Source organism: Leifsonia sp. NPDC102414, from assembly GCF_044765685.1.
Lineage (GTDB): Bacteria > Actinomycetota > Actinomycetes > Actinomycetales > Microbacteriaceae > Leifsonia.
Map to the genome: position 1 here is coordinate 708427 of NZ_JBIWKN010000001.1, position 114123 is coordinate 822549.

General features: G+C 68.9%; 108 protein-coding genes, 3 tRNA genes and 1 pseudogene. 81 read left to right on the forward strand and 31 right to left on the reverse strand.

Annotated elements, in window-relative coordinates; translation table 11 throughout:
* Positions 1–17 precede the first annotated feature (17 nt).
* The gene (locus tag ACIRCZ_RS03315; RefSeq protein ID WP_055893470.1) at positions 18–623 is read right to left on the reverse strand and encodes a vitamin K epoxide reductase family protein; all 606 of its coding nucleotides are present in this window, start codon (positions 621–623) and stop codon (positions 18–20) included.
* A 325-nt stretch (positions 624–948) separates the two neighbouring features.
* Here ACIRCZ_RS03315 and ACIRCZ_RS03320 point away from each other — a divergent pair, with 325 nt between their 5' ends.
* A complete protein-coding gene (locus tag ACIRCZ_RS03320) occupies positions 949–3672 on the forward strand; it encodes an Rne/Rng family ribonuclease (RefSeq protein WP_055893472.1) in 2724 nt (907 codons plus the stop codon).
* Between the two features lie 33 nt (positions 3673–3705).
* Here the strand turns inward: ACIRCZ_RS03320 and ACIRCZ_RS03325 are convergent, their stop codons facing one another.
* Positions 3706–3981 (reverse strand): DUF4031 domain-containing protein, encoded by a 276-nt coding sequence (locus tag ACIRCZ_RS03325; protein WP_055893475.1) that lies wholly within the window; start codon positions 3979–3981, stop codon positions 3706–3708.
* Positions 3982–4254: 273 nt separating this feature from the next.
* Here ACIRCZ_RS03325 and rplU point away from each other — a divergent pair, with 273 nt between their 5' ends.
* The 11 genes from rplU to ACIRCZ_RS03380 all read left to right on the forward strand — a co-directional run bounded on the left by rplU (position 4255) and on the right by ACIRCZ_RS03380 (position 11864).
* Entirely contained in the window at positions 4255–4563 is a 309-nt protein-coding gene (gene rplU / locus ACIRCZ_RS03330; RefSeq protein ID WP_055893478.1) for a 50S ribosomal protein L21, read from the forward strand.
* Between the two features lie 32 nt (positions 4564–4595).
* Complete coding sequence (rpmA, locus tag ACIRCZ_RS03335) at positions 4596–4853, forward strand: 50S ribosomal protein L27 (protein ID WP_055893481.1); 258 nt, start codon at positions 4596–4598, stop codon at positions 4851–4853.
* A 95-nt stretch (positions 4854–4948) separates the two neighbouring features.
* Positions 4949–6544 carry a GTPase ObgE gene (gene obgE / locus ACIRCZ_RS03340; protein WP_402849623.1) on the forward strand — a complete coding sequence of 532 codons (1596 nt, stop codon included), beginning with the start codon at positions 4949–4951 and terminating at the stop codon, positions 6542–6544.
* Positions 6541–7341 (forward strand): glutamate 5-kinase, encoded by an 801-nt coding sequence (gene proB, locus ACIRCZ_RS03345; protein WP_055893489.1) that lies wholly within the window; start codon positions 6541–6543, stop codon positions 7339–7341. Before obgE ends, proB begins: the two co-directional genes overlap by 4 nt.
* Before the next feature lie 9 nt (positions 7342–7350).
* A complete protein-coding gene (locus tag ACIRCZ_RS03350) occupies positions 7351–8619 on the forward strand; it encodes a glutamate-5-semialdehyde dehydrogenase (protein ID WP_402849627.1) in 1269 nt (422 codons plus the stop codon).
* 56 nt (positions 8620–8675) lie between these two features.
* Positions 8676–8912 carry a hypothetical protein gene (locus ACIRCZ_RS03355; protein WP_055893494.1) on the forward strand — a complete coding sequence of 79 codons (237 nt, stop codon included), beginning with the start codon at positions 8676–8678 and terminating at the stop codon, positions 8910–8912.
* A gap of 14 nt (positions 8913–8926) precedes the next feature.
* Positions 8927–9529 (forward strand): nicotinate-nucleotide adenylyltransferase, encoded by a 603-nt coding sequence (nadD, locus tag ACIRCZ_RS03360; protein WP_055893497.1) that lies wholly within the window; start codon positions 8927–8929, stop codon positions 9527–9529.
* Complete coding sequence (locus tag ACIRCZ_RS03365; RefSeq protein WP_402849631.1) at positions 9526–10869, forward strand: hypothetical protein; 1344 nt, start codon at positions 9526–9528, stop codon at positions 10867–10869. Before nadD ends, ACIRCZ_RS03365 begins: the two co-directional genes overlap by 4 nt.
* Positions 10870–10921: 52 nt before the next feature.
* Positions 10922–11299 carry a ribosome silencing factor gene (gene rsfS, locus ACIRCZ_RS03370; RefSeq protein WP_055893503.1) on the forward strand — a complete coding sequence of 126 codons (378 nt, stop codon included), beginning with the start codon at positions 10922–10924 and terminating at the stop codon, positions 11297–11299.
* Positions 11300–11394: 95 nt separating this feature from the next.
* Positions 11395–11694, forward strand: a complete 300-nt coding sequence (locus ACIRCZ_RS03375; RefSeq protein ID WP_402849635.1) for a zf-TFIIB domain-containing protein — start codon at positions 11395–11397, stop codon at positions 11692–11694.
* A gap of 94 nt (positions 11695–11788) precedes the next feature.
* Positions 11789–11864 (forward strand) — tRNA-Ala (locus ACIRCZ_RS03380).
* 50 nt (positions 11865–11914) lie between these two features.
* Here the strand turns inward: ACIRCZ_RS03380 and ACIRCZ_RS03385 are convergent.
* Positions 11915–12964 (reverse strand): GNAT family N-acetyltransferase, encoded by a 1050-nt coding sequence (locus ACIRCZ_RS03385; RefSeq protein ID WP_402849638.1) that lies wholly within the window; start codon positions 12962–12964, stop codon positions 11915–11917.
* Positions 12965–13210: 246 nt separating this feature from the next.
* On the opposite strand from ACIRCZ_RS03385, the gene ACIRCZ_RS03390 reads away from it, so the two are divergent.
* Positions 13211–13945 carry a hypothetical protein gene (locus ACIRCZ_RS03390; RefSeq protein WP_402849641.1) on the forward strand — a complete coding sequence of 245 codons (735 nt, stop codon included), beginning with the start codon at positions 13211–13213 and terminating at the stop codon, positions 13943–13945.
* A gap of 111 nt (positions 13946–14056) precedes the next feature.
* Positions 14057–15370 carry an LCP family protein gene (locus ACIRCZ_RS03395; protein WP_402849644.1) on the forward strand — a complete coding sequence of 438 codons (1314 nt, stop codon included), beginning with the start codon at positions 14057–14059 and terminating at the stop codon, positions 15368–15370.
* Positions 15371–15380: 10 nt separating this feature from the next.
* On the opposite strand, the gene ACIRCZ_RS03400 is transcribed toward ACIRCZ_RS03395, so the two are convergent.
* Both ACIRCZ_RS03400 and ACIRCZ_RS03405 read right to left on the reverse strand, forming a co-directional pair.
* Complete coding sequence (locus ACIRCZ_RS03400; RefSeq protein ID WP_402849647.1) at positions 15381–15587, reverse strand: DUF6186 family protein; 207 nt, start codon at positions 15585–15587, stop codon at positions 15381–15383.
* Positions 15584–16264 carry a hypothetical protein gene (locus ACIRCZ_RS03405; protein ID WP_402849650.1) on the reverse strand — a complete coding sequence of 227 codons (681 nt, stop codon included), beginning with the start codon at positions 16262–16264 and terminating at the stop codon, positions 15584–15586. Before ACIRCZ_RS03405 ends, ACIRCZ_RS03400 begins: the two co-directional genes overlap by 4 nt.
* 91 nt (positions 16265–16355) lie before the next feature.
* Here ACIRCZ_RS03405 and ACIRCZ_RS03410 point away from each other — a divergent pair, with 91 nt between their 5' ends.
* Positions 16356–17744: an MFS transporter gene (locus ACIRCZ_RS03410; RefSeq protein ID WP_402849653.1), complete on the forward strand. Its 1389-nt coding sequence runs from the start codon at positions 16356–16358 to the stop codon at positions 17742–17744.
* Here ACIRCZ_RS03410 and ACIRCZ_RS03415 read toward each other — a convergent pair.
* Complete coding sequence (locus tag ACIRCZ_RS03415; protein WP_402849655.1) at positions 17726–18595, reverse strand: UbiA family prenyltransferase; 870 nt, start codon at positions 18593–18595, stop codon at positions 17726–17728. The two genes, ACIRCZ_RS03410 and ACIRCZ_RS03415, sit on opposite strands and share 19 nt — an antisense overlap.
* A gap of 76 nt (positions 18596–18671) precedes the next feature.
* Here ACIRCZ_RS03415 and ACIRCZ_RS03420 point away from each other — a divergent pair, with 76 nt between their 5' ends.
* The 7 genes from ACIRCZ_RS03420 (at position 18672) to ACIRCZ_RS03450 (ending at position 26970) form a co-directional block, all read left to right on the forward strand.
* Positions 18672–19682, forward strand: coding sequence for a LacI family DNA-binding transcriptional regulator (locus ACIRCZ_RS03420; protein ID WP_402849658.1), 1011 nt, complete (start codon positions 18672–18674; stop codon positions 19680–19682).
* A 286-nt stretch (positions 19683–19968) separates the two neighbouring features.
* Positions 19969–21627 (forward strand): glycoside hydrolase family 13 protein, encoded by a 1659-nt coding sequence (locus ACIRCZ_RS03425; protein WP_402851637.1) that lies wholly within the window; start codon positions 19969–19971, stop codon positions 21625–21627.
* 53 nt (positions 21628–21680) lie between these two features.
* Entirely contained in the window at positions 21681–23060 is a 1380-nt protein-coding gene (locus ACIRCZ_RS03430) for an extracellular solute-binding protein (RefSeq protein WP_402849660.1), read from the forward strand.
* Between the two features lie 83 nt (positions 23061–23143).
* Positions 23144–24085: a carbohydrate ABC transporter permease gene (locus ACIRCZ_RS03435; protein WP_235500420.1), complete on the forward strand. Its 942-nt coding sequence runs from the start codon at positions 23144–23146 to the stop codon at positions 24083–24085.
* Between the two features lie 29 nt (positions 24086–24114).
* On the forward strand, positions 24115–25092 hold the full coding sequence (locus tag ACIRCZ_RS03440; RefSeq protein WP_402851640.1) for a carbohydrate ABC transporter permease: 978 nt from the start codon (positions 24115–24117) through the stop codon (positions 25090–25092).
* 24 nt (positions 25093–25116) lie between these two features.
* A complete protein-coding gene (locus tag ACIRCZ_RS03445; protein ID WP_402849665.1) occupies positions 25117–26310 on the forward strand; it encodes a glycoside hydrolase family 3 N-terminal domain-containing protein in 1194 nt (397 codons plus the stop codon).
* Between the two features lie 108 nt (positions 26311–26418).
* Positions 26419–26970, forward strand: a complete 552-nt coding sequence (locus tag ACIRCZ_RS03450) for a YceI family protein (protein WP_055893531.1) — start codon at positions 26419–26421, stop codon at positions 26968–26970.
* Between the two features lie 78 nt (positions 26971–27048).
* Here ACIRCZ_RS03450 and ACIRCZ_RS03455 read toward each other — a convergent pair whose 3' ends face one another.
* Genes ACIRCZ_RS03455 through ACIRCZ_RS03470 form a run of 4 tightly spaced genes read right to left on the reverse strand, consistent with a single transcriptional unit; the run spans position 27049 to position 31082 of the window.
* Positions 27049–27726 carry a TMEM175 family protein gene (locus ACIRCZ_RS03455; protein ID WP_402849668.1) on the reverse strand — a complete coding sequence of 226 codons (678 nt, stop codon included), beginning with the start codon at positions 27724–27726 and terminating at the stop codon, positions 27049–27051.
* Positions 27727–27754: 28 nt separating this feature from the next.
* Positions 27755–28843 carry an aromatic acid exporter family protein gene (locus ACIRCZ_RS03460; protein ID WP_402849671.1) on the reverse strand — a complete coding sequence of 363 codons (1089 nt, stop codon included), beginning with the start codon at positions 28841–28843 and terminating at the stop codon, positions 27755–27757.
* Between the two features lie 18 nt (positions 28844–28861).
* Positions 28862–29965, reverse strand: a complete 1104-nt coding sequence (locus tag ACIRCZ_RS03465; RefSeq protein WP_402849674.1) for a winged helix DNA-binding domain-containing protein — start codon at positions 29963–29965, stop codon at positions 28862–28864.
* A gap of 49 nt (positions 29966–30014) precedes the next feature.
* Positions 30015–31082: an App1 family protein gene (locus tag ACIRCZ_RS03470; protein ID WP_055893541.1), complete on the reverse strand. Its 1068-nt coding sequence runs from the start codon at positions 31080–31082 to the stop codon at positions 30015–30017.
* A 203-nt stretch (positions 31083–31285) separates the two neighbouring features.
* Here ACIRCZ_RS03470 and ACIRCZ_RS03475 point away from each other — a divergent pair, with 203 nt between their 5' ends.
* Entirely contained in the window at positions 31286–31945 is a 660-nt protein-coding gene (locus ACIRCZ_RS03475; RefSeq protein WP_055893544.1) for a TetR/AcrR family transcriptional regulator, read from the forward strand.
* Positions 31946–31968: 23 nt separating this feature from the next.
* Here ACIRCZ_RS03475 and ACIRCZ_RS03480 read toward each other — a convergent pair whose 3' ends face one another.
* Positions 31969–32394 carry a VOC family protein gene (locus ACIRCZ_RS03480; RefSeq protein ID WP_402849679.1) on the reverse strand — a complete coding sequence of 142 codons (426 nt, stop codon included), beginning with the start codon at positions 32392–32394 and terminating at the stop codon, positions 31969–31971.
* A gap of 190 nt (positions 32395–32584) precedes the next feature.
* On the opposite strand from ACIRCZ_RS03480, the gene ACIRCZ_RS03485 reads away from it, so the two are divergent.
* From ACIRCZ_RS03485 to ACIRCZ_RS03500, 4 genes are read left to right on the forward strand one after another with little or no spacing between them, the layout of a single operon-like run.
* Positions 32585–33487 carry an ABC transporter ATP-binding protein gene (locus ACIRCZ_RS03485; protein ID WP_055893551.1) on the forward strand — a complete coding sequence of 301 codons (903 nt, stop codon included), beginning with the start codon at positions 32585–32587 and terminating at the stop codon, positions 33485–33487.
* Complete coding sequence (locus tag ACIRCZ_RS03490; protein ID WP_402849682.1) at positions 33484–34170, forward strand: ABC transporter permease; 687 nt, start codon at positions 33484–33486, stop codon at positions 34168–34170. Before ACIRCZ_RS03485 ends, ACIRCZ_RS03490 begins: the two co-directional genes overlap by 4 nt.
* Entirely contained in the window at positions 34167–34916 is a 750-nt protein-coding gene (locus tag ACIRCZ_RS03495) for an ABC transporter permease (RefSeq protein WP_055893556.1), read from the forward strand. The genes ACIRCZ_RS03490 and ACIRCZ_RS03495 overlap by 4 nt, the downstream gene beginning before the upstream one ends.
* A gap of 58 nt (positions 34917–34974) precedes the next feature.
* A complete protein-coding gene (locus ACIRCZ_RS03500) occupies positions 34975–35904 on the forward strand; it encodes an ABC transporter substrate-binding protein (protein ID WP_055893559.1) in 930 nt (309 codons plus the stop codon).
* 19 nt (positions 35905–35923) lie between these two features.
* Here the strand turns inward: ACIRCZ_RS03500 and ACIRCZ_RS03505 are convergent, their stop codons facing one another.
* From ACIRCZ_RS03505 to ACIRCZ_RS03520, 4 genes are read right to left on the reverse strand one after another with little or no spacing between them, the layout of a single operon-like run.
* Complete coding sequence (locus ACIRCZ_RS03505) at positions 35924–36601, reverse strand: DedA family protein (protein WP_402849686.1); 678 nt, start codon at positions 36599–36601, stop codon at positions 35924–35926.
* Positions 36598–37221, reverse strand: a complete 624-nt coding sequence (locus tag ACIRCZ_RS03510; RefSeq protein ID WP_402849689.1) for a TetR/AcrR family transcriptional regulator — start codon at positions 37219–37221, stop codon at positions 36598–36600. The genes ACIRCZ_RS03505 and ACIRCZ_RS03510 overlap by 4 nt, the downstream gene beginning before the upstream one ends.
* A 41-nt stretch (positions 37222–37262) precedes the next feature.
* The gene (locus ACIRCZ_RS03515) at positions 37263–38207 is read right to left on the reverse strand and encodes a M56 family metallopeptidase (protein WP_055893569.1); all 945 of its coding nucleotides are present in this window, start codon (positions 38205–38207) and stop codon (positions 37263–37265) included.
* 7 nt (positions 38208–38214) lie between these two features.
* On the reverse strand, positions 38215–38583 hold the full coding sequence (locus ACIRCZ_RS03520) for a BlaI/MecI/CopY family transcriptional regulator (protein ID WP_055893572.1): 369 nt from the start codon (positions 38581–38583) through the stop codon (positions 38215–38217).
* A 96-nt stretch (positions 38584–38679) separates the two neighbouring features.
* On the opposite strand from ACIRCZ_RS03520, the gene ACIRCZ_RS03525 reads away from it, so the two are divergent.
* The 4 genes from ACIRCZ_RS03525 (at position 38680) to cydC (ending at position 44503) form a co-directional block, all read left to right on the forward strand.
* Positions 38680–40092, forward strand: a complete 1413-nt coding sequence (locus ACIRCZ_RS03525) for a cytochrome ubiquinol oxidase subunit I (protein ID WP_402849695.1) — start codon at positions 38680–38682, stop codon at positions 40090–40092.
* A gap of 9 nt (positions 40093–40101) precedes the next feature.
* Entirely contained in the window at positions 40102–41136 is a 1035-nt protein-coding gene (gene cydB / locus ACIRCZ_RS03530; RefSeq protein ID WP_055893578.1) for a cytochrome d ubiquinol oxidase subunit II, read from the forward strand.
* A gap of 3 nt (positions 41137–41139) precedes the next feature.
* The gene (cydD, locus tag ACIRCZ_RS03535; protein WP_402849698.1) at positions 41140–42774 is read left to right on the forward strand and encodes a thiol reductant ABC exporter subunit CydD; all 1635 of its coding nucleotides are present in this window, start codon (positions 41140–41142) and stop codon (positions 42772–42774) included.
* A 79-nt stretch (positions 42775–42853) separates the two neighbouring features.
* Entirely contained in the window at positions 42854–44503 is a 1650-nt protein-coding gene (gene cydC, locus ACIRCZ_RS03540; RefSeq protein ID WP_402851643.1) for a thiol reductant ABC exporter subunit CydC, read from the forward strand.
* Positions 44504–44536: 33 nt separating this feature from the next.
* Here cydC and ACIRCZ_RS03545 read toward each other — a convergent pair whose 3' ends face one another.
* Positions 44537–45322 (reverse strand): aminotransferase class IV, encoded by a 786-nt coding sequence (locus tag ACIRCZ_RS03545; RefSeq protein ID WP_402849700.1) that lies wholly within the window; start codon positions 45320–45322, stop codon positions 44537–44539.
* A gap of 17 nt (positions 45323–45339) precedes the next feature.
* Here ACIRCZ_RS03545 and pabB point away from each other — a divergent pair, with 17 nt between their 5' ends.
* The 5 genes and pseudogenes from pabB to holA all read left to right on the forward strand — a co-directional run bounded on the left by pabB (position 45340) and on the right by holA (position 53968).
* Positions 45340–46794, forward strand: coding sequence for an aminodeoxychorismate synthase component I (pabB, locus tag ACIRCZ_RS03550; protein ID WP_402849703.1), 1455 nt, complete (start codon positions 45340–45342; stop codon positions 46792–46794).
* An 89-nt stretch (positions 46795–46883) separates the two neighbouring features.
* A complete protein-coding gene (gene leuS / locus ACIRCZ_RS03555) occupies positions 46884–49472 on the forward strand; it encodes a leucine--tRNA ligase (protein ID WP_402849706.1) in 2589 nt (862 codons plus the stop codon).
* Between the two features lie 115 nt (positions 49473–49587).
* The gene (locus ACIRCZ_RS03560; RefSeq protein ID WP_082581318.1) at positions 49588–50325 is read left to right on the forward strand and encodes a ComEA family DNA-binding protein; all 738 of its coding nucleotides are present in this window, start codon (positions 49588–49590) and stop codon (positions 50323–50325) included.
* A gap of 383 nt (positions 50326–50708) precedes the next feature.
* Positions 50709–52262: pseudogene (locus ACIRCZ_RS03565) on the forward strand (ComEC/Rec2 family competence protein); the annotation flags it as partial.
* Between the two features lie 662 nt (positions 52263–52924).
* Positions 52925–53968: a DNA polymerase III subunit delta gene (gene holA, locus ACIRCZ_RS03570; protein ID WP_402849710.1), complete on the forward strand. Its 1044-nt coding sequence runs from the start codon at positions 52925–52927 to the stop codon at positions 53966–53968.
* A 79-nt stretch (positions 53969–54047) separates the two neighbouring features.
* Here the strand turns inward: holA and rpsT are convergent, their stop codons facing one another.
* Positions 54048–54308 (reverse strand): 30S ribosomal protein S20, encoded by a 261-nt coding sequence (rpsT, locus tag ACIRCZ_RS03575; protein ID WP_055893591.1) that lies wholly within the window; start codon positions 54306–54308, stop codon positions 54048–54050.
* 277 nt (positions 54309–54585) lie between these two features.
* Positions 54586–55476, reverse strand: coding sequence for an NAD-dependent epimerase/dehydratase family protein (locus ACIRCZ_RS03580; RefSeq protein ID WP_402849714.1), 891 nt, complete (start codon positions 55474–55476; stop codon positions 54586–54588).
* Between the two features lie 108 nt (positions 55477–55584).
* Here ACIRCZ_RS03580 and ACIRCZ_RS03585 point away from each other — a divergent pair, with 108 nt between their 5' ends.
* From ACIRCZ_RS03585 to hemW, 5 genes are all read left to right on the forward strand, one after another.
* Positions 55585–56802 carry an amidohydrolase gene (locus ACIRCZ_RS03585; RefSeq protein WP_055893599.1) on the forward strand — a complete coding sequence of 406 codons (1218 nt, stop codon included), beginning with the start codon at positions 55585–55587 and terminating at the stop codon, positions 56800–56802.
* Positions 56803–56962: 160 nt separating this feature from the next.
* Positions 56963–58816, forward strand: a complete 1854-nt coding sequence (gene lepA, locus ACIRCZ_RS03590) for a translation elongation factor 4 (RefSeq protein ID WP_055893601.1) — start codon at positions 56963–56965, stop codon at positions 58814–58816.
* Between the two features lie 5 nt (positions 58817–58821).
* Positions 58822–59358: a hypothetical protein gene (locus ACIRCZ_RS03595; RefSeq protein WP_402849718.1), complete on the forward strand. Its 537-nt coding sequence runs from the start codon at positions 58822–58824 to the stop codon at positions 59356–59358.
* Between the two features lie 226 nt (positions 59359–59584).
* Complete coding sequence (locus ACIRCZ_RS03600; protein WP_055893606.1) at positions 59585–60232, forward strand: DUF1990 family protein; 648 nt, start codon at positions 59585–59587, stop codon at positions 60230–60232.
* Between the two features lies 1 nt (position 60233).
* On the forward strand, positions 60234–61460 hold the full coding sequence (hemW, locus tag ACIRCZ_RS03605) for a radical SAM family heme chaperone HemW (protein WP_402849722.1): 1227 nt from the start codon (positions 60234–60236) through the stop codon (positions 61458–61460).
* A 95-nt stretch (positions 61461–61555) separates the two neighbouring features.
* On the opposite strand, the gene ACIRCZ_RS03610 is transcribed toward hemW, so the two are convergent.
* Together ACIRCZ_RS03610 and ACIRCZ_RS03615 are read right to left on the reverse strand one after the other, a co-directional pair.
* Positions 61556–61936 carry a DUF4870 domain-containing protein gene (locus ACIRCZ_RS03610; protein ID WP_055893610.1) on the reverse strand — a complete coding sequence of 127 codons (381 nt, stop codon included), beginning with the start codon at positions 61934–61936 and terminating at the stop codon, positions 61556–61558.
* Between the two features lie 143 nt (positions 61937–62079).
* Entirely contained in the window at positions 62080–62682 is a 603-nt protein-coding gene (locus ACIRCZ_RS03615; protein ID WP_402849727.1) for a DUF4870 domain-containing protein, read from the reverse strand.
* Between the two features lie 157 nt (positions 62683–62839).
* Here ACIRCZ_RS03615 and hrcA point away from each other — a divergent pair, with 157 nt between their 5' ends.
* From hrcA to leuA, 15 genes are all read left to right on the forward strand, one after another.
* Positions 62840–63859: a heat-inducible transcriptional repressor HrcA gene (gene hrcA / locus ACIRCZ_RS03620; RefSeq protein ID WP_055893616.1), complete on the forward strand. Its 1020-nt coding sequence runs from the start codon at positions 62840–62842 to the stop codon at positions 63857–63859.
* A gap of 28 nt (positions 63860–63887) precedes the next feature.
* Positions 63888–64994, forward strand: a complete 1107-nt coding sequence (gene dnaJ, locus ACIRCZ_RS03625) for a molecular chaperone DnaJ (protein ID WP_055893619.1) — start codon at positions 63888–63890, stop codon at positions 64992–64994.
* A 7-nt stretch (positions 64995–65001) separates the two neighbouring features.
* Positions 65002–65742 (forward strand): 16S rRNA (uracil(1498)-N(3))-methyltransferase, encoded by a 741-nt coding sequence (locus ACIRCZ_RS03630; protein WP_402849732.1) that lies wholly within the window; start codon positions 65002–65004, stop codon positions 65740–65742.
* A gap of 23 nt (positions 65743–65765) precedes the next feature.
* On the forward strand, positions 65766–66119 hold the full coding sequence (locus ACIRCZ_RS03635; protein ID WP_055893626.1) for a histidine triad nucleotide-binding protein: 354 nt from the start codon (positions 65766–65768) through the stop codon (positions 66117–66119).
* Positions 66109–67230, forward strand: coding sequence for a PhoH family protein (locus ACIRCZ_RS03640; protein ID WP_402849735.1), 1122 nt, complete (start codon positions 66109–66111; stop codon positions 67228–67230). Before ACIRCZ_RS03635 ends, ACIRCZ_RS03640 begins: the two co-directional genes overlap by 11 nt.
* Before the next feature lie 9 nt (positions 67231–67239).
* On the forward strand, positions 67240–67701 hold the full coding sequence (ybeY, locus tag ACIRCZ_RS03645) for an rRNA maturation RNase YbeY (protein WP_055893629.1): 462 nt from the start codon (positions 67240–67242) through the stop codon (positions 67699–67701).
* A gap of 7 nt (positions 67702–67708) precedes the next feature.
* On the forward strand, positions 67709–69007 hold the full coding sequence (locus tag ACIRCZ_RS03650) for a hemolysin family protein (RefSeq protein WP_055893632.1): 1299 nt from the start codon (positions 67709–67711) through the stop codon (positions 69005–69007).
* On the forward strand, positions 69004–69897 hold the full coding sequence (era, locus tag ACIRCZ_RS03655) for a GTPase Era (protein WP_055893635.1): 894 nt from the start codon (positions 69004–69006) through the stop codon (positions 69895–69897). Before ACIRCZ_RS03650 ends, era begins: the two co-directional genes overlap by 4 nt.
* A gap of 90 nt (positions 69898–69987) precedes the next feature.
* On the forward strand, positions 69988–71880 hold the full coding sequence (locus tag ACIRCZ_RS03660) for a sensor histidine kinase (protein ID WP_402849740.1): 1893 nt from the start codon (positions 69988–69990) through the stop codon (positions 71878–71880).
* A 38-nt stretch (positions 71881–71918) separates the two neighbouring features.
* The gene (locus tag ACIRCZ_RS03665) at positions 71919–72602 is read left to right on the forward strand and encodes a response regulator transcription factor (protein WP_055894448.1); all 684 of its coding nucleotides are present in this window, start codon (positions 71919–71921) and stop codon (positions 72600–72602) included.
* A gap of 84 nt (positions 72603–72686) precedes the next feature.
* The gene (locus ACIRCZ_RS03670) at positions 72687–73484 is read left to right on the forward strand and encodes an ABC transporter ATP-binding protein (protein ID WP_402849743.1); all 798 of its coding nucleotides are present in this window, start codon (positions 72687–72689) and stop codon (positions 73482–73484) included.
* Positions 73481–74920: an ABC transporter permease gene (locus ACIRCZ_RS03675; protein WP_055893641.1), complete on the forward strand. Its 1440-nt coding sequence runs from the start codon at positions 73481–73483 to the stop codon at positions 74918–74920. Before ACIRCZ_RS03670 ends, ACIRCZ_RS03675 begins: the two co-directional genes overlap by 4 nt.
* A 132-nt stretch (positions 74921–75052) precedes the next feature.
* Positions 75053–76339: an alpha/beta hydrolase gene (locus tag ACIRCZ_RS03680; RefSeq protein WP_402849746.1), complete on the forward strand. Its 1287-nt coding sequence runs from the start codon at positions 75053–75055 to the stop codon at positions 76337–76339.
* Positions 76336–78852, forward strand: a complete 2517-nt coding sequence (locus tag ACIRCZ_RS03685; RefSeq protein WP_402849749.1) for a phosphatidylglycerol lysyltransferase domain-containing protein — start codon at positions 76336–76338, stop codon at positions 78850–78852. Before ACIRCZ_RS03680 ends, ACIRCZ_RS03685 begins: the two co-directional genes overlap by 4 nt.
* Positions 78853–79011: 159 nt before the next feature.
* Positions 79012–80793 (forward strand): 2-isopropylmalate synthase, encoded by a 1782-nt coding sequence (gene leuA, locus ACIRCZ_RS03690; RefSeq protein ID WP_402849752.1) that lies wholly within the window; start codon positions 79012–79014, stop codon positions 80791–80793.
* A gap of 93 nt (positions 80794–80886) precedes the next feature.
* Here leuA and ACIRCZ_RS03695 read toward each other — a convergent pair whose 3' ends face one another.
* On the reverse strand, positions 80887–81636 hold the full coding sequence (locus ACIRCZ_RS03695) for a trimeric intracellular cation channel family protein (RefSeq protein ID WP_055893646.1): 750 nt from the start codon (positions 81634–81636) through the stop codon (positions 80887–80889).
* A gap of 95 nt (positions 81637–81731) precedes the next feature.
* Between ACIRCZ_RS03695 and recO the strand changes: the two genes are divergently transcribed.
* From recO to ACIRCZ_RS03710, 3 genes are read left to right on the forward strand one after another with little or no spacing between them, the layout of a single operon-like run.
* Positions 81732–82472, forward strand: a complete 741-nt coding sequence (gene recO, locus ACIRCZ_RS03700) for a DNA repair protein RecO (protein ID WP_402849756.1) — start codon at positions 81732–81734, stop codon at positions 82470–82472.
* Positions 82469–83278, forward strand: coding sequence for an isoprenyl transferase (locus ACIRCZ_RS03705; protein ID WP_402849759.1), 810 nt, complete (start codon positions 82469–82471; stop codon positions 83276–83278). The genes recO and ACIRCZ_RS03705 overlap by 4 nt, the downstream gene beginning before the upstream one ends.
* A 20-nt stretch (positions 83279–83298) precedes the next feature.
* Entirely contained in the window at positions 83299–83970 is a 672-nt protein-coding gene (locus ACIRCZ_RS03710; RefSeq protein ID WP_055893654.1) for a DsbA family protein, read from the forward strand.
* 126 nt (positions 83971–84096) lie between these two features.
* On the opposite strand, the gene ACIRCZ_RS03715 is transcribed toward ACIRCZ_RS03710, so the two are convergent.
* The gene (locus tag ACIRCZ_RS03715; protein WP_402849762.1) at positions 84097–84660 is read right to left on the reverse strand and encodes an aminoacyl-tRNA deacylase; all 564 of its coding nucleotides are present in this window, start codon (positions 84658–84660) and stop codon (positions 84097–84099) included.
* Between the two features lie 32 nt (positions 84661–84692).
* Here ACIRCZ_RS03715 and dusB point away from each other — a divergent pair, with 32 nt between their 5' ends.
* The 15 genes from dusB to ACIRCZ_RS03790 all read left to right on the forward strand — a co-directional run bounded on the left by dusB (position 84693) and on the right by ACIRCZ_RS03790 (position 101883).
* Entirely contained in the window at positions 84693–85883 is a 1191-nt protein-coding gene (gene dusB, locus ACIRCZ_RS03720; protein WP_055893657.1) for a tRNA dihydrouridine synthase DusB, read from the forward strand.
* On the forward strand, positions 85873–87198 hold the full coding sequence (locus ACIRCZ_RS03725; protein ID WP_402849766.1) for a deoxyguanosinetriphosphate triphosphohydrolase: 1326 nt from the start codon (positions 85873–85875) through the stop codon (positions 87196–87198). Before dusB ends, ACIRCZ_RS03725 begins: the two co-directional genes overlap by 11 nt.
* Before the next feature lie 83 nt (positions 87199–87281).
* Positions 87282–88613: a DUF4282 domain-containing protein gene (locus ACIRCZ_RS03730; RefSeq protein WP_402849769.1), complete on the forward strand. Its 1332-nt coding sequence runs from the start codon at positions 87282–87284 to the stop codon at positions 88611–88613.
* A 75-nt stretch (positions 88614–88688) separates the two neighbouring features.
* Positions 88689–90578, forward strand: a complete 1890-nt coding sequence (gene dnaG / locus ACIRCZ_RS03735) for a DNA primase (RefSeq protein ID WP_402849772.1) — start codon at positions 88689–88691, stop codon at positions 90576–90578.
* A 199-nt stretch (positions 90579–90777) separates the two neighbouring features.
* Positions 90778–92412 (forward strand): ABC transporter substrate-binding protein, encoded by a 1635-nt coding sequence (locus tag ACIRCZ_RS03740; protein WP_055893671.1) that lies wholly within the window; start codon positions 90778–90780, stop codon positions 92410–92412.
* Between the two features lie 87 nt (positions 92413–92499).
* Positions 92500–93600, forward strand: a complete 1101-nt coding sequence (locus ACIRCZ_RS03745; protein WP_055893674.1) for an ABC transporter permease — start codon at positions 92500–92502, stop codon at positions 93598–93600.
* A gap of 1 nt (position 93601) precedes the next feature.
* Complete coding sequence (locus ACIRCZ_RS03750) at positions 93602–94651, forward strand: ABC transporter permease (RefSeq protein WP_055893677.1); 1050 nt, start codon at positions 93602–93604, stop codon at positions 94649–94651.
* Complete coding sequence (locus ACIRCZ_RS03755; protein ID WP_402849777.1) at positions 94648–96339, forward strand: dipeptide ABC transporter ATP-binding protein; 1692 nt, start codon at positions 94648–94650, stop codon at positions 96337–96339. The genes ACIRCZ_RS03750 and ACIRCZ_RS03755 overlap by 4 nt, the downstream gene beginning before the upstream one ends.
* A 9-nt stretch (positions 96340–96348) precedes the next feature.
* Complete coding sequence (locus tag ACIRCZ_RS03760; protein ID WP_055893686.1) at positions 96349–97203, forward strand: ATP-binding cassette domain-containing protein; 855 nt, start codon at positions 96349–96351, stop codon at positions 97201–97203.
* Positions 97200–98222, forward strand: a complete 1023-nt coding sequence (locus tag ACIRCZ_RS03765) for a D-isomer specific 2-hydroxyacid dehydrogenase family protein (RefSeq protein WP_402849781.1) — start codon at positions 97200–97202, stop codon at positions 98220–98222. Before ACIRCZ_RS03760 ends, ACIRCZ_RS03765 begins: the two co-directional genes overlap by 4 nt.
* 95 nt (positions 98223–98317) lie before the next feature.
* Positions 98318–98390 (forward strand) — tRNA-Asn (locus ACIRCZ_RS03770).
* 165 nt (positions 98391–98555) lie between these two features.
* Complete coding sequence (locus ACIRCZ_RS03775) at positions 98556–99737, forward strand: sensor histidine kinase (RefSeq protein ID WP_402849784.1); 1182 nt, start codon at positions 98556–98558, stop codon at positions 99735–99737.
* A gap of 13 nt (positions 99738–99750) precedes the next feature.
* Complete coding sequence (locus ACIRCZ_RS03780; RefSeq protein ID WP_402849787.1) at positions 99751–100413, forward strand: response regulator; 663 nt, start codon at positions 99751–99753, stop codon at positions 100411–100413.
* Positions 100414–100551: 138 nt separating this feature from the next.
* Positions 100552–100872, forward strand: coding sequence for an SHOCT domain-containing protein (locus ACIRCZ_RS03785; protein WP_055893697.1), 321 nt, complete (start codon positions 100552–100554; stop codon positions 100870–100872).
* Positions 100873–100971: 99 nt separating this feature from the next.
* Positions 100972–101883, forward strand: a complete 912-nt coding sequence (locus tag ACIRCZ_RS03790) for a sensor histidine kinase (protein WP_402849790.1) — start codon at positions 100972–100974, stop codon at positions 101881–101883.
* Between the two features lie 33 nt (positions 101884–101916).
* Here ACIRCZ_RS03790 and def read toward each other — a convergent pair whose 3' ends face one another.
* A complete protein-coding gene (gene def / locus ACIRCZ_RS03795) occupies positions 101917–102483 on the reverse strand; it encodes a peptide deformylase (RefSeq protein ID WP_402849793.1) in 567 nt (188 codons plus the stop codon).
* 40 nt (positions 102484–102523) lie between these two features.
* On the opposite strand from def, the gene ACIRCZ_RS03800 reads away from it, so the two are divergent.
* The 3 genes from ACIRCZ_RS03800 to ACIRCZ_RS03810 all read left to right on the forward strand — a co-directional run bounded on the left by ACIRCZ_RS03800 (position 102524) and on the right by ACIRCZ_RS03810 (position 104926).
* Entirely contained in the window at positions 102524–103489 is a 966-nt protein-coding gene (locus ACIRCZ_RS03800; protein WP_402849796.1) for a DMT family transporter, read from the forward strand.
* Positions 103490–103579: 90 nt separating this feature from the next.
* Positions 103580–104842 (forward strand): glycosyltransferase, encoded by a 1263-nt coding sequence (locus tag ACIRCZ_RS03805; RefSeq protein ID WP_055893709.1) that lies wholly within the window; start codon positions 103580–103582, stop codon positions 104840–104842.
* A 10-nt stretch (positions 104843–104852) separates the two neighbouring features.
* Positions 104853–104926 (forward strand) — tRNA-Ile (locus tag ACIRCZ_RS03810).
* A 75-nt stretch (positions 104927–105001) separates the two neighbouring features.
* On the opposite strand, the gene ACIRCZ_RS03815 is transcribed toward ACIRCZ_RS03810, so the two are convergent.
* From ACIRCZ_RS03815 to ACIRCZ_RS03825, 3 genes are all read right to left on the reverse strand, one after another.
* Positions 105002–105439: a VOC family protein gene (locus tag ACIRCZ_RS03815; protein ID WP_402849799.1), complete on the reverse strand. Its 438-nt coding sequence runs from the start codon at positions 105437–105439 to the stop codon at positions 105002–105004.
* A gap of 70 nt (positions 105440–105509) precedes the next feature.
* The gene (locus ACIRCZ_RS03820; RefSeq protein WP_402849802.1) at positions 105510–106865 is read right to left on the reverse strand and encodes an anaerobic C4-dicarboxylate transporter family protein; all 1356 of its coding nucleotides are present in this window, start codon (positions 106863–106865) and stop codon (positions 105510–105512) included.
* Positions 106862–107620 carry a Type 1 glutamine amidotransferase-like domain-containing protein gene (locus ACIRCZ_RS03825; protein WP_402849805.1) on the reverse strand — a complete coding sequence of 253 codons (759 nt, stop codon included), beginning with the start codon at positions 107618–107620 and terminating at the stop codon, positions 106862–106864. Before ACIRCZ_RS03825 ends, ACIRCZ_RS03820 begins: the two co-directional genes overlap by 4 nt.
* Before the next feature lie 124 nt (positions 107621–107744).
* Between ACIRCZ_RS03825 and ACIRCZ_RS03830 the strand changes: the two genes are divergently transcribed.
* Positions 107745–108086 carry a hypothetical protein gene (locus ACIRCZ_RS03830; RefSeq protein ID WP_402849808.1) on the forward strand — a complete coding sequence of 114 codons (342 nt, stop codon included), beginning with the start codon at positions 107745–107747 and terminating at the stop codon, positions 108084–108086.
* Positions 108087–108117: 31 nt separating this feature from the next.
* On the opposite strand, the gene ACIRCZ_RS03835 is transcribed toward ACIRCZ_RS03830, so the two are convergent.
* From ACIRCZ_RS03835 to ACIRCZ_RS03850, 4 genes are read right to left on the reverse strand one after another with little or no spacing between them, the layout of a single operon-like run.
* The gene (locus tag ACIRCZ_RS03835) at positions 108118–108780 is read right to left on the reverse strand and encodes a cation transporter (protein WP_402849811.1); all 663 of its coding nucleotides are present in this window, start codon (positions 108778–108780) and stop codon (positions 108118–108120) included.
* A complete protein-coding gene (locus ACIRCZ_RS03840; protein WP_402849813.1) occupies positions 108777–109166 on the reverse strand; it encodes an ArsR/SmtB family transcription factor in 390 nt (129 codons plus the stop codon). Before ACIRCZ_RS03840 ends, ACIRCZ_RS03835 begins: the two co-directional genes overlap by 4 nt.
* A gap of 59 nt (positions 109167–109225) precedes the next feature.
* The gene (locus ACIRCZ_RS03845) at positions 109226–109708 is read right to left on the reverse strand and encodes an NUDIX domain-containing protein (RefSeq protein ID WP_402849816.1); all 483 of its coding nucleotides are present in this window, start codon (positions 109706–109708) and stop codon (positions 109226–109228) included.
* Positions 109708–110418 carry a potassium channel family protein gene (locus ACIRCZ_RS03850; protein WP_402849819.1) on the reverse strand — a complete coding sequence of 237 codons (711 nt, stop codon included), beginning with the start codon at positions 110416–110418 and terminating at the stop codon, positions 109708–109710. Before ACIRCZ_RS03850 ends, ACIRCZ_RS03845 begins: the two co-directional genes overlap by 1 nt.
* Positions 110419–110483: 65 nt before the next feature.
* On the opposite strand from ACIRCZ_RS03850, the gene ACIRCZ_RS03855 reads away from it, so the two are divergent.
* Positions 110484–110942 carry an NUDIX domain-containing protein gene (locus ACIRCZ_RS03855; protein WP_402849822.1) on the forward strand — a complete coding sequence of 153 codons (459 nt, stop codon included), beginning with the start codon at positions 110484–110486 and terminating at the stop codon, positions 110940–110942.
* A gap of 91 nt (positions 110943–111033) precedes the next feature.
* Here the strand turns inward: ACIRCZ_RS03855 and ACIRCZ_RS03860 are convergent, their stop codons facing one another.
* Positions 111034–111369 (reverse strand): hypothetical protein, encoded by a 336-nt coding sequence (locus tag ACIRCZ_RS03860; protein ID WP_402849825.1) that lies wholly within the window; start codon positions 111367–111369, stop codon positions 111034–111036.
* A gap of 109 nt (positions 111370–111478) precedes the next feature.
* Between ACIRCZ_RS03860 and ACIRCZ_RS03865 the strand changes: the two genes are divergently transcribed.
* The gene (locus ACIRCZ_RS03865; RefSeq protein WP_402849828.1) at positions 111479–113155 is read left to right on the forward strand and encodes a bifunctional 3'-5' exonuclease/DNA polymerase; all 1677 of its coding nucleotides are present in this window, start codon (positions 111479–111481) and stop codon (positions 113153–113155) included.
* A gap of 76 nt (positions 113156–113231) precedes the next feature.
* A complete protein-coding gene (locus ACIRCZ_RS03870; RefSeq protein ID WP_055893753.1) occupies positions 113232–114080 on the forward strand; it encodes a DUF1684 domain-containing protein in 849 nt (282 codons plus the stop codon).
* Positions 114081–114123 lie beyond the last annotated feature (43 nt).

Below are 114123 nucleotides of genomic sequence, written 5' to 3' on the forward strand. Positions count from 1 at the left end.
CGTTTGTTTGGGAGGGGCTAGACGAAGACGTTGTTGATCCAGTCGAGCTGGATCTGGGCGAGGATCGCGACGATGGCGTACGAGATCACCGTGATGAGCGGAACCCAGGTGTAGAGCTTGCCGAAGAAGACACGCCCGGCTTCCGGGATGGGGATGTTGCCCGTCTTGAGGTTGTAGAGCGTGACAGCCCAGAACGTCGGGATGGTGACCAGCCAGGTGACCATGCACCAGGGGCAGAGCACGTTGAGCACGGTGATGGACTGAGTGATGAGGAAGATCACGAGCGCCATCGCGCCGATGACGCCCAGGTTGAAGAGCATCCAGAACCACTTGGCGAAACGGGCGCCGGCGAGCACGCCGACCCCCACGGCGATGGTCGCCGTCCAGCCGATCAGGCCGAGCAGCGGGTTCGGGAAGCCGAACAGCGAGCCCTGCCAGGAGTTCAGGTTCTTGGTGCACCCGACGAGCAGGCTGAAGTTGCACGACAGCTGCGCATCCGGGTTCTCCAGGAGGTGGAACTTGTCCATCGTGAGCATGAACGCCGCCCAGAGCCCGATGGCCCCTGCGACGATCAAAAAGATGGCGAGTACGGTCGGGCGGCGCTCGGCTGTAGTGACTGACACAGTCGGATTATGGCATGTGCATTCGCGTGTCGCCCTGGGAGGCAACCGCGTTCCCGGTACGGTCATGCGATAATCGTTGCAACTGGTTCTCCGGCAGCGTGCCGGAGAGACGCCAGCGAAGGCTTGAGGGCGTTGCGACGCCCAGGACAGTCGGCCGAAGTGGTCGACGTACGACGAACGTAAGACGAAATGAGATCGCTGCGGACCGCGCCACGAGCCGACCGCACGCGTGAAGGATTAGCGGTGGCAGGCGCAACGCGTCCGCTGCCCTCATGAAAGTACCCGGTGCGCGGGAGACCGCCGCCGGTCGAGGAGTGCACCAGCGATGGTGGAAAACGAAAATACTGACAACACGCAGAACAACGGATCGGAAGCGGGGCCCAGGAAGCGATCGCGCCTCTTCGGTTCCAGGAAGAGCGCCAAGAAGAGCGCCTCCGCCGTGCCTGCGAACGATTCGCGTGAGGCCATTGCGTCCTCCGCGCCGACGGTGGCCGGGCACGCCTCGACCGCGCCTGCCGTCCAGGAGAGAACACCCATGGACGAGAACATCACCAACGACGGCCACGACGACATCATCGGCGCAGGTCCGTTCCCCGCCGGTCAGCCGGCCGTGACGACGCAGAGCGCACAGGATGCGGTCTCCGGCGCGGAACCGGACGGTTCGGAAGCGGACGCCGCGGACGCCGACGCCGCGGCAACAGCGGACGCCGACGCGGCTCTGCCCGGCCTCCCGCCGACCACGCTGCTGTTCCAGGCACCCGACATCATCCCGCTGCCTCCGCTCCCGCACGACGAGTACGACGACGAGCCGAGCACGGTCCGCCGCCGTTCGCGCCGCCGCGCGGGCGAGGAGAACCGGTCCGGCTCAAACGATCCGGCCAACACCGTCGTGAAGGTACGCGCACCGCGCGAGCCGGAGCTGATCACCGAGCCGCAGAAGGTCAAGGGCTCGACCCGCCTGGAGGCGAAGAAGCAGCGCCGCCGCGACGGACGCGACGCCGGTCGCCGCCGTCCTGTCATCACGGAGGCGGAGTTCCTCGCCAGGCGGGAGTCCGTCGACCGCCAGATGATCGTGCGCGAGAAGGGCGGCCGCATCCAGATCGGCGTTCTGGAGGACAAGGTGCTCGTCGAGCACTACGTCGCCAAGTCGCAGGAGGCGTCGCTCATCGGCAACGTCTACCTCGGTCGCGTGCAGAATGTGCTGCCCAGCATGGAGGCGGCGTTCGTGGACATCGGGCGCGGTCGCAACGCCGTGCTGTACTCCGGCGAGGTCGACTGGGACGCAGCGGAGACGGGCAACCAGCCCCGCCGTATCGAGCTGGCGCTCAAGCCGGGCGACCGCGTGCTCGTGCAGGTCACCAAAGACCCTGTCGGCCACAAGGGCGCCCGACTGACCAGCCAGGTCTCTCTGCCGGGCCGCTACTTGGTCTATGTGCCGAACGGCTCGATGAACGGCATCAGCCGCAAGCTGCCGGACACCGAGCGCGCGCGCCTCAAGAAGATCCTCAAGGAGGTTCTCCCCGAGAACACCGGCGTGATCGTGCGCACCGCCGCAGAGGGCGCGACGGAGGAGCAGCTGACGCTCGACGTCACGCGTCTCACCGCGCAGTGGGCGGACATCAGCAGGCAGGTCGAGACGGTGGGAGCGCCTGCGCTCCTGCACAGCGAGCCCGACCTGCTGATCAAGATCGTGCGCGACGTCTTCAACGAGGACTTCCAGAAGCTGATCATCGCCGGCCAGGATGCGCAGAGCACCATCGAGAACTACCTGCGTCAGGTGGCTCCCGACCTGCTCGACCGCGTCGAGGCATACTCGGGTGACCGGGATGCGTTCGACGAGTTCCGCATCACGGAGCAGATCGAGAAGGCGCTCGACCGCAAGGTCTGGCTGCCTTCCGGCGGCTCGCTGGTGATCGACCGCACAGAGGCGATGACCGTGGTCGACGTCAACACCGGCAAGTTCGTCGGATCTGGCGGAAACCTCGAAGAGACGGTCACCAAGAACAACCTGGAGGCGGCGGAGGAGATCGTCCGCCAGCTGCGCCTGCGCGACATCGGCGGCATCATCGTCGTCGACTTCATCGACATGGTGCTCGAGTCGAACCGCGACCTCGTGCTCCGTCGCCTGATCGAGTGCCTGAGCCGCGACCGCACCAAGCATCAGGTGGCAGAGGTCACGTCGCTCGGCCTGGTCCAGATGACGAGGAAGAAGCTCGGCCTCGGCCTGCTCGAGACGTTCAGCGAGGCCTGCGAGGTCTGCGCTGGCCGCGGCGTCATCGTGCACCACGACCCCGTCGTGAAGCACCGTCAGACGCCGCAGCAGCAGCCGCAGAGCGAGCGCCGTCGTGGACGAGGCAACCAGCAGTCCGGCGGCTCGGGCAACGGCTCGTCGAACGGCAACGGAAACGGTTCCTCGAACGGCAACGGAGGCTCGAACGGCAACGGAGGAACGCCGACCGGTGTGACGCACGCCATCACCGACGACGCCAAGAACGCACTCGCGCAGATCGCAGCGTCGACGCTCGCCCACCCGCACGATGACCACCAGCAGCATGTGGATGCAGACGCAGCGGCGACCGAGGCCGCCCACGGCAAGCACGTGGCCGAGGAGCAGCAGCAGGATGCGCCGAAGAAGTCCCGCCGCAAGAACGGCAAGCGCGACAGGGCGAAGGCAGCGGAGGCCGAGCAGGCCGCCGCTGAGGCGACGAGTAACGAGCCGGCGCGCACCGAATCTGCTCCGGCCGAGCAGGCTGCACCCGCTGCAGAGGCGGCGCCCGACCGCCAGGCAGCCGCTGAGCGCCCCGCTGCGCGACGCGAGGCCGCCGAGGCGCCGGTACCCATCATCGAGCTCCCTGAGCCCGCTGCGGCGCCCGTGACGCGTCGCACGCCCACCAAGGAGGCCGAGCTCCTGCTCGACTCTGTGCTCGACGCGCTCCCGCAGCCGAAGCAGCCAGGTCAGGGCCGTGGCCGCAGCCGCAGGGTCAGCACCGCTGCGATCGTCGGCGGAGACATCGCCCCGGAGATCACCCGTTCGGAGCAGTCCGAGTAACCCGGGCTGTCCAGCCGCGCTGAAGGCGCGGGGTCAGTGCTTGCGCACTCGATCCCGCGCCTTCACGCGTAGTCCGCTCGCGCGCAGCCGGATGACGAGCTCCTTGCCGTCCACCGCCGTCGCTCCCGCGGCCACCAGCTCGTCGTAGCGCTTGTCCGGCACGTCGTAGTGGTCAAGGTCGAAAGCGCGCGGTGCGATGCCGTTGGCGGCCGCGAAGGCGTGCAGCTCGTCCAGGCTCGCGTCGCTGACCAGGTGCGACCACAACATGCCGTGGGCGGGCCATGCCGGGGGATCGATCAGGACCGTCATACAATGATTGTAGGAACCGGCGCCGTCGATGGCGCCGATCGGTCCCGGAGCCCTCTCGTTGAATTGACGATAGATGGGTCGTCGGGTAAAGTTGACCGTTGGTGTGTGTCGGGCGTATCCCGCTCGACCATCATGGTTTTCTGAGAGCCGGTCCGTTGCACACTGCGACGGAGACGGACTCGCCAGTAACTTCCTGAAGAGTAAAGAGACAGGACCAGGTCCGCGGCTCATCGAGCCGAGGGGAGCTGTTCCCCGAAGAAAAGGTACGTAAAAGTGGTTTACGCAGTTGTGCGCGCCGGAGGCCGGCAGGAAAAGGTCGAGGTCGGCACCATCGTGACGATGGACCGGATCAAGGCTGATAAGAACGGCAACGTCGAGCTGGCTGCTGTGCTGCTTGTCGACGGCGACAAGATCACGTCCGACGCCGGTTCGCTGGCGAAGGTCAAGGTCACTGCTGAGGTCCTCAACGACCTCCGTGGCCCGAAGATCGTGATCCAGAAGTTCAAGAACAAGACCGGCTACAAGAAGCGCCAGGGGCACCGTCAGGACCTCACGCGCGTCAAGATCACCGGCATCAAGTAGCCGATCGACCTCAGGCTTAGGAGAAGAAGCAGATGGCACACAAAAAGGGAGCGAGCTCGACTCGCAACGGTCGTGACTCGAACGCACAGCGCCTCGGCGTGAAGCGCTTCGGTGGCCAGGTCGTCGGAGCGGGCGAGATCATCGTCCGTCAGCGCGGCACCCACTTCCACCCCGGCGTGAACGTCGGACGTGGCGGAGACGACACCCTGTTCGCCCTCGCAGCCGGCTCGGTCGAGTTCGGCAACAAGGGCGGCCGCAAGGTCGTCAACATCGTGGCCGCCGAGGCGTAAAGCCCCGCACCACGCACCAGCATTCGAGGATGGGCGGGCTTCGGCCCGCCCTTTCTCCATTTACAGACTGAGAAGTCAGGAATCGAGGGACCCCCATGGCAACGTTCGTGGATCACGTGACGTTGCACCTGCGCGCCGGCAACGGCGGCAACGGGTGCGTCTCCGTCCGGCGGGAGAAGTTCAAGCCGCTGGCGGGTCCGGACGGCGGCAACGGCGGGAACGGCGGCGACATCGTCCTCGTCGCCGACCCGCAGGTCACCACACTGCTCGGCTACCACCGGGCTCCGCACCGCTCGTCGGAGAACGGCGGCTTCGGCATGGGCGACCACCGCAGCGGCCACCTGGGCGAGGAGCTCGAACTGCCTGTTCCCGTCGGCACCGTGGTCAAGGACCCGTCCGGCGCCGAGCTCATCGACATGAACGAGCCGGGGATGCGCTACGTCGTCGCCCCTGGCGGCATCGGCGGCCTCGGCAACGCCGCGCTCTCCAACCCGAAGCGCAAGGCGCCCGGCTTCGCCCTGCTCGGCACGCCGGGCTGGGAGGGCGACGTCCTCCTGGAGCTCAAGACGGTCGCCGACATCGCGCTCGTCGGCTACCCGTCCGCCGGCAAGTCGAGCCTGATCGCCGCGCTGTCGGCCGCCAAGCCGAAGATCGCGGACTACCCGTTCACCACCCTGCACCCGAACCTCGGTGTCGTGCAGGCCGGTGACACCCGGTTCACCATCGCCGACGTCCCCGGTCTGATCGAGGGCGCGAGCGAGGGCAAAGGCCTCGGTCTCGAGTTCCTCCGCCACGTCGAGCGCTGCAGCGCGCTGCTGCACGTCCTCGACTGCGCGACGCTGGACCCTGGACGCGACCCGCTGAGCGACCTCGAGGTCATCCTGGGGGAGCTGGGCGCATACCCGGTCCCCGAGGGGCAGACGCCGCTGCTGGATCGCCCGCAGCTCATCGCCCTCAACAAGATCGACGTGCCTGAGGCACGCGAGCTCGCCGAGTTCGTCCGCCCCGACCTCGAGGCTCGCGGCTACCGCGTGTTCGAGATCTCGACCGTGAGCCACGAGGGACTGCGTCAGCTGTCCTTCGCCCTGGCAGAGCTGATCGAGGAGGCGCGCGTCGCGCAAGCCGCAGCCGAGGCGGAGCGTCCGCGCATCGTCATCCGGCCGCAGGCCGTGGACGACGGAGGGTTCGTCGTCAAGGTCGAGGGCGGCTCCGACGGCCCTGTGTACCGCATCCTGGGCGCCAAGCCGGAGCGCTGGGTGGCGCAGACCGACTTCGCGAACGACGAGGCCGTCGGCTTCCTCGCCGACCGGCTGGCGAAGCTGGGCGTCGAAGACAGGCTGTTCAAAGCGGGAGCCGTCGCGGGTTCCACCGTGGTCATCGGCCGGAATAACGGCGTTGTGTTCGACTGGGAGCCGACGCTCACGTCCACCGCGGAGCTCATCACCTCGCCGCGTGGAACGGACGTGCGCCTCGACGGCAACGACCGCCCCACCCGCAACCAGCGCCGCGAGGACTACTTCGACCGGATGGATGCCAAGGCAGAGGCCCGCGCAGAGCTGCTGCGCGAGCGCGAGGCAGGGCTCTGGCAGGATGACGACTACGCGGACGCCGTCGAGGCGCTCGACAGCGCGGACAGTGCGCAGGGCAGCCAGACGCATGGCACTCAGAACACGGAGACCGATTCGGAATGACCATCGACGACCGCAGCCAGGTCCCCACAGCACGGCGTGTTGTCGTCAAGGTGGGTTCGTCCTCCATCAGCGGGGAGAACGCCGGGCAGATCGGTCCGTTGGTCGATGCTCTCGCCGAGGCGCACGGGCGCGGCACCCAGGTGATCCTGGTGTCGTCCGGCGCCATCGCCACGGGCATCCCGTATCTGGCGCTGCAGGAGCGCCCCACCGACCTGGCGACCCAGCAGGCGGCGGCGGCGGTCGGACAGAACGTGCTCATCTACCGCTACCAGGACAGCCTCGACCGCTACGACATCGTCGCCGGCCAGGTGCTCCTGACCGCAGGCGACATGGAGACGCCGACCCACCGCATCAACGCCAAGCGGGCGATGGAGCGGCTGCTCGACCTGCGCATCCTGCCCATCGTCAACGAGAACGACACGGTCGCGACGCACGAGATCCGGTTCGGCGACAACGACAGGCTCGCGGCGCTGGTCGCGCTGCTGGTCGACGCCGACCTGCTCGTGCTGCTCTCCGACGTGGATGCGCTGTACACCAAGCCCCCGCAGGAACCGGGAGCTGAGCGCATCGACATCGTCGAGTACGACGACGCGCTGGAGGGCGTGGAGATCGGCTCGACCGGGCTGTCCGGCGTCGGAACTGGCGGGGCGCTCACCAAGGTGTCCGCCGCTCGCCAGGCCGCGGAGAACGGAACGGCGGTCATCCTGACCGCTACGGCCAACGTCTCCGAGGCGCTGGCCGGCGCTGCCGTCGGCACCTGGTTCGCTCCGGCACGGGATGCGGTCACCGCGTCCTAAACTTGACGCATGGTCGACACCATCACCGAACCCCTCTCGCTGGTCGAGAAGCTCGCAGCAGCCAAGCGGGCGTCCATCGTGCTCGCCACGGCGAACACGGACGCGAAGAACGCCGCGCTGCTGGCGGTCGCGGCCGGTCTGCGATCGCAGGCTCCGCGCATCCTGCAGGCGAATGAGCTCGATCTCGCCAACGGCAGGGAGAACGGCCTGACCACCGGCCTGCTCGACCGGCTCACGCTGTCCGAGGCGCGCTTGGACGCGCTGGCAGAGGCCGTGCGCGAGGTCGTCGGCCTCAGCGACCCTGTCGGGGAGGCGGTGCGCGGCAGCCACCTGCCGAACGGCGTGTCGATCACGCAGGTGCGGGTGCCGTTCGGCGTCGTCGGCGCGATCTACGAGGCGCGCCCCAACGTCACGGTCGACATCGCGGCTCTCGCCCTCAAGAGCGGAAACGCGGCCGTGCTGCGCGGAGGGAGCGCCGCGATCAACACGAATCGGGTGCTGGTCGAGGTGATCCAGGATGCGTTCGCATCCGTCGGCCTCCCCGCCGACGCTGTGCAGACCATCGACGAGTTCGGCCGCGGCGGCGCCACCCAGTTGATGAAGGCGCGCGGATACGTGGATGTGCTGATCCCGCGGGGGAGCGCCGACCTGATCCGCACGGTCGTGACCGAGTCGACCGTCCCGGTCATCGAGACGGGCGCAGGCGTGGTGCACATCGTGCTCGACGAGTCCGCCAGAGAGGACTGGGCCGTCGACATCGTGCGCAACGCCAAGGTGCAGCGCCCGAGCGTGTGCAACGCCGTGGAGACGCTGCTCGTGCACCGCGCGGCCGCCGACCGGCTGCTCCCGCCCGTGCTCGCCGCGCTGACCGCGTCCGGTGTCACGGTGCACGCCGACGAGCGCGCGATCGGATACTCCTCTGCGGCCGTTCCTGTGACGGAGGAGGACTGGGCGACGGAGCACATGAGCCTCGACATCTCGGTGAAGGTGGTCGACGATCTCGACCAGGCGATCGACCACATCCGCCGGTACTCGACCCAGCACACCGAGTCGATCATCACGAACGACCTGGCCAACGCCGACCGGTTCCTCGCCGAGGTCGACTCAGCGGTGGTCATGGTGAACGCCTCCACCCGGTTCACCGACGGAGGCGAGTTCGGCTTCGGAGCCGAGGTCGGCATCTCCACCCAGAAACTGCACGCGCGCGGCCCGATGGGGCTGCCGGAGCTGACCAGCACCAAGTGGATCGTCCGCGGGTCAGGGCAGATCAGGGCCTGACACGCCACTAGACTGTTTCGCAGGCGTTCGCGCGCCTTCGGAAAGGAAGAAACTCGATGACTCACCTGACGCTGCTGCTGGCCGAGGCCGAAACGCACGTTGAACTCCCCATGCCGACATGGGCGTACGGCGCGATCGCGATCGTGATCTTCACCGTCCTCGGTTTCGTCATCTGGTCGTACCGCGACGTCGCGAACCGCCACAGCCACAAGGCGGGTCCAGGCGCCGCATCGCACGCCGGCGCGCCCGGCGCCACCCACCACGGCACCGGACACCCCACCCAGGGTCACTGACCTCTGCACGACGAATGCAGCTGACGGAGAAGCGTCGCACGCGCATCGGCGTGATGGGCGGCACGTTCGACCCCATCCACCACGGTCACCTGGTCGCGGCCAGCGAGGTCGCCCAGTCGTTCGACCTGGATGAGGTCATCTTCGTCCCCACCGGGCACCCCTGGCAGAAGGGCGAGGTCACGCCGGGGGAGCACCGCTACCTCATGACGGTGATCGCGACCGCCTCCAATCCCCGCTTCACGGTGAGCCGCGTCGACATCGACCGCGAGGGCCCGACGTACACGATCGACACCCTCCGCGACCTGCACGAGTCCCGCCCGGACGCCGAACTCTTCTTCATCACCGGGGCGGACGCCATCGCGCAGATCCTCAGCTGGCGCGATGTGCAAGAGCTCTGGGACCTCGCTCACTTCGTCGCTGTGAGTCGTCCGGGACATGACTTGAGTATTTCTGGATTGCCAGCGCAGGACGTAAGCTTGTTGGAAGTTCCGGCCCTGGCGATCTCGTCAACCGACTGCCGGACCCGGGTGAGCAGGGGATTCCCGGTCTGGTACTTGGTGCCGGACGGGGTTGTTCAATACATCTCCAAACACCATCTGTATCGGAGTGTGGCATGACTTTGTGGCAAGACCCGCCGCCACAGACACGGCGTCAGGCGCGTGAGAACGAGCGTTCAGCGGCACAGGCCGCCGGTCAGGCGTCCCGTCGTGCAGGAACGGCAGAGCCGACCCCGGCCGGGGAGATCCCGACCATGACGACGCCGTACACGTTCTCGTCCGGTCGCGACGCGGCTGACCCGGCGGAGACCGCCGACGGCGCAGAGCCCCCCGCGATCCCCGCATCCGCGTTCGAGGAGCCGGGCGTCACGCCGCCGAGCCGGCCGAACCTGCCGACGTTCGGCAACGCGTTCGACCTTCCCGCCGCGCCTGTCGCTCCCGCCGCCGCTGCGCCCGCCGCCGCTGCGCAGACCGACGACGCCCTGTTCAAGCAGTCCACGGATGCGTCCCAGCCGGAGCCCGTGACGGTGCCGGTCGCCGTGGTGAAGCAGGAGGACGCGGCTGCCGCTTCCCCTGCGCCCGCGCCGACCCCCACTCCGGAGCGCACGCTGACGCGCCGCGAGCTGCGCGCCATGCAGCAGGCGCAGGAGGCCAACCAGCAGGCTGGGCACCCGGATGCGGTGATCCCCGTCACCTTCACGCCTCCGCCTGAGCCTGCTCCGGCGCGTCCGTCTGCAGGTCCGGAGGTGGAGTCGTCCTCGCCGAGCGCGTGGCCGTTCGCGCCGCTCGGGTCCGCCTCGGCGGCGGCGCCCGCTGCTGCGAAGGTCGAGACCGGGCCCGCTGCGCCGCAGGATGCTCCTGCTCCCGCCGTGACCGCATCCACCGCCGACGCATCGCTGCTGGCTCCGCCCACCGCGGCCGCGCCGGTAGCGGCCGAGAAAGACGACGCGGACAGCTCGCTCGAGCGTCAGCCGTTCACGCCGCCGACCGGCCACTGGTCGACCGCCGCCGAGCGCGACGACAAGAACCAGCCGTTCGACCAGATCATCTCGCGCAACGTCGGCCAGCCAGGCTCCGCGACCACGACCAACGCCCTCATCCTCCCCGTGCTGCCGACCGCGGACGCGACAGGCCCGCTCACCGCGACAGGGGAGATCCTGGTCACCGGGTCCATCGACCTGCCACGCGGCCTCGGCTCGACCGGCGCCCACCCCGACCGCATCGACTCGTCCGACCTCGACCGTCTGCTCGAGGGAGACGAGAACGAGTTCAACACGTCCGAGGTCGCGCCCATCCGTGCATCCCGGGCCATCAGCTCGCACACGTCCACCCGCGGCGTCATCGCCCCTCCGAAGAAGCGCGGTGGCAAACTACCTGTCGTGCTCATCGTCACCGCCGGCGTGCTCGCCGTCGGCGTCATCGGCCTGCTCATCTCCGCATACGTCTTGAAGGTGTTCTGATCATCCTTTCCACTCCGTCCCAGCCTGCCGTCCCCACCGGGGAGGTCGGCGCGTGACCGCGACAGACCACGCCAAGCAGATCCTGCAGCTCGCCGCCCGCGCTGCCGACTCCAAGTCCGGAGAGGACCTGGTGGCGCTCGACGTCTCAGGGCCGCTCCCGCTGACCGACGTGTTCCTGCTGGTCAGCGGCCGCGTCGAGCGCAATGTGATCGCGATCGCCGGCGAGATCGAGGACCAGCTCAACGAGGCGGGCGTCAAGACGCTGCGCCGCGAGGGCAAGGCAGAGGGCCGCTGGGTGCTGCTCGACTTCGGCGACCTGGTCGTACACGTCTTCCACGAGGAGGATCGCATGTACTACGCGCTCGAGCGCCTGTGGAAGGACTGCCCGGTGGTTCCGCTGGAGCTGCCCGTGCACGAGGGCGCCGAGTAGCGCATCCCGTGTCGTGTCCGGCCGCGAACCGGATTGGCGGGGTTCTCCCTGCCCTGTGTGAGAGTTCTCTCATGAAGCGTTGATTGACTGGCGGAATGAGATGCCCGACAGACAACGCCACCCTCGTGATGAGCGAGCGCAGTGGTATCGAGATCGACTACTGCCCCGAGTGCCGCGGAGTGTGGCTCGACCGCGGAGAGCTCGACAAGATCATCGACCGCGCGCAGCCTGCCCAGCAGCCGCAGCAGACCGCCCCGTATGCTTCGCCCGCCCAACCGCAACACCCCGCGCAGCAGCAGGCTCCACAGCAGCAGTACGGCCAGCAGGGATACGGCCAGCAGCAGTACCCGTACAAGAAGAAGCGCGAGAACTGGCTCAGCGAACTCTTCGACTGATCGCGGCACGCCCGAGCGTCGCGCTGGTTTCTTGCAGACCTGGATCATGTAGTACGCTAAACGAGTTGTTTCGGAGAGATCGGGAGCAGCATCTGGGTCTGTGGCGCAGCTGGTAGCGCACCTGCATGGCATGCAGGGGGTCAGGGGTTCGAGTCCCCTCAGATCCACCAAAAACCCCCGGAGTTCCACGGAACTCCGGGGGTTTTCTCGTTCTCAGTCGTCAGCCGATCCGCTTCTTCCACCGCGCCGCATAGCTGAGCGGAACGAAGCCGATGGCCTCGTTCACGTCGAGCATCGGGCGGTTGTCCTCCGCGTTCATCGTCTCAACGATCCTGCTGTCCGGGAAGCGGGCGCTGAGCTCGCGCAGGTTGGTGAGCTTCAGAAGCATCCCGAGGCGGTGGCCGCGGTGGTCGGCGAGGACCAGCGTGTCCATCTGCTCGGCCGGCCGATCCGGCTCGGCAGGGACGCCGAGCTCTGTGTAGCCGGCTGGGCGTCCGGTCGCGGTCTCGACGGCGATCGTGGTCAGCATCGACATCGGGCTCTCCGCCCAGATGGCGTCGAACGCGCGGATCCGGTCGGTGGTCCAGACGTCCTCTGTCTGCTCCATGCCGGCGTTCGGGGTGTCCGTGGTCATCCGGGTGCGCATCAGCGCGAAGGCGTCCACCCATTCGTCGGGCGTTGGTCCCTCCCAGGTCACGGTCCGGTAGCCCGTCGCCGCTGCCTGCGCTGCATCGAGGCTCGACGCGGCGACGTCCGCATCCATCGGCAGGGTGAGGCCGCTCATCCGGCCGACCTGCTCCAGGGTGAAGCCGTAGCGGAGCAGGAACCGCGTGGATGCGAGACGGGCGGGCACCGATCCGAAACCGGTGGGCGCCGGGATGCTGTCTCCTCCCTGGCTCGCGGGGAAGTCGGTCTGGTTCTGGATGGTGCGGCGGCCGGCGTCCCGCGCCATCCGTTCCAGACGCTCGTACAGTGCTGAGCCGATCCCCGCCGACCGATAGTCGGGCAGGACGGACACGGCCGACCAGCATTCGGAGGCGTCGCCCGGCATGGCCAGGGTGCCTCGGCCGACGACCCGGCCGTCGACGGTGGCGATGAGCCCGAGCGATATCGTCGACTGGTCCTTCCAGTTCGGCAGCAGCTCGGCGGCTGCCACCTCTGGGTCGGCGACGGGGAAGGCGTCTCCGCGCAGCTCGGCCTCCACGATGCTGCGCACCGTGGCCATGCCGATGAAGTCGGCGGCGTCAGGGGCGTCGATGCTATCGGGCACCGTGACCGTGGAGATGGTGAACGCTGGAGTGGTGGTGCTGGTGTGCTCTGGGGAGGAAACGAACTCGGAAACGTGCTCAGAAGATGACATGGGGTCCTCGGTTTGCAGGGTCGATCGACTCACCCACGGTCGTGGGGAGGAAGGAAATCACTGCTACCGGATCACGTTGGACAGTGTTGCACGGCGCCGACGCGGAGAGCAAGAGGGTTCTTGTGCTCGATCGCCGGATGCCGATTGAATGACGGGATGAGCACCGTCGACCCGACCATCGCCCGCCGCGAGCGAGCGGAGCGGCGGCCGTCGAACCTCCGGGTCACGGTCGTGCTGCTGCTTCTGCTGGTCGGCGGTCTCGCCGCAGGGTACGGCTGGGGCGGGTTCGGCACCATGATGCAGGAGCAGCCGGATGAGCCTCCGGTGCTCGTGCTGATCGCGATCCCGGTCGGGATGCTGCTGGTGATCGCCGCATCCATCGCTTGGGCCGCGATCGTGCTGAAGCGGGGCGACCTCGGCATGATGTACGGGAACGCCACCGTGCTCCTCGGTGCAGGTGTCGGCGTGATCGTGGTCTCCGCGCAGAGCGGCCCGGCGTTCGTCAGGTATATCGGCTACGGTCTGCTCGCGCTGGCCGCGGTGTGCCTGCTGCTCGGGGTCGCCGCCGCCGGCGCGCGCAGGAGGCGCGTCAGCGTGGAGGAGTCGGCGATGCGCTCCGGTACGCAGGTCACCGCCGTGGTCACGGACAGGGGATACACGGTGTTCCACGAGAGCGATCGGATCTTCACCACGGTCACCTTCGGATTCACCGATCTGCAGGGTGTGCACCGCTGGGTGCAGCGGCCGATGCTGGTCAGGGCGGAAGACCCCATCCAGAACGGTCAGCAGACGCGGCTGTGGTTCGACGCCGCGAACCCGGGGAACGACAAAGCGATCGTGGTCGAACTGGCGAACGCCTCCCCGCTCCGTGCGCCTCTGCCGCGCCGGTGAGGGGCGTGAGGGGGCTTTCAGGACGCGCAGTGCGCCTCCAAGCTGACCGATAGGTGTTATGGCTAGTATTTCGACATTCCTCCTTTCGCCTCACCCTCCGAAGGACCTTCGATGACCGACCTGCCGCGCAGGCACCAGCGCGCCAAGGGGCCGACCGCCGTGCGACACGGTCGCCTGCCCCGCCGTCGTGCTGTCGGAACGGTCATGCGGATACTCGCCGCGGCGGTCGCCGTCGTGGCGGTGAGCGTCGGAAGCGTCGCAGCGTACGCGGTCTGGGATGTCGCCCGCTCGGTCAAGACGGGCGTCGTCCTGGCCACGCTGCCTGGTCACACCAAGCAGGCCATCCCGAACGTCGGCGCCATCCAGGGTGGCGTGAACCTGCTCCTCACCGGCACGGACAGCCGCAGCAACCTCGGCGGCATCTACGACTCGGCCGACGAACAGGATGCGAGCACCGGCGAGGGCAACAACGACGTCACGATGCTGCTGCACATCGCCCAGGACCACAAGAGCGCGATGGTGATCAGCTTCCCGCGCGACCTGATGGTCGAGATCCCGGACTGCCCTGCTCCGACCGGAGGCGGCACCGTCGACGGTTCGAGCAGCGCGATGTTCAACACGGCGCTGTCCCGCGGCGGTCTGCCCTGCGTCGTGCTCACGGTGGAGAAGCTGACAGGGATCGACATCCCGTTCGCCGCCGTCATCAACTTCAACGGCGTGAGCGCGATGTCGAACGCGATCGGTGGAGTGACGGTCTGCCTCGCCACTCCGGTCACCGACGACTTCACCACCCCACCGCTCGATCTGCCGGCGGGGGAGAACACCCTGGTCGGCGACGTTGCGCTGTCGTTCCTACGGAGCAGGCACGGCGTCGGCGACGGCAGCGACCTCGGCAGAATCAGCAACCAGCAGGTGTTCCTGTCCGCACTGGCCAGGAAGGTCGTCTCCGGCGGCGTGCTCGGAAACCCGGTGCAGCTCTACGGGCTGGCGAAGGCCGCGGTGGAGAACATCACGCCGTCGGACACGCTGACGAACCCGACGACACTGGTCGAGATCGCCCTCGCGCTGAAAGACACCGGTCTCGACAACATGGTGTTCATGCAGTATCCGGCGGTGACCGATCCGGACGACTCGAATCGGGTGATCGTGGACGACACGGCGGCGCAGGCGATCAACACCGCGCTGGTGAACGACCAGCCGGTGAAGCTCACCGGCACGACGGGGCGGGCTGCGGAGGACCAGGCCGGCACCGGAACGCCGACTCCGGCGGTGCCGGCGGCTCCGGACGCGACGGCACCCGCAACGACGGCGCCGGCTCCCGGCGACACGTCGACGGCTCCCGCGACGACCGGACCGATCGAGCTCCCCAGCAGCATCACCGGCCAGACGGCAGCGCAGCAGACCTGCACGAAGGGCAACAACTAGCCGGAGCCGCTCACGGCATCGGCGGCACCACCAGGAAATGCCAGCCGAGCCACCACCAGAACAGCAGGATGGTGAAGCGCGCAGCTCGGTCGGCCAGCACCACGTCGAGCAGTGTCGAGAACCGTGCGATGCGCAGGGGGTCTCTGTGCGACTGCAACACCAGTGCCGCCATCGTGACGCCGCAGAGCAGGAAGCCGGCGATCGTGATGTCCCTCATCGCCGTCCCCTTCTGATGAGGGCGTAGCCGCCCGCCAGCCAGAGCACCACGAGCGCCGCGCGGGCGGGCGGCCAGGCGACGGCAGGGTCGACCAGGTCGGAGAGGGCGGGGAAGTCGTTCTCCGCCGTGGGGGAGGAGCGTCCGAGGAAGAACACCGCGATCTCCCACGCGCACCCGGCGACGATGACGGCCGACCACGCGATGGCGGCGCGTCGCACGGCAGCCTTCGCTCCAACGCCCGTGGTGCCCGCATCCGTGGTGCCCGCATCCGTGGCGCCCGCCTCCCCAGCTCCCGATGCGCGCGGCCGGTCGGCCCACACCACCGGCAGCAGGAGCACCCCGATGCCGATCACGATCGCCGTGTCGACGCCGCCGTAGAGCGGAGCGAACGCGAACGTGACCGCCGCCACGCCGATCAGCGTGTACGCCACGATGCGACGGGACAGCGTCTCCCTGTCCGGCATCGCCCGCAACGGGATGCGCAGCCAGCCCAGCCCGTCGAGCGCGATCACGACGGCCCCGCCCAGGAAGATCCACGCATCCACTGGGGCGCCGCGGAGGAAGTGGAAGACCGCTGTGAGGACGAGCACGAGCAGCCAGGCGAGGCGCGTGACGATGGCGATCCGGGTCGCCACCGGCCCCGATCGCGCAGAGACTGGGCGCGACTCATCGGACATCTCCGCTCCAGGCTACGCCCGGTGCGAGGCGGGAGCGCGCTGGGAACCGGCTGCTGTTGCTATCCGGGCGCGCTCCCCGTTTACTGAGAACATGGTTTCCGAGCGTATGTCGCCGACGCAGCGCAGGGTGCTGCTGATCGCGATCCTGGCGAGCTTCGTCGCCTTCCTCGACGGCGCTGTGATCAACGTGGCGCTTCCCGCGATCTCGAAGGAGCTGGGCGGCGGCCTTCCGCTGCAGCAGTGGGTGGTCGACGGCTACCTGGTGACGCTCGGCTCGCTCATCCTGATCGCAGGGTCGCTGTCCGACGTCTTCGGGCGCAAACGGGTGCTGTACGCCGGGCTCATCGGGTTCCTGATCACCTCGCTGCTCTGCGCGTTCGCTCCCACCGGCGTGTTCCTGGTCGTCGCCCGCGCGCTGCAGGGCGTCGCGGGAGCCCTGCTGGTGCCGAGCTCCCTCGCCATCATCATCTCGACCTTCTCCGGTGCCGCGCAGGCGAAGGCGATCGGCCGCTGGACCGCCTGGACAGGTATCGCGATGATCGCCGGCCCCGTGCTCGGCGGCGTCTTCGTGGACACGCTCTCCTGGCGCTGGGTGTTCGTGATCAACGTGGTGCCGATCGGCATCACCCTCGCCATGATGCTCGGGCTCAAGCAGGAGGACCACGGGATGGGCGGCCGTGTCGACGTGCTCGGCGCCGTCCTCGGGTCCGTCGGACTGGCGGGAACGGTCTTCGCGCTGATCGAGCAAGGCGTGTACGGCTGGGGGAGCCCGCGCGTCTTCCTGCCGCTCATCCTCGGCCTGGTGTCGCTGGCCGCGTTCTTCTTCTGGCAGACCAGGGCGAAGCAGCCGATGCTCCCGCTCGGACTGTTCCGGGTGCACAACTTCTGGGTGGGCAACATCGCCACCGCCCTCGTCTATGGCGCGCTCGCCTTCGCTCCGCTCACCGTCACGCTCTACCTGCAGCAGGTGGCCGGCTTCGCTGCGACGGCCGCCGGGTTCGTGTTCATCCCGTCGACGCTGTGCATGCTGCTGCTCTCCGGGGTGTTCGGGGGGCTGGCGGGGAAGTACGGGCCGCGGCTGTTCATGGCCATCGGCCCTGTCATCGCCGCCTGCGGCTTCCTCTGGCTGCTGATGATGGGCGAGGACGTGAACTTCTGGACGAACCTCCTGCCCGCCGTTCTCCTGTTCGGTGTCGGCCTGTCGATCACCGTGGCGCCGCTGACCAGTGCGATCCTCGGATCGATCCACCCTGCGCAGGCGGGCATCGGCTCGGCGGTCAACAACGCCGTGTCGAGGATCGCCGGGTTGGTGACGGTCGCGATGATCGGCCTGATCGTCGGAGGCACGCTCGACAGGGCGGGCCTCGACAGGGCGATGATCACCGCTGCTGCGCTGATGCTGGTGGGCGGCATCGTCTCCGCGATCGGCATCCGCAACCACGAACCGGCCGCTGAGAAGGTTCAGACCGTCGTCGACTGACCGGCGAACGCGAGCATCAGCACGTCGACGATCGCGCATCCCATGATGAACTGCATCAGCAGGCGAGTCGGCGAGCGGCGCAGCAGCAGCACGACGCCGGCGACGGCGATCCCGATGCCGATCACCAGCCCGATCAGCAACGGGATGCGCGGCGGCCAGCCAGGCCCGAACGCGATCAGGATGCTCGCCGCGGCCAGACAGGAGAACGCGAGCAGCCCGCTCGGCACCGCCCCCATCCGGTGCGGCAGTCCACGGATGCCTGTGCGGTTGTCGTCCGCGAGGTCGGGAAGCACATTGGTGACGTGGGCGGCGACGCCGAGCAGGGCACCCGCCGCGACGACCCAGGCGGCGGCGAAGCGCGGCGGTTCGAGGCCGAGCGTGGCGATGGCGGGCAGGAGCCCGAAGCTGATCGCGAACGGCAGGAAGGAGATCGCAGTGGCCTTGAGCCCCAGGTTGTATGCCCAGCCCCCCGCGATGGCGACGGCGTGCGCCAGCGTCGCCAGTGGCCCGAGCAGCAGGGTGACCAGGATCGCGGCGACCAGGGCGACGAACGCCCAGGTGCGCACCGTCGTGACGCGGATCGCCCCGCGCGCCGCCGGTTTGTCCGTCCGCTCGACCTGCGCATCCCGTGCGGCGTCGAGCCAGTCGTTCGACCAGCCGATGGAGAGCTGGCCGAGCAGGATCGCCAGCGCCAGCAGCGCGAGGCGGCCGGGCGGGTAGCCGAGGCTCGCGCCCAGCACGGTGGCGACGACGGTCACCACGACGCTGGGGCCGGGGTGGCTGGCGAGCAGCAGCGCGGCCATCGGCCTCGCCGCCGGCCCTGCCGTCCCCGGCTTCGCGCGCTGTGTCATGGGCGCCATGCTAGGCCGATCTGCCGTCTTGCAAAAGACTTGCGCTGTCTTGCAAGGAATTGCGTATGCTGAGCGCATGTCGAAACGTCTCGCCGAGGTCGCTCGCAAGGTCGGGGTCAGTGAAGCAACGGTCAGCCGCGTCCTCAACGAGAAACCCGGCGTGTCCGAGGCGACCAGGCAGGCTGTGCTCACCGCACTGGATGTGCTGGGGTACGAACGCCCGACCAAGCTGCGCGGAGAGCGCGCCAGACTGGTCGGCCTGGTGCTGCCCGAGCTGCAGAACCCGATCTTCCCCGCGTTCGCGGAGGTCATCGGGGGAGCACTGGCGCAGAACGGATACACCCCGGTGCTCTGCACCCAGACGGCAGGGGGAATCTCCGAGTCCGACTACGTGGAGCTGCTGCTCCAGCAGCAGGTGTCAGGGGTCGTCTTCGTCGGCGGCGCGTACGCCCAGCAGGATGCGTCGCACGAGCACTACGCCAGGCTCACCGATCTGAATCTGCCGACGGTGCTGGTGAACGCGCCCGTCGACGACCTGCACTTCGCGACCGTGTCCTGCGACGACACGGTCGCCACCGCCCAGGCGCTCGGCCACCTGCGCTCGCTCGGGCACGAGCGGATCGGCCTGTTGCTCGGGCCGCGCGATCACGTGCCGTCGCAGCGGAAGCTCGCGGCCGCGAAGCGCATCGTCGCTGGCTGGGGCGACGAGTTCGACGACGACCTGGTCGTGCACTCGCTGTACTCGCTCGAGGCGGGGCAGGCCGGGGCTGCCCGGCTGCTGAAGGCCGGGGTCACCGCGATCGTCTGCGCGAGCGACCCGATGGCGCTCGGCGCGATCAGGGCGGTGCGCCGCGCCGGTCTGTCCGTGCCGTCGGACATCTCCATCGTCGGCTACGACGACTCCGCGCTGATGAACTGCACGGAGCCTCCGCTGACGACCGTGCGCCAGCCGATCGAGCCGATGGGGCGCACGGTGATCGAGCTGCTGCTGCGCCAGATCTCCAGCGATTCCGCCATCTCCGACGAGCTCTTCTTCGAGCCGGAACTGGTGGTTCGCGGGTCGACGGGACCAGCACTGCACACGTAATTGTTATGCAATTCGGCGCAAATGTACGCAAACGAATTACTCTCTGTCAGTTTCTTGCAGTGAACTGTCATTAACGCTACATTCGGCTCAACGACGACGGAGCCGGCTGTTCGGGCACGTCGACGTGACGACCGAACCGCCGACCAGGGTGGCGCGGACGCGCCCCGTTCGATCGGAGCGCACCGCACCGCCGGAGGTCGCCCGACCGAAGGGCACATCCGTGGACCTCCCCGTGCTGACCGTGCACTCCAGCGCTCCGTCGACCGCCCAGCCCACCGCATCCCCGCTGTCGCCGTCCACCGCCGACCCGCTCTGGTGGAGGAGCGCGGTGATCTACCAGATCTACCTGCGCAGCTTCGCGGACGGCAACGGAGACGGCATCGGCGACCTCGCCGGCGTCCGGCAGCACCTCGGTTACCTCAAAGAGCTGGGGGTGGATGCGATCTGGTTCACCCCCTGGTACGAGTCCCCGCTGGCGGACGGCGGATACGACGTGTCCGACTACCGCACGATCCACCCGGCGTTCGGCGATCTGACCGAGGCGGAGACGCTCATCCAGGAGGCCCTCGCCCTCGGCATCCGCACGATCATCGACGTCGTCCCCAATCACATCTCCGACCAGCACCCCTGGTTCCAGGCCGCCCTCGCGGCCGGGCCGGGCTCGCCGGAGCGCGAGCGCTTCTGGTTCCGCCCTGGCCGCGGAGCCGACGGCGACCAGATGCCGACGGACTGGGTGTCCAACTTCTCCGGCGAGACCTGGACCCGCACGACCAACCAGGACGGCACGCCCGGCGAGTGGTATCTGCACCTGTTCACCCCGCAGCAGCCCGACCTCAACTGGAACCACCCCGACGTACGGGCGGAGCACGAGGCGGTCCTGCGGTTCTGGTTCGACCGCGGTGTCGCAGGGGTCCGCATCGACTCGGCCGCACTCCTGGTCAAGGACGAGAACCTGCCGGAGGTGCCGGAGCATCCTGGGCCGGGGGAGCACCCCAACCAGGACAGGGACGAGCTGCACGAGATCTACCGCGGCTGGCGCGCCATCGCCGACTCGTACCCGGGCACCCGCGTGCTGGTCGGTGAGATCTGGCTGCCAGAGATCGACCGGTTCGCGATGTACCTGCGGAAGGACGAACTGCACACCGCGTTCAACTTCGACTTCCTGGCGAGGCCATGGGATGCGCGCGAGCTCCGCGCATCCATCGACGAGACCATCGCGGCGCACGCCCCGGTGGATGCGCCGAGCACCTGGGTGCTGTCGAACCACGACGTCACCAGGCCCGTCACCCGCTACGGCCGAGCCGACTCGTCGTTCGCGTTCCTGAAGAAGCGCGTCGGCACTCCGACCGATCTCGCCCTCGGCCGTCGCCGCGCCCGCGCCGCCGCCCTGCTCACCGCCGCCCTGCCAGGCTCGCTCTATCTCTACCAGGGCGACGAGCTCGGCCTGCCGGAGGTCGAGGACATCCCGGCCGACCGACTGGAGGACCCGATGCACTTCCGCTCCGGCGGCGTCGACCCAGGCAGGGACGGCTGCCGGGTTCCGCTGCCGTGGAGCGGCGAGCATCCGCCGTTCGGGTTCAGCCCGGCAGGTGCCTCTGCGGAGCCGTGGCTGCCGCAGCCGGAGAACTGGGCGCCGCTGACCGTCGAAGCGCAGCAGTCCGACGCGTACTCCATGCTCCGGCTCTACCGCGAGGCTCTGCGGCTGCGCCGCACAGAGGACGGCCTCGGCGACGGAGCGCTGCGCTGGCTCGACAGCGCAGAAGGCACCCTCGTCTTCTCCCGCGGCGACGCCTTCGTGAGCGTCACCAACCTCTCCTCCGACGCGATCGAGCTTCCCGATCACGTCGCCATCCTGCTCAGCAGCGACCCGCTCGACCGCGGGCTGCTGCCACCGGACTCCACGGCGTGGCTTAGAACACAGCACGGTCCGCCGGAGGTCGCGTAACGCACCGCGACACAGCACACCGCACCTCACCACACCATCGAAAGGAACCGACAATGAGGTCACCACGTACGATCGCGGCCGTGGCCGCGATCACGATCGCCGGGGTCGGCCTGCTTGCAGGATGCTCAGGCTCCGGCAGCGGCGACTCGAGCGACGGCAAGGTGCACATCACCGTTGCCAGTCTCATCCCCGGCAGCGACAAGGCAGCGTTCAAGGCGTTCGCCGACCGCGTGAAGGAGTTCGAGAAGGCGAACCCGAACATCGTCATCAAGTCGGAGGAGTACCAGTGGACGGGGCCGACGTTCTCGACCCAGCTCGCCGGCGGCACGCTGCCCGACGTGTTCAACGTCCCGTTCACCGACTCGCAGTCGCTCCTGCAGGCCGGTCAGCTCGCCGACATCACCAAGGAGGTCAAGGCGCTGTCGTACGCGGGCAAGTTCAACGAGAACGTGCTCGCCGTCGCCAAGAGCGGCGACAAGATCTACGGCATCCCGTACGGCCCGTACGCCATGGGGCTCTCCTACAACCGCGAGATCTTCCAGAAGGCCGGTCTCGACCCTGACAAGCCCCCGACGACGTGGGACGAAGTCCGGCAGGACGCCAAGACCATCTCGGAGAAGGTGCCAGGCGTCGCAGGCTACATGCAGATGACGCAGGGCAACACCGGCGGCTGGGAGCTGACCACCACGACGTACGCGCGTGGCGGCCGGATGGAGACCACGGACGGCGGCAAGACCAAGGTCACGACGAACAACCCCGTCACCAAGGAGGCGCTGCAGTTCCTGCACGACCTGCGCTGGGAGGACAACTCGGTCGGCAGCAACTTCCTGCTCGACTGGAGCGGCATCAACCAGGCGTTCGGCGCAGGCCAGATCGCGATGTACCCGTCCGGCTCAGACGTGCTCACCTCGCTGGTGCAGCAGAACAACGTCGACCCGAAGACGTACGGGCTGACGATGCTCCCGATCGACTCGAGCAACAAGGATGCGGGCGTCCTGGTCGGCGGCAACGTCGCGGCGGTCAGCCCCAAGTCCAACGAGGCGCAGAAGACGGCGGCGGTCAAGTGGATCGACTTCTACTACATGCAGAAGCTGCTCAACCAGGACCAGGCCATCGCGGACGCGAAGGTGCTCGCCAAGTCGAACCAGCCGGTCGGCGTTCCGACGCTGCCGGTCTTCGACAAGGCGACGTACGACCAGACGATGTCCTGGATCAAGCCGGAGGTCAACATCCCGTTGGAGAACGTCGCACCGTTCACCGACAAGATCTTCGACGCGAACCTCGTGCCTGAGCCGAACAAGCACACCCAGGAGCTCTACGGAGCACTGGATGCGGTGGTCCAGGCCGTGCTGACGGACAAGAACGCGAACATCGATCAGCTCCTGACGAAGGTCGACTCCGACATTCAGAAGCTCGTCGACGCCGACAAGTAAGTCACCGGTTCGGCCGGCGGGACGCCTCGTGCGCCCCGCCGGCCGCGCCGCACGTTTCCGACCACGACAGAAAGCACCCACCCATGACAGCGATCGACCGCCAGCGAACGAGTTCGCGCCGCGTCGTGCGACGCACCCCGATGACCTGGCTCCGCGGAGGCGGGCTCAGCAACCTCGTCTTCCTGCTGCCGATGCTCGTGATCTTCGGCGTCTTCTCCTGGTGGCCGATCGTCCGCAGCGTGGTGATGAGCTTCCAGCACACCAACCTCGTCACCGCTCCGACGTTCGTCGGCTGGGACAACTTCGTGCAGGTCGTGAACGACCCGCTGTTCTGGACGGCGATCGGCAACACCGCCTGGTTCGCGTTCCTCGCTCTCATCCTGGGCTACCCCATCCCGCTCATCGCCGCCGTGCTGATGAGCGAGGTCAAGCGCGCGAAGGGGCTGTACAGCGCGCTCGCATACCTTCCGGTGGTCGTGCCTCCCGTGGTCGCCGTGCTGCTCTGGAAGTTCTTCTACGACGCGAGCCCGACGGGCGTGTTCAACACGATCCTCGGCTGGGTGGGCATCCCGCCGCAGCCGTGGATCCAGTCGGCGACCCAGGCCATGCCGTCCCTCGTCGTCGAGGCGACATGGGCGGCAGCGGGAGGGACGATCATCATCTACCTGGCCGCGATCACCGGCGTCGCGCCGGAGCTGTACGACGCGGCTGAGGTGGACGGCGCCAACATCTGGCAGAAGATCTGGCACGTCACGATGCCGCAGTTGCGCAGCATCCTGCTGATCACCCTCATCCTGCAGATCATCGGCACGGCTCAGGTCTTCCTCGAACCGTACCTGTTCACCGGAGGCGGCCCTGTCAACTCGACGGTGACCGTGCTGCTGCTCATCTACCGCTACGCGTTCCAGAACTCGCTCGGCGGCGATTACGGGGCAGCGACGGCGCTCAGCCTGATGCTCGCCGCGTTCCTCGCCGTGCTCTCGCTCGTGTACTTCCGCCTCACCAAGTCCTGGAGCCAGAATTGACCACCTCGACCGACTACACGCCAGAGGTCATGAACGTCATGACCGACGAACTCGACGAGTCCGGCATCGCGCCAGGCGGTCCAGGCGGCCGCAAGCGCAAGCGCCGGTCGCGCAGGCCGAGCGAGCCGTCGGGCGACCGCGGCATCCTGTCGCCGTCCGACTGGCGGAAGCCGGGCATCCGGTGGGGGACGCGCGCCACCCACCTGGTGCTGCTGATCCTGCTGATCGTGCTCGGCCTCGGGCCGCTGCTGTGGCTCGCCAAGTCGGCGATCACGCCGACGCAGGACACGCTCCGCACACCGATGGCGCTGTTCCCGAACGGCGTCGACTGGGCCAACCTGTCGACGGCCTGGTCGACGGTGCACATCGACGTGCAGTTCATGAACACGATCTGGGTCGCGCTCGGCTCCTGGATCATGCAGATCGTGGTGGCGACGACGGCGGGATACGCGCTGAGCGTGCTGCGGCCGAAATACGGCAAGGTGATCTACGGGCTCATCCTCGGCACGCTGTTCGTGCCGTCCGTCGTGCTGCTGGTGCCGCTCTACCTCACCATCCTCAACCCGCCCCTGCTCGGGCAGTCGCTGATCAACACGTTCTGGGCGGTCTGGCTGCCCGCCGGCGCGAGCGCGTTCAACGTGGTGCTGATCAAGCGGTTCTTCGACAACCTGCCGCGCGAGGTCTTCGAGGCGGCGCGCACGGACGGGGCTGGGCCGTTCCGGCTGTTCTGGTCGATCGTGCTCCCGATGTCGAAGCCCATCCTGGGCGTGGTGTCGGTGTTCGCGATCATCGCGGCCTGGAAGGACTACCTGTGGCCGCTGCTGGTGCTGCGCGACCCGGCCATCCAGCCGCTGTCCGTACGGCTGCCCACGCTGCAGGCGGCGATCCAGCTCGATGTGTACCTCGCGGCGCTCGCGATCTCCACGCTGATCCCGATCGTGCTCTTCCTGGTGTTCCAGGGGCTGTTCCTGCGGTCGGCGGGGCTGGGCGGAGCTGTCAAGGGCTGAGGCGGCGGCGGTTACCATCGATGGATGAGGAGTCGACGCGGAATCCGGAGGGCGGCGCTTGCGCTGACCCTGGCGACCGCGTCGGCTCTCGCCGTCACCGGGTGCGCTGCCGGGGCGCCGCGCACGGCCCAGCACAGCGCAGCCGGTAGCTCTGCCACGCCGGAACCGACGAAGACGGTGGATCCGGCGACGGCGTACGTGAACGCGCGCCTGGCCAACATGACGCTGCGCCAGAAGGTCGCCAGCCTGCTGATGCTGCACCAGCCGGGCACGGACGGCGCCGCCCTGCGCGGCTTCGTCGACCGCTACGGCGTCGGCGGGATGATCCTGATGGGCGACAATGTGCCCGGCAGCCCTGCCGCCCTCGCTGCGCAGAACGCGGCGATGACCGCCTCCGACCCGCAGCTCCCTCCGCTCGTCGCCATCGACGAGGAGGGCGGCGACGTCACCCGGCTTCCCTGGGACACCCTGCCGGGCGCCGACGTGCTCAAGGCCCAGCCGCCCGCGGCGACGCAGGCGGCGTTCTCGCAGCGCGCCGCCCTGCTGAAGCAGGCGGGCGTCACGGTCAACTTCGGCACCATCGCGGACACGACGGCCGACCCGGGCTCGTTCATCTACGACAGGGTCCTCGGTACAACGCCCGCTGCGGCGGCCGACAGGGTCGCCGCGTCGGTCACGGGGGAGCGCGGCCAGGTGTTCAGCACGCTCAAGCACTTCCCCGGCCACGGGGAGACGGAGGCGGACTCGCACACGAGCATCCCCACCACCGGGGTCAGCGTCGCCGACTGGCGGGCGAGGGATGCGCCGCCCTTCGGCGCCGGCATAGCGGCGGGGACGGAGCTGGTCATGTTCGGCCACCTCGTCTACAGCGCGGTGGATGCTGCGCCCGCCTCGCTCTCCGCGCCGTGGCACCGCATCCTGAGCGACACGCTCGGCTTCCACGGGGTGACGATCACCGACGACATGCGGATGCTGCAGGACTCCGGCCTGCCGCAGTACGCGAACGCAGAGGAGAACGCCGTGCAGGCGCTGGCAGCGGGCAACACGATGCTGCTCTACGTGCTCCCTGCGGACCCTGCCGCTGCCGGGCTCGACCCGGATGCGCTGATCGACGCGGTCGTCGCTGCGGTCGGTTCCGGCCGGATTCCCGCCGCGCAGATCGACGCCGATGCCAGGAAACTGCTGGAACTGCGCCACGCGCTGGCCACAAAAGAGTGACGCGTCAACTTTTTTTCGGATTTCCGGAATAGGACCGCTGTCCATACGCTTGCATGTACCTGTACGGCGCGCGGAGCGCCGCGAACCATACTTCAAGGAGATCACCGAATGACCATCGACATCCCCGGCTACAAAGCAGGCACCTGGACCATCGACCCGGCGCACTCCGAGGTCGGCTTCAGCATCCGCCACCTCATGATCAGCAAGGTGAAGGGCGTCTTCGAGAACTTCGACGCCACCTTCGTCACCGCAGAGAACCCGCTCGAGTCGACCGTGACCGCGAAGGCGGACGTCGCGTCGGTCAACACCAAGGACAAGAACCGCGACGCGCACCTGCGCACCGGCGACTTCTTCCTCGCCGACGAGTTCCCGACCATCGACTTCGTCTCCACGGGCGTCCGCCACGAGGGCGGCGACTTCCTCGTCGATGGCGACCTCACGATCAAGGGCGTGACCAAGCCGGTCACCTTCGAGTTCGACTTCGGCGGCTTCGGCCAGGACCCGTACGGCAACTACAAGGCCGGTGCGACCGCGAAGACGACGATCAACCGCGAGGACTTCGGCCTCACGTACAACGCGGCCCTCGAGACCGGCGGCGTGCTCCTCGGCGAGCAGGTCACCATCACGCTCGAGCTGCAGGCGGTTCTCGCCAACGCGTAAGCGGCACGAACACCAGGCAGGGACTCCGCGCGAGCGGGGTCCCTGTTCTCGTTGACCGGCGCCCGCGCGACGCGCCGCTCAGTGGTGTCGCTTGCGCACGCCAGGCGGCCGCGGCGCCCTGAGCCGGTCGAAGACCGGGTTCAGGAACTGCACCAGGAACGCCAGCGACCCGAACCACGGCGCGAGCACGACGGTCAACGCCGCGAGCCCGAGCGCGACCAGCGTGCCCGCCTTGGTCGAGCGGACGCCGGCAGGGGAGAGGCCGGCCACCAGATCGCGCTTGGGTGAGGTCAGGTAGAACCAGTGCACCGTGGTGATGCCGATCACGAACAGGAAGTTGAGCGGCAGCAGCAGGCGAGCGGGGAGGAAGTCGTTGTACTCGCTGATCAGGCTCGTGGTGAACGGGATCAGCACCACGCCGAGGAGCCGGAGCGTGTTGAGCAGCGTCGCGCGCGCATCCACCCTGACCACGTACTCGAACTGCCAGACGTGGATGCGCCACAGCGTCGCCAGCAGCAGGAAGCTGATGACGAGGCTGAGGAAGCCGAACGACTGATCGCCGAGCGCGGCCCAGAGCTGCGAATTCGTGTGGACGTCGCCGAGCTTGGTGACGTCGAGGTCGAGGACCAGGAGCGTCGCCGCGATGGCGAACACGCCGTCGGTGAACGCTTCGAGTCGTCTGGTCGACACCGGCGCGCTGTCGGTGTCGTCGACCCCTGAGGCGGATCCTGACGGGGAGCTGCTGTCGGCGGACATGCGGCCATGCTACGGCCAGCAGGCCCGATCAGGCGCTCTCCTCCCCGGTGATCTCGTCGTGCACGCGGCGCAGGTCCTCCATCAGAGAGCCGATCAGCACCCAGTGGCGCGGGTCAGGCGTCGAGATGACGAGCGGCGCCGTCAGCACCGGGAGCCCAGCGGTATCCGTGGTCGGCTCGGCGGGCGGCGCATCCGGGTCGCGCGCGAGCAGACGCAGATCGTGCGCTGAACGGCGCAGCTCCTCCGCGATTGCCTGCAGCGTCGGCTCTCCGGCGAGCGTGTCGTCGTAGTGGTCGCGGAATGCGCGCGTCATGCCGAGCGCTCTGGTGATGATCGGACGGAACCGGGCGAACAGCTCGGCGTCGTGGTCGAGGGCGACGCGGTGCCTGCCCTGCCGGGGGTTGAGGGTCAGGCTCTCCTCAGCCTGGACCAGCGCCGCGTCCGCTTTCTTCTCCATCGGGCGCAGCAGCCTGGCCTCGATGAGCAGCGCGTTGAGCTGCGCTGCGGTCTGCGGCGTGGTGATCGCCGTCGCCAGTCGGTCGAGGGTGGCCGCGAGCTCGTTGCCGAGAGCGAGGACCGCCTTGTGCGCAGGCTCGCGTTGCACGGGAGGCACGATCGCGATGTTGATGATCACACCGATGACGGCGCCGATGATCGTCTCCACGATGCGCGCGAACGCGTACTCCGGGTTGGATGCGCCGACCGCGAGCACGAGCATCGCGGTGATCGGCACCTGGTTCGCCGTTCCCGGCGTCAGCTTGAGCGCCCAGGCGAGCAGGATCGAGATGACGACGGCGACGAGCACGATCCAGCTGTTCGTGCCGAAGGCGAGACCGATGCCGTAGGCGATGAGCACGCCGACGATCACCCCGATGCTGCGCTCGATCGCCCGGCCGACGGACTGATTGACGCTCGGCTGCACCACGAGCAGGGCGGCGATGGTCGCGAACACCGGAAGCTCGCCAGGCAGCAGCAGGCTCGCCAGCACCCAGGCGAGGATCATGGCGACCGCGGTCTTCGCCACCTGCAGGAAGGGAACCCTGCTCGTCGTCCTGATGTTGGCGGGAAGGCTGATGTTGGCAGGAAGGCGGAGCTTGGCGGGAAATCGTGGAGCCACGGTCCAAGGCTACCGGCGTCAGTCCTCGGCGGTCACCGCAGCGGGCAGTCCGAGGAAACGGCCGTACGCCGTCGCTGCCCGGCGCACCCCCGTCTTCTCCGCCGCCGTGAGCCGCGCGAACGGCAGCGGCTCGACCGTCACCGCCGACGACGTGGATGCGCGTCTCCAGGTGCCGACGACGCGCCCCGCCGAGACGAGGATCGGCGCGAACACGCCGTTCTTGCCCGGCACGACCACGGTGAAGTGCTCGTCGTCGATGACGGGCGTGCGATCCTGGTAGCCGAGCAGGTACTCGTCGAACGCCGGCAGGAGGTCGACTCCCTTCCTGGCTGCAGGAGTGCCGGCCTCCGCGTCCGCCTGCTCCGCCGTCGCAAGGTACTCCACGCCGTCCACCTCCAGCGTGCTGATCCTGTCGCCGAGCACGGCGACGGCCGTCTTCGCTCCTGCCACGGTGCCCTTGGTCCACCAGACGAAGTCCTTGAGCGTCGCCGGCCCGTGACCGGTCAGGTAGCGCAGCAGGAATTCGCCGAGCGCCTCGTCCGGCTCCAGCTCGCGCCGCTCTGGGGCCCACTCGTCCAGCAGCACGAGCGACTGCTGCGTCTTGTGCGTCGGTCCCCAGCACAGCAGGCCGTTCTGGGCGAAGAAGTAGATCAGGTGGTATCCGCGCTGCCCGGCCGTCGCGATGCCGTTGGCCTCCCACAGCGCCATCAGCTCTGCCCTGCCGATGCTGCGGCCACCGGACAGCGCTTCCGTGACGACGTCGCGCGCACGCGTGAAGTCTTCGGATTCCAGTTCGAGCTGGCGATGCCGCAGCGTGAGTCCGGCGATCATCCTCGTGGTCGTGACCCCGAGCATCCAGCGCAGGTCGGCGGGCGGCGCGAAGTGGAGGGTTCCGCGCATCGGCCAGGAGCGGACGATGCTGCCGTCGTCGAGGGCCGCGAGCACGTCGTCGCGGGTGCTGCCGGCGCTGCGGGCGCCGAGCGCCCAGCAGGCTGCACCGAAGTCCTGCGCCTGCACCGCCAGCATCCGCTGGACGACGGCCACGGGGGTCGGAGCCGACCGATCGTCGAGGAGCTGGGCGCTTCTGCGCATCCGGAGCAGGTCGGCGCGGCGTGCTGGCATGGGTCCAGTATCCCGGCCGGTACCGACATCCGGGGAACGGCGGGCAGAGCTAGTGCAGCAGCCCGAGCTCGTTGAGCTGCTCGCTGAGGCTCGCTCCGTCCGGCGCGTACACCCACGGCGCCCCGCTCAGCTCGGTGTGCTTCGAGGCCTTGGAACGGCCTCCGGCGAGCACGGCCTCGCTGTTCGAGAGCTGCCGGATCGCCACAGCGGACACGCTCTCGGGATGCTCGACGGTGAACTCCCCGTAGAGCGTCTCGTCGTGCTGGCCGTCGTCGCCGATCAGCAGCCACTTGAGACCGGGGAACTCGTCGGCGAGGCGCTCCAGGCTGATCCGTTTGTGGTCGCGGCCACTGCGGAACCAGCGGTCGTGCGTCGGGCCCCAGTCGGTCAGCAGCAGCGGGCCGGCGGGGAAGAGGTTGCGGGAGAGGAACCTGGTAAGCGTCGGCGCGACGTTCCACGCGCCCGTCGAGAGGTAGATCACCGGGGTGCCGGGATGGGTCGCGGCGAGACGTTCCAGCAGCACGGCCATCCCTGGCGTGGCGACCCGCGCGTGCTCGTCGAGGACGAACGTGTTCCAGGCGGCGAGCAGCGGCCGGGGGAGCGCGGTCACCATGACGGTGTCGTCCACGTCTGAGATGATTCCGAAGGTGGCCTTCGGGTCGACGATGAACACCGGGGACTCGAAGACGCGCGTCGACTCGTGCGTGAACATCCGGACGGTGTGCCAGCCCGGCGTGAGCTGCACCGGGATGACCGTGTCGATCACGCCGCCGCGGTCGGGCATCACCGTGTGCCTGTCGCCCTCGATCTCGATCGTGACCGGCGTATCGGCGACGGGCACGCTGGTGAACGACCGCCAGCCGCGGATGCTCTCCTCGCGTTTGCGGTGTTTCCGCTCCGCCCTGCTGCCCGGCTTCGGCTCCTTGGCGAGCACGACCCTGCCCAGGATGCGGGCCCAGGTCGGCGCGCCGTAGCCGGTGTACGGCAGAACGGTCGCCAGGTAACCGCGCTTGCGGGCTCGGCGCGCGCGGAACTCGTGGAACGCATCCTCGATGCGCGCCGCGCGATGCATGATGGGCTCGACGCTCGCGCCGCGTTTGTCAGGGGTGGCGGGCATATCTGTCTAGTTTCGCATGGACGCTGAGCACCTGTGTGTGCATCCCCCAGATCTGGGGTCGCATCCTGCGGCGAGTCGGAGCGAATTCCCCGGCATAAATGAGGTTTCCCCGAATATGATCCGAGTATCACGGTCGTGGGGACCGTGGGGCTGGGGACCCGACAGACGTATTGTTGAGCTGCAGGAAAGAAGGAGTAGCCCTCGTGCCCATCAACGACCTCGTGGCCGGTCAGAACACATCCGGAGCACCGCTGGTGCGAACCGAACCGATCCAGGAGCGGAGCGCAGCGCGCATCGACGCCCTGCTCGACGCTGCGGCGGAGGTGGTGGATGAGATCGGGTTCGACCGGCTCACCACCGCTATGGTCGCCGAGCGGGCCGGAGCGTCCATCGGCACCGTATACCGGTATTTCCCCGACCGCATCGTGCTGCTCCAGGCGCTGCGCGACCGTGCCGTCCTCCGCTACCGCCAAGCCGTCGTGCAGGGCATCAGGGAGCAGGAGCCCGCGCACTGGTGGATCGCGGTGGAGTGCGCGATCGACGCGTTCGTCGGGATGTTCCGCACGGAGGCCGGTTTCCGCATCATCCGGTTCACCGACGCGGAGCGCGCTGGAGCCCCGGAGGACGAGCCGACGGCGGACGAGGACTTCTTCGCGCACCGGTTCGCCGAGATCCTCTCCGACGAGTTCGGTCTCCCGGCCGGAGACGAGCTGACCTTCCACCTCGAAGTGGTGGTGGAGATGATGGACTCGCTGATCAACCGGGCGTTCGTGCTCGACCAGGCGGGCGACGAACGCTTCATCGCCGAGGCCAGGGTCGTTGCCCGCGAATACCTCGAGAAGCGGTACGGCGGCGACGCCTGAGCCGCTGAGGCTGGTGAGGCCGGTCAGGACGCGCGGCGCCTGACCAGGCAGAACGGGTGCCCGACGGGATCCCGGTACACCCGGAAGCTGTCGCGCACGCCCGCTGGGGACGCCGGATCGGGCAGCCCCGTCTTCCGGGCGCCGAGCGCGATGGCGTGCGCCTCAGCCTGCTCCAGATCGTCGACCCCGAAATCGAGGTGCGACTGTTGCGGCACGGTCGCGTCCGGCCAGGTGGGCGCCCGGTAGTCCGGCTCGCGCTGGAACGCGATGCCGTTCGCGCCGACGGCGGGGCGCGTCTCCGCCCACTCGTCTTCCGCCTCGGTCTCGACGACAGGCCATCCGAGCATCCCGGCGTAGAAGCGTGCAAGCTCCGCGGGATGCGGTGCGTCGAGCACCACGACATCGAACCCGATGCCCCCGAACCTGGGAATGTCGGTGGCTGGTGGCATGTTGCCATCCGATGCGTCCTCCATACCGAAGAGAGTATTCAGAGCCACCGACACGGAAAGGGGGTTCGGTGATCCGGACCGCCCGCGCCACAATTCGACGCAATCCTTTGCCAAAGCGAGCCAATCGTGTTTGGGTGAAAGGACAGGCCTGTGTCGATCCGATGCCCACTTCGAGGAATGAGCCGCACCAATGATCGAGTTCCGCTCGGTAACGAAGCAGTTCCCCGACGGCACGGTCGCTGTCGAGGACTTCTCGCTCGTCATCCCGTCGCGTGAGATCACGGTGCTCGTCGGATCCTCCGGCAGCGGCAAGACCACGATCCTGCGGATGATCAACAGGATGGTCGACCCGACCAGCGGCACCGTCGAGATCGACGGAGAAGACGTGATGTCGCTCAAGCCGGTGCAGCTGCGCCGCAGCATCGGCTACGTCATGCAGAACTCCGGCCTGCTGCCGCATCGCAAAGTCGTCGACAACATCGCCACCGTGCCCCTGCTCCGCGGAGAGAAGAAGCGGGACGCGCGGGAGCATGCCCTCGAACTGATGGACACGGTCGGCCTGGAGCGCTCGCTCGCCGACAAGTACCCCAGCCAGCTCTCCGGTGGCCAGCAGCAGCGCGTCGGCGTCGCACGCGGGCTCGCCGTGAACCCGAACATCCTGCTGATGGACGAGCCGTTCGGCGCGGTCGACCCGATCGTGCGCGACGAGCTCCAGAACGAGCTGCTGCATCTGCAGCGCGAGCTCGACAAGACCGTGGTGTTCGTGACGCACGACATCGACGAGGCGTTCCGGCTCGGCACCCAGGTGGTCATCTTCCGCAAGGGCGGGATCGTCGCGCAGAAGGGCACGCCGAGCGAGATCCTGTCCAACCCGGCCGACGAGTTCGTTGCCTCCTTCATCGGGGCCGACCGCGGCAAGCGCGCGCTGCACATCGAACAGACCTCGACCGGCAGCGTCCTCGTCGACAGCGACGGCCGTACGGCCGGCGTGCTCACCCCAGAAGGCAGCATTTCAGAAGGCAGCACCTCAGAAGCAAGGGCCACGACCGCACAGGTCGTGGGTGCTCCGGCGCAGGGTGAGGAAGCGTCGTGAGCTGGCTGTGGTCGAACTTCGGCCTGGTCTGGGACCTCACGGTCGCTCACGTCACGCTGAGCGTCTTCCCGATCGTGATCGGCTTCATCGTCTCGCTGCCGATCGGCTGGGTGGCGAACCGCTACCGGGTGAGCCGCGGCATCCTGCTGACACTGGGTGGCATCCTTTACGCCATCCCGTCGCTACCGCTGTTCGTGGCGATGCCGGCGTTGATCGGCACGCAGATCCTCGACCCGAAGAACGTGGTCTTCGCTCTGAGCCTGTACGCGCTCGCGCTGATGGTGCGCACGACAGCGGATGCCCTCGCCAGCGTTCCAGGTGACGTGATGCAGTCGGCGACCGCCATCGGCTTCAGCACCTGGCGCCGGTTCTGGGCGGTAGAGCTCCCGCTGGCAGGACCGGTGCTGCTCGCCGGACTGCGCGTGGTGTCGGTGAGCACGGTGAGCCTGGTGAGCGTCGGCTCCCTGGTCGGCGTGAGCAACCTGGGCACGATGTTCGTGCAGGGCCTGAACCAGTACAACAACGCAGAGGTGGTCACCGGCATCGTCGGCATCATCATCATCGCCCTGATCTTCGACCTCGCCCTCGTGCTGCTCGGGCGGCTCCTGATGCCGTGGACGAGGCTCGGCACGAACAAGCGCGTGACCCGCAGGGCCGCGCTGAAGGCGGTGACCGGCGCATGACCGACATCCTCGCGGCGTTCGCCTGGGTCTTCGATCCCACCAATTGGGCCGGGCCGGGCGGCATTCCGGTGCGGCTGGGGGAGCACGTCTGGTACTCCCTGCTCACGCTCATCCTGGCCGCCGTGATCGCCCTGCCGATCGGCTTCGCGATCGGGCACACCGGGCGGTTCCGTGGACTGGCCGTCGGCATCTCGGGCGCCCTCCGCGCCATCCCGACCCTCGGCCTGGTGGTCTACCTGGCGCTGATCACGCTGAATCTGAGCATCATTCCTCCGCTGATCGCGCTGACGATCCTGGCGATCCCTCCCGTGCTCGCAGGGGCATACTCCGGCCTCGAGTCGGTCGACAGGCGCACCATCGACGCGGCGAGGGCGATGGGGATGACCGAGCTGCAGATCCTGTTCAAGGTCGAGCTTCCGCTGTCCCTGCCGCTGATCATCGGAGGCCTGCGCTCTGCAGCGCTGCAGGTGGTCGCCACCTGGACGGTCGCGGCGATCCTGCCGGTCGGCGGCCTCGGCCGCTACCTGTTCGACGGTCTTGCCGTGCAGAAGTACGACGAGATGCTCGGCGGCTCGATCCTCGTGATCGCGCTGGCGCTCGTCACGGACGGCGTGTTCGCGATCGTGCAACGCCTCGTCGTCCCGCGCGGTGTCGCGGCAGGCAAGGTCCAGGATGTGCGCACAAAGGACCCCTGGCGCCCGTTGGGCCCATCCGTCCCGAACCACCCGCTCGGAACGAGCCTCTGAGCCCCGCCGACGTCCCATTCCCACAGTCCCATAGCACCCACCGAAAGAGAGAAATCACATGTTCGCATCGAAGAGAGGCCGCATCGCGGCCGGCGTCCTCGCGGCGGGAGCCCTCCTGGCTCTCAGCGCGTGCTCGTCCGGCGGCGGAGCGCTCGGCGGCAACACGTCCACGTCGTCGTCCGACAGCGTCACCATCGGCTCCGCCGCGTTCGGGGAGTCGGAGATCCTCATGCAGATCTACGCGCAGGCCCTCGAGGCCAACGGTGTGAAGGTCAGCCTGAAGCCCAGCATCGGCCAGCGCGACGTCTACCTGAAGGCGCTGCAGGACGGCTCGATCGACCTCATCCCCGAGTACTCGGGCAACCTGCTCCAGTTCTACGACAAGTCGGCCACCGCCACCTCGAGCGACGACGTGTACACGGCGCTCGGCAAGGCGCTGCCGTCCGGCTTCGAGGTGCTCGACCAGGCGAAGGCGCAGGACGCCGACTCCTACAACGTCACCAAGGAGTTCTCGGAGAAGTGGGGCGTCAAGAGCCTGTCGGACCTCTCCAAGGTCACCGAGCCGCTGACCGTCGGCGCCAACCCGGAGTTCCAGGAGCGTCCGTACGGCATCCCCGGTCTGAAGAGCGCGTACGGCGTGACCGCCACGCTCAAGCCGATCAGCGACTCGGGCGGCCCGCTGACCGTCGCTGCCCTCAAGAACGGTGACGTGCAGCTCGCCGACATCTACACGACGACGCCCGCGATCAAGGACAACGGCTTCGTCACGCTGGAGGACCCGAAGAGCCTGATCGCCGCGCAGAACATCGTGCCGCTGATCAACTCGAAGAAGGCCAGCTCGACGGTCAAGGACGTGCTGAACAAGGTCTCGGCCGAGCTCACCACGGCCGACCTGATCGACCTGAACGGCGAGAACCAGGGTGCAAGCAAGACCCAGCCGGATGCGCTGGCGAAGGAGTGGCTGGCGAAGCACCCCATCAAGAAGTAGCGCTGAACGACGGCGGGGTCTAGACCTCGTCAGGATGCGGCGGTTCGGGTTCCCGGGCCGCCGCATCCATGTGTTTGGCCTCGCGCTTCTGCAGCACCTTCTTGACGATGTACGCGAGCACGATGAACGCGGCGATGATCGCCACGAACACGTAGCCGGCGCCGTGCAGCTCCTGGGAGAGCTCGCGGTAGCTGCCAGCGGCGGCAGAGCCGACGGACACGTAGGCGAACGCCCAGATCACGCAGGCGGGGGCCGTCCAGGCCATGAAGGTGCGGTAACGCATCGGGCTCATGCCCACGGTGAGCGGGATGAGCGAGTGCAGCACAGGCAGGAAGCGTGACAGGAACACGGCGATGCCGCCGCGTTTGGCGAGGTACGCCTCGGCTCTGTCCCAGTTGTTCTGACCGAGCTTCACGCCGAGCCTGCTCGCCTGGATCTTGGGACCGAAGTAGCGGCCGAGCGCGAAGCCGATGCTCTCCCCGGCGAGGGCGCCGAGGATGACGACGACCACGAGCGCGAAGTACTCGAACGGTCCGGCGACGGCGGTGCTCGCCACGAGCACGATGGTGTCGCCCGGCACGATCAGGCCGATCAGGATGGACGTCTCCAGCAGAATCCCGACGCCGGCGAGCAGCGTGCGCAGGACGGGGTCGACGCTCTGGACGATGTCCAGGATCCAGGTCAGGGCCTCGTTCACGTGGCAGGTCCGCGGCGGATCATCGAGAAGAAGTACTCCAGGGTGGCGGCCATGTCCGCCGTGCCGTCGAGCATCCACTGCACCTGCATCCCGTCGGCCACTGCGATCGCCATGCGAGCGACCTGCAGCGGGTCGAGCGACGGGTCGATGCGGCCGGCCTCCTGCTCGTCGCGCACGTGCTGCTCGATCGCGCCGATCAGCGTCGCATAGCGCCGGACGAAGTAGTCGTGGCCGGGGTGGTCGTCGTCCGCCGCCTCCGCCGAGATGGTCGCGTAGAGCTGCACGAGCCCCGGGACGTCTGCGTTGTGCCGCACGATGTCGACCAGCGTGTCGAAGCCGCGGACGGTTCCGCCATCGGGATGCGCGTGCTCGTCCACCTCGTCGCGCTTGCGGAGGACTTCGGCGAACAGCTCCTCCTTCGACGAGAAGTGATGCAGCAGACCGGCCTGGCTGAGGCCGACCGACGTCGCGATCTCGCGCAGGGATGCGCCGCGGTAGCCCTTCACCGCGAACACCTCGAGCGCTGTCGTCAGGATCTCTTCGCGCTTGGCGATTCCCTTGGCGTACGACCCCTTTTTCGGCCCGGACTTCGATCCGGCACTCGACCCCGCAGTGGACATGGGGAAATGCTACTGTGCGTCGCCTGAGCGAACGCGCAGCGTCAGCTGGTGAGGACCAGGACGGGAGGCACGATCACCAGGGCCGCCGTGATGACGACGATGATCAGCCGGAGCGCCGGCCCGACCGTCGGCTGCTCGGTGACGAGCCGCGTCTCGCGGGCCGCGATCGCGTGCCGGCGCTGCTCAGGGGTGCGCCTGTCCTTGGGAGCTCCGAGCACTGCTCCGGCCGTTCCGGTGTCGTCGACGACGCGGATGGCGTCGGCGAGCACCAGGTCGCCGGAGGTCTGCCGCGCGGCGTCGTCCGCGAGCATCTCGATCAGCAGGGCGACCGCATCCTGTGCCCTCGTCGCGATCGGGAACCAGGGGAGCGCACGCTTCCAGGAGCGGAACGCGTCGAGCAGGAGGTGATGCTTCTGGCGCAGGTGGGCGTGCTCGTGGGCGATCACCGCATCCAGCTGCTCCGGGGTGAGCAGGGCGATCATCCCCTCGGAGAGCACCGTGACGCTCTTCGCCCCCGGCAGGCAGTATGCGGCGGGCGCCGGGTGGTCGATGATGCGGGTGCTCGGGGTGTCCGGCAGCGGTTCACTGAGCAGACTGAGCAGTTCTCGGTGCCGGTGACGCTGCCGTCTGCTGCGCTCGGAGGTGAGCGCCAGGTTGAGCAGCAGGTGAATGGTGAGCAGGACGGCGGCGCTCAGCGCGAACGTGTTGAGCAGTGAAGCGTCGGAGGGAAGCGGCCCGGCGAACACCGTGGATGCCGCGCCTCCGACGCGCGACCAGAGATCGTCGCCGAACGGCTGCAGTCCGAACAGCAGCAGCGAGCCGATCATCGAGATGCCACCGGCGAGAGCGATGGACTGCCAGAGCGCGAGGGCGAGCACGGGGGCGGAGGCAGGCCACTTCGCGCGCGCGAGGAGCAGTGGAACCGGCCACGCCAGCACGAGGGCGAGCACGCCGAGCAGGAGCGCGACGTCGTTGACGGGGGTCACTGTCCGGCTACGGGGTGCGCGCGTCGAGGAGGCGGCGAAGGGTCTCCGCCTCCGACTCGTCGACGGAGCCGATGAAGTATGCGAGCGCGGCGCTGCGGTCGCTGGAGGATTCGAGTACTTCGCGCATCAGGTCGGCGACGTGGCCGGCGCGGGAGACGGCGGCGGAGTAGAGGTGCGGACGGGCATCCCTGTCGCGTTCGGCGAAGCCCTTCTGCTCGAGACGGGAGAGCACGGTGAGCACGGTGGTGAGCGCCGGAGTCTTGCCGTCGGTGCGGGAAGCCGCTAGCTTGTCGCGTAATTCATTGGCGGAGATCGGGGCTCCGCTGTTCCACAGAGCGTCCATGATCGCTCGTTCGAGTTCTCCGAGATTCGCCACGGATCAAGCGTACCGCGGTGTGGCTGAGAATGTTCTACACTTTGTAGAAGTTGAGTTCTACAGAGCGTAGAAATCACTGGGAAGGTGGAACACACCGTGCACGAACTTCTGGATCCCCTGCTGCTGTCGCGGTGGCAGTTCGGGCTGACGACGATCTATCACTTCCTGTTCGTCCCGCTGACCATCGGCCTGGTGACGTCCGTCGCGATCTTCCAGACGGCCTGGTACCGCACCGGGAAGGTGCACTACCTGCAGCTCACCCACTTCTTCGGCAAGCTCTTCCTGATCAACTTCGCGATGGGCGTCGTCACCGGCATCGTGCAGGAGTTCCAGTTCGGGATGAACTGGTCCAACTACTCCCGCTTCGTCGGCGATGTGTTCGGCGCACCGCTCGCCCTCGAGGGCCTGCTCGCGTTCTTCCTGGAAGCGACGTTCATCGGCCTGTGGATCTTCGGCTGGGACAAGCTCCCGCGTGGCCTGCACCTGGCGACCATCTGGGTCACCGCGGTCGGCAGCATCCTCTCGGCCTACTTCATCATCGCGGCCAACGCGTTCATGCAGAACCCGGTCGGCTACAAGCTCAACGAGGCGAAGGGACGCGCGGAGCTGACGGACATCGGCGCCGTGCTCACCAACAAGGTCGCCCTCGCCGCCTTCCCGCACACGATCTTCGCCTGCTTCATGGTGTCGGCCGGCCTCATCATCACGGTCGCGGCGTGGCATCTGTCTCGCAACCAGCACCTCGACACGATGCGCCCAGCGCTCAAGTTCGGTCTCTGGGTGATGGTCGGCGCCGGTGCGCTCACCGTGCTGAGCGGCGACCAGCTCGGACTCGCGATGGTCGAGACGCAGCCGATGAAGATGGCGGCCGCCGAGGCGTTGTACAAGACGTCGACGGGCGCGGACGCGTCGTTCTCGATCTTCACCCTCGGCACACCGGACGGCGTGCACGAACTGTTCTCGATCCGCGTCCCGTATCTGCTGTCTTTCCTGTCGACGCACACCCTGAACGGCACCGTCGAGGGCATCAACGACCTGCAGGCGCAGTACGTGCAGCTGTACGGCCCGGGCGACTACACGCCGACCATCTGGGTCACGTACTGGGCGTTCCGCTGGATGATCGGGCTTGGGATGCTGCACGTGCTCGTCGCCGTCGTCGGGCTCTGGCTCACCCGCAAAGGCAGGATGCCGACGAACCGGTGGGTCTGGAAGGCCGCGATCTGGGCGTTCCCGCTGTCGATGCTCGCGATGATCGTCGGCTGGGTCTTCACCGAGATGGGCAGGCAACCCTGGATCGTGTTCAGCCTGATGAAGACGGAGGACGGCGTGTCGCCAGGGGTCACCGGCCTCACGGTGCTGATCTCGCTGATCGCCTTCACCGCCGTGTACGGCGCCCTCGCCGTCGTCGAGTTCTCCCTGATGAAGCGCGCGGCCCAGAAGGGGCCAGCGCCTGCAGACGAGCACGTGGACGAAGACGGCAAGCATGTCCCTGTCACGACGGTCTACTAGGAGGCTCTGATGGATCTCGCAATTCTCTGGTTCGGCATCGTCGCGTTCTTCTTCGTCGGCTACTTCGTGCTCGACGGCTTCGACTTCGGGGTGGGCATGGCGATCCCGTTCCTCAGCAAGGACGACGTCGACCGCCGCGTGATGATCAACACCATCGGCCCGGTCTGGGATCTCAACGAGACCTGGGTGATCGTCGGCGGCGCCGCCCTGTTCGCGGCGTTCCCCGAGTGGTACGCCACCCTGTTCAGCGGCTTCTACCTGGCGCTGCTCCTCATCCTGCTGGCGCTGATCGTGCGCGGCGTCTCGTTCGAGTACCGGCACCAGCGGCCGGACTCGCGCTGGAAGAAGTGGTTCGACGGGATGATCTTCGTCGGCTCGTTCCTCCCCGCACTGCTGTGGGGTGTCGCCTTCGCGAACATCGTGCAGGGCGTCGCACTGGATGCACACTACGACTACACCGGAACCCTCTTCGACCTGCTGAACCCGTATGCGCTGCTCGGCGGCGTGACGACGCTGCTGCTGTTCTTCACGCACGGCGTGGTGTTCATCTCGCTGAAGACGGACGGAGAGATCCGGGCGCGCGCCAGGAAGCTCGCTGCGCGCTCGGGACTTCTGGCGATCGTCGTCGCGGCGACGTTCCTGCTGTGGACGGCCATCGCGCACTTCTCGGTGGTGTTCCTGATCCTGGCCGTGCTCGCCGCTGTCGCGCTCATCGCATCCTGGGTCGCCAACCTGCGCGGGGCGGAGGGCTGGTCGTTCGCGTTCATGGCCGTCACCATTGCGCTTGCCGTGGTGTCGCTGTTCGCCGCGCTGTTCCCGAACGTGATGCCGTCGTCGCCGAACCCGGAGAACAGCCTGACGATCGCCAACGCGTCGAGCTCGGAGACGACGCTGACCGTGATGACCTGGGTCGCGGCGATCTTCCTGCCGCTGATCCTCCTCTACCAGGGGTTCACGTACTGGATCTTCCGCAAGCGTGTGACGCGGGCGAGCATCCCTGCCGACCCGCCTGCCGAGCCTCCCGTGCTCGTCGAGGTCGGCTGACCCGTGCGTCCCCTCGATCCCCGGCTGCTTCGCTACGCGGCGGCGGCGCGCCTCACCCTCGTGGCGGGCGGCGTGCTCGCCGTGGCGCGGACGGCGTGCATCGTGCTGTCCTCCTGGCTGGTGACGCAGCTGGTGGTTCGCGCCATCGCGGGGGAGCCGCTCGGCTCGCTCGGCGGGCTGCTCTGGATGCTCGTGCTCGTCGTCCTCGTCCGCGGCGGGGTCGGCTGGCTCACGGAGTCGGTCGCCGCGCGCGGGGGAGCGACGGTGGTCGGCCAACTGCGGAGCGCGCTCGTCGCGGCCATCGGGCGGCTCGGCCCGGCGTGGCTGCGGTCCAGGAGTACGACGGAGGTCACCGTGACGACGGGCCGCGGCCTCGACGCGCTCGACGGCTACTTCACCAGCTACCTCCCGCAGCTGATCGCCACGGCGATCGCCACGCCCATCCTGGTGGTCGCGATCTTCTGGCAGGACCCGACCAGCGGCATCATCGTGCTCGTCACGCTGCCGCTCATCCCGGTGTTCATGATGCTGGTCGGCTGGGCGACGCAGGCGGCGCAGGCCAGGCAGTGGTCGGCGCTGTCCCGGTTGTCGCGCGGCTTCCTCGACGTGGTCGACGGTCTGTCGACCCTCAAGCTGTTCGGTCGTCAGCACCGTCAGGAGGCGCGCATCCGGTCGGTGAGCGAGGACTACCGCGTGCACACCATGAAGGTGCTGCGCATGTCGTTCCTGTCCGGCTTCGTGCTGGAGCTCGCCGCGAGCCTGTCCGTCGCGCTCGTCGCGGTGGCGATCGGGCTGCGGCTGCTGAACGGCCAGCTGGACCTGTCGGTCGGCCTGTTCGTGCTGCTGCTCGCTCCGGAGGCGTTCCTCCCGCTTCGGAACGTCGGGGCGAGCTTCCACGCGGCCACGGAGGGCATCGAGGCGGCGCAGGCGGCGTTCGCGATCCTGGACGAGGACAGGTCGGCGCGGGATGCGGTCGCGGCGCACGCCACGGCGACGACCTTGGACGGCGGCCTGGCGTTCGACGACGTGACGATCGCCTACGACGACCGCGAGGTCGTGCGCGGATTCTCCGCGACCGTCCCGCCCGGGACGTTCGCCGTGCTGACCGCGCCGAGCGGGAGCGGCAAGTCGTCGCTGCTCGGCGCCGTGCTCGGCTTCGTGCCGTTCGCCGGGTCCATCGCAGCAGGAGGTGCAGCGGATGCGGACGGTCGCCGCTCCGCCGTCGCCTGGGCAGGGCAGACGCCCGGCCTGATCGCGGGAACGGTGGGGTCGAACGTGGCGCTCGGGGACGCGCATCCGGAGCCGGAGCGGGTGGCGGAGGCGTTGCGCCTCGCTGCTGCGGACGAGGTCGCGCAGGAGACGCTGCTGGGCGTCGGAGGAGCAGGACTGTCCGGTGGGCAGGCGCAGCGGGTGGCCGTTGCGCGGGCGCTGTACCGGATGCGCGCATCCGGGGCCGCTGTGCTGCTGCTCGACGAGCCGACCTCGGCCCTCGACGCGACGGCGGAGGCGCGGCTGCTCACCACGCTGCGGGCGGTCGCCGCCGATGGCGTCGCCGTGCTCGTGGTGAGCCACAGGGAACAGGTGGCCGACGCCGCCGATGTGGTGCTGAGGATGGAGGTGGGCAGTCGTGTCGAGTGAGCTGCTGGAGACCGTCGCAGCTCAGGGGGACGGCGCCGGGCGTGCGGGCGTCCACCGCGCGTCGCCCGGCTCCCGTCGCGTGCTTCGACTGGCGCTTCCCCCGGTTCGGCGGCTGTGGGCGGCGATCGCGTTCGGCGTGCTGAGCGGCGGGAGCGCCGTCGCGCTGCTGGCATCGTCGGCCTGGCTGATCGCGCGGGCGGCGGAGCAGCCGGCCCTGATGTACATCTCGCTCGCCGTGGTCGGGGTGCGGGCGTTCGCGCTCGGGCGCGCGTTCTTCCGCTATCTGGAGCGGCTGTCCGGCCACGATGCAGCCTTCCGGCAGCTTCCCGAGGTGCGGACCGAGCTCTACACGCGGCTGGTGCCGCTCGCACCGGACGGTCTGGGCGGCACCCGCCGCGGCGACCTGCTGTCGCGGCTCGCGAACGACGTCGACGAACTGCAGAACTACCCGCTGCGGGTGGTGCAGCCGCTCGTCACCTCCGGCCTGATCGCGCTGCTCACCGTAGTCGGCGCCTTCCTGCTGCTGCCGGGGGCCGCGATCGGGCTCCTCGTCGCCCTCCTGCTCGCGTTCGTGGCGGGCACGCTCGTGAACACCTGGGCGTCCGGCCGGGCCGAACGGCGGCTGTCGCCGCTGCGGGCGGACCTCAGCGACGCGGTCACCGACCTGGTGCGCAGCCTCGACGTGCTGACCGCGTTCGGCGCGCTCGACGCTGCGCAGCAGAGGGTGGACGAGGCGAGCGCGCGGCTCACCGCCGCCGTGCGGTCACGGGCGGTCGGTGTCGCGCTGACCGGCGCTGTGGTCTCTGTGCTGGCAGGGGCGGCCACCGCGATCGCCCTGGCCGCCGGCATCCCCGCTCTTGACGCAGGCCAGCTCGACGGGCCTGGACTCGCGGTCGCCGCGCTGCTGCCGCTCTCCGTCTTCGAGGTGTTCGGAACGGTGCCGCTCGCCCTCGGCGCGTGGCGCCAGGTGGTCGCCAGCGCGGAGCGGATCTCGACGACGGCCACGGATGAGCTGCCCGCCGGGATCCCGGTGGACCCCGCATCGCCTCGGCAACTCGTCGTGCGTTCGGTGCCCGAACTGGAACTGCGCGGGCTGAGCGCGCGCTGGCCAGGCGCATCCCGTGCGGTGCTGTCGGATGTGGCCGTGCGCATCGAACCGGGAGAGCGCGTGCTGCTCACCGGTCCGACCGGTGCTGGCAAGACGGCGGTCGCGCACGTGCTCACCCGCCTGGTCGACTACACCGGCAGCTACACCATCGACGGGATCGAGGCTGCGACCGTCAGACAGGACGATGTGCGCCGCATCGTCGGCCTGTGCGAACAGCAGCCGTACCTGTTCGACGCCGACCTCCGTCAGAACCTGCTCTTCGCGAAGGACACGGCGACGGACGACGAGCTCCTCGCGGTGCTGGAGCGCGTCGGCCTCGGCGACTGGACGGCGGAGCGCGGCGGCCTCGACGCTGCCGTTGGCGAGCGCGGCGCGCTCGTCTCGGGAGGGCAGGCCCAGCGGATCGCACTCGCACGCGCGCTGCTGGCCGACTTCCCTGTGCTCGTGGTCGACGAACCCACGGCGAACGTCGACGGCGCCGTGGCAGACCGCGTCGTGCGGGACATCCTCACGACGGCCGCGCAGGACGGCCGGAGCGTGCTGGTGATCTCGCACACGCGTGTGCCCGACGAGCTGATCGACCGGAGCGTCCGGCTGGAGGACGGGAGGGCCGTGGCCTAGAGCGTCGGCGTCGGCGTCGGCGCGGCCAGAGCGTCAGATCGGTCGCGCCAACGCCGCGAGTCGCGACCGCCACGCCGCCGTTCGCGCAGCGTCCTGCGCCACTCGAGGCCCGTCCAGCCAGGCCGTCACCGCGCGGATGCCGTGCAGGGCGTTCACGGCCCACACCACCGCCCCATCCAGCTCGGCGGGCGTCACAGCCTCTTCGTCCACCGGGATGCGCATCGCCGCAGCCACCCCGCGCACCGTCCGCGCCGCGACGCTGTCGACCTTCGCGAAGGTCAGCGGGGGAGTCGCGAGGGTGTCGCCGCGCCACCAGAGCAGCGCGGTGGTCGTGCCGTCGGAGATGAGGCCGTTGTCGAGGATCACGGCTTCGTCCGCTCCGGCCCGCTGCGCCCGCTCGCGGAGAACGCCGAGCCGCTCGATGTCCGGGCCCTTGATGTCGGGCACGCGGCGATGATCATCGTCCGCGGTCGCGAGGACGACGGATTCGGTCAGCGCAGGCGCGGTGCGGAGGCGGAATCGCAGGAGGTGCGCATCCCGGATCGTCGCGAGTTCGAACCGCGGAAACCAGGAGCCGGAGCGCGGGATGGCTGCCACGGCCGCGTCCCAGAAGCTCTCGGCGGCGGTGCGGTCGCGGAAACCCTGCTCGCGCACCGAGTCGAGGAAGCGCTCGCGGTGCAGGCCGAGGGCGAGAACCGTGCCGTCCGCGACGAGGAACGAGTCTGCGACGTCCAGGGTGTGGCCGGGCGCCGCCCCGTCGCGCTCACCGCCGACGAGTTCGCCGTCCCGCCAGTCGAAAAGGGTGGTCCGCGCATCCATTCGCCTAGGCTAATGCAGTGCCAACCCGTCTTCGTGTGCAGCAGTTCGACGGGCGACCGGACGTTGCCGACGCCTTCGTCGCGCTGTTCGCCGACGCTCCGGACGCGGTGTGGCTGGATGCGGGACCGGACGCAGAGGACGGCAGGAGCATCATCGCCACCGGCACGGTCGTGGCCGCATCGTCTCTGGCCGACGGCAGCGTGCGCGTGAGTGACGGCGACACCAGCACGCAGAGGCAGGGCACGATGCTCGCGTTCCTGCGCGCCGACCTCGCAGCGCGCGAGCGTATCGCCGCTCGCACCCCCGAGCCGTCGTTCGCGCTCGGCTGGGTGGGCTGGCTGGGCTACGAGTCAGGGGCAGAGGCGCTCGGATTGCCGGTGTCGATCGATGACGGACCGGCGGCGGCGATGCTGTTCGCCGACCGCGCGGTGGTCTTCGACCACGGGGCAGGGACGGTCGAGCTGCTGGTGCTCGATGGCGAATCCGCTCCCTCGTCTGCCGACGCGGCCGACGCCTGGCTCGCCGCCACTGCAGCCCGCCTCCACGCCGCGGACGGAGCAGCTGCGGCCTACGTTGCCGCGCATCCCCTGCCCGCAGCCGCTCCCGCCACCTGGCGACACGACGACGACGCGTACCTCGCGATGATCCGCTCCTGCCAGGAGTCCATCCGCGCGGGCGACGCGTACCAGCTCTGCCTCACCAACCGTGCAGACGCCGCCTCCGCCGCCGACCCGCTCGCCGTCCACCTGCGCCTGCGCGCGGCGAGCCCTGCGCACCACGCCGGATTCCTCCGCATCGCGGGCACAACGCTGGTGAGCTCGTCGCCCGAGCAGTTCCTCGCCGTCACCGCCTCCGGCAGCATCCGCAGCAAGCCGATCAAGGGCACGCGCCCGCGCGGCGCGACGGTCTCCGCCGACCTCGCGCTCCGCGCCGAGCTGGAGGCCAGCGAGAAGGAGCGCGCGGAGAACGTGATGATCGTCGACCTGATGCGCAACGACATCGGACGAGTGAGCGAGGTCGGCTCCGTCGGGGTGCGGCACCTGCTCGCCGTCGAGAGCTACGCCCAGGTGCACCAGCTCGTCAGCACGGTCGAGGGCCGCCTGCGCGACGGGCTCGGCGCCGTCGACGCGATCGAAGCGTGCTTCCCTGCCGGGTCGATGACCGGTGCGCCGAAGCTCAGCGCCATGCGCATCCTGTCCGGGCTCGAACGCGGGCCGCGCGGCGTGTACTCGGGATGCTTCGGCTACCTCGGGCTCGACGGCGCCGCCGACCTCGCCATGGTCATCCGCAGCATCGTCTACCGCGACGGCGGGGTCGCCATCGGCGCGGGCGGAGGGATCACCGCGCTGTCCGTCCCGGAGGAGGAGCTGGAGGAGGTCCGCATCAAAGCGAGGGCGCTGTTCGCCGCCGCAGGGCTGTTCGCAGCGGGCGCACAGGAGCAGGGGAACGGATCGCAGCACGGCAACGTTTAGTAGTGTGGATGTTCGGGCGGACGCCGCCCGGAGACTTCCCGACCGCATCCACTCGATTCGCGGTCAGCACCTTCAAGAATGAGAGTCACGTGGCACACGAGCACGATTCAGCGAACGCGCCGGCCGAGGGCGCGCACTACGACTTCGCCGCCATCCAGGACAAGTGGCTTCCGGTCTGGGACGACCTGAAGCCGTTCGCCACGGACGACCCGACGGACACCCGTCCGCGCAAGTACGTGCTCGACATGTTCCCGTACCCGTCCGGCGACCTGCACATGGGGCATGCCGAGGCGTATGCGCTCGGCGACGTCATCGCACGCTACTGGCGTCAGCAGGGCTTCAACGTGCTGCACCCCATCGGCTGGGACTCGTTCGGCCTGCCGGCGGAGAACGCGGCGATCAAGCGCGGCCTCGACCCGAACGGGTGGACCAACGACAACATCGCGCAGCAGAAGGCCAGCATGCGCCGCTACGCGCCCAGCTTCGACTGGGACCGCGTGCTGCAGACCAGCGACCCCGCGTACTACCGCTGGAACCAGTGGCTGTTCCTGAAGCTGTACGAAAAGGGCCTGGCGTACCGCAAGGCATCCCAGGTCAACTGGTGCCCGTTCGACCAGACCGTGCTGGCCAACGAGCAGGTCGTCGGCGGCCGCTGCGAGCGCTGCGACAACCTGGTCACCAAGAAGAAGCTCACCCAGTGGTACTTCCGCATCACCGACTACGCCGACCGCCTGCTGGACGACCTGAACCAGCTCGAGGGCGCCTGGCCGTCCAAGGTGCTGTCGATGCAGCGCAACTGGATCGGCCGTTCGACCGGCGCGGACGTCCAGTTCGCGATCGAGGGGCGCGACGAGCCGGTGACCGTCTACACCACGCGCCCTGACACGCTGTACGGCGCGACCTTCATGGTCGTCGCCCCGGACTCCGACCTGGCGGCAGAGCTGGTCCAGGATGCACGCCCAGAGGTCGCCAAGCGGTTCAACGACTACCTGGATGCGGTGCGCGGCACCACCGAGATGGACCGCCTGAGCACCGAGCGCGAGAAGACCGGCGTGTTCCTGGAGCGCCACGCGATCAACCCGCTGACCGGCGAGAAACTGCCGATCTGGGCAGCCGACTACGTGCTGGCCGACTACGGTCACGGCGCGATCATGGCCGTGCCTGCGCACGACCAGCGCGACCTGGACTTCGCCCGTGCGTTCGACCTGCCCGTGCGCGTCGTGGTCGACACCAACCAGCCGGTCACCGGCGCCATCCCCGTCATCCACACGGACCCGGAGACGGGCGAGCCGATCCTGCCGGACGACCTGCCGCTGCAGAACCCATCCGAGACGGGCGTCGCCCTCACCGGAGAAGGCCGCCTGATCAACTCCGGCCCGTTCGACGGACTGAGCAAGTCCAACGCGATCCGTCGCGTCACGGAGGCGCTGCAGGCGAGCGCGCTCGGCACGCCTGCCAAGAACTTCCGGCTGCGCGACTGGCTGATCTCCCGCCAGCGCTACTGGGGCACTCCCATCCCGATCATCCACTGCGAGACCTGCGGAGAGGTGCCGGTTCCCGAGGCGGACCTGCCCGTGCTGCTGCCTCCGGCCGAGGGCCTGGACCTGCAGCCGAAGGGCACCAGCCCGCTTGGCGCAGCATCGGAGTGGGTCAACGTGGCGTGCCCGAACTGCGGTGCTCCTGCGAAGCGGGACACCGACACGATGGACACCTTCGTCGACAGCTCCTGGTACTTCCTGCGCTTCCTGTCCGCCCGCGACGACACGCAGGCGTTCGACCCGGCAGAGGCCGAGAAGTGGGCGCCTGTCGACCAGTACGTCGGCGGCGTGACCCACGCCATCCTGCACCTGCTGTACTCCCGGTTCATCACGAAGGTGCTGTTCGACCAGGGCTACCTGAGCTTCACCGAGCCGTTCACGGCCCTGCTGAACCAGGGCATGGTGCTGATGGACGGCTCCGCGATGAGCAAGTCCCGCGGCAACCTGGTGAAGCTGTCCGACCAGCTCGACGAGCACGGCGTGGACGCTGTGCGCCTCACCATGTCGTTCGCCGGGCCGCCGGAGGACGACATCGACTGGGCGGACGTCTCCCCGTCAGGGAGCGCCAAGTTCCTCGCCCGCGCCTGGCGTGTGGCGCACGACGTGACCAGCACTCCGGATGCGGTCTGGAAGAACGGCGACACGGCCCTGCGCCGCGTCACCCACCGCTTCCTCGCCGACGCCCCCGGACTGGTCGAGGCGTTCAAGTTCAACGTGGTCGTCGCACGTCTGATGGAACTGGTGAACGCCACCCGCAAGACCATCGACAGCGGTGCGGGGCCGGCAGACCCCGCGGTGCGCGAGGCGGCCGAGGTCACGGCGATGGCCCTCAACCTGTTCGCGCCGTACGCGGCGGAGGACATGTGGTCGCTGCTCGGCTACGAGCCGGCGGTCGCGCTGGCGCAGTGGCGCAAGCCGGACCCGACGCTGCTGATCGAAGAGTCCGTCACCGCGGTGATCCAGGTCGACGGCAAGGTCCGCGACCGCCTGGAGGTCTCTCCGAAGATCTCGACCGACGAGCTGGAGGCGCTCGGACGCGCGTCGGAGGCGGTCATCCGCTCGGTCGGCGACCGCGAGATCGTGAACGTGATCGTGCGTGCACCTCGCCTGGTGAACATCGCGACGAAGCCGCGCGGCTAGCGAGTCTTCGCCTCGACATTCGACGGCCGCTCTCCACAGGAGGGCGGCCGTCGCCGCTGTCCACGAGTTTGCGGATGCGCCACTCCGGCGCTGCGGGCGTTCCTAGCGTTGGGGGATGCGAGAACGGGAGCAGGACGTGGCGGGCGGGGTGGGTGCCGCGGAGCCGGATGACGCGGCGAGCGCCTGGACGGGCTACAGCGAACCCGGCCCAGGGGCCCTGAGCGAAGCGCCGCCCCGTTCGCGGCGGGTGCGATTGGGGATCGGCGCAGCGGTGGTGCTTCTGCTCGGTGCGCTCGTCGTCTCCATCGTGGTGTCCGCTCTCGGGCAGCGCGGCGCAACGTCCATCGTGGCGCCCGAGTCGACGTCGCTCCGTTCCCCGACGCCCGTCGCTTCGTCATCGGGCGGCAGCGACGAGGTGCTCGTCCACGTCCTCGGAGCGGTGAGCGTCCCCGGGCTGGTCTCCCTCGCCTCCGGTGCCAGGGTGATGGACGCTATCGCCGCTGCGGGTGGCCTCGCCGACGACGCCGACCTCAGCGGTGTGAATCTCGCGCGCCCCGTCTCGGACGGTGAACAGCTCTCCGTCCCGCGCGTCGGAGAAGTGGTCCTTCCTCCCGCCGCGGCGGGCACGGCTGGCGCCGCGGCGGCCGCCCGCGCGCCGTCCGCGACCGTGAACCTCAACACCGCGACCCAGGCCGACCTCGAAACCCTCCCTCGTATCGGCCCGACGCTCGCCGCCCGCATCCTGGACTGGCGCACCACCAACGGCCGGTTCACCGCAGCCACCGAGCTGCTCGCCGTGACCGGCATCGGCCAGAAACTCTTCGACGGCCTGAAAGACCATGTCACGATATGACCCCCGATCTTCGCCTCGTCGCCCCCGCCGTGTCGCTCTGGCTCGCGGCCGCGCTGACCATCGGATTCCTCGATCTGGCACGCCCGTTGGCCGTGGTGTGGTGGCTGCTCGCGGCGGCGGCCCTCGCGGCGGCGTTCCTGCTCCGGCGGCGTGGGCGACGCGGTCCCGGCGGGGGTGGGCGAGCCCCGAGGCGCGCCGAGCGCACACGCTCCACATCCGTGCTCGCGGCGACCACCGCCAGTGTGTGCCTCGCCGCCGTCGCGCTCGTCACAAGCACGATCGCAGCTCAGGCCCCTGGACGGAACCCTCCCGAGCTCGTAACGGCCGCCTCGAACGGGACTCAGGTCACCGCCACCGTGCGCACTCAGACCACGCCGCAGGCGATGTCTCCGGGGTTCGACGGCTCCGTCCGCTGGCGCTGGCGAGGCACCACGGAGTCGGTCCTCGTGGGCCGGGAGCACACAGGGGTTCCCGGCACCGCCGCAGGCGGGGAGAGCGAGGCGGCCCTAGGCACCGCCGCGGGTTCGCCGCGCGTTGGGGCCGCATCACCCACCGCAATTGCAGCGTCCGCCCCCGTCACGATCGTCGCGACCCTGGCCGAAGAATCTGCCCGTCCGCCCGCCTTCGGCACCCTCCTCCGCGTGACCGGCACCATCACCCGCAACCTCGCGGGCGAGAAGACCAGCTTCACCATCTTCGCCGACAGCCCGATCGTGCGCCTGGAGGACCCTCCGTGGTGGCTCGCCTGGACCGACCAGGTCCGCGAGCGCTTCGCCGCGTCCGCCGCGACCATTCCCGGCGACGGCGGCGCGCTTCTTCCCGGACTCGCCATCGGCGACGAGAGGGCCGTCCCGTCAGTCCTGGACGACGCGATGAAGACGAGTTCCCTCAGCCATCTCACGGCGGTCTCCGGCGCCAACTGCGCTCTCGTCACGGCGGCGGCCTTCTTCGTCAGCGCTCGCGTCGGCCTCGGCAGGCGCAGCAGGGTGGCCGTCGCGCTTCTCGCCCTCGCTGCGTTCGTCGCACTCGTCACGCCGGGCGCGAGCGTGATCCGTGCGGCCACGATGGCCGTCGTCGTCCTCTTCGGCATCGCTCGGGGCAGACCGTCGCGTGGCCTGCCGCTCCTCGCCATCGCCGTCATCGTGCTGCTCGTTCATGATCCGTGGCTTGCGAGGGACTACGGCTTCGCGCTCTCGGTGCTCGCCACCGGTGGGCTGGTGGTCCTGGCTGGACCGCTCACGCGCATCCTGAGCCGGTGGCTGCCGAGAGGGCTCGCGCTGGCCGTCGCCGTGCCACTCGCCGCCCAGCTCGCGTGCCAGCCCGTGCTGATCATGCTTACGCCGACCCTCCCGCTCTACGGCGTGGTCGCCAACCTACTGGCCGGTCCCGCCGCGCCCGTCGCCACCCTGTTCGGCTGTCTCGCGTGCCTCGCCCTACCGTTCATCCCTGGTCTCGGGCACGCATTGGTGTGGGCTGCCTGGCTGCCATCCGCCTGGATCGCCCAGGTCGCCACGACCACGAGCGGGCTCCCTGGAAGCGCTCTGCCCTGGGCGGACGGCCTCGTCGGCGTGGTGCTGTGCGCCGCCGCGCTGGCGGCCGTCGCCGTGCTGGTGCTCACGCGCAGCCGTGTCGGCCACGGGGTTCTCGCCACCGCGGCTGCGTCCTCCCTGGCTCTCGGAGCGTCCGGCTATCTCGGGATGCTCGGGGGCGGCTCGATCGGCCGGCTGACCGCGCTGCCGAACGCGTGGCAGATCGCCGCCTGCGATGTCGGGCAGGGCGATGCGCTCCTCATCCGCGACGCTGGCCAGGTCGCGATGATCGACGTCGGACGCCACCCCGACCTCGCCGCCGCCTGCCTCGACAGGCTCGGCATCGCGCGCATCGACCTCCTCGTGCTCACCCACTTCGACGTCGACCACGTCGGCGGCCTCTCCGCTCTCGACGGCCGGGTCGCGCGCGCGATCGTGGGTGAGCCCGGCCGCGACCTCGACCGCCACGCCATCGACAGCCTGCGACGATCCGGCGCGCAACTCGACCAGGGTTTCGCGGGCATGGGTGGGATGCTCGGCGCGCTCCGTTGGCGCATCCTCTGGCCTCCCGTGCCGCTGGAGGGGGTCTCGGCGCTGACCGGTAACCCCGGCAGCATCGTCGTCGCCGTCGACGGTCGAGGCATCCGCTCCCTTTTCCTCGGTGACCTCGGCGAAGACACTCAGAGTTCCCTGCTTGGCGCGGGGGTCGTCGATCAGGTGGACGTGGTCAAGGTCGCCCACCACGGCTCCGCCGACCAGAGTGAACGCCTCTACTCCAGGCTGAACGCAGCGCTCGCCCTCGTGTCCGTCGGCCGCGACAACGGCTACGGCCACCCGACCCCCTCCGCGCTCGGGATGCTCGCCACAGCAGGCGTGGCTGTCGCCCGCACCGACACCTCCGGCCTTCTCCTCGTCTCGCCCGGTCCCGAGCCAGGCACCCTCGAACTCTGGACAGAGCGGCGGGAGCCCGCCGCGGCGGCCGCGGGCACCTCTGCCACCGCGTCCATCGCCTCCCGACCGGCCTCCCGTGACGGTGGCCGCCCGTACACTGGAACGGACGGAGGAGGAACGTGGCGGCACGAGGCGGCAGCAGGGCGAGCGCGAGCAAGGGACGGGCGCCGAGCGCCGTCATCCCGCAGCTCGCCTGGAATCAGATCAGGACGGCGCCCGTCGTCCTCGTCTCCGGCACGGAGGGGTTCCTCGCCGACCGGTCCATCCGGATGCTGCGCGACACCCTCAAAGCGGAGGACCCGAGCCTCGAGATCAGCGACATCAACGCTGGCGACTACGTGCCGGGGGAGCTGCTCACTCTCGCGAGCCCCTCCCTGTTCGGCGAGCCGCGACTGATCAGGGTCGATGCCGTCGAGAAGTGCAACGACTCCTTCCTGAGCGACATGCTCGACTACCTGACAGGCACAGCGGACGGCACTGTCGTCGTGCTCAGGCACGGAGGCGGGGTGCGCGGCAAGAAGCTGCTCGACACCATCCGCGCTGGAACAGGCGGCGGCATCGAGGTGGTCTGCACAGAGCTCAAGAAGGACGCTGACAAGTACGACTTCGCTCAGGCCGAGTTCAGGAGCGCCGGCAAGAAGATCACAGCGGGCGCGCTGCGAGCGGTCACCTCGGCGTTCGCCGACGACCTCGCCGAGCTCGCGGCGGCATGCCAGCAGCTCATCTCCGACACCGCAGCGGAGGTCACGGAGGCGACCGTCGACAAGTACTACGGCGGAAGGGTCGAGACGAACGCGTTCCACGTCGCAGACGCCGCCATCGCGGGCCGCTACGGCGAGGCCCTGGTGACGATGCGCCACGCCCTGGCGTCGGGCGCCGACCCCGTTCCGATGGTCGCCGCGTTCGCCAGCAAGGTCCGCACGATGGCCAAGCTGTCCGGCGCCCGCGGCGGCTCCGGCCAGCTGGCGCAACAGTTCGGCCTCGCCCCGTGGCAGGTTGACCGCGCCAAGCGCGACCTCCAAGGCTGGACGGAGGACGGGCTCGGACGCTGCATCGAGGTCCTCGCCGAAACCGACGCGAACGTCAAGGGCGGCGGCCGCGACCCCGTCTTCGCCCTCGAGCGCATGATCCGCATCGTGAGCGCCCGCGGCCGAGGAGCGTAACCTCCCGCACACGCGAAGAGCCCCCGTCCGGAGACGGGGGCTCTTCGCTGCCGGATCTGGTCCGGGATGCTGGTGCTGCTTAGAGAGCTGCGACCTGCTTGGCGATCGCCGACTTCTTGTTGGCGGCCTGGTTCTTGTGGATGACGCCCTTGCTGGCCGCCTTGTCGAGCTTCTTGCCTGCGAGCTTCAGCGCCGAAGTCGCCTTGTCCTTGTCGCCTGCTGCGACGGCCTCGCGGGTTGCGCGAACGGCGGTCTTGACCTCGCTCTTGACAGCCTTGTTGCGCTCCTGCGCCTTCTTGTTGGTGCCGATGCGCTTGATCTGCGACTTGATGTTTGCCACGTGGTTACTTTCGTTAGAAGTGAGTTTCGGATGAGCCGCTCAGCGAGAGAGGGCGCCTTGCGGCAGTCGTGCGGACGAACCCACACGCAAGCCAACAAACAACTTTACCAGTGCGCCGCCTCAGCGCCAAACCGGACCGGGGATGCGCCTGGCCTGGTCAGGCAGGAGGCGCATCCCCGGAGTCTGAGGCTCAGCGAGCGCCACTCGTACCCGCCGACGGGCAGGTCGAAGCGCCCGCCGGGCAGATCGGCCGGCGTCGTCGCCCGCCGCCCGGCGCCTACTCCGCAGCGACCGCTTGCGGCGCGTACGAACCGCTCGCGATCTCCTCGAGCAGCGTCGGGCCGTTCGGCTCCCAGCCGAGGTCGATGCGCGCCTTGGTTCCGCGGGCCTGCTGGTCGAGCAGCAGCGCGTCAGCGAACGCCGCGCCGAGGCGGTCACGGCTGTCCTCCGCGCTCTCCTCCTGCACGCCGCCTGCAACGCCAGCGGCAGCAGCCGCTGCCTCGCCGAGCTCCCGCACCGTCGGGTTCTGTCCGCTGGCGCCGAGGTACACCGCGCCGGCGTCGCCGTTCTCGAACGCGAGCACATACAGGGCGGCGAGATCGTCCACGTGCACCGTCGTCCAGTGCTGCGTGCCGTCGCCGACCAGACGGATCGCAGGAGACACCCCCGCGCCGCGCGGCGCATCCACGATCACTGTCGGGATTCCCGTGCCGCGTCCGTAGACCACCGCGGGAACGACGACGGCCGTGCGAACGCCTTCGGCCGCGAGGACGATCGCCTCGGTCGCTCCGCGCCACGCTGTGAGCGCAGGCGGTGCGGAGGGGGAGTCCTCGACGATGTCGGCGTTCGAGCCGTACGTCCAGATCCCGCCGGTGTGCACGAACGGCTTGCCGCTGCCGGCGAGGCCGGTCAGCACGGCCTTCACGAAGCCGGGGTCGACGTCGTTCGCCGATGCCAGGTGGATGACGCCGTCGCTGTCGCGCGCCGCCCGCTCGACCAGTTCGCTGTCCGTCGCGTCGCCGATGAGCGCGGTCGCGCCCGCCGCCTCGAGCTGCGCCGCCTTCGCCTCGTCGCGGACCAGCGCGGTGACGCTGTGCCCTTCCTCGATGAGGCGGGGGAGGACGGATGATCCGATGAAGCCGGTCGCGCCGGTCAGAAGAATGCTCATGCAGACCACAATCGCGCATCCACCCGATCCATTCCCGCCATGCTTCGGCCGCGCACCCGCACGCACCCGCACGCGTCCGCCGGTCACCCCGGGCGTAGGCTCGAATCCATGACCACAACCTCTTCTGTCGCCATCGTCAACGCATATATCGTCCCGGTCGCCGGTGACCCGATCGAGAACGGCACCGTCCTCATCCAGGACGGGAAGATCGCCGCCGTCGGCGCCGACATCAGTGTTCCGGACGGCGTCGAGACCGTGGATGCTGCAGGTAAGTGGGTGCTCCCCGGCTTCATCGAGTCGCACGGCCACGTCGGCATCCACGAGGAGGCGAACGGCCCTGCCGGTGACGACACCAACGAGATGACCACCCCGAACACCGCGGCCGTCCGCGCCATCGACGCCATCAACATCGACGACGAGGGCTTCAGGGACGCCCTCTCCGGCGGTGTCACCTCGATCGTGGTCAAGCCGGGCTCCGGCAACCCGATCGGCGGTCAGACCGTCGCCATCAAGTCGTGGGGCGGCCGCACCATCGACGAGCAGGTGCTGCGGGAGGCCGTCAGTGTGAAGTCCGCGCTGGGCGAGAACCCGAAGCGCGTCTACGGCGGAAAGAACGTCACCCCGAGCACGCGGCTGGGCGTCGCCATGATCATCCGCGAGGCGTTCGTGGATGCGCAGAACTACCGTGCCCAGCGCGACGATGCGCAGAAGGAGGGCAAGCCGTTCGCCCGCGACCTCGGCAAGGAGACGCTGGTGCGCGTGCTCGACGGCGAGCTCGCCTGGGATCAGCACACCCACCGCCACGACGACATCGCCACCGCGATCCGACTCGCCGACGAGTTCGGCTACCGCCTGGTGATCAACCACGGCACGGAGGCCCACAAGATCGCCGACGTGATCGCCGAGCGTGACATCCCGGTCATCTTCGGCCCGATGTTCACCTCGCGGTCGAAGGTGGAGCTGCGGGACCGCGCGATCGGCAACCTCGCGAAGATCGCCGCCGCAGGCGTCCGCGTGGCCATCACGACCGATCACCCCGTCGTGCCGATCAACTTCCTCGTGCACCAGGCATCGCTCGCGGTGAAGGAGGGCCTGCCGCGCGAGACGGCTCTGGAGGCGCTGACGGTCAACCCTGCGGCGTTCCTGCAGCTCGACGACAGGGTCGGCTCGCTCACCCCCGGCCTCGACGGCGACGTCGTGATCTGGTCGGGCGACCCGCTCGACGTCAACTCCCGGGCCGAGCGCGTCTTCATCGACGGCGCCGAGGTCTACCGCTGGGAGAACGGCGCTGGCATCGTCGTGGAGCGCGCGGAACGCTTCGCCTGACGCCCGGCCCACCCCGGCCCACCCCGGCCCACCCCGGCCAGCCACTCGTGTCGAAACGCCGTGCGCGCCCAGTGCCGCACGGCGTTTCGCGACGAGTCGTCGGAGCTGACGCTGCCTCGAATAGGAGACGCGCCCGTTGCCGTGGGAGAATCGCAGCACAATGTCACCACGAGCTCTGAAGGCCCTCGAGCCCGCCGCGACCGATCCGGCGTTCATCCGCAACTTCTGCATCATCGCCCACATCGACCACGGCAAGTCCACCCTGGCCGACAGGATGCTGCAGATCACCGGCGTCGTCGCCGAGCGCGACATGCGCGCGCAGTACCTGGACCGAATGGACATCGAGCGTGAGCGCGGCATCACGATCAAGAGCCAGGCCGTCCGGATGCCCTGGGCGGACGACGACGGCCAGGCGTTCACCCTGAACATGATCGACACCCCCGGTCACGTGGACTTCACCTACGAGGTGTCCAGGTCGCTCGCGGCGTGCGAGGGAGCGATCCTGCTGGTCGATGCCGCTCAGGGGATCGAGGCGCAGACGCTCGCGAACCTGTATCTCGCTCTCGAGAACGACCTCACGATCATCCCGGTGCTGAACAAGATCGACCTGCCGGCCGCCGACCCTGACAAATACGCCGCCGAGCTCGCCAGTCTCATCGGCGGCAAGCCGGAGGATGTCCTGCGCGTCTCCGGCAAGACCGGCATCGGCGTCGACGCGCTGCTCGACAGGGTCGTCGACCTCATCCCCGCGCCCGTCGGCGTCAAGGACGCTCCTGCGCGCGCCATGATCTTCGACTCCGTCTACGACAGCTACCGCGGCGTCGTCACCTACGTGCGCATGATCGACGGCACGCTGTCGCCGCGCGAGCGCATCCAGATGATGTCGACACGGGCGACGCACGAGATCCTCGAGATCGGCGTCTCCGCCCCGGAGCCCACACCGTCGAAGGGGCTCGGCGTCGGCGAGGTCGGCTACCTGATCACGGGCGTGAAGGACGTGCGCCAGTCCAAGGTCGGCGACACCGTGACATCGGCTGCCAAACCGGCGACGGATGCGCTCCCTGGATACACGGAGCCGAAGCCGATGGTCTTCTCCGGCCTGTACCCGATCGACGGCAGCGACTACCCGGAACTGCGCGAAGCGCTCGACAAGCTCAAGCTGTCGGATGCGGCCCTCGTCTACGAGCCCGAGACCTCCGTCGCCCTCGGCTTCGGTTTCCGCTGCGGCTTCCTCGGTCTGCTGCACCTGGAGATCGTCACCGAGCGCCTGGAGCGCGAGTTCGGCCTCGACCTCATCACCACCGCGCCCAGCGTGATCTACGAGGTGACCACCGAGGACAAGAAGGTCATCACGGTCACCAACCCGAGCGAGTTCCCCGGCGGCAAGATCGCCAAGGTCGAGGAGCCGATGGTGAAGGCCGCCATCCTCGCACCGAAGGACTACGTCGGCGTCATCATGGAGCTCTGCCAGAGCCGCCGCGGTTCGCTCCTCGGCATGGAGTACCTCGGCGAGGACCGTGTCGAGATCCGCTACACGATGCCCCTCGGTGAGATCGTCTTCGACTTCTTCGACCAGCTCAAAAGCCGCACCGCCGGCTACGCCTCCCTCGACTACGAGCCCACCGGCCAGCAGGAGGCCGACCTGGTGAAGGTCGACATCCTCCTCCAGGGCGAGCAGGTGGATGCGTTCAGCGCGATCGTCCACCGCGACAAGGCGTACGCGTACGGCGTCCTGATGACCGGCCGTCTGCGCGAGCTGATCCCGCGTCAGCAGTTCGAGGTCCCCATCCAGGCGGCCATCGGTGCGCGCATCATCGCCCGCGAGAGCATCCGCGCGATGCGCAAGGACGTGCTGGCGAAGTGCTACGGCGGCGACATCACCCGCAAGCGCAAGCTCCTCGAGAAGCAGAAGGAGGGCAAGAAGCGCATGAAGATGGTCGGCCGCGTGGAAGTCCCCCAGGAGGCGTTCATCGCCGCCCTGTCCGGCGACGTGGAGAAGAAGGACAAGAAGTAGGCTCGGTGTCCGGTTCTCTGATGGGCCGCGACGGTCGTCGGCAGCGCGAAACACCGCCGGCGCCCCTTCGCGTCGCTGTGGCGCTCCTCCTGCTGGTCGGCCTCGTCGTCGCCGTGCAGTTCATCGTGACATTTGCGACCCATGACTGGCAGGACTTCGCGGCTCGTGCGTCGCACACCCTGGAGGCGAAGGGTGTCTTCGAGGTCAGGATTCCCGCCATGGTGGGGACGACCGTCGCGCTCGGGGTGGGGTTGATGCTCGTCGCGTTGGTGATTTCCGAGCTTCCCGTGCTCTGCGGCTGGTTGGTGTTCCGCGGTCGGGTGTGGGCGCGTATTCTTCTGACTGTTCTCGTCGGTCTCACAGCCATACTGTCCCTCACCGAACCTTCCCCGACTTTGGCGCTTGACGCCGCAAGCATCGCCGCGACGGTGCTGCTCTGGCTGCCGAGCTCGAGCGCGTTCATCCATGCGGAGCACGCGCGACGTAAGGTGCGCGCGGGCCGCGGCGCATCGGATGCGAAGTCGCTCGCCCGCCCGGACTGAACGACACGCACTCCGCACGCGTTCGGCGCCGCTGCGTACTGGTCGTGTCGATTCGGCTTGTTCACCGCGGCAGCTCGTGGGATGACGGGCAGCGCGACGCGCGCTCATTACCTCACGCCCTCACCCCGCCCCATTTCGTCCCGCGTGGCGCGCGCCAAGTAGAGTTGTCGTCTGGCTCCACCCGTTGGAGACTGGGCACACAGAGTGAGGAAGAGAAGTAGCACCAATGCGTCGCTCAACGTTCACCGATCAGCCCGTCACCTACGGTGCGGTCGGTGGCACGCAGGCTCCCGACCTGCTCTACTACCCGCCGAAGGGCTACAAGTCGTTCATCCGTCAGGCGCGGATCGGCAGCGGGGAGGAGCGGTTCGCATCCACGGTCACCGCCCTGATGACGTGGGGGGTGCAGCGGGGGAGCGGCATCAAGGTCACCGAGACGCATGAGGGCACCGGCGTTCAGTACGAGGGCGTCGTGTTCAACCCGGACGGCACCCCGGCGAAGATGCAGGAACACCGGCCGTCGGAGGCGATCTTCGCGGACGACGGGTCGCCGTACATCGCCAACGGCATGACCGCCGTGCTGAAGATCCCGTTCTGGCCGGTCCACGTGTCTGCGCCCGTCCGTGTCGTCTACGTCATCGACGAGCAGCATCGCGCCGGGTTCGCGTACGGCACCCTGCACGGCCACCCGGAGTCCGGCGAGGAGGCGTTCCTGGTCGAGCTGCGCGACGACGGGTCCGTGTGGTTCGTGCTGCGCGCGTTCTACCGGCCGTCGACCGCGTTCTACCGGCTCGTGTCGCCGATTCTGCGACTCGCCCAGCGTCATTACACCGCGAAGTACCTGCGGTCGCTGCTTCCCGCCAGGGCGGCCTGAGGTGCCGAGCGCTCTTCCTCTCGGCGACCCTGCTCCCGCAGACGGCCTCCTGCCAACCTCCGTGGTCGACGGCGTCGCCGAGCGCGCGTTCGGCGTGTACCTGCACGTTCCGTTCTGCCGGGTGCGCTGCGGATACTGCGACTTCAACACGTACACCGCGACCGAACTGCGCGGCGTCTCGCAGTCCGAGTACGCCGGCCACGCCCAGCGGGAGGTCGATTTCGCCGCCCGCGCACTGGAGCTGAGCGGGCTTCCCGCCAGGGAGGCGTCCACCGTGTTCTTCGGTGGAGGAACGCCGACGATGCTTCCCGCCTCGGATCTGGCCGGGATGCTCGCCGCCGTCCGGGATGCGTGGGGGCTCGCATCCGGCGCCGAGGTCACCACAGAGGCCAACCCGGACTCCGTCGACGCCGCCTACCTGCGCAGCCTCGCCGACGCCGGGTTCACCCGGGTGTCGTTCGGGATGCAGTCCGCCGTGCCGCACGTGCTGGCGACGCTGGAGCGCACCCACGACCCTGAGCGCGTGCCGCTGGTGGTGGAGTGGGCCAGGGATGCAGGGCTTCAGGTGAGCCTCGACCTCATCTACGGCACGCCCGGCGAGTCGCTGGAGGACTGGGAGCGGTCGCTGGACTCCGCGATCGCCTGCCGCCCCGACCACCTCTCGGCGTACTCGCTGATCGTGGAGACCGGGACCAAGCTGGCCAGGCAGATCAAGTCCGGTCAGGTCGCGGAACCGGACGAGGACCTGCAGGCCGACATGTACGAGCTGGCGGATGCGCGCCTCGCCGACGCCGGATACGGCTGGTACGAGGTCAGCAACTGGGCGCGCGACGACGACCACCGGTCGCGGCACAACCTCGCGTACTGGCAGGGACACGACTGGTGGGGCGTCGGACCCGGCGCGCACAGCCACGTCGGCGGGGTCCGCTGGTGGAACGTGAAGCATCCGGCCGCATACGCCGGCCGAGTGCTGGCGGGGGAGTCGCCCGCTGCCGGCCGCGAGACCCTGGATGCGGAGACGAGGCGGGTCGAGCGCGTGCTGCTGCTCACGCGCATCAGGGACGGCATCGCCACCGCCGAGCTCGACCAGCACGGACGCACGGCCGTCGCCGGGCTCATCGCCGACGGGCTGGTGGATGCGCGTGCAGCGCTCCGCGGGACGATCGAGCTGACGCTCTCCGGCCGCCTCCTGGCCGACGCCGTCGTCCGCCGCCTGCTCGACGACTGACCGCATCCCGAGCAGCCGGGAACGCGCACCCCGAAACGACGAACGCCCCGGCTCGGAACAGAGGTCCTGAGGCGGGGAGTTCGTGGCGCGTGGTGCTAGCTGACGAACTTGATCGCCACCGGGTACACGTAGTACTGACCCTGGTTGGCCTTGATCGCGGCGATGATGCTGAAGACGATGTTCAACACAGCGGCCGCGGCGATGATGATCACGCCGACGAACACGATCGACAGGATGCCGCCGACGATGTACGCAATGAAGATCGTGATCTGGAAGTTCAGAGCGGTCGCGGTGTGCGCGCGGACGAACGGTCCCTTGTCCTTGAGGACGAGGTAGCCGACGAGGGCCGGGATCCAGTTGAAGATGATGCCACCGATGTGGACCAGCGTCGCCCAGAGCTTCTCATCCGAGGGGCTGAGCTGCTGGGACTGGCCTCCGTACGGTGCGCTGGGCGGCGGCGGGGGCGTTGCGGACATTGTTCTCTCCTTGGCTTCGCCCGCTGGGGGCGGACGGGGTCGTGGACGGGATCGTCAGCCATAACAGTAGGGCAAACGTGCCGAAACTGGGAAGACGCCGAGAGACACGGAGTCTCTCGGCGTCTTCGACGCAGCGGAACGGGCTACTTGATGAAGCGGAAGTTCACCGGGTAGCGGTATGTGCCGCCTCCGTTGACCTTGACGAAGCCGAGGATCGAGAAGATCAGGTTGACGACGTAGAGGATCCACGGGATGAGCAGCCCGAAGATCAGCCAGCCGAAGCCGGTGAACGCCAGCACGGCGCCGACGATCTGGGAGGCGACCCAGACGATGATCCAGGTGATCTGCCAGTTGAGCGCTTCCTTGGACTCCTGGTTGGTCAGCTGCCCGCGGTCCTTGAACACGAGGAAGATGATCAGCGACGGCAGGATCCAGAGGATGCCGCCGAGGTGGGCGAACGATGCCCACTGCTTGTCCTGCGTGGGGTCGAGCGGTGCGGCGGGCGCCGCGTACGGCTGGCCGGGCTGCTGACCGTACGGCTGGCCTGGCTGCTGGCCGTATGGCTGGCCCGGCTGTTGCGGCGGCTGCTGACCGTACGGCTGCTGCGGAGGCACCTGCCCGCCGTACGGCTGCTGCGGCGCCTGCGACGGCACCTGGCCTGTCGGCTGCTGCGGGGGTACGTTCGGCTGTTGCGGTGGGACGCCGCCGCCTGCCGGATCGACCGGCGGTTGGTTCGGGTCACTCATGGTCGGAGCCTTTCGTTCGCGGATCGTACGAATCGAACCTGTGCGCATACCGTACTGCCGCCGCTCGCGGTGGGGCAATGGTCGCGTGGGCGTGTCAGCGCGTTATGATTAGCACTCAGGTTCAGCGAGTGCTAAGGGTCTTCGGGAGGCGGGTCGGATGGTTTCTGAGCGGAGCCTCGAAGTGCTGCGTGTCATCGTGCAGGACTACGTCGCCTCGCGGGAGCCGGTCGGTTCCAAGAGCATCGTCGAGCGCCACTCCTTCGGCGTCTCCGCCGCGACCATCCGCAACGACATGGCCGCTCTCGAAGAGGAAGACCTGATCGCCGCCCCGCACACCTCGTCCGGTCGTGTGCCGACGGACAAGGGCTACCGCCTGTTCGTCGACCACCTCGCCGAGGTGCGTCCGCTCAGTCAGGCGCAGCGCCAGGCCATCGAGGTGTTCCTCGGTGAGTCGGCCGACCTGGACGACGTTCTCGCGCGCACCGTCCGGATGCTCTCCCAGCTCACCAACCAGGTCGCCCTCGTGCAGTACCCGTCGGTGTCGCGGTCGCGCATCCGGCACATCGAGCTGGTCACGCTGGCTCCGCGGAGGCTGCTCAGCGTTCTGATCACCGACACCGGCGCCGTCGAGCAGCGCACCATCGAACTCGCGGCGGAGCTGTCCGACGAGGACGTCGCGGAGATCCGGGGCGCCATCAACGGCGCTGCGGCCGGCCTTCCGCTCGCCGACGCCGCCGCCAGGCTCGCCCAGCTCCCTCATGCGCTCACCGAGCGCACCCAGGCGCTGGTCGCTCCCGTCGCCTCCGCCCTGATGGAGCAGATCGCTGCCAACCGTCAGGACAAGCTCGTGATGGCGGGCGCCGCGAACCTGGTGCGCACGGAGCACGATTTCTCCGGGAGCATCTACCCCGTCCTTGAAGCCATCGAGGAGCAGGTGGTGCTGCTGAAGCTGTTCGGTGAGATGGCGGGCGATCAGCACGGGGTGGCGGTGAGCATCGGCCGCGAGAACGCGTCGTTCGGGCTCGCGGAGACCTCCGTGCTGTCGAGCGGCTACACCGCATCCGGGTCGGAGCTGGCGCGTCTCGGCGTGCTCGGCCCGCTCCGCATGGACTATTCGAGCAACATGGCCGCCGTGCGAGCGGTGGCCCGCTACCTCTCCCGCCTGCTCGGCGAATAAGACAACGAACACGAAGGATAAGCCGTCTGTGGCCGACCACTACGAAGTTTTGGGCGTTGAGCGCAACGCCACCCCCGACGAGATCAAGAAGGCGTACCGTCGCCTCGCCCGTGAGCTGCACCCAGATGTGAACCCGTCCGCCGAGGCGTCAGAACGCTTCAAGCTGGTGACCCACGCGTACGACGTGCTCAGCGACCCGCAGCAGCGTGAGCAGTACGACCTCGGGCCGCAGGCCGGATTCGGCGGGGGAGGCCAGAACTTCGGCGGCTTCGGCGACATCTTCGAGACCTTCTTCGGCGGTGGCGGCCAGTCCCGCGGCCCCAAGTCGCGTCGCGAGCGCGGCCAGGACGCCCTGCTGCGCGTGGAGGTGGACCTCGACGAGGTCATCTTCGGCACGCACCGCGACCTCGAGGTGGACACGGCCGTCGTCTGCGAGACCTGCAACGGCTCGTGCTGCCAGCCGGGAACCGCGCCGGTCACCTGCGACATCTGCCACGGCACCGGCAGCATCCAGCGGTCGGTCCGCTCGCTGCTCGGCAACGTGATGACCTCGACGCCGTGCGGCACCTGCCGCGGCTACGGCACCGTCATCGCCACCCCGTGCGTCACCTGCCAGGGCCAGGGCCGCGTGCGCGCCCGTCGCACAGTCCCCGTCGACATCCCCGCCGGCGTCGACACCGGCCTGCGCCTGCAGATGCCGGGCAGCGGTGAGGCCGGCCCCGCCGGCGGCCCGAACGGCGACCTGTACCTCGAGATCAAGGTGAAGCACCACGACGTGTTCAGCCGTGACGGCGACGACCTGCTCTGCACGCTCGAAGTGGCGATGACGGATGCGATCCTCGGTACGACCGCAACGGTGAAGGCGCTCGACGGCGACATCAAGCTGGAGCTGAAGGCTGGCATCCAGAGCGCGGACATCATCACGGTGAAGGACCGCGGCATCACGCACCTGCGCGGCAACGGCCGCGGCGACCTGCGGGTGGGTATCCAGGTGGTCACCCCGACCAAGCTCGACCACAAGGAGCGCGAGCTGATCAAGCAGTTCGCCGCGACCCACAAGCAGGACGACCCGTCGCTCGCGCGGTTCCAGCAGGGGCTGTTCGCGAAGCTGCGCGACCGCTTCCTGAACGTCTGACCTTGCGATGAGCTCCCTCTACCTGCGCGAAGACCTGGCCGACGCCGCGGTCGGCGAACGCCTGTCGATCACGGGGTCAGAGGCGAAGCACGCTGCGACGGTGAACCGCACGCGGCCGGGCCAGACCGTGATGATCGGCAACGGCCGCGGTCTGGTTGCGAGCGGCGAGGTTGTCGAGGCGACGAACACCGCGCTCACCATCGACGTGGCCGACGTGCAGCGCGTCGAGCGTCACGCGCCGGCGATCACGCTCGTGCAGGCGCTCGCCAAGGGGGACCGCGACGAGCTCGCGATCCAGGCGGCCACCGAGCTCGGGGTGGATGCGGTTGTCCCGTGGGCCGCGAGCCGTTCCGTCTCCCGGTGGGAGGGCCAGAAAGTCGCCAAGGGCCGCGAGCGCTGGGCGACCATCGTGCGCGAGGCGGCGAAGCAGTCGATCCGCGCCTGGGTGCCGGAGGTCGGCGAACTGGCCACGACCACGCAGGTCGCCGCGCTGTGCGCAGATGCGCGCGTGCTGGTGCTCGAGCCGGACGCCGAGGCGAAGCTGACCGACGCAGTGCGCGAGGCCGCCCTGGATGGCCGCCCCCTCGTGCTCGTGGTCGGCCCGGAGGGCGGCATCGCTCCGTCCGAGCTCGACGCGTTCCGCGACGCAGGGGCAGAGCTCGTGCGCCTGGGCGCGACAGTGCTGCGCACGTCGACCGCCGGGCCGGCAGCTCTGGCGGTGCTGAACGCATCCATCGGTCGCTGGTAGACGGCGCGCTTAAGATGGGAACCATGGAAACCGAGCAGCCCTCGATCTTCACGCGCATCATCGCGCGGGAGATCCCGGCCGACATCGTCTACGACGGCGAGCGCATCATCGCGTTCCGCGACATCGCGCCCAAGGCGCCCGTGCATCTGCTGGTGGTGCCGAAGACGCAGCAGTATCGCGACGTCGTGGAGCTCGCCGCGGGCGACCCGGCGCTGCTCGCCGAGCTGGTCGCGACGGCGAAACGACTCGCCGAGGAACACGCGGACGGCGATTTCCGTTTGATCTTCAACACAGGGGCGAATGCGGGACAGACCGTGTTCCATGTTCATGCCCACGTTCTGAGCGGAGAGCTCGAGGAAGGAAGCCTTGCCGACTAGCGAATCAACGCCTGCAGCGGGAGAACCGGAAGCCACGGCAGCGGCTGCCACGGAATCGGCGGCCGCGTCCGAGGCGCGCCTGCACGTCGACGGCGTGCAGATGGTGCGGCTGCTCGGCCCGCAAGACCGCCTGCTCACCACTCTGGAGCGGCAGTACCCGCAGGTCAGCGTCCATGTGCGCGGCAACGAGATCTCACTCACCGGTGACCCGGCACAGGTGGATGCTGCGCGCCGCCTGATCGAGGAACTGCTGCTGATGGTGCGCAACGGCCAGGAGATCAGCCCGGCCGAGGTGACGAGTTCGGCCAAGATGCTCGACACCGGCCTCGGCCTGAGTCCGTCGGATGTGCTGAGCCAGGCGATCCTCACCGCCCGCGGCAAGGCGATCCGGCCGAAGACGCTCGGTCAGAAGCAGTACGTCGACGCCATCGACCACAACACGATCGTCTTCGGCATCGGCCCGGCAGGTACGGGAAAGACCTACCTCGCGATGGCGAAGGCCGTGCAGGCCCTGCAGCGCAAAGAGGTCAACCGGATCATCCTGACGCGCCCGGCCGTGGAGGCGGGGGAGCGGCTCGGTTACCTGCCAGGCACGCTCACCGACAAGATCGACCCGTACCTGCGTCCGCTCTACGACGCCCTCAACGAGATGATGGATCCGGACATCGTGCCCAAGCTGCTCGCAGCGGGCACGATCGAGGTCGCACCGCTGGCGTACATGCGCGGGCGCACTCTCAACGACTCGTTCATCGTGCTCGACGAGGCGCAGAACACCACGCCAGAGCAGATGAAGATGTTCCTCACCAGGCTCGGCTTCGGCTCGCGGATGGTCGTCACCGGCGACATCACGCAGGTCGACCTGCCGACCGCGGCGAGCGGTCTGCGCCTGGTCACGCGTGTGCTCAAGGACATCGACGACATCTACTTCGCGCGGCTCACCAGCGACGACGTCGTCCGGCACACGCTGGTCGGCCGCATCGTGGACGCGTACACCGAGTACGACGCGCAGAAGCAGGCGCTGCACTACGAGCGCGAGCAGGCGGCGGAGTTCGCCAACCGCGCTGAGCGCCGTTCCTCCGTCCCGCGCGACCGCTTCCCGAAACGACGTTAGGCCCGGCCCATGAGTATCGAAGTCAACAACGAGTCGGCCATCGCGGTGGACGAAGCGGCCCTGCAGCGCCTCGCCGGGTACGCGTTCGACATCATGCACGTGCATCCGGACGCCGAGCTCGCCATCGTCCTGGTGGACGAGGCGGCGATGGAGCAGCTGCACGTGCAGTGGATGGACGAGCCTGGTCCGACGGACGTCCTCAGCTTCCCGATGGACGAGCTCCGTCCGGGCACGGAAGAGGAGCCGGCTCCGGCAGGGCTCCTCGGCGATGTCGTGCTCTGCCCGCAGGTCGCCCAGGCCCAGGCGGAGACGGCTGGACACTCCCTGATGGAGGAGCTGCTGCTGCTCACCACGCACGGCATCCTGCACCTGCTCGGCTTCGACCACGCCGAGCCGGCGGAGGAGCGCGAGATGTTCGGCATCCAGCGCGACATCCTGGTGGGTTTCTCCCGCTACGACCGACAGCGATAGGCACCGGATGCTCGCAACGCTGTTCTTCATCGTCGCGTTCCTGCTCGTCGCTTTCGGCGGCCTGATGGCCGCTGTGGACTCCGCGCTGTCCGTGCAGTCCAGGAACGACATCGCCGAGCTGGCGGAGACGTCGCGCGCGAAGAAGTCGCTGCTCGCCATCGCCGCCGATCCCGGCGCGCACTTTAACGCGATCAACTTCAGCCGCATCACGGCGGAGACGACGGCCGCGGTGCTCGTCACGCTCGCATTCGAGCAGATCTTCGAGGAGTGGTGGATCTCCCTGCTGCTGTCCGCCCTCATCATGACGGCGGTGTCGTTCGTGCTGGTCGGCGCGAGCCCGCGCAGCGTCGGACGTGCCAACTCCACGATGCTGCTGCGGCTGACCGCTCCGCTCGTGCGCTTCATCCGGGTGCTGCTCGGTCCCATCGCCGGTGGGCTGGTGGCGCTCGGGAACCGGGTGACCCCGTCCCGTGCCAGGTCAGCGCCGGTCGCGAGCGAGGAGCAGTTGCTCAGCATCGTCGACGAGGCGACCGAGTTCGACGTGCTCGAAGAGGACGACCGCGAGCTCATCCACTCGATCTTCGAGTTCAACGAGACGGTCGTGCGCGAAGTGATGATCCCGCGCACCGACATGGTGACGGTCGACAAGACCGCCGGCCTCGGCACCGCGATGGGCCTGTTCTTCAGCAAGGGGGTGTCCCGGATGCCGGTGATCGACGGCGATCCGGACGAGGTCGTCGGCGTGCTCTACCTGCGGGATGTGGCGAAGCTGAGCTTCGAGAGCCCGCTCGGCGCCGACCAGATCACCATGGGAGACATCGCCCGCCCTCCGCTGTTCGTACCCGAGTCGCAGAAGGCCGACGCTCTGCTGCGGCAGATGCAGCTCGAGTCCAACCACTTGGCGATGGTGGTCGACGAGTACGGCGGCATCGCGGGCCTAGTGACCCTGGAAGACCTGATCGAGGAACTGGTCGGCGACATCTCCGACGAGTACGACCACGAAGTCGAGCTCGTGCAGCAGATCGGCGACGGCCGCTACCGGGTCAGCACGCGCCTGCCGCTCGACGACCTCGGCGAGCTGTTCGACGCGGAGATCGAGGACGACGACGTCGACAGTGTCGGCGGATTGGTCGCCAAGGCGCTCGGCCGCCTGCCCGATGTCGGCTCCACCGCCTCCAGCCACGGCCTCCGCTTCACGGTGGACCGCACAGAGGGCCGCCGCAAACACGTCACCACCGTGCTCGTCGAACGCGACGCCGCACTGATCTCGGCGCCAGGGGCGCCGGAAGAGGAGAACCACTCGTGAACGACTTCCATGCAGGCTTCGCGTCGTTCGTCGGCCGTCCCAACGTGGGCAAGTCCACCCTGACCAATGCGCTCGTCGGCGAGAAGGTGGCGATCACCTCCTCCAAGCCGCAGACCACCCGCCGCGCCATCCGCGGCATCGTCCACCAGAAGAACGGCCAGCTGATCCTGGTCGACACCCCCGGCATCCACCGCCCGCGCACGCTGCTCGGCGAGCGCCTGAACTCGCTGGTGCAGTCGACGCTCGGCGACGTGGATGTGATCGGGTTCTGCGTGCCCGCCGACGAGAAGATCGGCCCGGGCGACAGGTTCATCAACGAGCAGCTGGACGAGTACCCGCGGGCGAAGAAGGTCGCGATCGTGACCAAGATCGACGCGGCGAGCAAGGCGGCCGTGGCCGAGCAGTTGCTCGCGGTCTCGGCGCTGCGCGAGTGGGAGGCGATCGTTCCGCTGTCCGCGACCAGCCGCATCCAGCTGGACACGCTCACTACCGAGCTGATGCGCCTGCTGCCGCTCTCGCCCGCTCCGCTGTACCCGTCGGACGCCGTCACGGACGAGGGACTGGAGGACCGGATCTCCGAGTACATCCGCGAGGCCGTGCTCGAGGGCGTCGAGGACGAGCTGCCGCACTCGCTGGCCGTCACCATCGACGACATCATCGAGCGCGACGACAAAGACCTGGTCGAGGTGTACGCGAACCTGTTCGTGGAGCGCGACAGCCAGAAGGCGATCGTGATCGGCAAGGGCGGCAGCCGCATCAGGGAGGTCGGGGCGACGGCGCGCAAGCCGATCGAGGAGCTGCTCGGCAAGCACGTGTTCCTGTCGATCAGGGTGAAGGTGGCGAAGGATTGGCAGCGCGACCCGAAGCAGCTCGGGCGGCTGGGGTTCTGAGCGGCGGCGTTCCGGACCCTGCGTACATCCCTGGGATGAAATCCGTGGCTGGGCGCGGCTTCCTGCCCGCGCGCACCGTAGCGTAGAGGGATGCCGAACCGTAGCAGCCTGGTGGAGAGGATCGTCCCGTATCGCTGGGTCCTCGAACCGGCGCTCGGCGTCGTCCTCTTTCTCGCCTGGCTGATCACCGGCCTGCCGTTCGAGTTCCAGTCTGTGCTCGCGCTCACCTTCTACAGTGCGGCCGTCGCCATCTCCCGTGTGCTGCCCCCTCTGTCGCTCGGGATGCTCTGGCTGGCCGTGCTGACGGAGGCGACAGAGACCGTCTCCATGCCGATGCCCTTCCGGGTGATCTCGACCGTCGCGGTGCTGATCGCGGTGTTCAGCATCGCCGCCCACGCCGGCAACGTGGTGCGCTGGCTCGATTTCGCTTCGGCGATCCTGATCGCACCGATGCTCGCGTACCTGTTCACGGTGCGGGGCGAACTGAAGTTCCCGCTGATCGGGCCGGTGATCGGCGGGTACTACACCAGTCAGGGCGTCGGGCTGCTGCTGATGAGCCTGCTGCTCGCCGTGACGTTCGTCGCCGGCTGGCTGCTCGGCTTCCTGGTGGCCAGGCAGCGGGCGACCGGCGCCGCCGGCGATGCTGGGGCAGCGGACCACTCCGTGCTCGTCTGGCTCGCGTCCTCTGGCGGCACCCCGGTCTCCGCCAGCGACCCGAACAGGACGGGGCTGGTGCGCCGCCTCACCGGGCGGCAGCTCACCTTCGACATCGCGGGTGCCGTGCTGTTCGCCGTGTTCTGCCTGCCGCTCGACTCCGCCGGCCTGTTCGGGGTCGGCGGCGACGGGGGAGCGCGCTCCGCGATCGTGGTCGTGATCGGCTTCACGGTCGCGGTGGCGGTGCGCAGGATCTCGCCCGCCGTTGCGCTCGCCATCGCCTGGCTGACCGCCGTGCTGCAGATGACCACGGGGCACAGCATCCAGTTCAGCGACGTCGGCATCCTGATCGTGCTGTACGCGACCGCGGCGTACGGCGACCGCATCGTGCGCTGGTCGGGGCTCATCTCCGCCGGGCTCGGAGCCGTCGTCGCCGCGCTGTACCTCTCGCTCACCGCCGCGCTGAACCAGAGCTACCTCGACCTGCTGTCCGGGGCGATCTCCCGGCTGGCGCTGGAGTTCGTCTTCCTCGTCGTGGTCAGCGTCACGGTCCTCGGTCTGTCCTGGGTGCTCGGCCTGCTCATGCGCACCTGGCGCAACGCGCGCGTGTCCCGCAGGGCGCAGGTCGTCGCCGAGTTCGACAGAGCCCGCGCCGTGGAGGACGTGGTGGTGGAGCAGGAGCGCACCCGCATCGCCCGCGACATGCACGACGTGGTGGCCCACTCGCTCGCCGTGGTGATCGCGCAGGCGGACGGCGCCCGCTACGCCAGGCACGCGGACCCCGACTCGGTGGACGAGGCCCTGAAGACCATCGCATCCACCGCCAGGTCAGCGCTCGGCGACGTGCGCGTGCTGCTCGCCGAGCTGCGCCACTCCCAGCCGGAGGGCCCGCAGCCGTCGCTCGACGACCTCGACCGCACCGTCGAGCAGGTGCGCGCCGCCGGGCTCGACGTCACCGTCGAGCGCATCGGCGGCTACGGGATCCTCGGCTCCGCCCAGCAGATCGCCGCGTACCGCATCGTGCAGGAAGCGCTCACCAACGCGCTCAGGCACGGAGACACCAGCCAGCCGGCCACCGTCGTCATCGCCGAAGTCGCCACGGGCGACGGCGGCACCGGCGACGGTGGACCAGGCGTCGCCATCACCGTGAGGAACACCATGAAGACCGTCACCATCGACACCCCGTCCAGCGGCGCCCTGCCGCGCATCGGCCACGGCCTGCCAGGGATGCGCGAGCGCGCGTCCCTGGCAGGCGGGAGTCTCGCGGCCGGGCCAGCAGGCAGCGACTTCCTGGTGAGCGCCTTCCTGCCGGCGGGGGAGAAGGCGTGAGCGGCGACGGCCTGAGCGGCGACGGCGGTACGACGACCGTGCCAGAGGGGACCAGTCGCATCCGGGTGCTGCTGGTGGACGACCAGCCGCTGTTCCGCGCAGGCGTCAGGATGCTCGTCGGCTCCCAGCCGGACCTGGAGTTCGTCGGAGAGGCGGCCAACGGCGCAGAGGGCGTGCAGCTCGCCCGCGAGACGGCGCCGGACGTCGTGCTGATGGACATCAGGATGCCGGTGATGGACGGGATCGCCGCCACCACAGCGATCATCGAGAGCGCCGCCCGCGAGGCGCGCAACGCACCGCGCATCGTGGTGCTGACCACCTTCGACCTGGACGAGGCCGCCGCGCGCGCCATCCGCGGCGGTGCCAGCGGGTTCGTGCTCAAGGATGCCGAGCCGGAGTTCCTGCTCGCGGCGATCCGCACCGTGCACGCAGGCAGCGCCGTGATCGCGGCGGGGGCGACGCGCGAACTGTTCCAGTTCTTCTCGTCCAGCGAGCCGGTGAAGCCCGAGCCGGAAGAGTTCGGCAGCCTCACGGCGCGCGAGAAGGAGATCTTCGTGCTCGCCGCCCGCGGCCTCAGCAATTCGGAGATCGCCGCCGCGGAGTACCTGAGCGAGGCGACGGTGAAGACCCACATCAGTCGCATCCTGAGCAAGCTCGGGCTGCGTGACCGCGTGCAGATGGTGGTCTACGCGTTCGAGCACGGGCTCACCTCCGCCGAGTAGCGGCCAGAGATCATCCTGAGGGCTGATGGCGGATAGCCCCACCGCCCGATTCGGCACCCTGGGCGGCTCCCTAGCGTGGGGAGTATGGACAACATCACCAGCGAGACCGTCACCTCAGCCAGCTCGACCATCCCGCCGGAAGAGCCGTTGGTGGCGCGCGTGGTGGACGCGACGAAGTCCTACGGCACGGGCGCAGGCACGGTGAACGCGCTGGACGGCGTGTCGCTCGGCATCCCGGCAGGGCGTTTCACCGCGATCATGGGGCCGAGCGGTTCTGGCAAGTCGACGCTCATGCACGTCATGGCCGGGCTCGACACGGTCACCGGTGGCCAGGTGTTCCTCGGCGATACCGAGATCACCAGCCTGGGGGATGCGGAGCTCACCGTCCTGCGGCGCCGTCGCGTCGGCTTCGTGTTCCAGTCGTTCAACCTGGTGCCGACACTCGATGTCGCCGCGAACATCCACCTGCCGTTCGAGCTCGACGGGCGTCGTCCGACCAGGACGCAGGGGGAGTGGATCGACCACCTGATCGACTCGCTCGGCCTGCGGTCGCGGCTCACGCACCGCCCGCACGAGCTGTCGGGCGGGCAGCAGCAGCGCGTCGCCATCGTGCGGGCGCTCGCCACCAGGCCCGACTTGATCTTCGCCGACGAGCCGACGGGCAACCTCGACTCCCGCACCGGGCGCGAGGTGCTCGCTCTGCTCGCGGAGGCGAGTCGCACGTACGGGCAGAGCATCGCGATGGTGACCCATGACCCGATCGCCGCGAGCTATGCAGACCGCATCGTGTTCCTCGCCGACGGCCGCGTCGCCGCCGAGCGTTCGCGCTCGGCCGCCGAGGACATCTCGTCGTACATGCTCGGCATGGAGCAGCACGCGTGAGCCGCCCGTTCTCCGCGTTCCGCGCGAACGCCAGGGACCACCGCGCGAGCATCCTGGTCGCCGCCCTCAGTGCTGCGTTCGGGGTCGCGCTGCTGTCCACCACCGGCGTGCTGTCCGCGTACATCTCCGCCAGCGAGGTCGGTGTGCACTCCTCGGTCGGCTTCGCCCTCGGGATCGTCGCCGGGGTCTTCTTCGTCATCGCCGTCTACGTCGGAGCCATCGTCACCACCAACACGTTCGCAACCGTGATCGCCGGTCGCACCAGGACGATCGCCCTGCTGCGGCTGATCGGATCGAGTGCGCGCACGCAACGGCGCTCCGTCGCGAGCGAGGGGCTCGCGGTCGGGCTGATCGGTGCCGCCATCGGCGGGGTGACGGCTGCGGTGCTCTCGCTCGCCGCTGTGCGGCTGTTCGTCGCCGTCGGAGTGCTGCCGGATGCGCTCTACCCCGTGATCACCCCGGCGCTGCTAGCGCCGGTGGCCGTGGTCGTCGTGACCACCTGGCTCGCCTCCTGGGTGGGCAGCAGGCGCGTCCTGACCGTCACGCCCGTCCAGGCGCTCGGCGCAGCGGAGGAGCGCCCGCCCGCGGCCGTCCGCCAGCGAGCGCGCATCGTCGTCGCCGCGGCGCTGCTGGTCGTGGGACTCGGCCTGCTCGTCTTCGGGCTGCTCCTCGGGCTGGGAGTGTTCGCGCGCTCCGGCATCCCGATCGCCAGCGGCTACGGCGTGCTGATCGCGATGCCGGGCGGCGTGCTGTCGTTCACCGGCATCGTGCTGGCCGCCCCGTTCTTCATGCCCGCCGTGCTCCGCTGGGTGGGGATGCTGTTCGGCCGCGGGGCGGCTGGCAGGCTCGCCGCAGCGAACGCGGTGCGCAACCCAGAGCGCAGTTCGCGCACCACGATCGGTCTGGTGATCGGCGTCACGCTCATCACGATGTTCGTCGTCGCCGCCCAGTCGTACCTCCAGATGATCCGGGAGGCGTCGCAGAACGAGCCGGAGCTGTACGCGGGAGCTGAAAGTGTGCTCACGGTCACCATGCTGGTGTTCAGCGTCCTGGTCGGCTTCTCGGCGATCATCGCAGCGGTCGGGGTGATCAACTCGCTCTCGCTCAGCGTGCTGCAGCGGAGGCGCGAACTCGGCCTGCTGCGAGCGCTCGGGTTCAGCGCGTCGCAGGTGCGCAGGATGATCCTGGCCGAGAGCGCCCAGCTCACCATCGCGGCCGTGATCACCGGGCTGGTGCTCGGAACCGCGTACGGCTGGGTGGGGGCGCAGTCGCTGCTGGGGAGCATCCCCGGCGGTGGGCTGCACGCCCCGGTGGTCCCGTGGTCGTTCATCGCGATCATCGTGCTGGCGGCGGCGATCCTGGCTCTCCTGGCGTCCCTCGCGCCGACCAGGCGGGCGACGGCGGTCGCGCCCGTGGCGGCCCTCGCAGTCGACTGACGCAGCCGTCGGCCGCGGGACTCTCTCGGAGTCCGCTGAGTGTCAGCCCGGCCTCAGCTTTCCGCAGCCTGAGTGCCCCATAATCGAACCGCTTTTGCACGCATTGTGAGAGGAACCGCCCTGAACTGGCTCATGACCCTGCGCATCGACAAGCCGCCCTTCCTGGTGGCTGTCGATGTCGTGGCCGCGGTCCTCGCGCTGTACCTGGTGGTGCGGCCGACCATCCGGCGCACGCTGGCCGGACTCCTCGCTGCCGCGGTCGGGGCCGGGATCGGCTGGCTGGCCACCTGGCTGCTGATCGACGTGCTTGACGTCTTCGGCGTCGCGCTCACCCCGGTGACCAGGATGTGGGCGGTGCTGGCGTTCGCCGGGATCGGGCTGGCCGTGGCCAACCTGTTCCGCTCCCGCTGGTGGAGGAAGCTCGTCGCCGTGCTGAGCATCCCGGTCTTCGTGGTGATGGCGGCCGCGGGCATCAACGTCGACTTCGGCGAGTACCGCGACCTCAACGACGCGCTGGGCGTCGTGCCATACCCTGCGCTCTCCTTCCACTCGGAGCGGGGCGAGGTGGCCGACATCGGCACCGACTACGCCTCCACCTGGACGGCCCCGGCGAGTGTTCCTGCCAAGGGCGCGATCGGAACCGTGCGCATCCCGGCGACCGAGTCCGGGTTCGCGGCGCGGAAGGCGGTCGTCTACCTGCCGCCTGCCGCACTCACGCCGAAGCCCCCTGTGCTTCCCGTGCTCTACGCCTTCTCCGGTCAGCCTGGCGCCCCGGCGGACGTCTTCACGGCCGGCAGGATCGGCCAGACGATGGATGCGTTCGCCGCGACCCACCACGGCATCGCACCGATCGTGGTCGCCGCCGACCAGCTCGGCGGCCCAGGACGAAACCCGATGTGCGTCGACTCTGCGAAGTTCGGCAATTCGGCGACCTACCTGCTGAAGGACGTTCCCTCCTGGATCAAGGCCCACTTCCGGGTCAGCAGCGACCCTGCGGCGTGGAGCGTGTTCGGCTATTCGCAGGGCGCCACCTGCGCCGTCCAGTTCCTCACCGGCCACCCGACGATCTTCGGGTCGGCTCTCGCATCGTCGAGCGAGCTCGGCCCGACGCTGGGGGACCGCGCATCCACTGTCCAGTCCGGCTTCGGCGGGTCGGTGACCGCGTTCGAGGACGCGCAGCCCGCCCACCTGATGACCACGCACGCTCCCTATGAGAACTCGATGCTGATCCTCGGCGTCGGCCAGAACGACGCGAAGTACACTTCGTTCGCCCGAACACTTGACGCCGATGCGACACAGGCCGGAATCCGCACGCGGCTCCTCATCTCGCCCGGCACGGCACACGATTGGAACACCGTGCGGTACACCCTGCGGAACGGCTTCCCGCTGATCGCAGCTCACCTGGGACTGACCTCGTGACCGCCGTGACGGCCTGGCTCGCGCGCGTCGCGCGCCGCACAGGGACGCTGATCGCGACGCACCCGTTCACCGCGGCGATGACAGCGCTGATCCTGGTGCTCGCTCTCGCGACCGGTCCGATCCACGGGCCGAGGCGACCGCTGCACATCTGGCTCGGCACGGGCCCCGGCCCTCTGGTCGACGGCCACTGGTGGACGCCGGTCACCTCGGTGCTGTTCACCGACAACCTGGCCGAGCTGATCGTCGCTCTCATCCTGACCGTGCTGCTGGTCGGTGCCGCCGAGCAGCTCATGGGCACCTGGCGCACGGCGGTCTCGTACTTCGCCACCGCGATCGTGGGCACGGTCGGCGGCATCGCGCTCCAGCTCCTCGCCTCCACCACGGGCGAGATGTGGGCGAGGAACGTGCACAACCTGGTCGTGCTCGACGTCTTCACGGCCCTCGGCGGCACGATCATGGCCGCCAGCGCGTTCGCCGGCGCACTGTGGCGTAGGCGCATCCGGGTGCTGACGGTGCTGATCGCCGTGATGTACGTGCTGTACTCCGGGATGCCGTCCGACGTCTATCGGCTCCTCGCCGTGCTCGCCGGTCTCGGCCTCGGCGTGCTGCTGCGACCTGGTGCACGCCTCGGCGGTTGGGTCCGCAGCTCCCATCACGAGATCCGGGTGCTGCTCGCGTCCGCGGTGACGATCACCGCGATCGGGCCCGTGATCGGGCTGCTCACCACAGCGCGCTACGGCCTGCTGTCTCCCATCGCCCTGCTGTTCACCTCCGACGTTCCTGACAAGGGCTCCGTGCTCGAACGCTGCCAGGCGTTCGCAGTGACCAGACAGTGCGTACACGACCTGACCATCGAGCGGATCAACGGCCTCGGGCCGATCCTGCTCTCTGTGCTCCCGCTGCTCGTACTGCTCGTCGCGGCGTACGGGCTGCTGCGCGGCAACCGGTTCGCGCTCTGGCTCGCCGTGTCGGTCAACGCGCTGCTCGCCGCGCTCTCCGCGCTCTACTTCGGCATCCTGCCGCTCGGCTCCGCCCCGCACCCGCACGTCGGCGCGCGCTACTGGGAGGTGACGGCCATCCTGGCGCTGTCTGCACTGCTCCCGCTGGCCATCGCCATCCTGCTGATCGCGTTCCGGCAGCACTTCCCCGTGCGTCCGCCTGCGCGGTCGGTGCGCCGTTATGTGCTCACCGTCGTCATCTCCGGCGTCGTGCTCGCCGCGCTGTATGTGCTGGTCGGCTACCTGCAGAAGGACACCGGCTTCACCAGGCCGCTCGATCTGAGCGACCTCCTCGACGATGTGCTCGAACGGTTCGTGCCTGTCAGCTTCCTGCGCCGCGAGCCGGTGCAGTACCTGCCGACCACGCCGCTCGCGATCTTCGTCTACCGCAACATCGGCACGGTGTTCTGGCTCTTCGTGATCATCGGGGCGATCCCGGTGATGCGCGGACGGGCATCGTGGCGCAAGGGGACGAGCGACGCGACGCGCGTGCGCGAGCTCCTGGAGCGCGGAGGGGGAGACCCGATCTCGTTCATGGCCACCTGGCCGGGCAACGACTACTGGTTCGACCCGACGGACGGACGCGCCATCGCGTACCGGGTGGTCGGCAGGATCGCGATCACCACGGGCGGGCCGTTCGGTGCGCATCCACCGCACGACCGCTCCATCGACCGGTTCGCCCGGTTCTGCGACGACAACGGCTGGACCCCCGTGTTCTACAGCGTGGATGCCGGCCTCGAGCCGCTCTTCGAGCAGATGGGCTGGTCGACGATGGTAGTGGCGGAGGAGACCGTCATCCGCCCGCAGCAGTGGGAGACCACCGGCAAGAAATGGCAGGACGTCCGCAGCTCGATCAACCGTGCGCAGCGTGCAGGCATCAGGGCGGAGTGGACGACGTACCAGGCGCTCCCGCTCAGCTCCGCCGTGCAGCTCTCCGACATCTCCGAGCAGTGGGTGGCGGAGAAGGACCTCCCGGAGATGGGCTTCACCCTCGGCGGCCTCGACGAACTACGCGACCCCGCTGTGATGCTGATGCTCGCGATCGACGAGTCCGGACGCATCGAGGGAGTGACGAGCTGGCTGCCCAACTACCGCAACGGCCTCGTCATCGGCTGGACGCTCGACTTCATGCGCAGGCGGCCGGGGAGCATCAACGGTGTGATGGAGTTCCTGATCGCCGAGGCTGCCACCAGGATGCGCGACGAGGGCGTCGAGTTCATGAGCCTGTCCGCCGCGCCGCTGGCGCACACCGCGAGTGCGGGAGGGCAAGGAGGCGACGGGGAGGCGCGCGGTATGGACCGCATCCTGAACTTCCTCAGTGTGTCGCTCGAGCCGGTGTACGGCTTCCGGTCGCTGCTCAAGTTCAAGCGCAAGTTCCAGCCCGAGCTGCATCCGCTGATCATGGCGTACCCGGACCCTGTCGCTCTGCCCGCGATCGGGATCGCGCTGGTGCGCGCATACCTGCCCCAGCTCTCTGTGCGGCAGGCGGTGGCGCTGGCGAGCGGGCGCGGGTGACCGGACGGGGTGCTGACCGCTCACACGCCCCGTGCTACCCTTGTTTCTGTGTACGGTCTGCTCCTCCTTAGCTGCCGCGACGAGTCCTAGTTCTGGGCCTCACTCGTCGCGGAGTTCGTCGTTGGCTCTCCACCACACCTCGCGAGGAGAAGACAGACCATGAAGAACACACAGGCGCCGAGCGCCATGCCGATCCACAAATACCGCCCGTTCCATGAGCAGATCCGGGTGGAGCTGCCCGATCGCACCTGGCCGGATGCCCGCATCACGGTCGCCCCGCGCTGGTGCGCCGTCGACCTGCGCGACGGCAACCAGGCGCTGATCGACCCGATGAGCCCCGAGCGCAAGCGCATCATGTTCGATCTGCTGGTCCGGATGGGCTACAAGGAGATCGAGGTCGGCTTCCCGTCTGCGAGTCAGACCGACTTCGACTTCGTGCGCAGCCTCATCGAGGAGGGTGCGATCCCGGACGACGTCACCATCCAGGTGCTGACCCAGGCCCGTGAGCACCTGATCAAGCGCACGTACGAGTCGCTGGTGGGCGCCAAGCAGGCCATCGTGCACCTCTACAACTCCACGAGCATCCTGCAGCGGGATGTGGTCTTCCGCACCGATCAGCAGGGCATCGTCGACATCGCGCTGGAGGGTGCGCGTCTCTGCAAGCAGTTCGAGGCGACGGTCCCCGGCACCGAGATCTACTACGAGTACTCCCCGGAGAGCTACACCGGCACCGAGCTGGAGTTCGCGGTCGACATCTGCAACCAGGTGCTCGACATCTTCGAACCGACGCCGGAGCGCAAGGTCATCATCAACCTGCCTGCCACGGTCGAGATGGCGACGCCGAACGTCTACGCCGACTCGATCGAGTGGATGTCGCGCCACCTGAACCACCGCGAGAACGTCATCCTGTCTCTGCACCCGCACAATGACCGCGGCACCGCCGTCGCCGCCGCCGAGCTGGGCTACATGGCGGGCGCCGACCGCATCGAGGGCTGCCTGTTCGGCAACGGAGAACGCACCGGAAACGTCGACCTGGTGACGCTCGGCATCAACCTGTTCACGCAGGGGATCGACCCGCAGATCGACTTCAGCGACATCGACTCTGTCAAGCGCACGGTCGAGCACTGCAACCAGCTGCCGGTCGGCGAGCGCAGCCCGTGGGGAGGCGACCTGGTGTTCACCGCGTTCAGCGGCTCCCACCAGGATGCGATCAAGAAGGGCTTCGAGGCGATGGCCGCCGACGCGGAGCGTCAGGGCACAACGGTCGACGAGCTGGTCTGGGCGGTCCCGTACCTGCCGGTCGACCCGAAAGACCTGGGCCGCAGCTACGAGGCGGTCATCCGCGTCAACTCGCAGTCCGGCAAGGGCGGCGTGGCCTACCTGCTGAAGAACGATCACGCGCTCGACCTGCCGCGCAAGCTGCAGATCGAGTTCTCCGGGGTGGTGCAGGCCAAGACCGACGCCGAGGGCGGCGAGGTCTCCAGCGACGACATCTGGGCGATCTTCCAGGACGAGTACCTGCCGGCGCCGGTCGACGAGGCCGACGCCAAGTGGGGCCGGTTCGAGCTGGGCAGCACCAGCACCACCAACGAGACAGGCGACCACGTCGCGCTCACCGTGACGCTGCGCGACGGCGACACGGTCTCCAAGGCGTCCGGAGAGGGCAACGGCCCGATCGCGGCGTTCTTCGACATCCTGAACGACCGCGGCATCAACGTGCACCTCTACGACTACTCGCAGCACACGCTGTCCGCGAGCGAGTCTGCACTGGCCGCCGCATACGTCGAGGTGGATGTGGACGGCACGCGCCTCTGGGGCGTCGGCATCGACGCTGACACGACCACCGCCTCCTTCAAGGCCGTCGTCTCCGCCGTCAACCGCGCCATCCGGGCCACCGCAGGCACCGGCTCTGCCGCTCCCGCCGACCTCGTCTCCGCCTGACCCGCGTCCCCCAGCCATCGAGCCGGGACTTGTGCACGCGACACGCCGTCGTCAGCCGTGCACAAGTCCCGGCTCGATTGCTTCGGAGACGCGTCAGTCGGGGCGGTCGAGCTTGTAGCGGGGAATGGAGCCGGTCTCTGTGCGCTCCACCGTGCGGGCCTCTGCCCTCCGACGGAGGGGGATGCGCGGCCAGCGCGGGAGGGAGATGCGCCCGAGCTCGCGCTGCTCTGGCAGGCTCCAGCCGAACCGCACCGCCAGCAGCCGGATGATGAGCGTGACGGCCACGCACACGGCAGCGGCCACGCTGATCGGAACGCCGAGATCGACCAGCACGACGAGCACCACTGTGCCGGCGCCAGCCGCCACGGCGTAGAGCGAGCCGACGTGCATCAGCGCGATGGGCAGGTTCAGCAGCATGTCGCGCAGGATGGATCCGCCGACAGCGGACACCACACCGACGAACACCGCAGGCACCTCCGGAAGGCCGAGCGCGAGCGCCTTGGTCGCGCCGATCGCGCCGAAAAGCCCGATCGTGAGGGCATCGAGGAAGGTGATGATCGGGTCGAGCCGGCGGAACAGCCGGATGAGGAGCATCCCGAGCAGTGCGGCGACGACCGTGGTCAGCAGATACCAGTTGGAGAGCAGCGCCACCGGTCGCGTGACCAGCAGCAGGTCGCGCAGCAGACCGCCGCCGACCCCGGTCGCCACGCCGATGATGGCGACGCCGAGCAGGTCGAGTTTGCGGTCGCGGAAGCCGGAGGCGAACATCGCGCCCTGAAGGCTGCCGACGCCGACGGCCACGAGGTCGGCCCAGAGCGGAATCGTGAAGGCCGTGGTGCTCATAGGTCACTTGTACCATGCGCGGCGCGGTACCGAGTTCGGCGGCTGCGCAGAGCGCGGCATCAGGGGACTGTCGGCGTGAGGCGGGATACTGGAGTGTGCCTGTCTACCGTGATGAAGCCGTCGTGCTCCGCACCCACAAACTGGGGGAAGCCGACCGCATCGTCACCATGCTCACCCGGCAGCACGGCAAGGTGCGGGCGGTCGCGAAGGGCGTGCGGCGCACCGCATCCAAGTTCGGGTCGCGACTGGAGCCGTTCATGGTCGCCGACGTGCAGCTGTACGAGGGCCGCAGCCTGGATGTGGTGACGCAGGCCGAGTCGCTGGGCGCGTACGGAGCGCTGATCGCGGACGACTACGCCAGCTACACGGCGGCGAACGCGATGGTCGAGACCGCCGACAGGCTCACCGAGGCGGAGGCGTCGCTGCAGCAGTACCTCCTGCTGGTCGGCGCGCTGCGGTCGCTCTCGAAGCGCGAGCACGGCGCATCCCTCACCCTCGACTCCTATCTGTTGCGGGCGCTGTCGCTCGCCGGGTGGGCGCCGAGCTTCCTCGACTGCTCCCGCTGCGGAACGGCGGGTCCGCACGACCATCTCGTGGTGCAGCTCGGCGGCGTGGTCTGCGACGACTGCGCTCCGCAGGGCGCGCCACGACTGGATGCGCAGACCATCGCGCTGCTCGGCGCCCTGCTCACCGGCGACTGGGCGGCGGCGGACGAGACGGACGACAACACGCGGTCGAAGGCGAGCGGCGTGGTCGCCGCGTACACGCAGTGGCACCTGGAACGCGGGCTGCGCTCGCTCCAGCATGTACAGCACGAACGGAAAGCGAACGGATGAGCCCCAAGCCATACACGCACAAGGACGCGGTGGAGTTCCGCCCGCTCGACTGGACGGGCGTGTACCCGCCGGCCATCCCGGCCGCCGCCGTGCCGGACCACGTCGCCATCGTGATGGACGGCAACGGCCGCTGGGCGAACGGCAGAGGGCTGACCAGGATCGAGGGTCACAAGGCGGGCGAGGCGTCGCTGCTCGACGTGGTCGCAGGCGCCATCCAGATCGGGGTCAAGCACCTCAGCGTCTACGCGTTCTCCACCGAGAACTGGAAGCGCTCGCCCGACGAAGTGCGCTTCCTGATGGGCTTCAACCGGGATGTGCTGCACCGCCGCCGCGACCAGCTCAACGAGTGGGGCGTCCGGGTGCGCTGGGCGGGGAGGAAGCCGCGGCTCTGGTCGTCGGTGATCAAGGAGCTGCAGTTCGCCGAGAAACTCACGGCGGGAAACGACGTGCTCACCCTGACGATGTGCGTCAACTACGGCGGCCGCACCGAGATCGCGGATGCGGTGCGCAGCATCGCGGAAGACGTGGCGGCGGGCCGGATGAAACCGTCGGCGGTGAGCGAGAAGAGCATCCAGCGTCACCTGTACGCGCCCGACCTGCCGGACGTCGACCTGTTCGTCCGCAGTTCAGGCGAACAGCGCACGAGTAACTTCATGCTCTGGCAGAGCGCATACGCAGAGATGGTCTTCCTCGACACCCTGTGGCCGGACTTCAGCCGCGCCGACCTATGGAACGCGATCGACATCTACGCCAATCGCAACCGCCGCTTCGGCGGGGCGGTGGATGCGCCGGGAATGAAGGCGTGACCGCATCCGTTGCCCCTGGTGTGAGTGAACCCATCAAAATCGACATCTGGTCCGACATCGCCTGCCCGTGGTGCTACATCGGAAAGCGCAAGTTCGAAGCGGGAAGCGGGCTGTTCGCCGGGAGCGGCGACGACCGCGCCGTCGAGGTCGAGTACCACTCGTTCGAGCTCTCGCCGGACACCCCCGTCGACTTCGACGGCAGCGAGATCGACTTCCTGGCCGGGCACAAGGGCATGCAGCCCGAGCAGGTGCATGGCATGCTGGAGCGCGTCACCGGCATCGCGTCCTCGGTCGGCCTCGACTACGACTTCGACGCCCTGAAGCACACCAACACCGTCAAGGCGCACGAGCTCCTGCACTTCGCGAAGGCGAACGGCAAGCAGCTGGAGCTCGCCGAGCGCCTGTTCAAGGCGTACTTCGTCGAGGGCAAGCACGTCGGCCGCATCGAGGATCTTGCCGATCTGGCCGCCGAGGTCGGGCTCGACAGGGCGGCGGCGGTCGCCGCGCTGGAGTCGAACGAGTTCCTCTCCGACGTGCGCGCAGACCAGTCGCTGGCGCAGGAGTACGGCATCCAGGGCGTCCCGTTCTTCGTGATCGACGGTCGCTACGGCGTGTCGGGCGCGCAGGACGCCGCCACGTTCGCGCAGGTGCTCGAGCAGGTCTGGACCGAGCGTGCAGAGGTGACAGCGTGAGCGGGGCGGATGCGGCGACTCCCGCGGCTCCCGCTGCGCCGTCCTTCCCGCTGATCGCGCTCGGCGATGTGAACGCTGCCGCCTGCGAAGGCGACGCGTGCCTGATCCCAGGAGCCGAGGCTCCCGCTACTCCGGGTCGGTGATGTCGGCGATGGTCGCCGCGTAGGCGGCGACCAGCTCGTCTGCGTCAACGAACAGCGAGTAGCCGTGCTCACCGGCGCCCATCGACACCGTGCGGCCGGGGATGGACGCGTCGGCTACGACCGGCCAGGCCGTCCGGCTGCCGAACGGGGTGATGGTGCCGCGTTCGTACCCTGTGGCCTCGAACGCGATCGATGCATCGGGGAGCTGCAGCTTGTTGACGTGGAGCACGGCGCGGAGTTTCGGCCAGGAGATCTTGCGTCCGCCCGGCACGAGCGCGAAGACGAACGTGTCGTCGCTGCGCTTGACCACGAGCGTCTTGACGATGTCGGACGGCGCGATGCCGAGCAGCTGTGCCGCCTCGTCCAGGCTGCGGGCGGCGGGGCGCTCGATCACGCGGATGCTCACGCCGCGGGCCGCGGCGTCCGCCTCGACGCGCGCCCTGCCGCTGTCGGCGTTCGCGTGGCCGGGGTCCGTGGCATGCTCGGTGGCGCTGTCCACAGCCGTCTCTTCGCCCTGATTCTCCACAGCTTCTGGTCGCTCGGTCATGCTGCTCCGCTCTATCTGGGAGAATTGAGGAAATGACTACTACAGCAACGATAAGCCACGCGCCACAGCTGACCATCGGTCCGCTGGCTCTCGACGTGCCCGTCGTGCTGGCGCCGATGGCCGGGATCACGAACACCGCGTTCCGCAGGCTCTGCCGCGAGTTCGGCGCCGGTCTCTACGTGAGCGAGATGATCACCTCGCGCGCCCTCGTCGAGCGCACCCCGGAATCCCTGCGGCTCATCACCCACCACGAGTCGGAGACGCCGCGCTCCATCCAGCTCTACGGGGTCGACCCGAAGACCGTCCGCGAGGCGGTCACCATGCTCGTCGCGGAGGATCGCGCCGACCACATCGACCTCAACTTCGGCTGCCCGGTGCCCAAGGTCACCCGCAAGGGCGGGGGAGCCGCGCTGCCGTGGAAGCTCGGGCTGTTCCGCGAGATCGTGGAGGGAGCAGTGGATGCGGCGGGCAGCATCCCGCTCACGGTCAAGATGCGCAAGGGCATCGACAGCGACCACCTCACCTATCTCGAAGCGGCCAAGGCGGCGGAGGGCGCCGGCGTCGCATCCATCGCCCTGCACGCCAGGACCGCGGCCGAGTTCTACTCCGGGCACGCGGACTGGTCGGCCATCGCGAAGCTCAAAGAGACCATCACCGGCACGCCGGTACTCGGCAACGGAGACATCTGGTCGGCAGCGGACGCCATCCGGATGGTCGAGGAGACGGGCTGTGACGGCGTCGTCGTCGGCCGCGGCTGCCTCGGCCGCCCGTGGCTGTTCGGCGACCTGGCCGCGGCGTTCCGTGCGCGAGCAGGGGAGATCGACGCCGCTGAGGCCGAGCGGGCGCAGGCGCACCCGTCTCTCGGGCAGGTCGCAGCCACGTTCCGCAGGCACGCCGAGCTGCTGGTCGAGTTCTTCGACAGCGAAGAGCGCGGCTGCCGCGACATCCGCAAGCACGTCGCCTGGTACTTCAAGGGCTATCCGGTGGGCGGCGACCTTCGGGCGAGCCTCGCAACGGTGGACACGCTCGCTCACCTGGACGACCTCCTCGCCACGCTCGACTGGGACCAGGAGTACCCGGGAGAGGCAGCGGAGGGTCAGCGCGGCCGAGCGGGAAGCCCGAAGAAGCCCGCGTTGCCGGACGGCTGGCTCGCCAGCCGCGACCTCGACGGTTTCCAGCGGGCAGAGGTCGCCGACGCGGAGGTGCACAACAGTGGTGGATAGTTCGGTCGTTCACGGCCTCGGGCACGACTCCGGTCACGCGCACGGCGACGCTGCCGCGAATTCCGGGGTCACGGGCTCCGGATACAGCGAGCACGATCGCGAGCGCTGGCTGCCGGAACAGCACTCCAGCAGGCGAAGCGACTTCGCCCGCGACAGGGCACGGCTGCTGCACTCGAGCGCTCTGCGCCGACTCGCGGCCAAGACGCAGGTGCTCAGCCCGACGGCCGGGCTCGACTTCGCCAGGAACAGGCTGACGCACTCGCTCGAGGTCGCCCAGGTCGGCCGCGAGCTCGCCAACAGCCTCGGGCTCGACCCGGACATCGTCGACACCGCGTGTCTCGCGCACGACATCGGCCACCCGCCGTTCGGGCACAACGGCGAGAGGGCCCTCAACTCCTGGGCAGACGACATCGGCGGCTTCGAGGGCAACGCGCAGACCCTGCGGCTGCTCAGCAGGCTGGAGCCGAAGGTGTTCGGCCGCGACGGGCGCCCGTACGGTCTCAACCTCACCAGGGCCAGCCTCGACGCCAGCTGCAAGTACCCGTGGCCGGACACCTCGTCGGTCGCCGACCCGAGCGGTCGCGCCAAGTTCGGCTTCTACCGCGACGACACCGCCGTGTTCGAGTGGATGCGCGCCGGCGCTCCGGATCGCGTGCGCTGCATCGAGGCCCAGGTGATGGACCTGAGCGACGACATCGCGTACTCGGTGCACGACTTCGAGGACGCGGTGGTCAACGGTTACATCGACGTCGCCGCACTCGGCAGCAGGGTCGACCACGACGACCTGGTGCGCTCGATGTACGACTGGATCGGCGGCGAGTTCAGCCATGACGAGCTGATCGCGGCGTTCGACAGGCTCGACAACCTCGACATCTGGCTCGACGGCTGGGACGGCAGCCGCCGCTCGCAGGCCAGGCTGAAGAACCTGACCAGCCAGCTCATCGGCCGGTTCGCGCACGCCGCCGTGCACGCGACGAAGGAGACCTCGGGCAGCACGAACCTCATCCGGTTCGGCGCGGACGTGGTGGTCCCCGCGCCGATCCAGGCGGAGATCGCGGTGCTCAAGGGCATCGTGGCGACGTTCGTGATGTCGAAGAACACCCGGCAGCCGATCTACGCGCAGCAGCGCCAGATCCTCACGACCCTGGCCGACCTGCTCTACTCGCGCGGCCCGGCAGAGCTCGACCCCGGCTTCGCGGAGGACTGGAGGGACGCGGCGGACGACACGCAGCGCAAGCGCGTGATCGTCGACCAGGTCGCAAGCCTCACCGACCAGTCGGCTCTCAGCTGGTACGAACGGCTGGTGCAGCACTGAGCGGCGCCGATGAGTTCACTCAGCGGGCTTGAAACGCCGACGCCAGTGCAGAATGCTGGAGTTCTCGGCATCGAGAGGAAAAGATGAGCACCCCACCACCCCCGGCGAACGGCGATCAGCCGACGCCAGACGATGCCACCACCCCGGCCACGCCTGAGCCGGCGACCGCTCCGCCAGCGCCAGACTCCGCCGCGGGTGCGCCAGGTGCCGAACCGGCTGCGGCTCCGGTCAAGCCGACAGCAGCACGCGGAGCGGCGAAGACGCCCGCGTCGGGAACGACCGCACCGAAGGTGCGCGCCGCACGCGCGACCACGCCGAAGACGCCCGCCGCTGGTGCTGCTGCGAAGACGCCCGCCGCTGGTGCTGCCACAGCCAAGACCCCCGCCGCCAAGACGCCCGCCGCACGGACGACGACGCCGAAAGTGCCAGCCGCTGCTCAGACTCCGGCCGCTGGTGCGGCCGCCGCTGCGAAGAAGCCCGCGACGCGCACGCCCGCCGCAGGCAGCGCAGGGTCGGCCACCTCAGCGAAGACCACGCCGACCGCACGCACCAAGCGTGCCGCGGCGAACAAGCCCGCCCCCGCAGCTCCGAACGGGGAGGCTCCGTCGATCATGGATGCTGCGCTCGGCGCGGCGAACCCGATCGGCACCCCTGCCACTGCCGCCACACCGGCTGTGCCCGCCGCTCCGGCGGCCGCCGCCGCGCCTGCCGCCGCCGTCGGGACCGCCGCGTCTAGTCCTGCTGCCTCCTCCGCGCCGGAGACCGCCACGGCGACGTCCGCCGCTTCAGCGACGGCGGCCAGTCCTTCGACTCCGGCAGCTCCCGCGACGCCGGCAGCTCCCGCGACGCCGGCCGCTTCCGCGGCCCAAGCGGGGGAGCCTGCACCTGTCGCGACAGAACCCACCGCGACGGCGGAGACCGTTCGCCTTCCGGAGAGCGTCGTCGGCGAGCAGGGCATCCAGAGCGGTGCGACGCCGCCGCCCCCGCCTCCCGCACCCGGCGCTCCCGCTGCGGCGTATGCAACAGCCGGCCCAGGTGCCGGTGCAGGCGCCCCGCCCACCGGGCACGGGCGCACCGTCTCCGACTTCGCCGACCGGCTCGACGACACGCGGTTCTTCTCGTCGCTGTTCGACTTCACGTTCACCAACTACGTCACCAGGAAGCTCGCTGGGCCCGTCTACGTGGTCGGGCTGGTGCTGATCGGGCTGAGCACGCTGCTGTCGCTCGTCTACAGCCTCACGCTCGCCATCGGAACGCACTCCGTCGTCGGCGCCTTCGTGTTCCTGTTCGGCGTCATCATCACGCTCGTCGGCGCCATGCTGAGCGTGCTGCTCCTCCGGGTCGGGATCGAAGTGTTCGTCGCGATCATCGAGATCGCGCAGAACACCAGGAAGCGCTCGAAGCAGCGCGACTGATCGCCGGGCCGCCACCTCGAGCACGAGATACCGCGACGCGCGAGAAGAGTCGCCGCGGCTCAGTAGAATCGTTCCATGGCCGGCCGAATTCGACAGAGTGACATCGAAGAGGTCAAAGCCCGCACCAACATCGCCGACATCGTCGGCGACTACGTGAGCCTCAAGTCCGCCGGGGTCGGATCGCTCAAGGGCCTCTGCCCGTTCCACGACGAGAAGAGCCCGAGCTTCACGGTGCGCTCCGCCGTCGGGCGCTACCACTGCTTCGGCTGCGGTGAGGGCGGCGACGTCTACGAGTTCCTCCAGAAGCTCGACCACGTCTCCTTCACAGAGGCCGTCGAACGTCTCGCCGCGCGCATCGGATATCAGCTGCGCTACGAGGACGGAACGGGCGGGCCGTCCGAGCACGGCAACCGCGCGCGCATCCTCGCCGCCAACGGCGCTGCGGAAGAGTTCTTCCGCAGCAAGCTCGGTTCTCCGGAAGCGGAGATCGGTCGGCGGTTCCTGGGGGAGCGAGGCTTCGACGCCATCGCAGCAGGCCGCTTCGGCGTCGGCTTCGCCCCGAAGAGCTGGGACGAGCTCACCAAGCACCTGCGCGCCAAAGGCTTCAGCACGGAGGAGCTCACCACCGCAGGACTCGTGTCGCAGGGCGATCGCGGCGTGTACGACCGGTTCCGCGGACGACTGATCTGGCCGATCAGGGACGTGACGGGCCAGACCATCGGATTCGGCGCGCGCCGCCTGCTCGACGACGACAAAGGCCCCAAATACCTCAACACCCCGGAGACGCCTGTCTACAAGAAGGCGCAGGTGCTTTACGGGCTCGACCTCGCCAAGCGGGACGTGTCGAAGCTGGACCAGGTGGTCGTGGTCGAGGGATACACCGACGTGATGGCCTGCCACCTCGCCGGCATCACCACCGCCGTCGCCACCTGCGGCACAGCGTTCGGCGTCGACCACATCAAGGTCATCCGGCGCATCATGGGCGACGACAACAGCACAGGATCCGTCATCTTCACCTTCGACCCGGATGCGGCCGGCCAGAAGGCTGCCACCCGGGCGTTCGGCGAGGAGCAGCGCTTCTCCGCCCAGACCTACGTCGCTGTCGGACCGGACGGCCTCGACCCCTGCGACCTGCGGCTCGCGAAGGGCGACGACGCCGTGCGCAGGATGATCGACGCCAAGAAGCCGATGTTCGAGTTCATGATCCGGCAGGTGGTCGACAAGTACGACCTCGACACCGTCGAAGGCCGTACGGCAGCGATGCGCGGCGGTGCGCCGATCGTCGCGACCATCCGCGACCCGGCATCCCAGAACGGGTACGCCCGCGAGCTCGCCCGGCTTTCCGGCGCCGACCTGCAGGACACGCTGCGAGCCGTGCAGGCTGCGCGCCGCTCCGAACAGGGAGCAGGACAGCGGGCCGGTCAGCGCCAGGGTGCGGGAGCCGACCAGCGCGGCCAGCAGGGCGAGCAGGGTCAGGACGGGACCGCATCCACGGCCGTCGTTCAGCAGGCCGACCTGCGCGATCCGACGCAGCGCACGGAGCGCGAGTCGCTGATGGTGCTGCTGCAGCTTCCAGCAGAGGTCGGTCAGGAGCGGGCGGCGCGCGCCGTGCAGGTGCCGTTCGTGAACCCGACGCACGCCGTCATCAAAGACGCGATCGCCAGCCAGCTCACCACGATGACAGACCCTGGCTGGGTCGACAGGGTGCTCGCGGAGGTGCCGCAGGGCTACGGGCCGACCGTCAACGCCCTCGCCGTCGGCGCCCTCCCGCAGGCAGCGGGAGACGTCTCCCGGTACGCCCGGTCCATCGTGGACGGCCTGATCGACCGCGACCTGCTCCGCGAGAAGGCCGAGCTCACCAACCGGCTGGCACGCACCGATCAGCAGGAGACCGAACTGCGCCGGTCGTTGCAGGTCGCGATGGCGTCGATCGACGCCGAACGGATGCGGTTGCGCGGAGAATAGGGCATTCAAGCACTTTTCGTGTGCGTTGCGCGCAGATGAGCGCAGTTATGTTGCACTAACGTAAAGATCTCGCTACGAAGTGCATTCGGATGCATCTACCGCGCGCATTTCGTGTTAGGACATACCTACGCGATTCGGCACAGCTGCAGATCTCTGCGCGCCGAGTCGGTGACCCCACACCAGGAAGAGGTACTCGGATATGAGATCCGCACACATCAGCGGCAAGCGCCTGCTGGCCGTGTCCGCCGCACTCGCGGCGACGGCCTTGGTGCTCGCCGGCTGCTCAGGGAGCAACAACAACAGCTCCGGCGGCAGCGGTGGAACGTTGACCATCGGCACGACCGACAAGATCACCTCGATCGACCCGGCCGGTTCGTACGACAACGGTTCGTTCGCTGTGATGAACCAGGTTTACCCGTTCCTTCTGAACTCGCCGTACGGCAGCCCGGACGTGAAGCCCGACATCGCGGCGAGCGCCGACTTCACCTCGCCGAACGAGTACACGGTCAAGCTCAAGCCCGGCCTGAAGTTCGCCAACGGCCACGACCTCACCTCCTCGGATGTGAAGTTCACCTTCGACCGTCAGAAGAAGATCAACGACCCGAACGGTCCTGCGTCGCTGCTCGCGAACCTCGACAGCGTCTCGGCTCCCGACAAGACCACGGTCGTGTTCAAGCTGAAGGTCGCCAACGACCAGACCTTCGCGCAGGTGCTCTCCAGCCCCGCCGGCCCGATCGTCGACGAGCAGGTCTTCTCCGCCGACAAGGTGACGCCGGACCAGACCATCGTCAAGGGTCACGCGTTCGCCGGTCAGTACGACATCACGAGCTACGACTTCAACAACCTGATCGCGTACAAGGCCAACCCGAACTATCAGGGTCTCCTCGGCAAGCCGGCCACCGACAAGGTGAACGTCAAGTACTACGCCGAGTCGTCGAACCTCAAGCTCGACATCCAGAAGGGCGCGATCGACGTCGCGTTCCGCAGCCTCACCGCCACGGACGTCGACAGCCTCTCCTCCGACAAGAACGTCAAGGTCGTGAAGGGCCCGGGTGGCGAGATCCGCTACATCGTGTTCAACTTCAACACCATGCCGTACGGTGCGACCACGCCGGAGGCCGACGCGAAGAAGTCGCTCGCCGTCCGTCAGGCCGCTGCCGACCTCGTCGACCGCGCGACCATCGCCAAGCAGGTCTACAAGGACACGTACACCCCGCTCTACTCGTTCGTCCCCGAGGGCCTGACCGGCGCGACCACCGTGCTCAAGGACCTCTACGGTGATGGCAACGGCGGACCGAGCCTCGACAAGGCGAAGGCCGCTCTGCAGGCCGCGGGCGTCAGCACGCCCGTCGCGCTCAACCTCCAGTACAACCCGGACCACTACGGCCCGTCCTCCGGCGACGAGTACGCACTCGTGAAGGAGCAGCTGGAGGCCGGTGGCCTGTTCAAGGTCAACCTGCAGTCGACCGAGTGGGTGCAGTACTCGAAGGACCGCGTTGCCGACGTGTACCCGGCATACCAGCTCGGCTGGTTCCCGGACTACTCGGACGCCGACAACTACCTGTCGCCGTTCTTCATCAAGGACAACTTCCTTGCGAACCACTACGACAACCCGGAGGTCCAGTCCCTCATCGAGCAGCAGCTCGGCGAGACCGACTCGGCCGCCCGCACGAAGCTGATCGAGGAGATCCAGGCCAAGGTCGGGGCCGACCTGTCCACCCTGCCGCTGCTGCAGGGCGCTCAGGTCGCCGTGGTCGGAAAGACGGTGAACGGCGCGGACAAGACGCTCGACCCGTCGTTCAAGTTCCGCTACGCTGCCCTCTCCAAGGGCTGATATCAGCAGGCTAGCCAACTAGCCGACCGGGGGCGGTCCGCACGACGCGGGCCGCCCCTCTCCTCGAACCACCCACGATTGGCTTCCATGACAGCGACTGTCACCGGCCCGGCCGCGCCAGCAGCGCCCGGTCCAGAACGAACCAGGACGAAGCAGCGGCGATCGGGAGGCGGCCTCGGCCGGTACATCCTGGTCCGCGCCCTCCTGATCATCCCGACGATCTTCATCCTCGTCACCCTCGTCTTCTTCCTGATGCGCTCAACCGGCGACCCGATCACCGCGGCGCTCGGAGGGAAGCTGCCTCCCGCGCAGCTGCAGCAGCGCATCCACGAGGCCGGATACGACCGGCCCCTGATCGTGCAGTACTTCGACTACCTCGGGCAGATCCTGCGCGGCGACTTCGGCACCAGTTTCACCGACCACCAGCCGGTCACGCAGATCCTGCTCACCTACGGTGCGGCGACGCTGGAGCTCGCGTTCTACGCGCTCATCGTCGCCTTCATCGTCGGCATCCCGCTCGGCATGGTGGCCGCGTACTTCCGCGACAAGGGCCAGGATGCGTCCCTCCGCGTGTTCGCGATCCTCTGCTACGCGACGCCGGTGTTCTTCGCCGGTCTGCTGCTCAAGCTGGTGTTCTCGATCTGGCTGAACTGGCTTCCCGTCGCCGGGCGCGCATCCACCAGCTCGGAGCTGGAGATGCAACTGCTGCCCAACAAGACGGGCATCTACCTGATCGACGCGTTCCAGACCGGCGACCCCGCCGTGGTCGCCGACGTGCTCACGCACGCGATCCTGCCCGCCGTCGCGCTCGGCCTGCTCACCGCCGGCGTGTTCCTGCGGCTGGTGCGCACCAACGTCATCGGCACGCTCTCCACCGACTACGTGGATGCGGCCAGGTCGCGCGGCGTCAGCGAGTTCCGGCTGGTGCGCAAGCACGCATACCGGCCGGCCCTCATCCCGATCATCACCGTGATCGGCCTGCAGATCGCGCTCCTCCTCGGCGGCGCGGTGCTGACGGAGACGACGTTCGAGTGGAAGGGCCTTGGCTTCCAGCTCGCGCACTATCTGCAGGCGCGCGACTTCGTCGCCGTGCAGGGCATGGTCGCCCTGCTCGCCGTCGTCGTGGCGCTCACCAACTTCATCGTCGACATCATCGCGGCGCTCATCGACCCGAGAGTGAGGTACTGAGATGGCGAAGCGCAGCATTCTGGACAGGCTCCCCATCGTCCACCAGCTCCGGCAGAGCGTCGGCCTGCAGCGCGGGATGCTCGTGGCGGGCCTCGTGATCACCGGCGTCTTCATCCTGGTCGCGATCTTCGCCCCGCTGATCGCGCCGTACGGCTTCGCCCAGCTGCGGGATGCGAGCGGGCAGTTCGGCTCGCAGCAGCCGCCGAGCGGCGCCCACATCTGGGGAACGACCGTCGGCGGCTACGACGTGTTCTCGCGCACGATCTGGGGAGCGCAGACCGCGATCTCCGTGATCATCGTCGCGGTGATCCTGTCGATCTTCGTCGGTATCTTCCTCGGTCTCGTCTCCGGCTACTTCGGCGGCTGGCTGGACAGGATCCTCGTGGTGGTCTGCGACGCGATCTACGCGTTCCCGTCGCTGCTGCTGGCGATTGTGATGGCCATCGTCATCAGCGGCGGCCAGTCGAACCTGTGGGGCGGCATCCTGGCCGCGGCGATCTCGATCACCGTGGTGTTCATCCCGCAGTACTTCCGCGTCATCCGCGCCGAGGCCGTGCGGATCAAGGCGGAGGCGTACGTCGAGTCGGCGAAGGTGGTCGGCGCGAGCAACAGCCGCATCATGTTCCGGCACGTGCTGCGCAACTCCACCCGCACTCTGCCGCTGATCTTCACGCTCAACTCGTCGGAGGCGATCCTGACGCTCGCGGGACTCGGCTTCCTCGGCTTCGGCATCGAGCCGACCGCCGCAGCGGAGTGGGGCTACGACCTCAACAAGGCGCTGTCGGATGTGACGAGCGGCATCTGGTGGACCGCGGTGTTCCCCGGCGTCGCCATCGTGCTGGTGGTGCTCGGCATCACCCTCGTGGGCGAGAGCCTGAACGACCTGGCCGACCCGAGGCTCCGCGGTCGCCGTGCCGTCGCTCAGGCGGCGGGAACGGTCGCGGAGACCTCCGTCGTCCCCGGTGGAACGCTGGACGCCGGCCCAGGAGGGATCGACGGCCTCGAGGGCGGGGAATCATTCGACGAACACGGAATCGAGGTCAAGCCATGAGCGACGTCGTACAGATCGACAACCTGGTGGTCTCGTTCTCCACCGACGCCGGCGCTGTGAAGGCCGTCGACGATGTGTCCCTGCGGGTCGCCCCTGGCGAGGTGCTCGCCATCGTCGGCGAGTCCGGCAGCGGCAAGACGGTCACGGCCAAGACCATCCTCGGCCTGCTGCCGGAGACCGCCACGGCCTCCGGCGCCGTGATCCTGCGCAGCAAGGACGGCCAGAGCGAGGCCGACGTCATCAGCCTGAGCAAGCGGCAGCTGCGCGAGGTGCGCGGCACGGATGTGGCCATGGTGTTCCAGGAGCCGTCCACCGCGCTCAACCCGGTGTACCCGGTGGGCTGGCAGATCGCGGAGGGCCTGCGTGCCCACAGCAAGATCTCGAAGAAGGCCGCACAGGCGCAGGCGGTCGAGATCCTGCAGCGGGTCGGCATCCCGGAGCCGGAGAAGCGGGTCAAGTACTACCCGCACCAGTTCTCCGGCGGCCAGAAGCAGCGCATCGTGATCGCGATGGCGCTCGTTTTGAACCCCGGCCTGATCGTGGCGGACGAGCCGACGACGGCACTGGATGTGACCGTGCAGGCCGAGATCCTCGACCTGCTTCGACGCTGCCGCGACGAGTTCGGCGCCGCCATCGTGCTCATCACGCACAACATGGGCGTCGTCGCCGACCTTGCCGACCGCGTGGCCGTGATGTACCAGGGCAAGCTGGTCGAGGAGGCGGACGCCCGCACGCTGTTCGCCTCCCCGCAGGCGGATTACACCAAGAGGCTGCTCGCCTCCGTTCCGAAGATCGGGCAGGGGCTCTCGTCCACGCAGGACAGGGCTGCGGCGCGCGGCGCCGACTGGGACGACGCTGTTCCCGTTGTGAAGGCGGAGGGGCTGCGCATCCAGTACCCCGGCAGGCTCGGTCGCCCTGGCTTCGTGGCGGTGGACGGCGTCGACTTCGAGATCCGCGCAGGCGAGGTGCTCGGCCTGGTCGGGGAGAGCGGGTCGGGCAAGACCACGATCGGCCGCGCCATCGGCGGGCTCAACCGGGTCACCGGCGGCTCGTTGCGGGTGCTCGGCCACGAGATGAACGGGGTGAAGGAGCGGCAGTTCAAGCCGGTCCGCAGCGACATCGGGTTCGTGTTCCAGGACCCGGCGTCGAGCTTCAACCCGTTGCTGACCATCGCGGACTGCGTGGCGGAGCCGCTCGTCGTGCACGGGCGCGCGTCCAGCCCGGCGGATGCGCGGGGCAGGGTGGACGACCTGCTGGAAGCCGTGCAGCTCCCCAAGAGCTACGGCGACCGGTTCCCGCACGAGCTGAGCGGCGGGCAGCGCCAGCGTGCCAGCCTCGCCAGGGCGCTCGCCCTGGAGCCGACCCTGCTGATCGCCGACGAGCCGACGTCTGCTCTCGACGTCTCCGTGCAGGCGCGTGTGCTCGAGCTCTTCGCCGAACTGCAGAGGGAGTTCGGGTTCGCCGCGCTGTTCATCAGCCACGACCTGGCCGTCGTGGACATCCTGGCCGACCGGATCGCGGTGCTGCACCGCGGCAAGTTGGTCGAGGAGGGCACGGGCGCCCAGGTGCTCGGCAACCCGCAGCAGGCGTACACCCAGCGCCTGCTCGCCTCGCTCCCCGTGCCGGATCCGATCGAACAGGCCGACCGGCGGGAAGCCCTGCGCGCTTTGCGAGCGGAGAGCGCCTAGGGTCGTTGTGTGAGTTCCAACCCCGCGATCGTCGTCAGCGACCTGTCCGTCGAATACCCAGCGCGGGGCCCGAGCGCCTCCTGCGTCGCCCTCCGCGGAATCAACGTCCGCGTGGAGACGGGGGAGGTGCTAGGCGTTCTGGGGGAGACCGGTTCAGGCAAGTCGACGCTGGCGGCGATCCTGGCCGGCCGCGGCCTTCCGCTGCGCGCCTCCGAGCCCGGTCCGCGGATCAGCGGGGGAGACGCGACCGTGCTCGGCACATCGCTGCGCAAGGCGAAGAAGCGCGATGTCGCAGAGGTCACTTTTCACGTCGGCTATCTGGCACAGGATGCGGCGAACACCCTCGAACCCTCGCTGACCATCTCAGACAACGTGGCCCTGCCGATCTTCGAGCGCGACGAGCACTACAGCAGGCGCGCCGCCGGTGAGCGAGCTGCGACCATGCTCGACACGGTGCACCTGCCGCTCAGCGTGCTGAACAAGTACCCGTACGAGTTGAGCTCAGGGCAGCGTCAGCGCGTCGCGCTCGCCCGCGCGCTGGTGCTCGGCCCGTCCGTGCTCGTCGCCGACGAGCCGACCGCCGGCATCGACGCGACGGTGCGGGACGCTGTGATCGACCTGCTCGCCCAGCTTCGCGACCACGAGGGGTTCTCCGCCGTGCTGGTCAGCCACGATCTGTCCGTGCTCCGCAGGGCGAGCGACAACACCATCGTGCTGCAGGGCGGCCGCGTCGTCGGCTACGGGCCGATCGAGGACGTGCTGGCCGACCCGCAGCATCCCTTCGTCGACGGGCTCGCGAAGGCACTGAAACCACCGCAGCGTCGCACCGAGCGACGCCCGAGACGTTCGGAGAAGAACCGATGACCGCCGACAACACCGCTGCTCCCGCCGCCGTGCGGCAGCACAGAGCCGTCCTCGCCGTCGAGGCGGAGGCTCTGCCCGCCGACGAGCGACCGGAGCCGGGCCCCATCGCCGTCATGCCGACAGAGGAGCAGACCTTCGTCGACGCCGTGCACGCCGGCGGAGGCACGGTCGCAGAGCTCTCCGACGCGACGCGTGGCCTGGTCTGGCTGACCTACCTGGATGCGCGCGGGCTCGCGGAGACGCTGGAAACGCATCCGCAGATCGGCTGGGTGCAGTTGCCGTACGCCGGGGTCGACGCGTTCGCCGACATCCTCGCCGCCGAGGACAGGCCTGGCCTCATCTGGACGAGTGCGAAGGGCGCCTATGCGCAGCCGGTCGCCGAGCACGCCCTCGCCCTCACGCTGGCACTGCTGCGTGTCCTGCCGAAGCGCGTCGTCGCACGCTCCTGGGCCACCGAGCAGGAGGGCCGCTCGCTGTACGGGCTGCGCGTGGTGATCGTCGGCGCCGGAGGGATCGCGCTGGAGCTGATGAAGCTGCTCGAACCGTTCGGGACGGAGATCACGATCGTCCGCCGCTCCACCGACCCCGTCGCCGGCGCGAGCCGCACGGTGACGGCGGACCGCCTGGCCGAGGTGCTCCCCGATGCCGACGTCGTGGTGATCGCCGCCGCCCTCACAGGGGGCACGCGTTACCTGTTCGGTGCGCCGGAGTTCGCGGCGATGAAGGAGACGGCGTACCTGGTCAACATCGCTCGCGGCGGGCTTGTCGACAGCGACGCCCTGGTGGCCGCCCTCGCCTCCGGCGCGATCGCGGGCGCCGGGATCGACGTGACCGACCCAGAGCCGCTGCCGGACGGGCACCCGCTCTGGGACGAGCCCAACTGCCTCATCACGCCGCACCAGGCGGACACGCCGGAGATGACGGCGCCGCTGCTGGCCGAGCGCATCCGCCTCAATGTGCACGCGTTCCTCGAAGACGGCCGGTTCGTCGGGGTGGTCGATCCGCCGGAAGGCTACTGACGAACCATGCGTCAGCGAGCGACGCGCGCGGGCGTCCCGGCCGATTTTTGCTGGCCGCGGATTCCTTGCTAGAGTAGCTACGCTGATTCAAGCATTCCTCGATAGCTCAATTGGCAGAGCAGCCGGCTGTTAACCGGCAGGTTCTTGGTTCGAGTCCAAGTCGGGGAGCGTTGAACCCCCGAACTTCCCCGGAAGTTCGGGGGTTTCCTCGTTAACCGGAGCGCATATGTCGCGGCGGGCATACACGGCGTGCTGCCGTGTACTCCCGGGGGAGTAGCCGTGAACCTCCCTGCGGCGGTCGTCGCGTTCAGCCCCGCTCGTTAGCATGGACGGATGGCCTGGAGCGCGGATGAGCAAGCACGGCTCGCGCGCGCCGAACGGGGCTGGACCAACCGTCCCCGGCCCCCTGCTGCCCGCTGGTTCCCCGTCGTGGTCGCCGCCCTCATCCAGGTGCCCGGCCTCGTCATCGCCATCCACGACGCCAGACGGGATGCGCTCTCGCTGGCGTTCGTGCTCGTCGCCTTCGCGTCGTCCTTCGTCCTCCTCGCGGCCAGGAAGCATCCCGGTGTCGTCGTCGCGGTGATCGGGGCCCTCTGCGCGCCCGCCATCGCCGTCAGCGCCGGTCCGCCGTTCGCGGCCGTGCCGCTCGCCTTCGCCGTGGTCAGCGCCGTCGTGCGCGGGGCGCGGGTGTGGGCGTGGTGGACCCTCGCAGGGCTCGCCGTGCTCGGGCCGCTCGCGGCCTATCTGCTGAGCGTGCAGCCGACCGCGATCATCCGGCCGCTGATCGTCGCGCTCATCCTGCTGCTGCTGGTCGGCGTCGGCGAGGCGATCCGGAACCGGCGGGAGCGCTACCGCGAGCTGTCTCGGACGATCGCCGCGCGGCGGGAGTCCGCAGCGGAGGCGGAGCGGCTGCGCATCGCGAGGGAGCTGCACGACGTGCTCGCGCACTCGCTCTCGCAGATCAGCGTGCAGGCCGGTGTCGGACTGCACCTGTTCGACACCCGCCCGGACAAGGCCAGGGAGAGCCTGGAGGCCATCAGGGCGACCAGCGGGCAAGCGCTGGAGGAGGTCAGGGGAGTGCTCGGCTTCCTGCGCTCGGAGGGCGACGGGGCCGCCAGGGCGCCGGAACCGGACATCGACCGCATCCCTGTGCTGGTGGACACCTACCGGCGTGCAGGGCTCGAGGTGCGGTACGAGAACACGCTCACGACCGTCCCGGCGCCGGCGATCCAGCTCGCGGTGTACCGGATCGTGCAGGAGTCGCTGACGAACATCGGCAGGCACGCGCAGGCGACGCACGTCTGGATCGCACTCGGCCAGGATGACCGCGAGTACGTCGTCTCCGTCATCGACGACGGCCGCGGCCTGCCGGACGACGACGACCTCGGCGGCGGGATGCTCGGGATGCGCGAGCGCGCCGAGCTGCTCGGTGGCAGGTTCGAGGCGGTCTCCGAGGAGGCGGGGGGAGTCACCGTGACCGCCCGCATCCCGATCAGGACGGCGGGCGCCGCGTGATCCGGGTGCTGCTGTGATCCGGGTGCTGCTGGCCGACGACCAGCACCTCGTGCGCGCCGGCTTCCGGGCACTGCTTGAGGCCGAGGACGGCATCGACGTTGTCGGCGAGGCCGCGACCGGCCGAGACGCCGTCGCCCTGGCGAAGCGGCAGCGGCCGGACGTGGTGCTCATGGACATCCGGATGCCGGACGGCGACGGGCTGTGGGCCACGGAGGAGATCGTCCGCGACCCCGAGCTGGCAGACACGCACATCGTGATCGTGACCACCTTCGAGCTCGATGAGTACGTCGCCCAGGCGATCACGGCGGGCGCGAGCGGATTCCTGGTGAAGGACACCGAGCCTGTCGACCTCATCCGGGCGGTGCGCGTCGCTGCCGCAGGGGACGCGCTGCTGTCGCCTGGCGTCACCAAACGGCTCCTCGAACGCGTGGCAGGCGGGCTGCGGCCGGCGCCGCCGAGCACGGCCCTCGACGCGCTCACCGAGCGGGAGCGCGAGGTGCTCGCGCTCGTCGGCCAGGGGCTGAGCAACGGCGAGATCGGCGAACGGCTCTACCTCAGCCCGCTCACCGCGAAGACGCACGTCTCCCGCATCATGCAGAAACTGGATGCGCGCGACAGGGTGCACCTGGTGGTGCTCGCCTACGAGAGCGGGCTCGTGCAGCCGGGGTGGCAGTAGCAGGACTGCCGCGCAGCGTTCGTCCCACGGGAGTACGGACATTCACTCCGCCGGGCCGATTCGCTTCAGGCCGCATCCGGCGAGGCTGAGGGGGACGGTTCGCATCCGACGCGGACCGCAGTCACGATTGGAATCATCATGCTCAGCACCATCGCCGCGACCACCGTCGCCGCCCACTGGGTCGGCCCGTGGGCGGGAGGGTTCGGCTTCCTGTTCCTCCTCATCCCGCTGTTCTGGATCGCTGTCTTCGTCCTGATCTTCGTGTTCGCGGGTCGCCGCTGGCGCCGGGCCGCCGCTGCCGGCTACGGCCCTGGATACGGCCGAGGCTGGGGAGGTGCCGCCGGCTCGCGTTCGGCCGAGGCCACCCTCGCAGAGCGCTTCGCACAGGGCGATATCGACGAGGTCGAGTATCGCGCACGGCTCGAAGTGCTACGCGCGAACCGCCCGGCCGGGCAGTAGCGCCAGCGGGACGGGCGACGGCGGCACGAAAAGCGCCGGGGCGAGGACGGATATGATCGTCCGGGCCGAAGACCCCCGTCACGGCCGGAAGGATAGGCCATGAACGCTCTGTCAACGGCAGACGCCAGGAGCCTCGTGCTCGTGCTCGCCATCGCCGGAGCCGCGCTCCTCGTCGCCGCCGTCGTCCTCCTCGTGCTGTGGTTGCGCTCCCGCCGTTCGCACGCGCGGCTGAGCGGCCGGCGCGAGGAGAGCGAGTGGGACCGCATCGACAGGGAACTGGAGCTGGCCGAGCAGGCCGGCCGGTTCCGCATCGTGCGCGAACTCGGCGACGTGGCCATCCAGTCGGTCTCCCGCCTGGCGTCGCAGGCAGAGGGCGTCCGCTACGCCGCCGTCTCCGATCCGGAGGCCGCGGCACGCGCAGTCGCGGCGCTGGAGACCTCCGCACGGGATGCGCTCGGCGATCTGCGGCGCATCCAGACCGTCGTCCGCGACGGCGAGAGCGCTGCGATGCCGCAGCCCAGCCTGCACTCGGCCCGCGACCTGTTCCGGGTGATGCGGGACGCCGGGCTCGACGTCACGTTCACCGAGTCCGGCGACCGCTTCGAGCTCCGACAGGGCGCGGAGCTCGCGGTGTTCCGCATCCTGCAGTCCAGCCTGGAGAACGCACTCAAGCACGGCGGTCCTGGCACAGCGGTCGCGATCGGTTTCACCTGGACGGGCGACGGACTGCAGGTCAGCGTCGACGACGACGGCATCCGCTCTGCTGCGCGCAGGATGGGGCTCGCCGGGGAGGCGGTCGACCAGGCGACGCAGTACACGATCGACGAGGACCTGCGCGCCCTCACCGAGACGTACGACGGGGCAGGGCTCACCGGGATGCGCGAACGTGCTGCGCTGTTCGGCGGGGTGCTGAACGCATCCACTGTTCCCGGCGTCGGGTTCTCTCTGTCCGTGGTGTTCCCTGCGCTGAAGTTCCACAACGGAGTGCACGGGGTCGACCTGGGGCGGTGACCGCCCGGTCGACGCGACGCCCGGCGCGTCGGCTCAGTCGTCCAGGTGGTCGCGGCCAGGCAGCCAGCTGAGCCCAGGGACGCCCCAGGAGTTCTTCTTCTGCACCTTCTTCGCCGCCTTGGCGAACGGGTGGCTCAGCCTGTCGACGTAGAGCACACCGTCCAGGTGGTCGAACTCGTGCTGGAAGATGCGCGCCAGCCAGCCGTCTGCGCGAATCTCGAACGGCGTGCCGTCGAGGTCGACGGCCTCCAGGATGACGCTCTCAGCGCGGCGGAGCGGGAATCGCTCGCCGGGGAACGACAGGCAGCCCTCCGCCTCTGCGTCCTCGTCGAGCTCGCCGATACCGGTCGGACTGATCCACAGCACCGGGTTGATGGCGACGCCGCGGTGCCGCACGTCGTCGTCGTCCGTCCAGCCGAACACGAACAAGCGGAGAGGGACGCCGACCTGCGGGCCGGCCAGACCGACGCCGGGAGCGGCGTCCATCGTCTCGAACATGTCGTCGACGAGGGTGCGCAGCGCGTCGTCGAACTCCGTGACGGGAGCGGCTGGTGCGTGCAGGACAGGGTCTCCGGTGATCCGGATGGGAAGGACGGCCATTCAGCAAGAATATCGGGGGGAAACTGGATAGGGTCGTGGGGTGGGTACGGAACTGATGGATGCGCTCGACCTGGCCTATGAGCCGAGTCAGCTCCTGGGCATCCCGATCGCGCTCATCGGCGCGTGTTTCCTCTCCATCGGGGCCCAGCTCCAGCACCACGGCGTCGCCAAGGTCGAGGCCAACACGCAGGATGCGCAGTCCGGCCTCAACCTCCGTCAGCTCGGCCTGCTGCTCGCCCGCCCGTCCTGGGTCATCGGCACGGTGCTGCTCGGTCTCGCCATCGTCTTCCAGCTCGTCAGCCTGAAGCTGTCGCCGATCATCCTGGTGCAGCCGCTCGGCGTCGTCGGGCTCGTCATCACGAGCATCCTGAACGCCAGGGTCAGCGGGGTGAAGCTCAACCACCGGTCGGTGATCGCGGTGAGCCTCTGCGTGGGCGGTGTCGGTGCGTTCGTGCTGATCGCCGCGGTGTACGCCCGCGACCGGCCCGTGACGACGCAGGCGCTCGTGGAGATCCTGATCATCCTCGCCGTCGTGCTGCTCACCTTCGGCGCCCTGTTCTACTTCCTGCGCGCCAAGTTCAAGGCGATCATCTACATCATCGGCGCCGGTGTGCTCTACGGTTTCGTCGCGACGCTCGCCAAGGTGGTCATCGACCGCATCTCCCGGCAGGAATGGGACTGGCTGCTGGTGCTCTGCATCGTGGCGCTGCTGGCGGCCGCGATCCTGGGCGCGTACTTTGTGCAGAATGCGTACTCGTCCGGGCCTCCCGACCTGGTGATCGCGGGCCTGACGGTGGTCGACCCTCTGGTCGCGGTGACCATCGGCATCGTCATCCTCGACGAGGCCGCAGGGGCGCCCTGGTGGGCCATGGTCGGCTTCGTCCTGTCCGGCGCCGTCGCCATCTACGGCGTCTTCCAGCTCGCGAAACACCACCCGCAGGCGGCCTCCGCCGCGCCGGTCGCTGCAGCGGTTGCCGACAAAACAACGGATTCCGGCTTAGACTAGGCCGTTGAATCAGCCGGTCGGGCCCCGATCGGCGAGCGAACACCGTCGCCGGATTCACCATCCCGGCCCACTAACGTAGGGATTCACCACGTGCCCGATACGAGCGGACAGCCGAGCAGTACGCCCGCCCAGCCCCCCGTTCCGGCCAAGAAGCCGCTGACCGTCGTGATCGGGGCCGACACGTTCGCCCCCGACGTCAACGGCGCGGCGCGGTTCGCCGAGCGGCTCGCAGCAGGGCTCGTCTCCCGTGGGCACGACGTCCACATCGTCGCGCCGGCGGCCAGCCGCAAGCACGGCACCTGGGTCGAGGAGCACGAGGGCCAGAAGATGACGGCGCACCGGCTGTACAGCTGGCGCTGGTACCCGCACGACTGGCTGCGGTTCGCGATCCCGTGGCGGATCAAGCAGAACAGTGCGCGCATCCTGGACGAGGTGAAGCCGGATGTCGTGCACTTCCAGTCGCACATCGTCGTCGGCCGAGGGCTCTCCCAGGAGGCGCAGAAGCGCGGCATCCGGATCATCGGCACGAACCACTTCATGCCGGAGAACATGCTGGAGTTCACGCTCCTGCCTCGGTTCATCCAGGACTACGCGATCGGCCTGGCCTGGAAGGCGGCGCGCCGCACGTTCGGTCGTGCAGAAGCGGTCACGACGCCGACGGCGAAGGCCGCTCAGTTCCTGGAGAAGTACACCGGACTGCGCAACGTGCACGCGATCTCCTGCGGCATCGACGCCCACAACTACACGCCGGACTTCACGCCGCGCACCGGCAACCGCATCCTGTTCGTCGGGCGCGTGACGGGGGAGAAGCAGATCGACGTGCTGCTGAAGGCCGTCTCGCTGCTGCCGTCCGATCTGGATGCGCAGCTCGAGATCGTCGGAGGTGGCGACCAGCTCAAGAACCTGCAGTCCCTCGCCGAACAGCTCGGGATCGCCGACAGGGTGACGTTCACCGGCTATGTGACCGACGAGGAACTGCGCCAGGCGTACACCCGCGCAACCGTGTTCGGGATGCCGTCGATCGCCGAACTGCAGTCGATCGCGACGATGGAGGCGATGGCCTCCGCGCTGCCGGTCGTCGCGGCGAACGCGATGGCGCTCCCGCACCTCGTGCACGACGGCGAGAACGGCTACCTCTTCGAGCCAGGCAACGCACAGCACCTCGCCGACCGCCTCGAGCACGTCCTCACCCTGCCGCAGGAGGAGCTCGACGTGCTCAAGAACGCGTCGCTCCGCATCGTCGCCGCGCACGACATCCAGACGACGATCAGCACCTTCGAAAGCCTGTATCGTGGTGAGCCGGTGGCCGACCCTGTGACGGAATCGGCCCCACCAGTGCCCAGCACGGACTGAACGGGCACACGGGGCGGTAGCTCAGCTGGTTAGAGCATCGGACTCATAATCCGCCGGTCACGGGTTCAAGTCCCGTCCGCCCTACCGACGCCGGGTGCGTGGCTCAGTGCCTCAGCGCATCCGCCAGTGGCAGGAAGCGCTGAGGCCGCGTCCGCGCGGTCAGCCTTTCTTGAGCTCCTCCGCGAACATCACGATGATCCCGCTCGGCCCGCGGAGGTACGTGAGCTTATAGACGTCCTGATACGTCGCCACGCCGCGCAGCGGGTAGCAGCCGTGCTTCGCGGCGATGGCGAGGGCGGCGTCGATGTCGTCGACCGAGAAGGCGACGCGGTGCATCCCGATCTCATTGGGGAGCGTCGGTTCGGTCTCGATCGCATCCGGGTGGATGTACTCGAACAGTTCGAGCTGACCGCTGCCGTCCGGGGTCTGCAGCATCGCGATCTTGGCGTGGTTGCCGTCGAGGCCGACAGCGGTGTCCGCCCACTCGCCGCTGACCGTGTCGCGGCCGAGCACAGTGAGACCGAGGTCGGTGAAGAAGGAGATGGTCGCTTCGAGGTCGCGCACGGCGATCCCCACGTTCTCGAACTTGATAGCCATGCTGCATGGTATCCAGGGCGGCCGACGGTGGTCGAGAACGACGACACCGCCGAGGGCGATGGGAGCGCCGTCAGGCGAACGCGAACGACAGCGCGACTCCGACGACGATGGCGACGCCGATGTAGACCAGGTTCGGGAGCTGGAACGAGTGGTCGACGACGAACCGGCCCATCTTGGTGGTGCCGGTCTGGTCGAACGCCACCGTCGCCACCTGGCTGCCGTTGGCCGGGAGCGTGTAGATGCCCATCGTCGCCGGCCACAGGCCGACCAGAAGGGCAGCAGGCAGCCCGATCGTGATGCCGATGGGCACGATGGCGTTGGTGGCGCTCGACTGGCTGGTGGTCAGCATCGCCACCGCGAACAGAGCGATGGCGAACAGCACGGCGCCGAGGAACGCCGACGAGCCGGACACCACAGAGCCGAGCCCGTCGACGATGAGCTTCTGGTTCGCCGCGACGAACGTGTTGGCCAGCCAGGCGATCCCGAACAGCGCGATGGCGCCGACCATCCCAGCAGGGAACGTGGCCTGCTTCGGCACGTCGGAGGCTTTGACCTTGCAGAGCACGAAGATCAGCGCGGCGATGACGCCCATCGTCACCTCGATGATCACCGTCACACTGAGCCGGAGCGGACTGCCGTCGTCGTTGGTCCCGATCACCGGGCGCAGCCCCTCGAACAGCCCGAAGAACACGATCACGCCGACCCCGACGAGGAAGATGGCCGCGGACAGCACGGCCGTGCGCGGGAGCTTCTGGTCGTGGGCGTCCTCGGTGGGCGGCTGGATCTGACCGTCGGCGAGGCGCTTCTGGAACACCGGGTCGTCCTCCAGGTTCTTGCCGTGGCGCATCATGACGAGCGCGGCCACGAAGAGCCCGGCGATGGATGCGGGCCACATGATCAGCAGGAGCCCGCCGAGATCGACGCCCTGCGGTGCGAGCAGCACCACCATCGAGGCGGTCGCCGCCGACACAGGGGAGCAGAGGATGCCGACCTGGGACGCCACAGCCGACACCGACAGGGCGCGCTCGGGGCGGATCTTCTGCTGGTACGACACGTCGTAGATCACCGGGAGCAGCGGGTAGAAGATGTTGCCGGTTCCCGCTCCGACCGTGAACAGGAACGACATGGCCGGCGCGAGGAACACCACGGAGCGTGGGCGGCGCCTGATCACCTTGGCCGCGACGGACACCATCCACTCGATGCCTCCCGCTGCCTGCATGGTCGATGCGGCGGTGATGACCGTGATGACGATGAAGACCGCATCCACCGGGGCGCTGCCCGGCGCCTCTCCGAAGCCGAAGACGAGCACAGCGACGCCGACGAGCCCCCACACGCCCAAGCCGATGCCGCTGGTGCGGGTGCCCATGTAGATCGCGGCGACCACGACCACGAGCTGCGCGACGAGCACCCACACGTTGTCGTTCACGACGACGGTCCAGCGGTGACGGGCGCAGAGCCGGTCAGGATGCGGGTGGGCAGCGGCGTCTCGACGATCTGGCCGTCGATCGCTTCGACGCGCACGGCGAGTGGCGCATCCACGGGGCTGATGGCGGTGACGAAGCCGCTGCTGTCGAAGTGCAGCGACTGGAGGTTCCCGACGGCGTACCCGGTGCTGAGCTCTCCGCTGAGCAGCGCCGCGTGGAACAGCGGTTTCCGTTCGTCCTCGGCGTCGTAGTGCGGGCAGAAGCTGCCGTGAAGGAAGCCGAGGCCCTCGGGAAGCACCCGCAGCGGCGGGCCGTAGCTGTCGGTCGTTCCGCCCTCGAACCAGCAGATGCCGCCAGCGCTGCCACCGGTGAAGACGACGTTGGACGCAGGGTCGTCCCACAGCTCCCGCAGGATCACGTCGAGGCCCTGCCGTCGCCACACATCGAGCATATTGGCCGTGTTGCCGCCGCCCACGTGGATCACGTCGAAATCGCGGACGAACCCGGCGAGGTCCTCGACGGAGCGATGGAACAGCGGCAGGTGGTGCGGGGCGCACCGGTCGGAATCGTAGGTGGAGTAGAAGCTCACGATGTACGCGGCATCGTCTCCGGTCGCCGTGCCGAGGAACAGCACGCGAGGCCGCTCCGTGCCGGTCAACCCCAGGATGTAGTCGTGCGTCGGATCGTTCCGCCGATCCATCATGGCCCTTCCGGCCCCCGTCGCCACCACGTGCCCCACAGCCCACCTCCGTGTCACCAGCGATACGTGTGCTCAGGCTAGCGGCGCTCTCGACGGGTTGTCGAGGAGTCGGATTCGCCGGTGGCGGACCTCATCCTGGCGGTGGATGCGCGGGGGAGCGGCCCGTCCATACGGTGGGACGGTGAGTTTCGCGCAGCGCCATCCGGGGGTCGTCGCAGCACTGCTGGTGTGCGCGCACGTGGTCGTCGCGCTGGCGGTGGCCTCGTGCGTGCTGCAGCTGTCGCTCGCGGTGGGCGGGGACGGGCTGTTCGGTCTGTCCAGGGTGTGGCCGGTCCCGCAGCTCGCACTCCTCGGTGCGGTGCTCCCCGTTCCGCTGGCGGCGATTGCGGCGTTCATGCTGGCGTTCAGCCGTGCGCGGGAGCGAGCGTGGGTGGCCCCGGTCGTCGGTATGGTCTCGACGGTGCTCGTCCCGGCGATCGTGCTCACATTCCTGCACGCGCCGGAGCCGATCCGCGGCGGTTGATGGTCAGCTCTCGCCGGTCAGGTCTCGCCGATCAGCTCTCGCCCGTCAGCTCGCTCACCGGCACCGTGCACGCGTCACCCTTCCACGCCTCGACTCCCTCGCGCACCGCGAACGCCGCGATCACGAGGCCGGCCACCGCATCCGCCCAGGCCCAGCCGAACAGCGCGTTGAGGGCGAGCCCCAGGAAGACCGCGGCGGAGAGGTAGCTGCAGATCAGCGTCTGCTTCGAGTCGGCGACTGCGGAGGCCGAGCCGAGCTCTCGCCCTGTGCGACGCTCGAACCAGCTGAGCAGCGGCATCACCAGGAGGCTGACCGCTGTGAGAACCAGACCGACAGGGCTGTGCGCCGCCTCGCGCATCCCGAGCAGCGACAGGGCGCTGTCGACGGTCACATACGCGGCGAGGCCGAAGAACGAGACGGCGATCACGCGAAGCGCCGTGCGCTCGCGACTCTCCGGGTCGGCGGCGGTGAACTGCCAGGCGACGGCCGCAGCGGACAGCACTTCGACGACGGAGTCGAGCCCGAATCCGATCAGCGCGGCGCTCGACGCCACGGTCCCTGCCGCGATGGCGACCACGGCCTCGACCACGTTGTAGCCGATCGTGATCGCGACGACCCAGCGGATGCGGCGCTGCAGCGTGCGCGTGCGCGCCGGGACGATCGGGCGGCCAGTCGATGCGGCGGTCGCGCTCACGCCGTCGCACCCGTTTCCACGGAGACGTCCACCGCCGCGCCGGGTCCGCAGCACAGTGGCACGTCGCAGTGCTCGTCGGCGCACGGCTCGCCGTCGTCGACCGCGAGGACCACATCCACCAGGCTCGTCAGCGCCCGCGTGAGGTGCGGGTCGGCGATCTCGTAGCGGGTCGACCTGCCGCTCGGCACCGCTACCACGATGCCGCAGCCGCGCAGGCAGGCGAGATGGTTCGAGACGTTCGAGCGGGTCAGACCGAGCTCCGTGGCGAGCGCGCCCGGATGACCAGGCTGCTCGATCAGCGCGAGCAGGATGCGGGAGCGGGTGGGGTCGGCCATCGCTCGTCCGAGGCGGTTCATCACATCGAGGCGGGAAGAAATGGTCAGCATGCACTGACTATACAGCGGACGCTGACCATTTCGCCACCCCGGAGCGGCCGACGTCGGGCCTAGGATCCGGTGCCGTCGAGGTGCCCGAGCAACGCGTCGAGGATGGGGCGCTGGCCCTTCGTGAGCTTGCTGCGCGCGAGCTCGATCGTTGTCCAGCGCGCGTCGTCGATCTCGGGGAACGACTGGATGCGCCCCGAGCGCGGCGGCCACTCCAACTCGAACGCGTTGCTCGTGACCGTCTCCGGCGCGAACGCCTCCGCCTCGGCCGCGAACACCGCGACCTTCTTGCCGGAGGAGAGCGGGAAGTCGCCGAGCGATGCGTACGCCGTGTCCGGCGCGGGAGATCCGATCTCCTCCTCGAACTCGCGTCGGGCGGCCGCGAGCTCCCCGTCGAGGTCTGTCGCCTCGACGATGCCCTTCGGAATCGACCAGGCGCCTTCGTCCTTCCTCGCCCAGAACGGCCCACCCATGTGCGCGATCCACACCTCTACCGTCGCCCGCCGACGGTAGAGCAGGATGCCGGCGCTGCGCACGCCCGGCATCAGGCGGACTTCCGTTCGAGGAGTTCGCGCAGCTCGCTGACCTGCGCAGACAGGGCTTTGATCTGGCCGCGCGTGGCGGCCCTGGTGTCGATCTCGGTCTGCGCGACGCGTTCGACGATCCAGGATGCGAGGGTCGCCGTCACGATGCCCAGCATCGCGATCCCGCCGATCATCAACCCGACGGCGACCAGTCGGCCCACCTCGGTGACCGGCGTGAAATCGCCGTAGCCGACCGTCGAGATCGTCTCGAACGCCCACCAGACCGCGCGCGCGAACGTGTTGATGTGCGCCCCTGGGGCGTGGCGTTCCGCATCCAGTGCCGCCAGCGCCGCCGTGAACACCAGCAGGGCGCCCGCACCGACCACGTACACGATCACGCGGCCTCGGAACGCGGCGCCGGCGGTGCGCTGCAGCACGGAGAGGATCGTGACGAGCCGCAGCAGGCGCAGTGGTCTCAGCATCGGCAGCACGACGATCGCCAGATCGAACAGGTGCGTGTAGAACCAGCGCCAGCGATTCGGCGCCAGCCAGAGACACACGAAGTAGTCGACGAGGAACACGCCCCAGGTGAGCCAGATGACGGTCTCGGCGACGATCAGCGACGGACCGGAGAGGTCGGCGATGACCTCCCAGGCGTACGCGACGAGGAAGAGGGCGGCCGCGCCGGTGAGCGGCCATTCGGTGATGCGGTGCCAGCGTTCGAGGGTCATGGCATCACCCTAGAACCGTGACACCGTGTGACAAGCCCGCAATCCACGGCGACTAACGTGGAGGGGTGAACAGTGGCGATGCGTGGGTCGAGGGTCCGGACGGTCAGCGGTTCTGGGGCCGTTTCGGAGCGGCCGGTCTGCTCGTCCACGACAGCCGGCGCGGCATCCTGCTGCAGCACAGGGCGGACTGGAGTCATTTCGGCGGAACCTGGGGGCTGCCGGGTGGCGCGCGGCACGAGGGCGAGTCCGCTGTCGACGGTGCTCTGCGCGAGGCGGCGGAGGAAGCGTCCGTGCCAGGGGATGCGGTGGCCGTGCTGTTCACGAGCGTCCTCGACCTCGGCTTCTGGTCGTACACGACCGTCGTCGCAGAAGCCGTTCGGCCGTTCGAGGCGCTGGTGGCCGACCCGGAGAGCATCGAGCTGCGCTGGGTGGAGGTGGGCGGTGTGACGGAGTTGCCGCTGCATCCCGGGTTCGCAGCAGCGTGGCCGGAGCTGCGGGCGCGACTGGTGGGGCTGGCGGACTGAACGCCTGATGGCGGTCTGAGCTTCTGACGGCGGTCTGAGCTTCCGACGGCGGCCTGGGCGTCTGACGGCGGCCTGCGAGCGACCCGATGGCTCAGGAGGCGATGCGTGGCCAGAGCAACGAGCCTGCGACGTCCTGGTAGCCGACGGGCATGCTGACGAACGCCGCAGCGCCGGGGTAGCTCACCTGGCCGGGATAGCGAGGTGCGCCCGGGTAGTCAGGTGTTCCGCGGAACGGGTGGGCGGTGTCGGTGAGCAGGCGGTCGCCCACGACGGTGCCGAGGTAGTGCCCGTCCGGGGTCACCACGTCGTCGTCGTTCCAGGGGAACCAGCCGATCCAGTCTCCGTCCGGGTTGAACAGGAACCGTCCTGTGTCGTCGATCCGGTACGCGATCCAGGTGCCCTGGCTGTCGTGCAGGTATGCGGTCATCGTCGATCGCCTTTCGGGTCGGCATCGTCGTTGTGTGAATTATCCTCACCTTCCCCGTCGCTGACAAGACGCGTCACGGAGTGTCGCACGCCGGCCGCAGAATGGATGCGTGCACCTCGTACTCGACCGGCCGTCGCCCGGCAGCGTTCTGGCGACCAGGGTCGACGCGGGCGGTGCGGTGGTCGGCGAGGAGACCATCCAGGCCGCCGCGCTGGCCGGGTTCGTCCGTGCCGAAGAGCGGGAGAGTCCACGCTGGGCGTGGAGCGACACCCGAGCCTGGTATCCGCCGCTGCTCGCCGCCGGCGTGCGCATCGAACGCTGCGACGACCTCCAGCTGAGCCACACAATCCTCCGGATGTCGTCGCTCTCGTCCGGCTCAGCGCTCGCGACGGCTCCGCTCGGGCTGTGGGACGCCCTTCCCGCCTTCGCAGAGGAGCAGCCTGCCGCTCACACCGCGCTGTTCGATCTCGACGAGGACGACCGGCAGGATGCAGCACCGTCCGCGCTCGAGGAGTTCCTTGCGCAGCGCGCAGCGGTCGACGGCAGCACGAGCCCCGGCCGACTGCGTCTGCTGCTCGCGGCCGAGTCCGCCGGGGCGCTGATCGCCGCTGAGATGCGCTTCGCCGGACTGCCGTACAGCGCGGAACGGCATGACGCGCTGCTCACCGATCTGCTCGGTCCCCGGCCGGCCGCTGGGCGGCCGGCCATGCTGGACGCCCTCGCGGCGGAGCTTCGCGCCGAACTGGAGAGCCCCGACCTCAACCCGGACAGTCCGCCGGAGGTGCTGCGCGCGCTCAAACGGGCCGGCCTCATGGTGACGTCGACACGATCGTGGGAGCTCCGCGATGTCGACCACCCGGCCATCCCGCCGCTGCTGCGATACAAGAAGCTCTCCCGCCTGCTCACCGCCAACGGCTGGACCTGGCTCGACACCTGGGTGCGCGACGGCCGGTTCCATCCCGACTACGTGCCCGGCGGAGTCGTCACCGGGCGCTGGGCGACGCGCGGCGGCGGCGCGCTGCAGCTTCCGAAGCAGGTGAGGGGAGCGGTGGTCGCCGACCCTGGCTGGAAGCTGGTGGTGGCCGACGCCGCGCAGCTGGAGCCGCGCATCCTGACCGGTCTGTCCGGCGACCAGTCGATGGCGGCGGCCGGGCGGGGGAAAGACCTGTACGAGGGCATCGTCGCGTCCGGCGCAGTGGAGGAGCGGGCCCAGGCGAAGGTAGCGATGCTCGGCGCGATGTACGGCGCGACGACGGGGGAGAGCGGCAGGCTGATGCCGCGGCTGACCAGGGCGTTCCCGCAGGCGATCCGGCTCGTCGAGGAGGCCGCGCGGGCGGGGGAGCGCGGCGAGGTGGTCACGTCGCGGCTGGGCCGCAGCTCGCCACGGCCGGGCGGCTCCTGGGCGGCCATCCAGGCGGCGGCGTCCGCGCCGGAGTCGACGGATGCGGACGAGCGACGCGCCCGCAGCCAGGCGCGCGATTGGGGCAGGTTCACGCGCAACTTCGTCGTGCAGGCGAGCGCGGCGGAGTGGGCGCTGTGCTGGATGGCCGACCTGCGCAAGCGGCTCACCGTGCTCGGCGAGGACGGACCACTGCTGGAGAGCCCCCACCTGGTGTACTTCCTGCACGACGAGGTGATCGTTCACGCCCCGGCCCAGCTCGCTCAGCAGGCCGCGGATGCGGTGGTCGCCTCGGCGGCGGCCGCCGGGCGCCTGCTGTTCGGCGGATTCCCCGTCGAGTTCCCCGTGACGGCCGCCGTGGTGGACAGCTACGCCGAGGCGAAGTGAGCCGGACGCCGCGAGACACGGAATGAAGCTGTGTCGGAGTTGGTTGTGGTGGGTGATCTGACCGAGGATGGAGACCATGACAGACACCGCCACAGCGCCAGCAGACCCCCGCGACATCCTGGCCAGGTACCGCCATCGCCGCGAGCAGGCCGTGACGGCTCCGAAGGGCAACCTGGCGCTGGTGAACACCCAGTGGATCACCGGGGACCCGGACGCCGAAGCACAGCCGGTGTGGGGCATCCCCGGGCTGTGGGCCCCGCTTCCGAAGGGTCAGTCCGGCCTGAAGGTCGTCGCGACGGCGGCCGACGGGATCGTGGTCGACGGCACGCTCGTCGACGGCGAAGCGATCGTGCGCGGAAAGGATGACGCGGCTCCGAGCGAGATCGTATTCAGCGACACCGTGACCGGCTTCGTGATCGCCAGCGAGGACGGCGACTACGCGCTGCGGGTCTGGGACTCCAACTCGGAGGCGATCCAGGAGTTCGGCTCGATCGACGCCTTCGACTTCAACCCGGAGTGGATCATCCAGGCGCAGTTCTCACCGATCGAGGGCGGCAAGACGGTCGGCTTCGAGCACCTGAAGGACGACGGAAGCACCCGCGAGAAGGTGATCCCCGGCGAGATCACGTTCAGTAAGGACGGCGTCGAATACAACCTCGCCGCGTTCAAGGCAGGGCGCGCCCTGCAGCTCGTCTTCGCGGACAGCACCAACGGGGAGTCGACGTACTCCGTCGGTCGGTTCCTGTTCGTGGCTCCGAACCCGGACGGCACCGTGACGCTCGACTTCAACCTCGCCGTGCTGCCGCCCTGCGCGTTCAGCTACAACTTCAACTGCCCGCTGCCGCCAGCGCAGAACCGCTTCGCGGTCCCCATCGAGGCCGGCGAGAAGAACGTCCTCAACAAGGCCGGCCAGCTCCTCCACTGACCCCCGTCCTGCCACCCCGGTCCGAAACAATCGAATCCGGAGT

Bases quoted from the DNA above. Each gene is read 5' to 3' on its own strand.
- ACIRCZ_RS03420 (WP_402849658.1), top strand. From the start codon at position 18,672: ATGTCGAAACGTCTCGCCGAGGTCGCTCGCAAGGTCGGGGTCAGTGAA.
- ACIRCZ_RS03410 (WP_402849653.1), top strand. From the start codon at position 16,356: ATGGTTTCCGAGCGTATGTCGCCGACGCAGCGCAGGGTGCTGCTGATC.
- ACIRCZ_RS03585 (WP_055893599.1), top strand. From the start codon at position 55,585: ATGACCACAACCTCTTCTGTCGCCATCGTCAACGCATATATCGTCCCG.
- ACIRCZ_RS03630 (WP_402849732.1), top strand. From the start codon at position 65,002: ATGAGCTCCCTCTACCTGCGCGAAGACCTGGCCGACGCCGCGGTCGGC.
- ACIRCZ_RS03390 (WP_402849641.1), top strand. From the start codon at position 13,211: ATGAGCACCGTCGACCCGACCATCGCCCGCCGCGAGCGAGCGGAGCGG.
- ACIRCZ_RS03680 (WP_402849746.1), top strand. From the start codon at position 75,053: ATGACCCTGCGCATCGACAAGCCGCCCTTCCTGGTGGCTGTCGATGTC.
- ACIRCZ_RS03445 (WP_402849665.1), top strand. From the start codon at position 25,117: ATGAGGAGTCGACGCGGAATCCGGAGGGCGGCGCTTGCGCTGACCCTG.
- ACIRCZ_RS03485 (WP_055893551.1), top strand. From the start codon at position 32,585: ATGATCGAGTTCCGCTCGGTAACGAAGCAGTTCCCCGACGGCACGGTC.
- ACIRCZ_RS03375 (WP_402849635.1), top strand. From the start codon at position 11,395: ATGAGATGCCCGACAGACAACGCCACCCTCGTGATGAGCGAGCGCAGT.
- ACIRCZ_RS03705 (WP_402849759.1), top strand. From the start codon at position 82,469: ATGAGCCCCAAGCCATACACGCACAAGGACGCGGTGGAGTTCCGCCCG.
- ACIRCZ_RS03325 (WP_055893475.1), bottom strand. From the start codon at position 3,981: ATGACGGTCCTGATCGATCCCCCGGCATGGCCCGCCCACGGCATGTTG.
- hrcA (WP_055893616.1), top strand. From the start codon at position 62,840: ATGGTTTCTGAGCGGAGCCTCGAAGTGCTGCGTGTCATCGTGCAGGAC.
- ACIRCZ_RS03395 (WP_402849644.1), top strand. From the start codon at position 14,057: ATGACCGACCTGCCGCGCAGGCACCAGCGCGCCAAGGGGCCGACCGCC.
- ACIRCZ_RS03755 (WP_402849777.1), top strand. From the start codon at position 94,648: ATGAGCGACGTCGTACAGATCGACAACCTGGTGGTCTCGTTCTCCACC.
- proB (WP_055893489.1), top strand. From the start codon at position 6,541: ATGACCATCGACGACCGCAGCCAGGTCCCCACAGCACGGCGTGTTGTC.
- nadD (WP_055893497.1), top strand. From the start codon at position 8,927: ATGCAGCTGACGGAGAAGCGTCGCACGCGCATCGGCGTGATGGGCGGC.
- ACIRCZ_RS03470 (WP_055893541.1), bottom strand. From the start codon at position 31,082: ATGCCCGCCACCCCTGACAAACGCGGCGCGAGCGTCGAGCCCATCATG.
- cydB (WP_055893578.1), top strand. From the start codon at position 40,102: ATGGATCTCGCAATTCTCTGGTTCGGCATCGTCGCGTTCTTCTTCGTC.
- ybeY (WP_055893629.1), top strand. From the start codon at position 67,240: ATGAGTATCGAAGTCAACAACGAGTCGGCCATCGCGGTGGACGAAGCG.
- ACIRCZ_RS03730 (WP_402849769.1), top strand. From the start codon at position 87,282: ATGAGCACCCCACCACCCCCGGCGAACGGCGATCAGCCGACGCCAGAC.
- ACIRCZ_RS03670 (WP_402849743.1), top strand. From the start codon at position 72,687: ATGGACAACATCACCAGCGAGACCGTCACCTCAGCCAGCTCGACCATC.
- ACIRCZ_RS03785 (WP_055893697.1), top strand. From the start codon at position 100,552: ATGCTCAGCACCATCGCCGCGACCACCGTCGCCGCCCACTGGGTCGGC.
- ACIRCZ_RS03450 (WP_055893531.1), top strand. From the start codon at position 26,419: ATGACCATCGACATCCCCGGCTACAAAGCAGGCACCTGGACCATCGAC.
- ACIRCZ_RS03500 (WP_055893559.1), top strand. From the start codon at position 34,975: ATGTTCGCATCGAAGAGAGGCCGCATCGCGGCCGGCGTCCTCGCGGCG.
- leuA (WP_402849752.1), top strand. From the start codon at position 79,012: ATGAAGAACACACAGGCGCCGAGCGCCATGCCGATCCACAAATACCGC.
- def (WP_402849793.1), bottom strand. From the start codon at position 102,483: ATGGCCGTCCTTCCCATCCGGATCACCGGAGACCCTGTCCTGCACGCA.
- ACIRCZ_RS03610 (WP_055893610.1), bottom strand. From the start codon at position 61,936: ATGTCCGCAACGCCCCCGCCGCCGCCCAGCGCACCGTACGGAGGCCAG.
- ACIRCZ_RS03615 (WP_402849727.1), bottom strand. From the start codon at position 62,682: ATGAGTGACCCGAACCAACCGCCGGTCGATCCGGCAGGCGGCGGCGTC.
- ACIRCZ_RS03790 (WP_402849790.1), top strand. From the start codon at position 100,972: ATGAACGCTCTGTCAACGGCAGACGCCAGGAGCCTCGTGCTCGTGCTC.
- ACIRCZ_RS03440 (WP_402851640.1), top strand. From the start codon at position 24,115: ATGAACGTCATGACCGACGAACTCGACGAGTCCGGCATCGCGCCAGGC.
- ACIRCZ_RS03480 (WP_402849679.1), bottom strand. From the start codon at position 32,394: ATGCCACCAGCCACCGACATTCCCAGGTTCGGGGGCATCGGGTTCGAT.
- ACIRCZ_RS03765 (WP_402849781.1), top strand. From the start codon at position 97,200: ATGACCGCCGACAACACCGCTGCTCCCGCCGCCGTGCGGCAGCACAGA.
- ACIRCZ_RS03695 (WP_055893646.1), bottom strand. From the start codon at position 81,636: ATGAGCACCACGGCCTTCACGATTCCGCTCTGGGCCGACCTCGTGGCC.
- ACIRCZ_RS03495 (WP_055893556.1), top strand. From the start codon at position 34,167: ATGACCGACATCCTCGCGGCGTTCGCCTGGGTCTTCGATCCCACCAAT.
- rpmA (WP_055893481.1), top strand. From the start codon at position 4,596: ATGGCACACAAAAAGGGAGCGAGCTCGACTCGCAACGGTCGTGACTCG.
- ACIRCZ_RS03400 (WP_402849647.1), bottom strand. From the start codon at position 15,587: ATGAGGGACATCACGATCGCCGGCTTCCTGCTCTGCGGCGTCACGATG.
- ACIRCZ_RS03510 (WP_402849689.1), bottom strand. From the start codon at position 37,221: ATGTCCACTGCGGGGTCGAGTGCCGGATCGAAGTCCGGGCCGAAAAAG.
- ACIRCZ_RS03815 (WP_402849799.1), bottom strand. From the start codon at position 105,439: ATGGCTATCAAGTTCGAGAACGTGGGGATCGCCGTGCGCGACCTCGAA.
- ACIRCZ_RS03320 (WP_055893472.1), top strand. From the start codon at position 949: ATGGTGGAAAACGAAAATACTGACAACACGCAGAACAACGGATCGGAA.
- ACIRCZ_RS03365 (WP_402849631.1), top strand. From the start codon at position 9,526: ATGACTTTGTGGCAAGACCCGCCGCCACAGACACGGCGTCAGGCGCGT.
- ACIRCZ_RS03660 (WP_402849740.1), top strand. From the start codon at position 69,988: ATGCCGAACCGTAGCAGCCTGGTGGAGAGGATCGTCCCGTATCGCTGG.
- ACIRCZ_RS03560 (WP_082581318.1), top strand. From the start codon at position 49,588: ATGCGAGAACGGGAGCAGGACGTGGCGGGCGGGGTGGGTGCCGCGGAG.
- lepA (WP_055893601.1), top strand. From the start codon at position 56,963: ATGTCACCACGAGCTCTGAAGGCCCTCGAGCCCGCCGCGACCGATCCG.
- ACIRCZ_RS03435 (WP_235500420.1), top strand. From the start codon at position 23,144: ATGACAGCGATCGACCGCCAGCGAACGAGTTCGCGCCGCGTCGTGCGA.
- dnaG (WP_402849772.1), top strand. From the start codon at position 88,689: ATGGCCGGCCGAATTCGACAGAGTGACATCGAAGAGGTCAAAGCCCGC.
- obgE (WP_402849623.1), top strand. From the start codon at position 4,949: ATGGCAACGTTCGTGGATCACGTGACGTTGCACCTGCGCGCCGGCAAC.
- ACIRCZ_RS03430 (WP_402849660.1), top strand. From the start codon at position 21,681: ATGAGGTCACCACGTACGATCGCGGCCGTGGCCGCGATCACGATCGCC.
- ACIRCZ_RS03860 (WP_402849825.1), bottom strand. From the start codon at position 111,369: ATGACCGCATACCTGCACGACAGCCAGGGCACCTGGATCGCGTACCGG.
- ACIRCZ_RS03650 (WP_055893632.1), top strand. From the start codon at position 67,709: ATGCTCGCAACGCTGTTCTTCATCGTCGCGTTCCTGCTCGTCGCTTTC.
- ACIRCZ_RS03840 (WP_402849813.1), bottom strand. From the start codon at position 109,166: ATGCTGACCATTTCTTCCCGCCTCGATGTGATGAACCGCCTCGGACGA.
- ACIRCZ_RS03845 (WP_402849816.1), bottom strand. From the start codon at position 109,708: ATGCCGGGCGTGCGCAGCGCCGGCATCCTGCTCTACCGTCGGCGGGCG.
- ACIRCZ_RS03870 (WP_055893753.1), top strand. From the start codon at position 113,232: ATGACAGACACCGCCACAGCGCCAGCAGACCCCCGCGACATCCTGGCC.
- dusB (WP_055893657.1), top strand. From the start codon at position 84,693: ATGACTACTACAGCAACGATAAGCCACGCGCCACAGCTGACCATCGGT.
- ACIRCZ_RS03350 (WP_402849627.1), top strand. From the start codon at position 7,351: ATGGTCGACACCATCACCGAACCCCTCTCGCTGGTCGAGAAGCTCGCA.
- ACIRCZ_RS03415 (WP_402849655.1), bottom strand. From the start codon at position 18,595: ATGACACAGCGCGCGAAGCCGGGGACGGCAGGGCCGGCGGCGAGGCCG.
- ACIRCZ_RS03750 (WP_055893677.1), top strand. From the start codon at position 93,602: ATGGCGAAGCGCAGCATTCTGGACAGGCTCCCCATCGTCCACCAGCTC.
- ACIRCZ_RS03465 (WP_402849674.1), bottom strand. From the start codon at position 29,965: ATGCCAGCACGCCGCGCCGACCTGCTCCGGATGCGCAGAAGCGCCCAG.
- ACIRCZ_RS03745 (WP_055893674.1), top strand. From the start codon at position 92,500: ATGACAGCGACTGTCACCGGCCCGGCCGCGCCAGCAGCGCCCGGTCCA.
- ACIRCZ_RS03580 (WP_402849714.1), bottom strand. From the start codon at position 55,476: ATGAGCATTCTTCTGACCGGCGCGACCGGCTTCATCGGATCATCCGTC.
- ACIRCZ_RS03455 (WP_402849668.1), bottom strand. From the start codon at position 27,726: ATGTCCGCCGACAGCAGCTCCCCGTCAGGATCCGCCTCAGGGGTCGAC.
- ACIRCZ_RS03850 (WP_402849819.1), bottom strand. From the start codon at position 110,418: ATGACCCTCGAACGCTGGCACCGCATCACCGAATGGCCGCTCACCGGC.
- ACIRCZ_RS03355 (WP_055893494.1), top strand. From the start codon at position 8,676: ATGACTCACCTGACGCTGCTGCTGGCCGAGGCCGAAACGCACGTTGAA.
- ACIRCZ_RS03635 (WP_055893626.1), top strand. From the start codon at position 65,766: ATGGAAACCGAGCAGCCCTCGATCTTCACGCGCATCATCGCGCGGGAG.
- ACIRCZ_RS03775 (WP_402849784.1), top strand. From the start codon at position 98,556: ATGGCCTGGAGCGCGGATGAGCAAGCACGGCTCGCGCGCGCCGAACGG.
- ACIRCZ_RS03715 (WP_402849762.1), bottom strand. From the start codon at position 84,660: ATGACCGAGCGACCAGAAGCTGTGGAGAATCAGGGCGAAGAGACGGCT.
- ACIRCZ_RS03600 (WP_055893606.1), top strand. From the start codon at position 59,585: ATGCGTCGCTCAACGTTCACCGATCAGCCCGTCACCTACGGTGCGGTC.
- ACIRCZ_RS03545 (WP_402849700.1), bottom strand. From the start codon at position 45,322: ATGGATGCGCGGACCACCCTTTTCGACTGGCGGGACGGCGAACTCGTC.
- ACIRCZ_RS03740 (WP_055893671.1), top strand. From the start codon at position 90,778: ATGAGATCCGCACACATCAGCGGCAAGCGCCTGCTGGCCGTGTCCGCC.
- ACIRCZ_RS03405 (WP_402849650.1), bottom strand. From the start codon at position 16,264: ATGTCCGATGAGTCGCGCCCAGTCTCTGCGCGATCGGGGCCGGTGGCG.